This window comes from Nitratireductor arenosus (assembly GCF_009742725.1).
GTDB classification, from domain to species: Bacteria; Pseudomonadota; Alphaproteobacteria; order Rhizobiales; family Rhizobiaceae; genus Mangrovimarina; species Mangrovimarina arenosa.
Window position 1 is genome coordinate 392,596 of the sequence record NZ_WPHG01000004.1, and the last position, 88,775, is coordinate 481,370.

At 64.3% G+C, this 88,775-nt stretch carries 87 protein-coding genes, 3 tRNA genes and 1 pseudogene (1 of these 91 running past the window's edge); 37 read left to right on the forward strand and 54 right to left on the reverse strand.

Translation table 11 applies throughout. The features are described 5' to 3' along the window. Together GN330_RS18315 and GN330_RS18320 are read left to right on the forward strand one after the other, a co-directional pair. Positions 1-451, forward strand: a pseudogene (locus GN330_RS18315) (crotonase/enoyl-CoA hydratase family protein) (its annotated part extends 431 nt beyond the left edge of the window); the annotation flags it as partial. Next, the gene (locus GN330_RS18320) at positions 444-908 is read left to right on the forward strand and encodes a PaaI family thioesterase (RefSeq protein WP_156714153.1); all 465 of its coding nucleotides are present in this window, start codon (positions 444-446) and stop codon (positions 906-908) included. The pseudogene GN330_RS18315 and the gene GN330_RS18320, both read left to right, overlap by 8 nt. A gap of 48 nt (positions 909-956) precedes the next feature. On the opposite strand, the gene GN330_RS18325 is transcribed toward GN330_RS18320, so the two are convergent. Further along, complete coding sequence (locus tag GN330_RS18325; RefSeq protein WP_156714154.1) at positions 957-1,301, reverse strand: hypothetical protein; 345 nt, start codon at positions 1,299-1,301, stop codon at positions 957-959. A 375-nt stretch (positions 1,302-1,676) separates the two neighbouring features. On the opposite strand from GN330_RS18325, the gene rplM reads away from it, so the two are divergent. The 5 genes from rplM (at position 1,677) to GN330_RS18350 (ending at position 5,624) form a co-directional block, all read left to right on the forward strand. Next, positions 1,677-2,138, forward strand: coding sequence for a 50S ribosomal protein L13 (gene rplM / locus GN330_RS18330; protein ID WP_156714155.1), 462 nt, complete (start codon positions 1,677-1,679; stop codon positions 2,136-2,138). A gap of 1 nt (position 2,139) precedes the next feature. Then, positions 2,140-2,628 (forward strand): 30S ribosomal protein S9, encoded by a 489-nt coding sequence (gene rpsI / locus GN330_RS18335; RefSeq protein WP_156714156.1) that lies wholly within the window; start codon positions 2,140-2,142, stop codon positions 2,626-2,628. 110 nt (positions 2,629-2,738) lie between these two features. Further along, positions 2,739-3,695, forward strand: coding sequence for an agmatinase (speB, locus tag GN330_RS18340; RefSeq protein ID WP_156714157.1), 957 nt, complete (start codon positions 2,739-2,741; stop codon positions 3,693-3,695). Positions 3,696-3,842: 147 nt separating this feature from the next. Continuing rightward, on the forward strand, positions 3,843-4,778 hold the full coding sequence (argC, locus tag GN330_RS18345) for an N-acetyl-gamma-glutamyl-phosphate reductase (protein WP_156714158.1): 936 nt from the start codon (positions 3,843-3,845) through the stop codon (positions 4,776-4,778). Positions 4,779-4,787: 9 nt separating this feature from the next. Further along, positions 4,788-5,624: an aminoglycoside phosphotransferase family protein gene (locus tag GN330_RS18350; RefSeq protein WP_343040869.1), complete on the forward strand. Its 837-nt coding sequence runs from the start codon at positions 4,788-4,790 to the stop codon at positions 5,622-5,624. On the opposite strand, the gene GN330_RS18355 is transcribed toward GN330_RS18350, so the two are convergent. After that, positions 5,614-6,705, reverse strand: coding sequence for a COX15/CtaA family protein (locus GN330_RS18355; RefSeq protein ID WP_156714160.1), 1,092 nt, complete (start codon positions 6,703-6,705; stop codon positions 5,614-5,616). The two genes, GN330_RS18350 and GN330_RS18355, sit on opposite strands and share 11 nt — an antisense overlap. Positions 6,706-6,871: 166 nt before the next feature. Here GN330_RS18355 and GN330_RS18360 point away from each other — a divergent pair, with 166 nt between their 5' ends. Then, a complete protein-coding gene (locus GN330_RS18360; protein WP_156714161.1) occupies positions 6,872-7,087 on the forward strand; it encodes a DUF2842 domain-containing protein in 216 nt (71 codons plus the stop codon). A gap of 6 nt (positions 7,088-7,093) precedes the next feature. Here GN330_RS18360 and GN330_RS18365 read toward each other — a convergent pair whose 3' ends face one another. Further along, a complete protein-coding gene (locus GN330_RS18365) occupies positions 7,094-8,152 on the reverse strand; it encodes a polysaccharide deacetylase family protein (RefSeq protein WP_156714162.1) in 1,059 nt (352 codons plus the stop codon). Positions 8,153-8,265: 113 nt separating this feature from the next. Between GN330_RS18365 and GN330_RS18370 the strand changes: the two genes are divergently transcribed. Further along, positions 8,266-9,465, forward strand: coding sequence for a GNAT family N-acetyltransferase (locus tag GN330_RS18370; RefSeq protein WP_343040871.1), 1,200 nt, complete (start codon positions 8,266-8,268; stop codon positions 9,463-9,465). Between the two features lie 22 nt (positions 9,466-9,487). On the opposite strand, the gene GN330_RS18375 is transcribed toward GN330_RS18370, so the two are convergent. After that, a complete protein-coding gene (locus GN330_RS18375; RefSeq protein WP_156714309.1) occupies positions 9,488-11,692 on the reverse strand; it encodes a GumC family protein in 2,205 nt (734 codons plus the stop codon). A 204-nt stretch (positions 11,693-11,896) separates the two neighbouring features. On the opposite strand from GN330_RS18375, the gene GN330_RS18380 reads away from it, so the two are divergent. From GN330_RS18380 to GN330_RS18395, 4 genes are all read left to right on the forward strand, one after another. Beyond that, positions 11,897-12,460, forward strand: coding sequence for a polysaccharide biosynthesis/export family protein (locus GN330_RS18380; protein ID WP_156714164.1), 564 nt, complete (start codon positions 11,897-11,899; stop codon positions 12,458-12,460). Between the two features lie 21 nt (positions 12,461-12,481). Then, entirely contained in the window at positions 12,482-13,618 is a 1,137-nt protein-coding gene (locus tag GN330_RS18385; protein ID WP_343040874.1) for a glycosyltransferase family 4 protein, read from the forward strand. A gap of 86 nt (positions 13,619-13,704) precedes the next feature. Further along, complete coding sequence (locus GN330_RS18390) at positions 13,705-15,243, forward strand: undecaprenyl-phosphate glucose phosphotransferase (RefSeq protein ID WP_156714165.1); 1,539 nt, start codon at positions 13,705-13,707, stop codon at positions 15,241-15,243. Further along, a complete protein-coding gene (locus GN330_RS18395) occupies positions 15,240-16,484 on the forward strand; it encodes an O-antigen ligase family protein (protein ID WP_156714166.1) in 1,245 nt (414 codons plus the stop codon). The genes GN330_RS18390 and GN330_RS18395 overlap by 4 nt, the downstream gene beginning before the upstream one ends. 63 nt (positions 16,485-16,547) lie before the next feature. On the opposite strand, the gene GN330_RS18400 is transcribed toward GN330_RS18395, so the two are convergent. From GN330_RS18400 to GN330_RS18420, 5 genes are all read right to left on the reverse strand, one after another. Beyond that, a complete protein-coding gene (locus GN330_RS18400) occupies positions 16,548-17,312 on the reverse strand; it encodes an ABC transporter ATP-binding protein (protein WP_156714167.1) in 765 nt (254 codons plus the stop codon). Further along, on the reverse strand, positions 17,309-18,076 hold the full coding sequence (locus GN330_RS18405; protein ID WP_156714168.1) for an ABC transporter ATP-binding protein: 768 nt from the start codon (positions 18,074-18,076) through the stop codon (positions 17,309-17,311). Before GN330_RS18405 ends, GN330_RS18400 begins: the two co-directional genes overlap by 4 nt. Before the next feature lie 5 nt (positions 18,077-18,081). Next, entirely contained in the window at positions 18,082-19,230 is a 1,149-nt protein-coding gene (locus GN330_RS18410) for a branched-chain amino acid ABC transporter permease (RefSeq protein WP_156714169.1), read from the reverse strand. Positions 19,231-19,234: 4 nt separating this feature from the next. Continuing rightward, complete coding sequence (locus tag GN330_RS18415) at positions 19,235-20,251, reverse strand: branched-chain amino acid ABC transporter permease (protein WP_156714170.1); 1,017 nt, start codon at positions 20,249-20,251, stop codon at positions 19,235-19,237. A gap of 100 nt (positions 20,252-20,351) precedes the next feature. After that, complete coding sequence (locus GN330_RS18420) at positions 20,352-21,695, reverse strand: substrate-binding protein (RefSeq protein ID WP_156714171.1); 1,344 nt, start codon at positions 21,693-21,695, stop codon at positions 20,352-20,354. 186 nt (positions 21,696-21,881) lie between these two features. Between GN330_RS18420 and GN330_RS18425 the strand changes: the two genes are divergently transcribed. From GN330_RS18425 to GN330_RS18450, 6 genes are all read left to right on the forward strand, one after another. Further along, on the forward strand, positions 21,882-23,303 hold the full coding sequence (locus GN330_RS18425; protein ID WP_156714172.1) for a helix-turn-helix domain-containing protein: 1,422 nt from the start codon (positions 21,882-21,884) through the stop codon (positions 23,301-23,303). 107 nt (positions 23,304-23,410) lie between these two features. Continuing rightward, positions 23,411-23,782 (forward strand): response regulator transcription factor, encoded by a 372-nt coding sequence (locus GN330_RS18430; protein ID WP_156714173.1) that lies wholly within the window; start codon positions 23,411-23,413, stop codon positions 23,780-23,782. Then, complete coding sequence (locus tag GN330_RS18435; RefSeq protein WP_156714174.1) at positions 23,769-24,047, forward strand: hypothetical protein; 279 nt, start codon at positions 23,769-23,771, stop codon at positions 24,045-24,047. Before GN330_RS18430 ends, GN330_RS18435 begins: the two co-directional genes overlap by 14 nt. Continuing rightward, positions 24,047-26,755, forward strand: coding sequence for an ATP-binding protein (locus tag GN330_RS18440; protein WP_156714175.1), 2,709 nt, complete (start codon positions 24,047-24,049; stop codon positions 26,753-26,755). The genes GN330_RS18435 and GN330_RS18440 overlap by 1 nt, the downstream gene beginning before the upstream one ends. An 81-nt stretch (positions 26,756-26,836) precedes the next feature. Beyond that, a tRNA-Pro gene (locus tag GN330_RS18445) sits at positions 26,837-26,913 on the forward strand. 279 nt (positions 26,914-27,192) lie between these two features. After that, a complete protein-coding gene (locus GN330_RS18450) occupies positions 27,193-27,558 on the forward strand; it encodes a putative quinol monooxygenase (protein ID WP_343040878.1) in 366 nt (121 codons plus the stop codon). Here the strand turns inward: GN330_RS18450 and GN330_RS18455 are convergent. The 7 genes from GN330_RS18455 to GN330_RS18485 all read right to left on the reverse strand — a co-directional run bounded on the left by GN330_RS18455 (position 27,555) and on the right by GN330_RS18485 (position 32,390). Then, positions 27,555-27,707 carry a hypothetical protein gene (locus GN330_RS18455; protein ID WP_156714176.1) on the reverse strand — a complete coding sequence of 51 codons (153 nt, stop codon included), beginning with the start codon at positions 27,705-27,707 and terminating at the stop codon, positions 27,555-27,557. The genes GN330_RS18450 and GN330_RS18455 overlap by 4 nt on opposite strands. A 293-nt stretch (positions 27,708-28,000) precedes the next feature. Continuing rightward, positions 28,001-28,531 (reverse strand): MerR family transcriptional regulator, encoded by a 531-nt coding sequence (locus tag GN330_RS18460; protein ID WP_156714177.1) that lies wholly within the window; start codon positions 28,529-28,531, stop codon positions 28,001-28,003. A 164-nt stretch (positions 28,532-28,695) separates the two neighbouring features. Next, a complete protein-coding gene (locus GN330_RS18465) occupies positions 28,696-29,019 on the reverse strand; it encodes an integration host factor subunit alpha (protein ID WP_156714178.1) in 324 nt (107 codons plus the stop codon). A 103-nt stretch (positions 29,020-29,122) separates the two neighbouring features. After that, a complete protein-coding gene (locus GN330_RS18470; protein WP_156714179.1) occupies positions 29,123-30,094 on the reverse strand; it encodes a beta-ketoacyl-ACP synthase III in 972 nt (323 codons plus the stop codon). Positions 30,095-30,103: 9 nt separating this feature from the next. Then, on the reverse strand, positions 30,104-31,168 hold the full coding sequence (gene plsX, locus GN330_RS18475) for a phosphate acyltransferase PlsX (RefSeq protein ID WP_343040880.1): 1,065 nt from the start codon (positions 31,166-31,168) through the stop codon (positions 30,104-30,106). A gap of 108 nt (positions 31,169-31,276) precedes the next feature. Continuing rightward, the gene (locus tag GN330_RS18480; protein WP_156714180.1) at positions 31,277-31,831 is read right to left on the reverse strand and encodes a YceD family protein; all 555 of its coding nucleotides are present in this window, start codon (positions 31,829-31,831) and stop codon (positions 31,277-31,279) included. Positions 31,832-31,835: 4 nt separating this feature from the next. Next, positions 31,836-32,390 (reverse strand): ubiquinol-cytochrome C chaperone family protein, encoded by a 555-nt coding sequence (locus GN330_RS18485; protein WP_156714181.1) that lies wholly within the window; start codon positions 32,388-32,390, stop codon positions 31,836-31,838. Between the two features lie 105 nt (positions 32,391-32,495). Between GN330_RS18485 and GN330_RS18490 the strand changes: the two genes are divergently transcribed. Further along, positions 32,496-33,020 carry an outer membrane protein assembly factor BamE gene (locus tag GN330_RS18490; RefSeq protein ID WP_156714182.1) on the forward strand — a complete coding sequence of 175 codons (525 nt, stop codon included), beginning with the start codon at positions 32,496-32,498 and terminating at the stop codon, positions 33,018-33,020. A 98-nt stretch (positions 33,021-33,118) separates the two neighbouring features. On the opposite strand, the gene GN330_RS18495 is transcribed toward GN330_RS18490, so the two are convergent. The 12 genes from GN330_RS18495 to GN330_RS18550 all read right to left on the reverse strand — a co-directional run bounded on the left by GN330_RS18495 (position 33,119) and on the right by GN330_RS18550 (position 45,443). Further along, positions 33,119-35,257, reverse strand: coding sequence for a sodium-translocating pyrophosphatase (locus GN330_RS18495; protein ID WP_343040882.1), 2,139 nt, complete (start codon positions 35,255-35,257; stop codon positions 33,119-33,121). A 399-nt stretch (positions 35,258-35,656) separates the two neighbouring features. Continuing rightward, positions 35,657-36,868, reverse strand: a complete 1,212-nt coding sequence (locus tag GN330_RS18500) for an MFS transporter (RefSeq protein WP_156714184.1) — start codon at positions 36,866-36,868, stop codon at positions 35,657-35,659. Further along, positions 36,868-37,365: a transcription antitermination factor NusB gene (nusB, locus tag GN330_RS18505; RefSeq protein WP_343040884.1), complete on the reverse strand. Its 498-nt coding sequence runs from the start codon at positions 37,363-37,365 to the stop codon at positions 36,868-36,870. Before nusB ends, GN330_RS18500 begins: the two co-directional genes overlap by 1 nt. A 2-nt stretch (positions 37,366-37,367) precedes the next feature. Continuing rightward, complete coding sequence (gene ribH / locus GN330_RS18510; protein WP_156714186.1) at positions 37,368-37,823, reverse strand: 6,7-dimethyl-8-ribityllumazine synthase; 456 nt, start codon at positions 37,821-37,823, stop codon at positions 37,368-37,370. Between the two features lie 162 nt (positions 37,824-37,985). Then, positions 37,986-38,603 (reverse strand): riboflavin synthase, encoded by a 618-nt coding sequence (locus tag GN330_RS18515; protein WP_156714187.1) that lies wholly within the window; start codon positions 38,601-38,603, stop codon positions 37,986-37,988. Next, positions 38,604-39,680, reverse strand: coding sequence for a bifunctional diaminohydroxyphosphoribosylaminopyrimidine deaminase/5-amino-6-(5-phosphoribosylamino)uracil reductase RibD (ribD, locus tag GN330_RS18520; protein ID WP_156714315.1), 1,077 nt, complete (start codon positions 39,678-39,680; stop codon positions 38,604-38,606). Between the two features lie 50 nt (positions 39,681-39,730). Further along, entirely contained in the window at positions 39,731-40,201 is a 471-nt protein-coding gene (gene nrdR, locus GN330_RS18525) for a transcriptional regulator NrdR (protein ID WP_156714188.1), read from the reverse strand. Between the two features lie 38 nt (positions 40,202-40,239). Beyond that, positions 40,240-41,553 carry a serine hydroxymethyltransferase gene (glyA, locus tag GN330_RS18530; RefSeq protein WP_156714189.1) on the reverse strand — a complete coding sequence of 438 codons (1,314 nt, stop codon included), beginning with the start codon at positions 41,551-41,553 and terminating at the stop codon, positions 40,240-40,242. Positions 41,554-41,790: 237 nt separating this feature from the next. Continuing rightward, complete coding sequence (locus GN330_RS18535; protein WP_156714318.1) at positions 41,791-43,047, reverse strand: L,D-transpeptidase family protein; 1,257 nt, start codon at positions 43,045-43,047, stop codon at positions 41,791-41,793. A gap of 248 nt (positions 43,048-43,295) precedes the next feature. Then, positions 43,296-43,811, reverse strand: a complete 516-nt coding sequence (ldtR, locus tag GN330_RS18540) for a transcriptional regulator LdtR (protein WP_156714190.1) — start codon at positions 43,809-43,811, stop codon at positions 43,296-43,298. A 166-nt stretch (positions 43,812-43,977) separates the two neighbouring features. After that, positions 43,978-44,403 (reverse strand): DUF6163 family protein, encoded by a 426-nt coding sequence (locus GN330_RS18545; RefSeq protein WP_343040887.1) that lies wholly within the window; start codon positions 44,401-44,403, stop codon positions 43,978-43,980. After that, a complete protein-coding gene (locus tag GN330_RS18550; protein WP_156714191.1) occupies positions 44,400-45,443 on the reverse strand; it encodes an enoyl-CoA hydratase/isomerase family protein in 1,044 nt (347 codons plus the stop codon). The genes GN330_RS18545 and GN330_RS18550 overlap by 4 nt, the downstream gene beginning before the upstream one ends. Positions 45,444-45,653: 210 nt before the next feature. Here GN330_RS18550 and hemB point away from each other — a divergent pair, with 210 nt between their 5' ends. From hemB to GN330_RS18575, 5 genes are all read left to right on the forward strand, one after another. After that, positions 45,654-46,688 (forward strand): porphobilinogen synthase, encoded by a 1,035-nt coding sequence (hemB, locus tag GN330_RS18555; RefSeq protein ID WP_156714192.1) that lies wholly within the window; start codon positions 45,654-45,656, stop codon positions 46,686-46,688. A gap of 52 nt (positions 46,689-46,740) precedes the next feature. Further along, positions 46,741-47,097: a DUF423 domain-containing protein gene (locus tag GN330_RS18560; protein WP_156714193.1), complete on the forward strand. Its 357-nt coding sequence runs from the start codon at positions 46,741-46,743 to the stop codon at positions 47,095-47,097. Positions 47,098-47,188: 91 nt separating this feature from the next. After that, positions 47,189-47,659, forward strand: a complete 471-nt coding sequence (locus GN330_RS18565; protein ID WP_156714194.1) for an RDD family protein — start codon at positions 47,189-47,191, stop codon at positions 47,657-47,659. A gap of 127 nt (positions 47,660-47,786) precedes the next feature. Continuing rightward, positions 47,787-48,551, forward strand: a complete 765-nt coding sequence (locus tag GN330_RS18570; protein WP_156714195.1) for an arginyltransferase — start codon at positions 47,787-47,789, stop codon at positions 48,549-48,551. A gap of 161 nt (positions 48,552-48,712) precedes the next feature. Beyond that, complete coding sequence (locus tag GN330_RS18575) at positions 48,713-49,612, forward strand: DMT family transporter (protein ID WP_156714196.1); 900 nt, start codon at positions 48,713-48,715, stop codon at positions 49,610-49,612. Between the two features lie 17 nt (positions 49,613-49,629). Here GN330_RS18575 and ppk2 read toward each other — a convergent pair whose 3' ends face one another. The 3 genes from ppk2 to GN330_RS18590 all read right to left on the reverse strand — a co-directional run bounded on the left by ppk2 (position 49,630) and on the right by GN330_RS18590 (position 53,417). Next, on the reverse strand, positions 49,630-50,541 hold the full coding sequence (gene ppk2 / locus GN330_RS18580) for a polyphosphate kinase 2 (protein WP_156714197.1): 912 nt from the start codon (positions 50,539-50,541) through the stop codon (positions 49,630-49,632). A 117-nt stretch (positions 50,542-50,658) separates the two neighbouring features. Next, the gene (locus tag GN330_RS18585) at positions 50,659-52,278 is read right to left on the reverse strand and encodes a benzoate-CoA ligase family protein (protein WP_156714198.1); all 1,620 of its coding nucleotides are present in this window, start codon (positions 52,276-52,278) and stop codon (positions 50,659-50,661) included. After that, positions 52,275-53,417, reverse strand: a complete 1,143-nt coding sequence (locus GN330_RS18590) for an FAD-dependent monooxygenase (protein ID WP_246188743.1) — start codon at positions 53,415-53,417, stop codon at positions 52,275-52,277. The genes GN330_RS18585 and GN330_RS18590 overlap by 4 nt, the downstream gene beginning before the upstream one ends. A gap of 84 nt (positions 53,418-53,501) precedes the next feature. Between GN330_RS18590 and GN330_RS18595 the strand changes: the two genes are divergently transcribed. Together GN330_RS18595 and GN330_RS18600 are read left to right on the forward strand one after the other, a co-directional pair. Beyond that, a complete protein-coding gene (locus GN330_RS18595; RefSeq protein ID WP_156714199.1) occupies positions 53,502-53,927 on the forward strand; it encodes an acyl-CoA thioesterase in 426 nt (141 codons plus the stop codon). Beyond that, on the forward strand, positions 53,920-54,717 hold the full coding sequence (locus GN330_RS18600) for an IclR family transcriptional regulator (protein WP_156714200.1): 798 nt from the start codon (positions 53,920-53,922) through the stop codon (positions 54,715-54,717). Before GN330_RS18595 ends, GN330_RS18600 begins: the two co-directional genes overlap by 8 nt. Positions 54,718-54,915: 198 nt before the next feature. On the opposite strand, the gene GN330_RS18605 is transcribed toward GN330_RS18600, so the two are convergent. The 3 genes from GN330_RS18605 to parC form a co-directional block, all read right to left on the reverse strand. After that, positions 54,916-56,154 (reverse strand): saccharopine dehydrogenase family protein, encoded by a 1,239-nt coding sequence (locus tag GN330_RS18605; protein WP_156714201.1) that lies wholly within the window; start codon positions 56,152-56,154, stop codon positions 54,916-54,918. 65 nt (positions 56,155-56,219) lie between these two features. Continuing rightward, entirely contained in the window at positions 56,220-57,317 is a 1,098-nt protein-coding gene (locus GN330_RS18610; RefSeq protein ID WP_156714202.1) for a carboxynorspermidine decarboxylase, read from the reverse strand. 244 nt (positions 57,318-57,561) lie between these two features. Beyond that, complete coding sequence (parC, locus tag GN330_RS18615) at positions 57,562-59,820, reverse strand: DNA topoisomerase IV subunit A (protein WP_156714203.1); 2,259 nt, start codon at positions 59,818-59,820, stop codon at positions 57,562-57,564. A 261-nt stretch (positions 59,821-60,081) separates the two neighbouring features. Between parC and GN330_RS18620 the strand changes: the two genes are divergently transcribed. Continuing rightward, positions 60,082-61,269 (forward strand): hypothetical protein, encoded by a 1,188-nt coding sequence (locus GN330_RS18620; RefSeq protein ID WP_156714204.1) that lies wholly within the window; start codon positions 60,082-60,084, stop codon positions 61,267-61,269. Between the two features lie 113 nt (positions 61,270-61,382). On the opposite strand, the gene GN330_RS18625 is transcribed toward GN330_RS18620, so the two are convergent. From GN330_RS18625 to aspS, 8 genes are all read right to left on the reverse strand, one after another. Further along, positions 61,383-61,682 (reverse strand): DUF6958 family protein, encoded by a 300-nt coding sequence (locus tag GN330_RS18625; protein ID WP_156714205.1) that lies wholly within the window; start codon positions 61,680-61,682, stop codon positions 61,383-61,385. Next, on the reverse strand, positions 61,675-62,211 hold the full coding sequence (locus GN330_RS18630; protein ID WP_156714206.1) for a GFA family protein: 537 nt from the start codon (positions 62,209-62,211) through the stop codon (positions 61,675-61,677). Before GN330_RS18630 ends, GN330_RS18625 begins: the two co-directional genes overlap by 8 nt. Beyond that, on the reverse strand, positions 62,208-62,843 hold the full coding sequence (locus GN330_RS18635; RefSeq protein WP_156714207.1) for a TetR/AcrR family transcriptional regulator: 636 nt from the start codon (positions 62,841-62,843) through the stop codon (positions 62,208-62,210). The genes GN330_RS18630 and GN330_RS18635 overlap by 4 nt, the downstream gene beginning before the upstream one ends. Positions 62,844-63,183: 340 nt before the next feature. Beyond that, positions 63,184-63,993 (reverse strand): ABC transporter permease, encoded by an 810-nt coding sequence (locus GN330_RS18640; RefSeq protein WP_156714208.1) that lies wholly within the window; start codon positions 63,991-63,993, stop codon positions 63,184-63,186. Then, positions 63,990-65,003, reverse strand: a complete 1,014-nt coding sequence (locus tag GN330_RS18645; RefSeq protein ID WP_156714209.1) for an ATP-binding cassette domain-containing protein — start codon at positions 65,001-65,003, stop codon at positions 63,990-63,992. The genes GN330_RS18640 and GN330_RS18645 overlap by 4 nt, the downstream gene beginning before the upstream one ends. Before the next feature lie 260 nt (positions 65,004-65,263). Continuing rightward, a complete protein-coding gene (locus GN330_RS18650; RefSeq protein ID WP_156714210.1) occupies positions 65,264-65,911 on the reverse strand; it encodes a pyroglutamyl-peptidase I in 648 nt (215 codons plus the stop codon). Beyond that, positions 65,911-66,507 carry a GNAT family N-acetyltransferase gene (locus tag GN330_RS18655; RefSeq protein ID WP_156714211.1) on the reverse strand — a complete coding sequence of 199 codons (597 nt, stop codon included), beginning with the start codon at positions 66,505-66,507 and terminating at the stop codon, positions 65,911-65,913. The genes GN330_RS18650 and GN330_RS18655 overlap by 1 nt, the downstream gene beginning before the upstream one ends. Before the next feature lie 7 nt (positions 66,508-66,514). Beyond that, positions 66,515-68,302, reverse strand: a complete 1,788-nt coding sequence (aspS, locus tag GN330_RS18660; protein ID WP_156714212.1) for an aspartate--tRNA ligase — start codon at positions 68,300-68,302, stop codon at positions 66,515-66,517. 264 nt (positions 68,303-68,566) lie between these two features. Here aspS and GN330_RS18665 point away from each other — a divergent pair, with 264 nt between their 5' ends. The 5 genes from GN330_RS18665 to rnd all read left to right on the forward strand — a co-directional run bounded on the left by GN330_RS18665 (position 68,567) and on the right by rnd (position 74,135). After that, positions 68,567-69,571, forward strand: coding sequence for an efflux RND transporter periplasmic adaptor subunit (locus tag GN330_RS18665; protein WP_343040893.1), 1,005 nt, complete (start codon positions 68,567-68,569; stop codon positions 69,569-69,571). After that, positions 69,571-70,812, forward strand: coding sequence for an ABC transporter permease (locus GN330_RS18670; protein WP_156714213.1), 1,242 nt, complete (start codon positions 69,571-69,573; stop codon positions 70,810-70,812). The genes GN330_RS18665 and GN330_RS18670 overlap by 1 nt, the downstream gene beginning before the upstream one ends. Further along, positions 70,809-71,498 (forward strand): ABC transporter ATP-binding protein, encoded by a 690-nt coding sequence (locus GN330_RS18675; RefSeq protein ID WP_156714214.1) that lies wholly within the window; start codon positions 70,809-70,811, stop codon positions 71,496-71,498. The genes GN330_RS18670 and GN330_RS18675 overlap by 4 nt, the downstream gene beginning before the upstream one ends. A gap of 125 nt (positions 71,499-71,623) precedes the next feature. Then, on the forward strand, positions 71,624-72,871 hold the full coding sequence (locus GN330_RS18680) for an MFS transporter (protein ID WP_156714215.1): 1,248 nt from the start codon (positions 71,624-71,626) through the stop codon (positions 72,869-72,871). A gap of 109 nt (positions 72,872-72,980) precedes the next feature. Then, positions 72,981-74,135: a ribonuclease D gene (gene rnd, locus GN330_RS18685; RefSeq protein ID WP_156714216.1), complete on the forward strand. Its 1,155-nt coding sequence runs from the start codon at positions 72,981-72,983 to the stop codon at positions 74,133-74,135. A gap of 340 nt (positions 74,136-74,475) precedes the next feature. On the opposite strand, the gene ppx is transcribed toward rnd, so the two are convergent. Together ppx and GN330_RS18695 are read right to left on the reverse strand one after the other, a co-directional pair. Beyond that, positions 74,476-75,990: an exopolyphosphatase gene (ppx, locus tag GN330_RS18690; RefSeq protein ID WP_156714217.1), complete on the reverse strand. Its 1,515-nt coding sequence runs from the start codon at positions 75,988-75,990 to the stop codon at positions 74,476-74,478. Further along, a complete protein-coding gene (locus GN330_RS18695; protein WP_156714218.1) occupies positions 75,990-78,197 on the reverse strand; it encodes an RNA degradosome polyphosphate kinase in 2,208 nt (735 codons plus the stop codon). The genes ppx and GN330_RS18695 overlap by 1 nt, the downstream gene beginning before the upstream one ends. 171 nt (positions 78,198-78,368) lie before the next feature. Between GN330_RS18695 and GN330_RS18700 the strand changes: the two genes are divergently transcribed. Both GN330_RS18700 and GN330_RS18705 read left to right on the forward strand, forming a co-directional pair. Further along, entirely contained in the window at positions 78,369-78,614 is a 246-nt protein-coding gene (locus GN330_RS18700) for a zinc-finger domain-containing protein (protein ID WP_156714219.1), read from the forward strand. A 19-nt stretch (positions 78,615-78,633) separates the two neighbouring features. Beyond that, positions 78,634-79,857, forward strand: a complete 1,224-nt coding sequence (locus GN330_RS18705) for an FAD-dependent monooxygenase (protein ID WP_343040897.1) — start codon at positions 78,634-78,636, stop codon at positions 79,855-79,857. A gap of 28 nt (positions 79,858-79,885) precedes the next feature. Here the strand turns inward: GN330_RS18705 and GN330_RS18710 are convergent, their stop codons facing one another. The 7 genes from GN330_RS18710 to GN330_RS18740 all read right to left on the reverse strand — a co-directional run bounded on the left by GN330_RS18710 (position 79,886) and on the right by GN330_RS18740 (position 86,390). After that, positions 79,886-80,191 carry a hypothetical protein gene (locus GN330_RS18710; protein ID WP_156714231.1) on the reverse strand — a complete coding sequence of 102 codons (306 nt, stop codon included), beginning with the start codon at positions 80,189-80,191 and terminating at the stop codon, positions 79,886-79,888. A gap of 105 nt (positions 80,192-80,296) precedes the next feature. Further along, the gene (locus GN330_RS18715; protein ID WP_156714232.1) at positions 80,297-80,992 is read right to left on the reverse strand and encodes a TIGR02117 family protein; all 696 of its coding nucleotides are present in this window, start codon (positions 80,990-80,992) and stop codon (positions 80,297-80,299) included. A gap of 40 nt (positions 80,993-81,032) precedes the next feature. Continuing rightward, on the reverse strand, positions 81,033-81,836 hold the full coding sequence (locus GN330_RS18720; RefSeq protein WP_156714233.1) for an amino acid ABC transporter ATP-binding protein: 804 nt from the start codon (positions 81,834-81,836) through the stop codon (positions 81,033-81,035). 42 nt (positions 81,837-81,878) lie between these two features. Then, complete coding sequence (locus GN330_RS18725; protein WP_156714234.1) at positions 81,879-83,036, reverse strand: amino acid ABC transporter permease; 1,158 nt, start codon at positions 83,034-83,036, stop codon at positions 81,879-81,881. A 1-nt stretch (position 83,037) separates the two neighbouring features. Then, a complete protein-coding gene (locus tag GN330_RS18730; RefSeq protein ID WP_156714235.1) occupies positions 83,038-84,228 on the reverse strand; it encodes an amino acid ABC transporter permease in 1,191 nt (396 codons plus the stop codon). Positions 84,229-84,295: 67 nt separating this feature from the next. Then, positions 84,296-85,327 carry an amino acid ABC transporter substrate-binding protein gene (locus tag GN330_RS18735; RefSeq protein ID WP_156714236.1) on the reverse strand — a complete coding sequence of 344 codons (1,032 nt, stop codon included), beginning with the start codon at positions 85,325-85,327 and terminating at the stop codon, positions 84,296-84,298. A gap of 241 nt (positions 85,328-85,568) precedes the next feature. Further along, positions 85,569-86,390 (reverse strand): phosphatase PAP2 family protein, encoded by an 822-nt coding sequence (locus GN330_RS18740; RefSeq protein ID WP_156714238.1) that lies wholly within the window; start codon positions 86,388-86,390, stop codon positions 85,569-85,571. 208 nt (positions 86,391-86,598) lie between these two features. Here GN330_RS18740 and GN330_RS18745 point away from each other — a divergent pair, with 208 nt between their 5' ends. Together GN330_RS18745 and GN330_RS18750 are read left to right on the forward strand one after the other, a co-directional pair. Next, positions 86,599-87,798, forward strand: a complete 1,200-nt coding sequence (locus GN330_RS18745) for a cystathionine beta-lyase (protein WP_156714240.1) — start codon at positions 86,599-86,601, stop codon at positions 87,796-87,798. Between the two features lie 20 nt (positions 87,799-87,818). After that, entirely contained in the window at positions 87,819-88,019 is a 201-nt protein-coding gene (locus tag GN330_RS18750; RefSeq protein ID WP_156714242.1) for a hypothetical protein, read from the forward strand. Position 88,020: 1 nt separating this feature from the next. Here the strand turns inward: GN330_RS18750 and GN330_RS18755 are convergent. The 3 genes from GN330_RS18755 to GN330_RS18765 all read right to left on the reverse strand — a co-directional run bounded on the left by GN330_RS18755 (position 88,021) and on the right by GN330_RS18765 (position 88,691). Continuing rightward, positions 88,021-88,097 (reverse strand) — tRNA-Arg (locus GN330_RS18755). Between the two features lie 40 nt (positions 88,098-88,137). Then, positions 88,138-88,443: an ETC complex I subunit gene (locus tag GN330_RS18760; RefSeq protein ID WP_127597110.1), complete on the reverse strand. Its 306-nt coding sequence runs from the start codon at positions 88,441-88,443 to the stop codon at positions 88,138-88,140. 171 nt (positions 88,444-88,614) lie between these two features. After that, positions 88,615-88,691 (reverse strand) — tRNA-Pro (locus tag GN330_RS18765). Between the last annotated feature and the right edge of the window lie 84 nt (positions 88,692-88,775).

Consider the following 88,775-nt stretch of genomic DNA (forward strand, 5'->3'; position numbering starts at 1 on the left):
CTACATGCCGGTGCGGGTCTGGGGCTGTCCGACCACGGCGATGTGGGTCTACCGGCTGGGACCGGAACGCGCCAAGCGCATGCTTTTTACAGGCGACCGGATCACCGGCGGCGAGGCCGAACGGCTCGGCCTGGTGCTCAAGGCGGTGCCGGCCGATAGGCTCGACGACGAGGTCGAGGCGCTCGCCGAACGCATGGCCGGCGTCCCGGTGAACCAGTTGATGATGCAAAAGCTGGTCGTCAACCAGGCGATCGAGGCGATGGGGCTGAAGCAGACGCAGATGTTCGCCACGCTGTTCGACGGCATCACCCGCCATTCGCCCGAAGGACTCAATTTCAAGCATCGCGCCGAAGAGACCGGCTGGAAACAGGCGGTGCGCGAACGCGATCTCGGCACGTTCGACTGGACCGAGAACCGACCGATCAATCCAGGAACAGGACGCAATGGATAAGCGCATCACGAACGAGGCAGGTCTCACCCCGAAACTCGACGCCGACCAGATCAACGCGCTGTTGCGGCGCGCCTATCCGCAACTCAACGCCGAATTTTCCGATTATGTCACGCTCGAGGTCTTCGCCGGCGGTTGCACCGTCAGGCTCAACGCGAACGAACGCCATTTGCGACCGGGCGACACGGTTTCGGGCCCGTCCCTGTTCACGCTCGCCGACATTGGCGGCTATGTGTGCGTGCTGTCGCATGCAGGCCCTGACGCGCTGTCGGTGACGACCAGTCTCAACATCAATTTCGTGCGCAAGGCGCCGCCCGGCCCGATCGACGGCCATTGCCGCATCATCAAGCTGGGCCGGAACCTGATGGTGTTCGAGATCGACATGAAGGCCGGACCCGACGGGCTGACGGTCGCCCATGCCACCGGGACCTATGCGATCCCGCCGAAAACCAGCGCGTGAAAAACCCCGCGCCGGGCACGGGGTTTCACTTGGGCCACACAGAGTGCCCTATTTGGCAAGCTTCAGCTTCATCGGCGTGCATTCGACAATTTGCTTGCCGGACGAATGATAGGCCGAATCCCAGCCGACGGTGACCAGCTTGGGACAGTTCGGATAGGTCTTGTTAACCAGATTGATCGTGCCCTGCGGCGTGTTGGCGGTGATCTTCACCGACTTGATGCCCTTGCGGCTGGAGATATCGCACTCGACATGGTTGGGAATCGTACAGTTGATCGCGGCACCGGAGGCGGCATAGGGTGCCGCGACGAGTTGGGCCGCGCCCGAGATGGAGGCGGCGCCGGCGAGCATAGCGGCGGTGGCGGCGATGGCGAGGACGGGTTTGAGCATGTTCATGACATTTACTTTCCTTCTTGGGCCTGGATACGAACTTTTCTGTCCGACAGCGCCTGTTTAGAGAAACAAAATTGAACTGCGCATGAGCCCTCGGTTCAGTCCGCGTTCATAAAACCAAGCCGCTTGGCACTGGCGAACGGCGGAAATTGTGTGGTATTATTATACCTTATTTATAACCGTTTGATTTTACACGGAAAATTTTTACAACTTCGCCACGACGCTCTTGACCTGTGGTTTCGCGGCGTTTATGGGAACGCGCGAGCGCACCGGAAAATCCCGAGGGCGATCCGTATTGACGGCGGGCCCTGCCCCTACCGGCAATCGAAGCAACAAGAAACGCCTTCGCCAGCGAAGGTCATAGTGGAAACCGAAACCATGAAAACATTTTCGCAGAAGCCTGCGGACGTGACCAAGAAGTGGGTGCTGATCGACGCCGAAGGTCTCGTCGTCGGCCGCCTCGCCTCGATCGTCGCCAACCGCCTGCGCGGCAAGCACAAGCCGAGCTTCACCCCGCATGTGGACGACGGCGACAACGTTATCGTCATCAATGCCGACAAGGTCGCGCTGACCGGCAAGAAATATACCGACAAGACCTATTACTGGCATACCGGCCATCCCGGCGGCATCAAGGAACGCACCGCACGCCAGTTGCTCGAGGGCCGCTTTCCCGAGCGCGTCATCGAAAAGGCCATCGAACGCATGATCCCGCGCGGCCCGCTCGGCCGGCGCCAGATGAAGAACCTGCGCGTCTATGCCGGCACCGAACATCCGCATACCGCCCAGCAGCCGGAGACGCTCGACGTCGCCGCGCTCAACCGCAAGAACAAGAGGGCCTGATATGGCTGAGCTCAATTCGCTCGAAGAACTCGGCACCGCCACCGGCGCTGTCGCCACGACGGACGAGCCGCAAGCGCCGGTGCATGTCCAGAAGCTCGACGCCCAGGGCCGCGCCTACGCCACCGGCAAGCGCAAGGACGCGATCGCGCGCGTCTGGGTCAGGCCGGGGTCCGGCAAGATCACAGTCAACGACAAGGACTTCGACAAATATTTCGCGCGTCCGGTGCTGCAGATGATCCTGCGGCAGCCGATCGTTGCCACCAATCGCGACGGCCAGTACGACATCATCGCCACCGTCACCGGCGGCGGACTTTCGGGCCAGGCCGGTGCGGTTCGCCACGGCATCTCCAAGGCGCTGACCTATTATGAGCCGACGCTGCGCGGCACGCTCAAGAAGGGCGGCTTCCTGACCCGTGACAGCCGCGTGGTCGAGCGAAAGAAATACGGCAAGCGCAAGGCCCGCCGGTCGTTCCAGTTCTCGAAGCGCTGATCTTCGCAACTGGCGTCAACACCAAAAGCGGGCCTTCGGGCCCGCTTTTTTGTTGCGCCAGCGTTACCGAGCCCCGATAGCTTGCTTCGACCATCAGCAAGGAGCCCGCCATGCCCGCATCCGCGATCGACCATGCCTTCACTGCCCGCTCCAATCTGGGCGCGGCCGGCGACCCGACCTATGCCGGCGCGCTCTCCTTCATGCGCCGCCGCTACACCAAAAACCTCAAGGGCGCCGACGCGGTCGTATGGGGCATCCCCTTCGACGCCGCCGTGACCAACCGGCCCGGCGCGCGCTTCGGCCCGCAGGCGATCCGGCGTGCCGCGGCGATCTTCGACAACGACCCGCAATACCCGTTTGCGCGCGACCTGTTCGCCGACCTAGCGGTTGTCGATTACGGCGATTGCCTGCTCGACAATGGCAACCACCAGAAAACCCCGGCCACGATCGAGCGCGAAGCGAAAAAGCTGCTCAAATCCGGTGCGTTCCTGCTTTCGCTCGGCGGCGACCATTTCGTCACCTGGCCGTTGTTGAAGGCTCATGCCGACCGGCACGGGCCGCTCGCGCTGGTGCAGTTCGACGCGCACCAGGACACGTGGTTCGACGACGGCAAGCGCATCGACCACGGCTCCTTCGTCGGCCGCGCGGTACGCGACGGCGTGATCGATCCCGAACGTTCGATCCAGATCGGCATCCGTACCCACGCGCCGCAGGATTGCGGCATCAGGATTCTTTACGGTCACGAGATCGACGAAATGCGCGCCGACGAGATCGCCTATCAGATCGCCGAACGCACCGGCGGGCGCAAGGTCTACATCACCTTCGACATCGACTGTCTGGACCCGGCCTACGCGCCCGGCACCGGCACCCCGGTTGCGGGCGGCCCCTCCTCGGCCAAGATGCTGTCGGTGCTGCGGCAGCTCGGCCAGCTCGACATTGTCGGCGCCGACATCGTGGAGGTCTCGCCGCCCTACGACCATGCCGACATCACCGCGATCGCCGGGGCAACGGTGGCGCAGCATTATCTTGGGCTTTTGGCCGAACGGAAGGCGCGGGAACAAGACTAGGCGCGGCCGATGCGTCGCGGGTGCAGCGCCTCGGCCCTGATCCGGCGCGCGAGGACGTTGATGCGCTGAATCAAACGCCTCGGTCGTTGAATCAAACGAACGCGGCAAACCATTGATGGCAGATTCCTTTTTGAGCTAGAGAAGGCCATGAAACCGAAAATCTTCATCGACGGCGAACACGGCACCACGGGTCTGCAAATCCGCAGCCGCCTGTCCGACCGCGCCGACCTCGACGTGCTCTCGATTCCCGAGGCCGAGCGGCGCAACCGCGACCTGCGCGCGGCGATGTTGAAGGACGCCGATATCGCCATCTTGTGCCTGCCGGACGACGCCGCGCGCGAATCGGTTGCCATGCTGGACGGCGTCAACTCCACCCGCATCATCGACACCTCGACCGCGCACCGCACCCATCCCGACTGGGCTTACGGCTTCGCCGAGATGACGTCCGGCCAGGGTGAAAAGATCGCCAAGGCGCGGCTGGTCGCCAATCCGGGCTGTTATCCGACCGGCGCGATCTCGTTGCTACGCCCTCTCGTCGAGGCCGGCATCCTGCCGACGGACTATCCCGTGACGGTCAACGCCGTATCGGGCTATACGGGCGGCGGCAAGCAGATGATCGCGCAGATGGAGGACGAGACCCATCCCGAGCACATCGCGGCGCCCCACTTCCTCTATGGGCTGACCCTGTCGCACAAGCACCTGCCGGAAATGCAGGCGCACGGCCTGCTCGCACGCGCGCCGGTGTTTGCGCCCAGCGTCGGTCGTTTCGCCCAGGGTATGATCGTGCAGGTGCCGCTGCATCTTGCCGATCTATCCGGTGCGCCGCGGCTTGGCGACATCCATGCCGCGCTGCAGGCCCATTATGCCGGACAGCCGGTCGTGGAGGTGGTGCCATTGGCCGAAAGCGCCGCGCTTACGCGCCTCGACCCGACCGCGCTCAACGGCACCGACGGCATGCGGCTTTACGTTTTCGGGACCGAGGGCAAGGGCCAGGCCAATCTCGTCGCCGTGCTCGACAATCTCGGCAAGGGCGCCTCTGGCGCGGCCGTGCAGAACATGGCGCTGATGCTCGGCGCGGCGTGATTGTCACCGGTGACGCCTTGCTTCCCCGCCCGCTGGAAGGTCTCAAATCCAGTCCTGATCGCCGAGACCTTTAGCAGCCGCATCTGGAAAGTCGCGCTTCAGGACGGCCGCCCCGGCGTGGTCAAGGCGCTGAAGCCGTTCGACGACGTCGCCGACGAACTGCGCGGCCGCCATCTGCTGCGCTGGCGGCGCGGCGAAGGCCTGGTGAAGCTTTACGGCGTCGACGGCCGTCGCATGCTGATCGAATATGCCGGAGAACGACTGCTCGCAGCCGAAATCGACACCGCCGGCGACACGCACGCCACTGACATCGCCGCGGCGGTGATGAGGCGGCTGCACGCGCCCTCCCAGTTAACGCCGCCGACCGAACTGCAACCGCTGCGCGAACGCTTCAAAAGCCTGTTCAACAAGGCCGCGGCCGACCGTAAGGCGGGAGGCGCCAGCCCTTATGTCGAAGCGGCGCGCATTGCTCAGCGTCTGCTCGACACCCCGCACGACCCGCGCCCGCTGCACGGCGACCTGCACCACGACAACATTCTTCTTTCCGCGCGCGGCTGGTTGGCTATCGACCCGAAAGGGCTGATCGGCGATCCCTGCTTTGACGCCGCCAACATGTTCTACAACCCGCTTAATCGCGACGACCTGCGCCTCGCCCCCGAACGCGTCGCCGCAATGGCCACGACATTCTCCAAAACGCTCGGGCGCGATCCGCGCACGATCCTCGATCACGCGCTTGCCTATGGCTGCCTGTCGGCGGCCTGGCATCACGAGGATGGAAACCGGCAGGACGAGGACAGCGAACTGGCCGTGTCGGCCGTCATCCGGACCGTGCGCCTCAGTTTCTGAGTTCGACTTCCGTCTCGCGCGGATAGCTGCCCCTGGTGCCGCGCCAGTGGGCGGCGGCGAAGCCGAGAACCACGAGAGCGGCAGCCTGGTGCCACAGGGCCCAGCCGATCGGCACCTGCATAATGAGCGTCATAATGCCGATCGCGGCCTGGGCCAGGACCAGAAGGAAAAGCAGCACGGTACGGCGCGCATGGGTCGTGCCGGCTTCGGCCCGCAGCGTGGCGATCATGTGCCAGAGCGCGGCCAGGAACACGACGTAGGCGCCCAGGCGGTGCACGAACTGCACCGTCTTGGGGTTTTCGAAAAAATTGGCGATCGCGGGCGACTGCACGAACAGGCCGCCGGGAACGAGGCGGCCGTCCATCAACGGCCAGGTATTGTAGGCAAGCCCCGCGTCGAGGCCGGCCACGAGCCCGCCCAGATAGATCTGCACCATGACCAGAACGACCAGCCAGCCAGCCCAGCGCCGCGTGGCGCGAGCGGACGGTTCCTGCGAATGCCGCGCCAGACCGCGCGCCACGACCATGGTGGCTGCGAAGATCAGACAGGCCAGCGTCAGATGGGTCGCCAGCCGGTACTGGCTGACGCTGGTGCGTTCGGCAAGGCCGGAGGCCACCATCCACCAGCCGATGGCGCCCTGCAGCCCGCCGAGCGCGAGAATGCCGAGCAGTTTCGGCTTGATGCGGCGCTCGAGGCGACCGCTTGCCCAGAAATAGATCAAAGGCAGGGCGAAGACGAAACCGACGCCGCGGGCAAGCAGCCTGTGGGCCCATTCCCACCAGAAGATCACCTTGAACTCGGCCAGGCTCATGCCCTTGTTGAGCTGCTCGTATTGCGGGATCTGCCGGTATTTTTCGAACTCTTCGCGCCATTCGGCGGCATTGAGCGGCGGGACGACACCGTGGATCGGCTTCCATTCGGTGATCGACAGGCCGGAGTCCGTCAGCCGTGTCGCCCCTCCGACCACGACCAGGGCAAACAGCACCACGAGCACGACATAGAGCCAGGCCCGCACCTGGGCCCGGTCGCGGTCGAGCTTGGCGAGCGCGCCGTGAAGCGGCGTCTGCGCAATGGCGGTCATGGGCACCGGCTCCCTGCTGTGTCGAAGACCGCGAACAGGTGAACCAATTGCCCGGCGCTGGCAAGCTTGGCCCACGCGGCAAGCCGTCGCGCCGGGCAATTCACACTCCGGCGGGATTGCGCAGGCCGGCGCGAAAGCGCAAGAAGCGCGCGAGAAAAGGAATCCGATGTCCGTGCGAGTGAAAAAACTGATCGGCACCGTGCTGCTGGTGGCATTGGTGGTGATCTATGCGCTTCTGGCCACCGCGATCGCCACCGCAAGGCTGGCAGAGTCCGGCGCGCTGGTCCATCTCGCCTATTTCCTGTTCACCGGCCTGTTGTGGATCCTGCCGGCTATGGCGATCATCAAATGGATGGTCGGGCCGCCGAAATCGCGGTCCTAGAACGGCTCACAGGGTCACGACCCGGCGACCGCGATTGGCCAGCGGCGTGGTGATGCCCGACAACATCGTGCGCACATGCGACACGCGCTGATAGCGCCCGTTGATCGAGATGCGCGGCAGCGAGTGCAGGTGACGGGCATGCTCGGCCTGCACCATGCCATGGCGCGTGGTGACAGCCGAGCTGTAGCCGGCCTCTCGCGCCAGCGCGACCTCACGCTCGCCGACCGCCGAGACGTAGCCATAGGGATAGGCCATGTGCCGCGGTCGGGCTCCGAGCTCTATTTCGAGAATGCCCCCGGCATCGACGATCTCGCGGCGGGCCCTGTCTTCGGCAAGCCGCCGCAAATTGTAGTGGTGGACGGTGTGCGAGCCGATGGTGACCAGCGGATGGGCGGCAGCGGCGCGGATCTCGTCCCAACCCATCAGCGTCTCCCGGTTCGGCCCGTCGGGGTCGACCCCCGCGGCAAGTGCCAGGTCGCGAATGACGGCGCGTTGGTCTTCCTCCGGCACGTCGCGTGTCAGATAGTCGTGAATGGCGTTGTTGGCGTTCAGCTTGCCGGCCGGCGTCGAACAGTCGAGTGCCACCTTTCCCCGTCCCGTCGCCAGATAGATCGTCTCGCGGCACGACACGATCCGCTCCAGCACATCCCACCACAACAACGCCTTGCCCTCGATCAGCGCCGGCGCCACATAGATCGTGATCGGCGCCTGGTGTTTCTCCAGCACCGGCAAGGCTTCCTGCACATTGTCGCGATAGGCGTCGTCAGCGGTAATTGTGACGAAAGGCTCGCCGCGGCTCCTGGAGGTCAGCCGATCGACCGCCTCGTCCATCGTCACGAACCGGTAGCCGAGGCGGCCCACCTCGGCCAGAAGCGCGTCGAGAAATTGCGGCGAGACCGTCAGATGGCGGTTGGCGCCGATCGCCTCGCCCGGCGCCGCGGTGACCCGATGCAACATCAAGATCGCCCCGACACCGCGATAGAAACCGCCGGCAATCGGCCCCAGGAGGCTGAACCGCGCCACGTTCAGGGCCAGTTTGCGCAGCAATTCCCCCCTGTCGATCATTCCTTCACCATTGCCGGTTAGCTTCGGCGCATCGGCCGAAAGGCCCGTTCGGCCCCGTTACCGATCGAGGTCTACACCCGAAGGTTAAAGGTATGGTTGACGCGAGGAGCCCTGTGACGACACGACCGGTACGCTCGGCGCATAAGCGGGTCGAGCACACATATCGTCCTGCGGACACAGATACGGAAGCGCTGACGGCGACCTGCCTACCAGGCGACGAGGCGCTGTCGGCTTATGCGGCCTTCTGCCGCGATTCCATCTTCGCGCCGGCGCAGAGCCCACACTGGATCGAATGTTGGGCACGGCACTGCAATCGCGACATCGTCGTTGCCATGCTGTCGCGTCAAAATCAGCCGGTATTCGCAGTGGCATTGGAAATCGTGACGCGCGGGTCCGTCACAAGCGCGTGTTTCGTGGGCGGTACTCATGCCAACGGCAATTTCGCGCCTGTTCTGCCCGCCGCGGCCGCCGAGATCGGCGCGGCCGACCTACAAGGCCTCATCCTGTCGATACGCGCCGCGCGCCCCGATATCGACCTCATCGCCGCGGAGCGGCTGGTCGAACGGTTTTCCGGCAGTCAAAATCCGCTGTGCCTACTGGCGGGTGCGCAAAGCCCCAACCCCGCGCTGGCTGTCGATCTTACCGGCGGGTTCGAGGCGGTGTTGGGGCGCGCCAGCGGCAAGCGCAAACGCAAGAAACACCGCTCGCAGACCCGCAAATTCGAGGCGGCCGGCGGATTTTGCCGCATCCGCGCCCGAAATCGCGCCGAGACTGATCGTCTGCTCGACGCCTTCTTCGCGATGAAAGCGGACCGCTTCGCCGCGATGGGCATCAAGAACGTTTTCGACGGGGCGCCGGTCCAGGATTTTTTCCGCGAGCTGTTCGGTTCCGAGGCGCACAAGGCCGCGCCGGCCTTTCTGCTGCACGGGCTGGAAGTCGGCGGTGGGCTGCGCGCGGTGACGGGATCGAGCATGACCGCCAACAGCATCATCTGCGAATTCGGGGCGATCGCCGGAGACGAGCTCGCCTTCGCCAGTCCGGGCGAGTTTCTGTTTTTCGACAATATCCGCGAGGCCTGCGAACAAACACTGGCGGTCTACGATTTCAGCGTCGGCGACGAAGCCTACAAACGGCTTTGGTGCGATATCGAAACCCGCCATGTCGACGTTATCGTCCCTTTGACGCTCAAAGGTCGTGCAAGCGGCTTGTCGCTCCGCACCGCGGCTGCGGTAAAACGGCGGGTGAAGGCCAATCGCATCCTTTGGAAGACGGTCAAGCTCGCGCGGCGCGCGACACGCGGCGGCGGGACCTGATGGCGTCCAGGCGCGGCCCGGGTCAGGCTGCGGACTGACGTCCCGGCTCCGGCGCATAGGGCGGAACATAACCCACCGGCGTGACGAGAACGGCGTCGGAAAAACCGCTCGACCGCAGATCGGTGGTGGCCGTCGAGATGGCCTCGTCATCTTCCTCGATCACACTGACGAAGACTTCGCTCGCGCCGTTCATCAGCCGGGCAATGCTTGCCGCGTCCGCCGGTCCGCATTCCACGATCACGATGTCGTAGGCGGTTGTCAGCGATTCCATGATGATCGGCAGGCGATCCGCCGCGCGCATGGCAAGGGCGGGATCGGCCGTACCGCTCGGGATTACATGGCATTCGGAATAATGATCGGGATGGATGACGTCGGTGAACTGCGCCTTTGAGCACAACAAATCGGTTATGCCCGGCAGACGGGTGGCTTCCAGCATCGGAAAAGACGCCGCGCCGGTTTCGGTCAGGTCGAGCAGCAAGACGCGCAATCCGGCATCGGCCACCTCGCGCGAAACCATCACGGCCGACGCCGCCCCCTCATCGCCTTCCGGTGAGATGAACAGGGCACGGGACGCGCCGCCGGCGATCAGCTTTTCAGCCGCCGCCTCGATCGTGATCTGGCCACGGGTGAATACCGGCGCCGGTGGCGCGTCGACCGTCTCGTCGACCCCGGTCCCGTCTTCGACAGGGGCTTCGGCCGCATCGACCTTATCGGCACGCGCGAGCGCCTCCGCCTCAAGGGCGGCCTCCCGCCGGCTCGCTTCGGCCGCGGCTTCGTCGGCCCGGTCGCGCGGCATGACGACATTGGACGGCACGCCGTCATAGCGTTGCGCGGGACGCAGCGCGCGACCGCTGAACAGTTCCGAAAGCAGCGTCGCCACGGCCATCAGGACGAGCGCGGCCGCAAAGGTCGCGCCGGAGATCGGCAGAATTTTGGGGAAATAGGGTTCGCCGGGCACGGTCGCGCGCGAGAAGATGCGGGCGTCGGCCGGCAGATAATTGCGGTCCTTGCGCGAGATCGCCTCGCGATAACGCGACAGGTACGATTCGAGCAGATCGCGCTGTGCTGCCGCCTCGCGCTCCAGGGCGCGCAGTTCGACCTCCTGTTCGCCCACACGGGCGGATTCGGCCTTGAGCTTGTTGAGCTCGGCGACCAGTTCGCGCTCGCGCAACCGCGCGGCCTCGGCCTCGGTTTCCAGACTGGACTGAATTTTTTGCGCCTCCGCGCGGAGCTGCCGGTCAAGGTCGGCCAATTGCGAGCGCAGCGCGCGAATGCGCGGATGATTGTCGAGCAGGCTCGCCGACAGGTCGGCGATATCAGCCTTGAGCTGGACCTGGTTCTCGCGCAGGCGCTGGATCAGTGGCGAGGCCAGGACATCGGGAAGAGCGTCGATCGAGGCGCCTTGCGAAAGCGCCTCACGCATGGAACGCGCCGTCGCCTCGGTGGAGGCGCGGTTGGCGCGCACGCGGGACAATTCGCTCGACAGTTCGGAAAGCTGCTGGGTGGCGAGCATGGAATTGTTTCCGCCGACAAGCAGGTCCGACTGGGAACGGAAATTGGCGACCTTGCCTTCCGCCTCCTTCACCTTGGCGCGCAGATCGGCGATCTCAGGCTCGAGCCATTCGGTCGCGTCGGCATTGGATTGCTGCTTGGCCTCACGCTGCAACTGGATATAGGCGTCGGCGATCGCGTTGGGCACGGCGGCGGCCAGTTCGCGGTCCTCCGAGGAGAATTCGACGACGATGACGCGCGAGCTTTCCACCCGGTAGACATTGAGCTTTTCGCGGAAGACCTTGAGCACGCGCTCCTCGGGCGGCAGCGCGACCGGATCGCCGCGCAGCCCCGTCAGGATCATCAGATTGTCGATGAGCGACACCTGCCCGTCGGCTTCGAATTCGGGCAGCGTGGCCAGATCGAGCTTGCGGGCAACCTGCTTGAGAATATCGGTCGAGGAAATCACCTCCACCTGGCTGGTCACGCCCTGCTCGTCGAGAATGGGGTCGGCGTCGCGCTGGGTTTCGGGGCGGGTAAACACGGATTCCCGCGTCTCGATCAGGATGCGGGTTTCTGCCTTGTAGTGGCGGGTGGCCATCGACGCCAGCATGAACGCGACAGCCGTCACACCGAGCGCGACCACGAGAATGCGCAGCCAGTTGCGGCCGAGCCCCGCAAACAAAGCGGCAATGTCGATGTCTAGATCCTGGTCGGGATTGCGCACGCCGGCCATCGGCAACACTCCGAAATTTCTCCGGGCAAAAGTAAACACCTATGGTAACCGGCAGGTTAAGAAACGGATGTCGGCCAAAAGAACTGCCGGCGGCGGCTTTGCGTCGGCCCTTTACCGGGCATTAACCCTAACAGGAGGATAACGAGCGAGGTTTTCGGCCTCCCCTGGCGGCCACCCGTGTCAATCAAAGGTGCGTTGCGGATCATGAAACGCCGGCTCGTCATTTCGGTTGCCCTTCTCGCGCTCGCGACAGCCGCGGGTTGCTCCGGCTATCGCCCCGCCCCGCCGGCATTCCATGCCGCGCTCACCAAACCTTACGTGCTCGATTCGGGCGATCGCGTACGCATCACCGTTTTCGAGCAGGCAAGCCTGAGCAATGTCTACAGCGTCGATCAGGCTGGCTACATCGCCTTCCCGCTCGTCGGCGCAATCGCCGCGCGCGGGCAACCGGCCAGCGCGATCGAGAGGCAGATCGCCGGCAAGCTGCGCGACGGCTACCTGCGCGACCCCGACGTCTCGGTGGAGATCGACCGTTATCGCCCGGTGTTCGTGATGGGCGAGGTCGGGGCGGCCGGCCAATATTCCTACGTGCCGGGGATGACGGCGCAAAAGGCGGTCGCCGCGGCCGGCGGCTTCACCGCCCGGGCCAACCAGGGCGGCGTCGACATCACACGCGACATCAATGGCAAGGTGATGACCGGACGCGTTCTGACCTCCGATCCGGTTCTGCCGGGGGACACGATCTATGTCCGCGAACGTCTTTTCTAGCGCGCAACGGCCCCGTATTCCGTGACACAAAGCCTGCGCATCGTTCATTGCTTCCGCTCCCCCGTCGGCGGAATCTTCCGTCATGTGCGCGATTTGAGTCACGCACAGACGGCGGCGGGACACCAGGTCGGGATCGTCTGTGATTCTTCGACCGGCGGTGATTTCGAAAGCCGCCTGCTGGCCGAACTCGAACCCGACCTCGCGCTCGGCGTGGCACGCACGCCGATGCAGCGCCATATCGGGCCGGGCGACATCGTGTCCGCGTTTCGGACCTTCAAACTGATCAAGGAATTGCGGCCGGACATCCTGCACGGGCATGGCGCCAAGGGTGGCGTCTACGCACGCGTGTTCGGCTCATTGTTGCGGGTTTCTGGGTCTCGCGTAGCCCGCCTCTATTCGCCGCACGGCGGCAGTCTTCATTACGACGAAACGGCGCTGACAGGCCGGTTGTTCTTTCTCATCGAAAGGCTGATGGACCGGTTTTCCGATCATATCCTGTTCGTATCGCAACAGGAGCGCGCTATGTTCCGGCGCAAGATCGGCGAGCCGAAATCGCCGCACCACGTCGTCCATAACGGCATCCGCGCGGAAGAGTTCGAGCCAGTGGCGGCCGACGACAATGCCGCCGATTTTCTCTATATCGGTATGATGCGCGACCTGAAGGGTCCCGACATCTTCATCGATGCGCTGGCCCGAGCACGGACGATGCTGCAGCGCCCGGTAAGCGCCGTCATGGTCGGCGACGGGGAAGATCGGGAACGCTACGTCGCCCAGGCCGGTGAACGCGGCCTGGGCGACCAGGTCCGGTTCGAAATGCCGATGCCGGCGCGCCAGGCTTTCGCGCTCGCGCGCATCGTCGTCGTGCCGTCGCGGGCCGAGGCCATGCCCTATATCGTGATCGAGGCGCTCGGCGCCGGCAAACCGATGATCGCCAGCGCGGTCGGCGGCATTCCCGAGATCTTCACCACCGCGCCAAACGCACTCGTCGAACCAGATCCGGACGCGATCGCGGCCAAGATGGCCGACGCGCTGACCGACGAAGACGCCTATGCGGCCACGATGCCCGATCGCGCCTTTCTGACGGAAAACTTCAGCGCCGCCGCCATGGCCGGGCGCATCGAGGCGATCTACCAGGACACCGTCGCGCGCATTCGCTAACCCCGAATTAACGTCAATGCAGCCGGCTGCATCAAGGGATTCTTAGCAGCTTCCTGCTAGTTCCTACGGACGCGGAAGGCGTTGTGATGAACAAGATCGATCCGGAACTGCGATACACGCTCGAGGCGGTCAGGCAATTCGAGGATGAAGGCGCGGCCAATCCGACGACCGGTTCGCTAGGTCCGATGGCGCGTAATATCGCCAGCCAGTACCGGCGCGATACGTTGTCGCCGGTGATGGTCATGGGCATGCTGCGGCTGTCCGAATTCGCCGTGTTCGCGCTCGCCGGCGCGTTGATGTATTTTTATTACGTCGGGCCGCAGACCCATCTTTACTGGGAATACGCGGTGGCGATCCCGGCTGGTTCGCTGGGCGCGGTGGTGCTTTTGGAATTCGCGCACGCCTACCATATCGGCGCCCTGCGCGCATCGTTGCGATTTGCCGGACGCATCGCGCTTGTCTGGTCGGCGACCTTCGCGCTGATGGCGCTCGCGGGCTTTTTCCTGAAAAACTCCGCCGAGTTCTCGCGCCTGTGGTTCGCCGGCTGGTATCTCAGCGGCCTGCTCGGCATCCTGGCGCTGCGTTTCGTCATGTCGCGGCTGATCCGCCGCTGGGCGCGCAACGGCACGATGGAACGCCGTGCCGTCATCGTCGGCGGTGGCGGCGCCGCCGAAAGCCTGATCCGCTCGCTCGAGCGCCAACCTTATAACGATATCCGCATCTGCGGCATCTTCGACGATCGCGACGACAAGCGCTCGCCGCCGATCGTGGCCGGCTATCCCAAGCTCGGCACGGTTTCGGAACTGCTCGAATTCGCCCGCATCGCCAGGATCGACATGCTGATCGTATCCTTGCCGATTTCAGCCGAGGCGCGGGTTCTGTCGATGCTCAAACGGCTTTGGGTGCTGCCCGTCGACATCCGCCTATCCGCGCATTCGAGCGCGCTGCGCTTCCGTCCGCGGTCCTATTCCTTCATCGGATCGGTGCCGCTGCTCGACATCTTCGACAAGCCGATCAACGATTGGGATTCGGTCGCCAAGCGGATTTTCGACATCGTCTTCTCGTTGCTCGGCATCGTTTTGTTCGCGCCGGTAATGATCGCGACCGCGATTGCGATCAAACTGGACAGCAAGGGACCGGTGCTGTTCCGGCAAAAGCGTCACGGCTTCAACAACGAGGTCATCGAGGTGCTGAAATTCCGCTCGATGTATTCCGAGCAATGCGACCCGACGGCAAAGATGGCAGTGACCAAGGACGATCCGCGCGTCACCCGCGTCGGCCGCGTCATCCGCAAGACCTCGATCGACGAACTGCCGCAGTTCTTCAACGCCCTGGTCGGCAGCCTGTCGCTGGTCGGGCCGCGTCCGCACGCGGTAGCGGCGCAGTCGCACAACCTGCTCTACAACGAAGTCGTCGACGGTTATTTCGCCCGTCACCGTGTCAAGCCGGGCGTGACCGGCTGGGCCCAGATCAATGGCTGGCGCGGCGAGGTGGACACGGACGAAAAGATCAAGATGCGGACCGAATACGACCTCCACTATATCGAAAACTGGTCGTTGTGGTTCGACCTCAAGATCCTGTTCCTGACGCCGGTCCGGCTTTTGAAGACGGACTCGGCCTATTGACGGCGATTGCGCCAACGCTGCCGCGCCAGGCGATCAACGCCAAGCTCGTCTCGCTGCTGGCCGCCGCCGCCATCGCGCTCGGCGTGTTCCTGTCGGGCTTCGTGATCCGCGAACCGGCGCCTTACGAACTCTACATGGCCGTCCTGATCCCGATCTGGGCGCTGTTCGGCCTGCATGTATCGCGCGGCATGGTGCCGCTTCTCGTGCTTTTGGTCGTCTTCAATCTCGGCGGCGTGGTCTCCATGCTGCAGATGGCGGACCTCAACGACGCGCCGCTCTATCTGGCGGTATCGCTCTTCCTGGCCCTGACCTCGGTCTTCTTCGCCGCCGTGCTGGAACAGCGGCCCGAGCTCTACCGCCTGATCTTTCAGGCCTGGATCGCGGCAGCGCTGTCGACGGCGTTTTTCGGCATTTTGGGCTATTTTCATGCCTTCCCCGGCGCGGAGATGTTCACCAAATTCGAACGCGCCGCCGGCGTCTTCGAGGACCCGAACGTGTTCGGTCCCTTTATCACCCTGCCGGGCATCTATCTGCTCTACCGGCTTTTGACCGGCCCGATCGCGCGTATCCCTTATTACGCGCTACCGCTGCTGGTGATCGCCTTCGGGCTTTTCCTGTCCTTCTCGCGCGGCGCATGGGGACTGTTCGCAATCTCGGCAATGCTGATCACCCTGGCGGTGTTCGTACGCCACCGCGGCGGCGCGTTCCGCATGAAGATCATCGTCATGGCGCTGATCGCGCTTGCGCTGCTGGTGACGGGCATCCTGATCGCGTTGCAGGTTCCGGCGATCGCCGACCTGTTCGCCTCGCGCGCCCGGCTGGTACAGGATTATGACGGTGCGCGACTCGGCCGTTTCGCGCGGCACGCGATCGGATTTTCGATCGCGCTTGAAAACCCACTCGGCATCGGACCGCTCGAGTTCGGCAAGACGTTTGGCGAGGACACGCACAATATCTGGCTGAAGTCGCTGCTCGCCTATTCCTGGCTCGGCTTCGCGGCCTATGCGGTCCTGATCGTTTGGACGCTGGCGGCCGGCTTCCGCATCCTGCTTCGCGACCGCCCCTGGCACCCCTATTTGCTGTGCGCTTACGTCGTCCTCGTCGGCCATATCCTGCTCGGCACCGTAATCGACACCGATCACTGGCGCCATTTTTACCTTTTGCTCGGCCTGGTGTGGGGTGCGATCGCGCTTGAATACCGGCTGGCGCGCACCGGCCCGCCGCGCGCGCCGTCGCGCTGACGGCATCTTCGGGCAACGCCAACGCCTGCATGGACGATCGGACCATATCGCTGCGGGCGCGGATCAGATGGCGAGATATTCGTCGCGCAACCGTGTGTCGTCGAGCACCGATCGCGCCGAGCCCTCATAGACGATCTGGCCCATATCCATGATCACGGCCTTGTCCGACAGGCGCAGCGCAGCGACCGCGTTCTGTTCGACGATGACGGTGGTGATGCCGATATCGCGGATCTGGCGTACGATGCTCTCGATCTCCTGGACGATGACCGGTGCCAGCCCCTCATAGGGCTCGTCGAGAAACAATATCTTGATGTCGCGCGCCAGCGCCCGGGCCACGGCCAGCATCTGCTGCTCGCCGCCCGACATGGTGGTGGCTTCCTGGTTGCGGCGTTCGGCCAGGCGCGGGAAGTGCTCGTATATCCGCTCGATCTCCCATCCCCTCGGTTCGCTGACCTGGGCCAGGATGAGATTTTCCTCGACGGTGAGCCCGCCGATGATGCGGCGGTCCTCCGGCACGAGCTGAACACCCTCGACCGCCGCCTGGTGGGCCTTCATCGCGTGCAGCGGCCGTCCGTCGAGCCAGATTTCGCCGTGCTTGAGGGCCGGCTGGTCGAGCCGGGCGAGCGTGCGCAGCGTCGACGTCTTGCCGGCACCGTTGCGGCCGAGCAGCGACAGCACCTCGCCCTTGGCGACGTCGAAGGACACGCCCTGGACGATGTAGGATTCGCCGTAATAGGCATGGATGTCCTTGACGCTGAAGAACGGCGCCGCCTCGGCTGCGACCGGCGAGGCGGTGGCGGTGGCGGCTGCCGAAACGCTGGCGTTCATTGCTCACTCTCCCCCAGATAGGCTTCCTTGACCTTCGGATCGGCGCGGACCTCTTCGGGCGAACCTTCAGCGATGATGCGGCCCTGCGCCAGGACGCTGATGCGGTCGGCCAACGAAAATACCACATGCATGTCGTGCTCGATGATCACCTTGGTCATGCCGCGCTGTTTGAGGCGCTTGAGCAGATCGATGGTCATGTTGGTGTCGTGCCTGGACATGCCGGCGGTCGGCTCGTCGAGCAGCAGCAGCTTGGGACGCTGAATCAGGCACATGCCCATCTCCAGCCGCCGCTTGTCGCCGCGCGACAGGCTTCCGGCGAGCGCATGGCGCTGCTCGTGAAGACCAACGTCGCGCAGCACGGCCTCGGCCTCCTCGCGGATATCGGCCTGGCCGCTGACCGCCTGGATCGCGTTGAAGCGAAAGGCCCCGTCGCGGCGGGCGAAAGCGGGAATCATGACATTGTCGAGCAAGGACAGATCGGCGAATATCTCAGGCGTCTGGAACACCCGGCTGACGCCGAGCTGGTTGATCTCGTGCGGCTGATGGCTGTCGAGAACCTCGCCGTCGAAGATCACGTGGCCGGTGTCGGGGGTTATGCGCCCGATGCACACATTAAGCAGGGTCGATTTCCCGGCCCCGTTCGGTCCGATGATGGCATGAACAGTGCCTTCCTCGATCTGCAGGTCGACGTCGCTCAGCGCCTTCAGGCCGCCGAAGCTCTTGCTGACGTCGGCGACGTTGAGAACCATGTTCTGCGTGGACATGCGCCCTACTCCGCTGGCTGCGCCGACCCGGCCGACAATTCGGCCCGGGACGATTTGCGTTTGACGCCGGCCAGCTTTGCGAGGCGGGCGATGCCTTCCATGATGCCGCCCGGCAGGAAGATGACGATCAGCATGAAGATGACGCCGAGGGTGAGATGCCAGCCGTCGCCGACGAACAGGCCGGCGAGCTTGACCGCTACGGTCTCCAGCCCGTCGGGCAGGAAAGCGAAGGTGGCATGCAACGTGCCCTCATTGAAGGAGGAGAAGATGTTTTCGAAATACTTGATGACGCCTGCGCCCAGCACCGGCCCGACCAGCGTGCCGACGCCGCCCAGAATGGTCATCAGCACCACCTCGCCGGAGGCCGTCCACTGCATGCGCTCGGCGCCGGCGAGCGGATCGGTCGCCGCCATCAACGAGCCCGCCAGCCCGGCATACATGCCCGAGATGACGAACGCGGTCAGCAGATAGGGTTTCGTGTTGAAACCGGTATAACGCATGCGGTTCTGGTTCGACTTGATCGCCCGCAACATCATGCCGAAGGGTGAGCGGAAGATGCGCATCGTCAGGAAAAAGCAGATGATCAAGGCCCCGGCGCAAAAATAGAAACCCGGATAGCCGCTCATGTCGATGCCGAACAGATTGGTCTGCGGCAACCCGGCACCCGGCGCGGCGAATGCATTGTCGATGATGCGTGGATCGTTCAGCGTCAATTGCAGGCCGGTCTCGCCATTGGTGATCGGGGTGAGCACGGAGTAGGCGAGGTTGTAACTCATCTGCGCGAAGGCGAGCGTGAGGATGGAAAAATAGATGCCCGAGCGGCGCAGGCTGATAAAGCCGATGACGACGGCGAACAGACCGGCGGCGGCGATGCCGAAAATGACACTGGGGACGACGTTCATGGTGAAGAGCTTGAACGACCACACGGCGGCGTACGAGCCGACGCCCAGAAAGGCCGCGTGACCGAAGGAGAGATAACCCGTCAGGCCGAACAGGATGTTGAAGCCAAGGGCGAAGATGCCGAAAATGCAGAATTTCTGCAAAAGCGCGGGATAACCGGCGCCGAACGGCGTCAGCGTCCACGGACTGATCAGCACCACGAGCGAAAAGCCCAGGAAAAGCAGCCAGTCATTGCGTGAAAGATTGGCGAACATCGGTTCAGTCCTCCATCACGCCGGCGCGGCCCATCAACCCGCGCGGCATGGTCAGCAGGATGATCACGGCAATCAGATAGATGATGATCTGGTCGATGCCGGGAAAGATGCTCTTGACCTCGTTCATCGAGGCGAAGGATTGCAGGATGCCGAGCAGGAAGCCGGCGAGCACGGCGCCCGACAGCGAGCCCATGCCGCCGACCACCACGACCACGAAGCTCAACACCAGAAAATCCATCCCGATATGATAGTCGGGCGGCAGGATCGGCGTGTACATCACGCCGGCGAGCCCGGCCACGACCGCGGCGATGCCGAACACGACTGTGAAGCGTTTTTCGATGTCTATGCCCAAAAGCCCGACCGTCTCGCGGTCGCGCATGCCCGCACGCACCACCATGCCGTAAGTGGTGAAGTTCAGAAAAGCGAATACGGCGCCGATGACGGCGGCGGCGAAGACGAAATAGATCAGACGCCACCAGGGATAGACGATGAAGGCGTCAGTCATGCCCAGCCAGGCGGCGATGTTGGCGGTGCCGTTGAAGATGTCGGGGGCCGATTGCGGGATCGGGTTGGCCCCGAAGATCTTCTTGACGATTTCCTGCACCACAATCGCCATACCGAAGGTGACGAGGATCTGGTCGGCGTGCGGCCGCTTGTAGAAATGGCGGATCAACCCGCGCTCCATGATCAGCCCAATGGCCAGCATCACCGGAATGGCGATCAGGATCGACAGCGGCACCGACCAGTTGACGATCGCAGCGCCAAGCTCGCCGAACTGGTGTTCCATGAAGGGGATCGCCTTGGGAGCGAAGAGCTGGCCTTCCGCCTTTGGCGGCTGGATCGGCCACGTCAGCAGCGCGTTGAAGGAAACGGCGCAGAACGCGCCGAGCATGAACAGCGCGCCATGCGCGAAATTCACGACCCCCAGCGTACCGAACACCAGGGTCAACCCAAGCGCGATCAGCGCATAGGCCGCGCCCTTGTCGAGACCGTTGAGAATTTGGATGATGATTGCGTCCATGACCTTGCCGCCCCGTCCGGCTCCAAAGCCCGCACGAGGCGGGCCACGATGACGACCGGCCGCCGCGAGGGCGACCGGTCTGGTTTTTCGGCCCTTCGGCCTAGCAGCTCTTGCCGTCGTTGGGCCCGAGCTCGCCACCGAAGATCGAGGGGTCGTAGGTCAACGTCTCGCGGTCGACTTCCTTGACGATCTTGAGCAGGTCGTATTCCGACTGTTTGTCATCGTTGCCGCGCACGACCAGCGCCTTCTTGAAGCACTGGTGATCCTCGGCCCGATAGAGCGTGGGACCGTTGCCCATACCGTCGAATTCGAAGCCCTCAAGCATCTTGATGACTTCCGGCGCGGCGAAGGTTCCGGCCCGCTCGCACGCGTCGGCATAAAGCAGCGTCTGGACGTAGCAGGTATGGGCGGCCTGGGATGGCGGGAAGCCGTATTCCTCGCCGAAGGATTTGACGAAGGCCTGCGAGGCGTCGTCCTGCAGCGACCAGTTCCAGTTGGTGGTGCCGAGAATGCCCTCGATGTTCTTGCCGGCGCCCTGCGCCATCAAGCGCGAGAACAGCGGCACGACGATCTGGAAATCCTTGCCGTTGACCTGCTTGTCGCGCAGGCCGAACTGAACGGCCTGGGTCAGGGAATTGACCATGTCCTTACCGTAGTGGTTGAGGACCAGCACGTCGGCGCCGGAATTCAGCACCGGGGTGATATATTGCGAGAAATCGCCGGCGCCGAGCGGCGTGCGTACCGCCGAAACCGTCTCCCAACCGAGGTTTTCGGTGGCGTTGATGATCGATTCCTCCTGGGTCCAGCCCCAGGTATAATCGGCGGTCAGATGATAGGCGCGGCGCTCCGTGCCGTATTCCTCGGCGAGAACCGGGCCGAGCGCCTGGCCGGACATATAGGCGTTGAAGAAATGGCGGAAGCCGTAGCGCTTCTTGTCCTTGCCGGTGGTGTCGTTGGAATGCGTGAGGCCGGCCATGAAGATGATGCCCATCTCATTACACAGTCCCTGCACCGCGACCGCGACGCCCGACGAGGACCCGCCGGTGATCATGATCGCGCCCTCCTTCTCGATCATCCGCTTGGCGCTGTCGCGCGCGGCGTCGGACTTGGTCTGCGTGTCGCCGGTGACGAACGCCACCTTCTTGCCGAGCACGCCACTGCCCTTCAGCGCCTTTGAGGTGAAGGTGCTCAAGAGGCCGCCATCGCCCTCGCCGTTCAGATGTTTGACGGCAAGCTGGTAGGCGCGCAGCTCATCGGCGCCCTCGTCGGCATAGGCGCCGGTCTGCGGCACGTTGAAGCCGAAGACCACCGAATCGCCCTTGGGCATGTTGCAATAATCCTGCGCGCGTGAAGCACTGGTGAAAATGGTCGGTACGGCCAGCCCGGCGCCCAGCGCGGCGCTGCGCGTGAGAAAACCGCGGCGGTTCATTTTGTCGAAATTCATGAAATTCCTCCCTCGGGTGTCGGTGCGGCGCCATGCGGCGATGCATGCTGGCCGCCCGTACCCCTTTCTGCGCAAATTCTGTCAATCCTTCAATAAGCCTTTGGTTTATATGGAATTTTTTGTAAATACCTTGCGCCATGCACACCAATTGAAGTAAATAATTCACAAAAGGATGGATTGCCGACGATGACCAGGACGCTTTCGGGGTTGAAAATCAGGGCATTGCGCAAAAAGCGCGGACTTACGCAGGCCGAGCTCGCCCGTCGCGCCGGCATCTCCGCCTCCTATCTGAACCTGATCGAGGCCAACCGCCGCCCGGCGACCGCGGCGCTGCTCGAGCGTCTCGCCGAGGGCCTTCAAACCGAACGCGCGACGCTTGACGGGCAGGCGGAGAAGCGACACGTCGACGATCTCAACGAGGTCGCCGCCGATCCCGCCATCGGCGCGACCGCCATGCCGCCGGATGGCGCCGAGGAACTGGTCGGCCGCCTGCCAGACTGGGCGGACCTGCTGCTGCGCCTTTACCGGATCTACCGCGATCGCGACGAGGCGGTGACGGCGCTGGCCGACCGCCTCAACCGCGATCCCTTCCTGGCCGACAGCGTCCACCGTATGTTGACCAATGTGACGGCCATCCGCTCGGCGGCCGAGATCCTGTCCGACGAAGAACGACTCGACCAGCCGAGCCGGCGCCGCTTCCTCGACATCATCGCCTCCGACAGCGCCCGCCTGTCGGACACCGCCCAGGCGCTGGTGGACTTTTTCGGCAGCGCCCACATGCGGGTGCGTTCGGCCACACCGATGGAAAGCGTCGACGCCTTCATCGCCGAAACCGACAATTTCTTTCCCGATCTCGAGACGCTCGCCGTTTCCCTCGACAGCGTCGAGCCGGACGACCGCAGGCCCGGACATTACGACCCGTCCAGCCGCTTCACCCTCGTCAGGAACACCGTTCGCGACGCCGCACGCCCTCAGATCGAGCGGATCGTGGCACTCCACCCCGCACTCGGATCGGAAACGGCGCACGCGCTCGCCATCGCCGCGCTGGAAAGCTATGTCGCCGGCGCCGTCCTGATGCCGTACGACGACTTCCTGCAGGCCGCGCGCGAGACCCGCTACGACATCGACGCGCTGATGCGCCGGTTCGGCGTGTCCTACGAACAGGCCGCCCACAGGCTCGCCACCTTGCGCAGACCGGGGGCGGAAGGCGTGCGGTTTGCCTATATGCGCTCCGATCCGTCGGGCTACGTGACCAAGCGGCTGCCGCTCGCCCCGCTGCCCCTACCACGCTACGGCACGGCCTGTCCGTTGTGGGCGATCTATGGCGCGTTCCAGAGCCCGGGCGTCACTGTCCGGCATTTCGGCGCACTGCCCTCGGGTGAAAGCTTCCTGTTCTTCGCCCGCGCCGTCGACAAGAGCACGGCCACGATCGGCAGGCCGCGCAACCTGCAATCGATCATGCTCGTGTGCCAGTCGTCGGAGGCCGACGCGACGATCTACGCAGACGGCATCGACCGGGCCGCCGCGACACTCGCGGTGGGCACGGTGTGCCGGCTTTGCTCGCGCCGTGACTGCCGCCACCGCCAGGAAGCCCCGTTGATTGCATGAAACGCGGCACGGGCCGGGCATGAGGCGGCAGGCGTCAGACAAAAGACGTATGTTTGAACGGTGCCGATCCGTGTAGGACAAACCGCAAAAACAAGTGGGGACGAGGGTTGGAGCGGGCACGCATCCTGATCGTCGAAGACGAGCCCAATATCGTGGAATCGCTGCGTTTCATTCTGGAGCGGGCCGACTTCGCCGTACAAGCGGTCGCCAGCGGCGCCGACGCGCTGGAGCGGCTGCGCCATGACCGGTTCAGCGCCGCCGTCCTCGACGTGATGCTGCCTGGCATGAACGGCTTCGAGCTGCTGCGCGCGATCCGCGCCGATCCTGCCCTGGCACGGCTGCCCGTTCTCGTTTTGACCGCCAAGGGCCAAGCCGCCGACCGGCGCACGGCCGAAACGATCGGCGCCGATGCCTTCATCACCAAACCGTTTTCCAACGCAGACGTCGTAGCGCGGGTGCGCTCCATTGTCGGCGCGTGAACAGGATGACCGGCGCGACGACAGGCGCGGCGCGCGCGACCTGGCATCCGTGCTGCCCTTCGCCGCCGTCTTCCTGTTTCTGCCGCCCTTCATCCTGATCTTCACCGCCCCGGTGGCACCGGGCGGCATTCCCCTGATCGTGCTCTATATCTTCGGCATCTGGGCCCTCGTCATCGTGTGCGCGGCCATCGTGGCGGCCCGGCTTTCAGCTTCCGGCGAGCGCGACGAGGCGACAAGGCGGCCCGACGAACCGGCAAAAAGCTGATGTTGCCGGCGGATCTCGTCATCATTGCGTGCATCGCCTATGTGGCGCTGCTTTTCGCCGTCGCCTTTCTCGGCGACCGGCGCGCGCGGCGCGCACCCGGCGGCTGGCTGTCGTCGCCGCTGGTCTACACGCTGTCGATCTCGATCTACTGCACGTCGTGGACGTTTTTCGGCGCGGTCGGCTCGGCGGTGCGCAACGGGCTCGAGTTCGCCACCATCTATATCGGTCCGACGATCGTGTTCGTCGGCTGGTGGGTGTTCTTGCGCAAGCTCGTCGCCGTCGGGCGCACCTACCACACCACTTCCGTGGCCGACCTGATCTCGGCCCGATTCGGCAAGAGTTCCGCTCTCGGCGCGCTGGTCACCATCATCGCAGTGGTCGCCACAACGCCCTATATCGCGCTGCAGCTCAAGGCGTTGACGGCGAGTTTTCAGGTTCTGACCTATCCGGCCGGCGCGGTCGCAGCCGCCAGTCTCAGCCTAAAACCCGACTTTTCGATCGCATTCTGGATCGCAGCCGGGTTGTGCGCCTTCTCGATCATCTTCGGGGTGCGCAACATCAGCGTCAACGAGCGTCACCACGGCGTGATCGCCGCGATCGCGGTCGAGGCGGTGGTCAAGCTGGTCGCGCTGCTTGCGGTCGGGTTGTGGGTCGTGCTCGGCCATGAGGGCGGGCCAACGGCGATGTTTCAGAACGCGCCGGCGAACCTGACCAACCCGGCCGACACGTTCGGCAGCCGTTGGGTCAGCCTTGTCATTCTAGCCGGCGCGGCGGTGATCTGCCTGCCGCGCCAGTTCCAGGTGACCGTTGTCGAAAACACCAGCGAGCGCCAGTTGCGCACCGCCTCGTGGCTGTTTCCGCTCTATCTGTTCCTGATCTGCCTGTTCGTCATTCCGATCGCGCTCGCCGGCCTGCAGCGTCTCCCCGAAGGCTCGAACCCTGATTTGTTCGTGCTCACCCTTCCCTTCAGCGCCGATCAGGGCACGATCGGCCTGCTGGCCTTTCTCGGCGGTTTTTCCTCGGCCACCTCGATGGTGATCGTGTCGTCGATCGCGCTGTCGACCATGATCTCGAACCATCTCGTCATGCCGCTGGCGCTCAGCCTTCGCCTCGTCCCGGACGCCAGCGCGCGGCTGATGCGCAATTTCATCCTGACGGCGCGGCGCGCCAGCATCGTCTTCATCGTGTTTCTCGGCTTTTTATACTACCGGCTGAGCGCCACCTCCGACGCGCTCGCCGCTATCGGCCTGATCTCGTTCTGCGGCGTGGCGCAATTCCTGCCGAGCCTGGTCGGCGGCCTCTACTGGCACCGCGCCACCCAGACCGGCGCGCTCGCGGGGCTTGCCGCCGGTTTCGCGATCTGGGCCTATTCGCTTTTCCTGCCGAGTTTCGAGGGCGCCTTCCTGCTGCCGGCGAGCGCGATCGCCGACGGTCCGTTTGGGCTCGGCTGGCTGAAACCGCACGCGCTGTTCGGCCTCGACAGGTTCGACCCGCTGGTGCACGCGCTGTTTTGGAGCATGACGGCCAATCTGACGCTGTTCCTCGGCGTTTCCATACTCACCGATCCGACGCCCCTCGCCCGCTACCAATCGCGCCTGTTCATCGACATCTTCCGCCGCCAGACCGAAAGCGAGCTCAGCGTCATGCGGCGTACAGCGAAAATCCGCGACCTGCGCGGCATCGCCAACCGCATCCTCGGCCCCGGCGAGGCCGTGTCGCTGTTCGTGACGCAGAACGCGCACGACCACGCCATGACCGCCAGCGACGAGTTGATCGCGACCGTCGAACAAAAACTCGCCGCCAATGTCGGCGCCGCCACCGCGCGCGCGCTGGTGTCGTCGGTGGTGAGCAGCGAGACGATCAGCGTTGAGGAATTGAAGCGGTTGGCCGACGAGACCGAGCAGATCCGCGCCTATTCGGAAGAGCTCGAGCAAAAATCGCGCGAGATCGAGGCGACGGCCGACGAACTCGCCCGCGCCAACCGGCAATTGCGTGAGATCGACGAGCGCAAGGACGAATTTTTGAGCCAGGTAAGCCATGAAGTGCGCACGCCGATGACCTCGATCCGGTCCTTCAGCGACATCCTGTTGCAAAACCCGGAGATGGAAGCGACGCAGAAGCAGCGCTATCTCGGCGTCATCCAGGAGGAAAGTCTCCGGCTGACGCGGCTGCTCGACGGCATTCTCGACCTCAACCAGCAGGGCGCGGCCGGCACGCGGGCGGCAGCGACCACATTCGACCCGGAACTGGCGCTCGACCACGCACTGGCAAGCTGCGAGGCGCTGGCGCGCGCGGCCGGGGTCGGCATCAGCCGCACCAAGCCCGTGCGCCGCGCCGTCGTCGACGGCGACCGCGACCGGCTGGCGCAGGTGTTCATCAACCTGATTTCCAACGCGATCAAATATAACAGCGCCCGCAAGCCGTCGGTCACGATTGCAACCCGTGTGCGCAAAGGACGCTACGAGGCCATCATCAGCGACAACGGGCCCGGCGTGCCCGAGGCCGAACGCGAGACGATTTTTGCCAAATTCGCCCGCGGTGCCGCAGCCGGCCAGACAGGCGCCGGGCTCGGGCTCGCCATCAGCCGTCAGATCGTCACCGGTTTCGGCGGCACGTTGACGGTGTCGCAAAGCGCCGAGGGCGGCGCTGCGTTCACGATCAGCCTGCCGCTGGCGCAGCCGGCGCGCCACGCTAGCGGGACAGGTTGAGACAACGCCGAGCGCGGCCGAGGCAAAGGCCCGTTTTTCGCTTGCACGCGCATGGGCGAGCCTTTAAGGCTTGCCCCGGTTCGGAGCGTAGCGCAGCCCGGTAGCGCACTTGACTGGGGGTCAAGGGGTCGTGGGTTCGAATCCCGCCGCTCCGACCATTTCACAATGGGTCCATTCCGGACACATGGGTTACAGATTATACCGGAGACATGGATAACACTTTCGGCCCGAACGGGTTTTTCGAGTGCTTCCAGTCTGCATGTTTCATCGTCGAAATAGCCCAAATCATAGTCCATAAGGCTGACGAGCCAAATCCTGTCTTCGGCCTGCTTGCGAGCGGCCGGCTTTGCTCATCGTCTGATCACGTCATCGGCGGCCCGGTTCCTCCATGGACCGGTCCGCGCTATGCTCGCTTTGCAGAGGCGGGAGAGTAGGGCGTGAACGCGTATAGTGTCATTGTAGAATATGAAACGGTCGCCGGCCGTGAAGCCGAGTTTTGCGCGCTGATGGGTGAACATGCGCGCCTCACGCTAGAGGAGGAGCCGGGATGCCTGCGCTTCGAGTTGCTGCGGCCGACCGGCGAGGACGGCGCCCTCCTGCCCCGCCGTTTCATCACCAGCGCGCTCTATGCAAACCAGTCGGCGCTCGCCACACATCGGCGCAGCGCGCGACGCAAACGGGTCCTGGCGGCGATGGACCCGCTGACGGCGTCGCGCCGGCTGACCGTTTCGCGATCCGTCTTCCCCACTGCCACGGATGACGGGCTGCGGCCTGAAGAACTGAACGCCGCCAATGACGGCTAGAGCGAGGATTCGGAGCGACCCTGGGCGCGCTGGATGCGCTTCTGTTCCCATATTTTTTCCTCAAGCGCCTGCCGTTCGAGATCGGCCGCGCTCGGGGCGCGGGTTTCCACGCCGTACGGAGAGCCGGCGCAGGCGGCCAGCGCGAACATGGGCAGAAGGAGGATCAGGCGTCTTGCATGGCGCGGGACACTATCGTTTGCCGACGGCTTCGACGGTGAGGCCTGGTTTATCGGGCTCGCCCGAAGGGCCGGAGCGGAAAAGCCGTCCGAGCCGGAAAATGTCTACGGTTTTGATATCGCCCGTCAAACCGCAATCGCCCGACCTTGGTCTTTCGCGCCGGGGCTGACCAAGGGCTTGCGAGGGCGCGGCCAGGCACCGCTCGCCGTCTGCACGGCCGCGCAACCGTGACCTCTGCCGCCTGAACCGGCCATAAGCGGGTGCCTCAGCGCACCTGATCAAGCAGGCGCTTGCACTCCAACAGGTCGAACAGCGCCTCCTGCAGCAGCGCCCGGTTGTCACGCGAGAGCTTACCGTCGCCCTGCACGGGGCTATCGTCATCGGTCTTGCCGAGTCCGAAAAAGCGGCGGCTCGGCTTGGCCTTCGGCTCGCCGACCAGCATTTCGTCATCGGCGGTTTTGGACGCGGACGGTACCGGAGCGGCCGCCTGCTTGCGCTTGGTGATCGCTTCTGCGGCGGCAAGATCGCCGGCGCCGATCGCGGCCACGAACTGGACACCGTTCTCGCGCAGCAATTTCTGCACGCCCTTGATCGTATAACCCTGATCGTAAAGCATGCGTTTGATGCCCTTGATCAGATCCACGTCTTGCGGGCGATAATAGCGCCGCCCGCCGCCGCGCTTCATCGGCTTGATCTGGCCGAAACGCGTTTCCCAGAACCGCAGCACATGTTGCGGCAGGTCGAGGTCCTCGGCCACTTCACTAATGGTTCTGAAGGCGTCGGGGCTCTTGTCCATGGCGTGCTCCAGCAAGGACGTTCCTCCGATTCGGTTCCCATTTCAGCGGTTTACGCATAATTTTTCAAGCCGGTACGCCAGCCTGGCAAAGCCCGCTTCAACGGTCGCGGCCACCGCGCGGCGGCCGAAACGGTGTCGTTCCGCTTGAGATTGGCCGGACGAGGCTATTTTCCGCTTTTGACCCGCAACGCTTTGTGCGCGCGCAGGATGCGGTTCTTGAGCACATTCGAGGCCTTGAAGGTCATGACCTTGCGCGGCAGGATCGGCACTTCCTCGCCGGTCTTGGGGTTGCGGCCGATGCGCTCGTTCTTCTCACGCACCTGAAACGTGGCGAAAGAGGACAGCTTGACCGTCTCGCCGCGTACGACCGCGTCGCAAATCTCGTCGAGAACCATTTCAACAAGCTGCGCCGACTCCGTTCGGGACAGTCCAACCTTGCGGTAGACCGATTCGGCCAGATCGGCGCGCGTAATGGTCTTTCCCCCCATTCGGTCGTCCAGTCTCGCACAGAATTGCTAGATAATTCAAAACCGAAGGGACGTTAGGGAATCAACGGACCCAGGTCAAGAACCGGCATTGACGACAGGACCGCTACCAGCGCAACAGCACCGCGCCCCAGGTGAAACCGCCGCCCATCGCCTCGAGCAATACGAGATCGCCCTCGCGAATCCGGCCGTCGCCGACCGCGCACCCCAAGGCCAGAGGCACCGAGGCGGCCGAGGTGTTGCCGTGCAAATGAACCGTGGTGACGACCTTGTCTTCGGCTATCCCCAGCTTTTTGGCCGACGCATCGATGATGCGCTTGTTGGCCTGATGGGGAACGAACCAATCGAGATCGTCCGCGCCCACGCCACCGGCGGCGAACGTGGCTTCGACGACATCGGTTATCATGGCGACGGCATGTTTAAACACTTCGCGGCCCTGCATGCGCAGATGCCCGACCGTGCCGGTGGAGGACGGCCCGCCATCGACGTAAAGCTTATCCTTGTGCGTCCCGTCCGATCTGAGGCTTGCGGCCAGGATGCCACGGTCGGCCATCGTGCCCTGCCCTTCCGTCGCTTCCAAAACCACGGCGCCGGCGCCATCGCCGAACAGGACGCAGGTGGTGCGGTCGCTCCAGTCGAGAATGCGCGAAAAGGTCTCCGCACCGATGACGAGAACCCGCCGGGCCTGCCCGCCGCGAATATAAAGATCGGCCGTCGTCATGGCATAGACGAAGCCTGAGCACACGGCCTGCTGATCGAAGGCGAAGCCGTGATGCATGCCGAGGCGTTCTTGGATCTCGACGGCGGTCGCCGGAAAAGTGTGATTGGGCGTCGAGGTCGCCAGCACGATCAGGTCGATGTCGTCGGGCGTCATGCCGGCGGCGGCGAGCGCATTGCGGGCCGCCGCCTCGCCGAGTGAGGCCGTGGTCTCGTCGTCGGAGGCGATATGGCGCTGGCGAATGCCGGTACGCTGGACGATCCACTCATCCGACGTCTCGACCATGCCTTCGAAATCGGCGTTGCGCATGACACGCCGAGGCAATGCGGTTCCGACACCGCGCACGACTGATCGTATCATCCCCTGTTCCTAAATATCGCCCGAGGCGGTTTGTGTGCCCGTGCGCTCGCCGGCCGATCGCTGGGAGTGGAAAAGATCGAGATCGGCCCTGATCTTTTCGATCAGGCTGTTGCGCGCCATATCGTAACCGAGTTCCACGGCGGCCGAAAAGCCCTCGTCGTCGGTGCCGCCATGGCTCTTGACGACGATCCCGTTCAGCCCCAGGAACACGCCGCCATTGATCTTGCGGACATCCATTTTTTCACGCAGGCGCTGAAAGGCGGAGCGCGCGAAAATATAGCCGATCCTGGCGAAAAGCGTCCGGCTCATGGCACTGCGCAGATATTCGGCCAATTGCTTGGCCGTGCCTTCCGCCGATTTCAGCGCGATGTTGCCGGCAAAACCTTCGGTGACGACGACGTCCACGGAGCCCTTGCCGATATCGTCGCCTTCCACGAAGCCATGATAATCCATCGTCCTGAGATCGGCCTCGCGCAACAGCCGGCCCGCCTCGCGCACATCCTCCTGGCCCTTGATCTCCTCGACGCCGACATTGAGCAGGCCGATTGTCGGCCGGTCGAGATCAAACAGCGCACGCGCCATCGCGGCGCCCAGAATGGAAAAATCGATCAATTGATGGGCGTCGGCGCCGATGGTCGCGCCGACGTCGAGCACGATGCTTTCGCCGCGGATGGTCGGCCAGATGGCCGCGATCGCCGGGCGCTCGATATCGGCCATCGTGCGCAGGCAGAATTTCGACATCGCCATCAGCGCGCCGGTATTGCCGGCCGACACGCACACCTCGGCCTCGCCCTTCTTGACGGCTTCGATCGCCTTCCACATCGAGGATTTCCACCGGCCCTGCCGCAGAGCCTGGCTCGGCTTGTCATCCATGCGCACGGCGACCTCGCAGTGCACGAATTCCGAAACCGCGCGCACGCGCGGATATTTTTCCAGAACCGGAACGACGGCGTCCTCGCGCCCGAACAGCAAAAAGCGCGCATCGGGGCGCCGCTCGACCACCTTTTGGATGCCCGGAATGATCACGGACGGTCCGTGGTCGCCGCCCATGGCGTCAATGGATATCCTGATCACGCCTGTCTCATCTCATATCTGATGATGGTCGAACCTCCGGAAGCCCGGCGAAAATAGCGCTTTTGAAAGTCGGCACAACCGGATTCGCCGGATCAGAGCGCACAGTTGTCAGCTTTTGCGTTTCAAGGAAAGCAATTTCGCGAAAGGCGATTCCTCTTCTCGAGAACCCGACGGGCCTTCATCGAGGCGGGAAACGGGCGCGGCCTCGCTGCGCGGGTAAGGATCGAGGCCGAGCGCGAAATATTGTTCGGCGAGCGCGCCGACATCGATCGTATCGCCCAAAAACGTCTCCGGTGCGTCCTGCCCCTCCGGATCGAGCAGGATTTCGCCCTCCGCCGAGACATCAGGCCGGGCAAGCCGCGAGTTTTCGGGAACGAACAGCGCCTCGAGCATTTCCTCGACGCGCGCATCGAGCGGCTGAAGGGTAACCACGCAGGTCTGCACGATGTCGGCCGAAACCGAGCCGGCGACCCTGACGCCATCCGCGCGCCAGGCCGACACGCTCAGCGTCGCGCGGAAATTGCGTACCGCCTGCAGGTCGTGGATCGCGGCCAGGGCCGCCTTCTGGTCCTCGTCCGCGATGATCGAAACCGGCATGCCCTTGCGCGGTAGCGTGCGGATATTGACCCGGAAGGATATCGGGCTGTCGACAGTATCGGCCATCGTCTCAAGCTCCCGCGGGACGGCCTTCGGCCGGCGGAAAGGCGATCTCGCCGCGCAGCAGGCTTTCGCTGTCCTGGCGCTGCAAGGCCTCGTGCGCGGCCATCACATAGTCGGCCAGCGGGACAGCGCCCTGCCAGTCGGTTGTGTCGGGCCGGATATTGCGCGCCAGCGCGGCGCTGAGGGCGGCGCGGTCGCCCGCCTCGATCGCCTCGCCATAAGCGCCGGCGCGGCCGTAAAACATGCGCGCCAGCTTCTTCACCCGCTTGGCGATGCCGAGATCGCCGATACCCAGTTCGCGTAGCGAATGGTCGACGTCGCGGAAGAACTCGTCCGTCAGATCCTGCACCAGTTCCGACAATGGCGCGCCTTCGCGCCGCGCCCGGTGCATCAGCAAGAAGACATGCAGCGACAGCATCTCGAAGCGGCCGAGCGGCGTGTCAGGCACCGACCACGTGTCATAGGCAACCGGCTGCCGCGCCGCCGCCACGATTTGCCGGTAGAGTATCTCAACGACGGCCTGGTTCGGTTTCGGGGCGAGGCCAAGTAGTTGTTTGAGCATGCCGGGTGACTCCCCTGGTCCGCCTCACGAGGGTGCGCCTGTTGCATCGGCGTGTAAGCTGGTTTACCGAGTTCGCGCCGCGGTGCAAGTCGCGAAGCGCCTTTCATGGAGATGTCGTTGCTGCCAGTCAATTTCAATGGGGACAAACGCCGGCGCTATCTTCTCGCCGCCATGGCGGCCGGGTTGCTGCCGCTTGCCGGCTGCAACACCGCGCAGACCCTGAACCCGCGCGAAACCCTCACCCAGGGCTATGTCGTCGACGAGGAGGCGATCGAGCTCGTTCCGGCCGGCTCGAGCCGCGAGCAGGTGTTGCTTGCGCTTGGCACGCCGTCCACCACCGCCACCTTCGACAACGAGGTATTTTATTACATCTCGCAAAAGCGGGTGCGTCCGGTCGCCTTCATGCGCCCGCGCCTGGTCGAGCAGCGGGTGCTCGCGGTTTATTTCGGCGATGACGGCCGGGTGTCGAGCCTGTCCAATTACGGGCTGCAGGACGGCAAGGTCTTCGACTTCGTGTCCCGGACCACCCCGACCGGCGGCAAGGACCACACTTTCGTCGGTCGTCTCTTGTCCGGCCTCGGCAGCGGCAAGCCGCCGCCCAACGGCCCGTTCGGCGGCCCGCCGGTCTGATCCGGGCCGGCCGAAACCGAGCCGAACCCAATCGGGAACTGAAAAACCCCGCGGGATCGCTCCCGCGGGGTTTTTTGCTCGATGTCGCCGGTATGCCGTCAGTGCGCCAGGACGGCGAGCAGCAGCAGGGCGACGATGTTGGTGATCTTGATGGCCGGGTTGACGGCCGGGCCGGCAGTGTCCTTGTAGGGATCGCCGACCGTGTCACCGGTGACGGAGGCCTTGTGCGCGTCGGAGCCCTTTTCGTGCTTGACGCCATCCTTGTCGACGAAGCCGTCCTCAAAGCTCTTCTTTGCGTTGTCCCAGGCACCGCCGCCTGACGTCATCGAAATGGCGACAAACAGGCCATTGACGATAACGCCCAACAGCGAGGCACCGAGCGCGGCAAAAGCCGACGCCTTGGAGCCCGAGATCAGGTAGACGCCGAAATAGACCACGAGCGGCGCCAGAACCGGCAACAGCGACGGGATGATCATTTCCTTGATCGCTGCCTTGGTGAGCAGATCGACGGCGCGCGCATAGTTCGGCTTGGATGTGCCTTTCATGATGCCCGGATCGTCGCGGAACTGTCTGCGCACTTCCTCCACAATCGAGCCTGCAGCGCGGCCGACCGCGGTCATGGCGATGCCGCCGAACAGATACGGGATCAGGCCGCCGAAGATCAGGCCGGCAACCACGTAGGGATTGGACAGCGAGAACGAGACGTCGCCCATATCGGCAAAATAGGGGAAGGTCGCGCTGTTGGCGGCGAAATATTCCAGATCGTAGGAATAGGCCGCAAACAACACCAGGGCGCCGAGGCCGGCCGAGCCGATCGCGTAACCCTTGGTGACCGCCTTGGTGGTGTTGCCGACCGCGTCGAGCGCGTCGGTGGTCTGGCGCACTTCCGGCGGCAGGTCCGCCATTTCGGCGATGCCACCGGCATTGTCGGTGACCGGGCCGAACGCGTCGAGCGCGACGATCATGCCGGCGAGGCCGAGCATGGTGGTGACCGCGATCGCGGTGCCGAACAGGCCGGCAAGCTGGAAGGTCGAGATAATGCCGGCAATGATCACGATGGCGGGCAGCGCTGTCGCCTCAAGCGAGACGGCCAGGCCCTGGATGACATTGGTACCGTGGCCGGTGACCGACGCCTGAGCGATCGAATTCACCGGGCGCTTGTTGGTACCGGTGTAATATTCGGTGATCACCACGATCAGCCCGGTCACCAAGAGGCCGACGATGCCGCACAGGAACAGGCTGGTGCCGTTGACGGTCGTGCCGTCGGCGAGGGTGATGTCGTTCCAGCCGATCGTCAGCGAGGTGGCCGCGCCGATGCCGATCACGGTCAGCAGACCGGTCACGATCAGGCCCTTGTACAGCGCGCCCATGATCGAGCCGTTGGCGCCGAGCTTGACGAAGAAGGTGCCGATCACCGACGTGATGATGCAGGCACCGCAGATCGCCAGCGGATAAAGCATGACGCTGCCCAGAACCTCGGTGCCGCCGAAGAAGATGGCGCCGAGAACCATGGTGGCGACGACCGTCACCGCATAGGTTTCGAACAGGTCGGCGGCCATGCCGGCGCAGTCGCCGACATTGTCGCCGACATTGTCGGCGATCGTGGCCGGGTTGCGCGGATCGTCCTCCGGGATACCAGCTTCCACCTTGCCGACTAGGTCGCCGCCGACATCCGCACCCTTGGTGAAGATGCCGCCGCCGAGGCGGGCGAAGATCGAGATCAACGAGGCGCCGAAACCGAGCGAGACCAGGGCGTCGATGACGGCGCGGTCGGACGGCGCGTGGCCCATCGGGCCGATCAGCACGTAATAATAGACGGCAACGCCGAGAAGGGCGAGGCCGGCGACGAGCATGCCGGTGATAGCGCCGGATTTGAACGCGACGTCGAGGCCGGCGGCCAGGCTGTTGGAGGCGGCCTGGGCGGTGCGCACATTGGCGCGGACCGAAACATGCATGCCGATGAAACCGGCGGCGCCCGACAGGACGGCCCCGATCAGGAAGCCGATAGCGGCCGCACCCGACAACAGCCACCAGGCCAACAGGAATACGACGACCCCGACGATCGCGATGGTGGTGTATTGTCGGCTCAGATAAGCCTGCGCGCCCTCCCGAATAGCGCCGGCGATTTCCTGCATGCGCTCATTGCCCTGGTCGGCCGCAAGGACCGATTGCGTCGCCCAGATGGCGTACAGGACAGAAAGAAGGCCGCAGGCGATGACGATATAAAGTATTGTCACTGCCAATTTCCTCGAGTTTGGCCCGGAAGAACCCCTCCCCGGGCCGTTGAAGGAAGATCGGTCCCTGCCGAGACATGGCGGATTCCGACCAGTCGCCGCGGCTTATGCGAAACGGCTGGGGCAACGTCAAGGTTTTGTTAAAGTTTTGCCCGGCTTTCGCCATGAAAGCGGAGCGGAAAGGTGAAGGTTTTGCACCCAGCGTGCAACACAACGCGGCAAATACCGCCCGGGCCGGGCGATGGAACGGTTTTCAATAAAAGCCGACCGGCGCGCCCGACGCGAAAACCGCCTCGTGACGGATCACAGCCATGGCTAGGGCCGGTCACCGGCGCCGGTCGGACGCACAAAACACGACACGGTCGCGCGGCGCGCGGCGCGCGGCGACAAGGGGCCGATTCGTCAGGCGGGCGCCTTGCGCCGCGCCGAAACGACAAGCACCGCGAGAGCGCCGATACACACGAAGACGCCCGGGAAGATGATCCAGTTGAGCATGTCCCAACCCCACGCGTTGTACACCTGCCCCGACATCAGCGATGCGAAGGCGACCGAGCCGAACAGCAGGAAGTCGTGAACGCCCTGGACCTTGCCCTTCTCGGCATCGGTATAGGTTTCCGACACCATGGCGGTCGCGCCGATGAAGCCGAAATTCCAGCCGACGCCAAGCAGAATCAGCGCGCTCCAGAACTGCCACAGCGCGATGCCCGACAGCGCCACGATAGCGCAGCCGACGAGCAGGATCAGACCGGTCGCCACGATCGTCTCCTTGCCGAAACGGGCGATCAGCCGGCCGGTGAAAAAGCTCGGTGCGAACATGGCCATGACATGCCAGGAAATGCCGAGCGCAGCTTCGTCGGGCGAAAAGCCGCAACCAACCATGGCAAGCGGCGCGCCGGTCATGACAAAACTCATCAACGCGTAGGAACCGACCGCGCACAACAACGCGACCATGAAGCGCGGCTGCGCGAGGATTTCGCCCAGCGGGCGTACCGGCGCGTCCGTCTGCGCCGAGGCAACGGCCTGCCGATCATGCAGGCGCAGGAAGGACAGGATCACGGCGCCGAGCGCGGCCAGGCCGATCACGGCGGCGAACGAGCCGGCGAACATGACCGGGGCAAACAGGCTACGGGTAAAGATGACGACTTGCGGCCCGACGATCGCCATCACGACACCGCCGGCAAGCACGGTGGAGATCGCCCGCGCCTTGAACTGGGAGGGGGCATTGTCGGCGGCGGCGAAGCGGTATTGCTGGACCGACGCGCCGCCGAAGCCGATGATCAGCAGCCCCAAGGAAAACAGCCAGAAATCGCCGCGAAACAGGGCGAAGGTGGCGAGCGCGCCGCCAAGCGCGGTCGCCAGGGTGCCGGAGAGAAAGCCGTTGCGCTGGCCGAAACGGCGCACGAGCCAGGCGAGCGGCAAGGCACCGAGCGCGACGCCGACCGTATAGGCTGTGACCGGCGCGGTGGCGAGCGACTTGTCGGCGCCGAGAAGATAGTGACCGGCCAGTCCGCCGATCGAAATCGAAACCGGGGCGGCGGCACCGACAATCGCATTGGACGCGGCCAGGATGAGCGCGGTGCGGCGCGCTTCGCGCGCCTGCGTTTCCACCGTCATCAGGCGCCCCTTCCCCGACCTTCGCCGCGCAGGCGTCGCGAGACCCGGTCCAGCACCGCGTTGACCAGCTTCGGTTCCTCCTCCGCGTAGAAGGCCTTGGCGATATCGACATACTCCGACACGATGACGGCGACCGGCACGTCTGCGCGTTTCATCAACTCGAAAACCGCCGCCCGCAGGATGGCGCGCAAAGTCGTATCCAGGCGCGACAGCGGCCAGTCCTCGGTCAGAGCCTGGCGGATCACAGGGTCGACCGTCTTCTGGTTTTCCACGACGCCGGCCAGAATGGCCCGGAACCATTGCGGATCGGCCTCGCGGTAAAGCGCGCCGTCGAGTTCCTTGCCAAGACGAAAGGATTCATATTCGGCCGTGGTTTCCAGCAGGCCGCTGCCGGCGACGTCCATCTGGTACAGCGCCTGAACGGCGGCGAGCCGAGCCGAGCCGCGCTTGTTGGCGGGACGCGTCTGTGGTCGCCCATTGTCGGCCGGAGCGGTCACGATCAGGCTCCGAGCCTTTCACGCACGGCGACCATGGTCAGCGCCGCGCGCGCGGCGAAACCGCCCTTGTCGCCTTCCGAACGCTTGGCGCGCGCCCAGGCCTGTTCTTCGTTTTCGACGGTGAGAATGCCGTTGCCGATCGCGATCGATTCCTCAACCGCGAGGCGCGTTAGCGCGCGCGAGGATTCGTTGGCCACGATCTCGAAATGATAGGTCTCGCCACGTATGACACAGCCCAGCGCGACGAAGCCGTCATAATCGGCGCCGGTGCCTTCGCCGGCATCGAGCGCGAAGGCGATCACGGCGGGAACCTCGAGCGCCCCGGGCACGGTGACGACATCGTAGGTGGCGCCGGCCTCCTCGCACGCCGCCTTGGCGCCCTCGAGAAGCGCATCGGAAATCCGGTCGTAGAAGCGCGCTTCGACGATCAGCAGATGTTTTTTCCTGGAAGCGCTCATGGGTCTCTCCGAGTAAGCGGGTCACTTAGGCCGAACGGCGATGGCACGCAAGCGCGAGTTTGCCGGCCAGCCGGTCCCGGCAATCATTAGACACGAACTGCCGTTGTCGGCCGGCCCGGCGCAAGTTTATTTGCGCCATGCGGATCGATGGCGGACCGAGCCCTAAACGTCTTCGTGCGCAGCCTCGGCCAGCCGCGCAGCGTAACGCGCCATCGTGTCGATCTCCAGGTTGACATGGTCGCCAACCTGGCGCTCACCCCAGGTGGTGACGACGAGCGAATGGTGGATCAGGAGCACGTCGAAATGCGTGCCCTCCACCCGGTTCACGGTCAGCGACGTACCGTCGAGCGCGACCGATCCCTTGGGCGCAATGAACCGCGCCAGTGCGCGCGGCGCCTCCAGGGTGAAGCGGACCGCGTCGCCCTCGTCCTTTCGGGCCACGATCTCGGCGAGGCCGTCGACATGGCCCGACACGATATGGCCGCCGAGCTCGTCGCCGAGCTTCAGTGCGCGTTCGAGATTGAGCCGACTGTGCTCGCGCCAGTCAGCCACCGTCGTCAGCCGCAACGCCTCCTCCCACGCCTCGACCTCGAACCAGCGCGCGTTCGATCCCTGATCTGGCAGCGCCACCACCGTCAGGCAGACGCCCGCGCAGGCGATCGAGGCGCCGATCTCGATCGTGGCCGGATCATAGGCGGTCTCGATGCGGATGCGCCGGCCCTCCGCAAGCGGGCGTATCCCCGTCACCCGGCCGATATCGCTGACGATCCCGGTAAACATCTACGCCGTCCTCACAAGTTCGATGCATTCGTCCGGGCCGAAACGCGCACGGCGCAGGACACGGAACCCCTCGGGCAGCGTGTCGCGGTCGAACGGCGCAGCAATGCCGCCCGCGCCGATCGCCTCCGGCCCGGTGAACAGCACGATCCGGTCGACCAGCCGCTCGGCCAAAAACCCCTTGGCGGTGTTGGCGCCGCCTTCGACCATCACGCTCGACATGCCCTGGGCGGCCAGATCCTCCAAAAGCTCCGGCAACGCGACCGCGCCGTCAAACTCCTCGGTGGCGAGCAGGCCCACGCCGGCCCGCGCCAGCGCCTGGCGCCGCGCCTCGGGCGCCGAGGCGCAGGCGGCGACCAGAACCGGAACCCGCGCGGCCTGCGCGACCAGCTTCGAGGTTACGGGAAGGCGCGCGCCGCTATCAAGCACGATGCGCACAGGCGAGCGGTCCTCCAATCCGGGCAGTCGGCAGGTCAGTTCGGGGTCGTCGGCGATCGCGGTGCCGATACCGATCAAGACGGTGTCGGCCTCGGCACGCATCAGATGGACCTGTGCGCGCGCGACAGGACCGGTGATCGGCACCTGGCCCTGCCCAGCGCGGCCGATCATGCCGTCGGAAGAAACCGCCAGCTTCAGAATCACTTCCGGACGTTTTTTCATGGAACGCATGAGATAGCCGGCCATGACGTCGCCGGCCCGATCGGCCAGAACGGCCTCGACGACCTCAACGCCTGCGGCGCGCAACATGGCGTATCCCTTGCCCGAAACGCGCGGGTCAGGATCGGTCGAGGCGCCGACGACGCGCCCGACCCCGGCGGCGATCAAGGCCGAGGCGCAGGGCGGCGTGCGGCCATGATGGGCGCAGGGCTCGAGCGTGACATAGGCGGTCGCCCCGCGCGCCCGCTCGCCGGCCTCGGCCAGCGCCTCGGTCTCGGCATGGGGCCGCCCGCCGCGCGCGGTCACCCCGCGGCCGACAATCACTGGACTGTTGCCCTCATCGGCGACGATCAGGGTTCCGACCGAGGGATTGGTGGCGGTGAGGCCGAGATTGCGGCGCGACAGCCGGATCGCGGCCGCCATGAAACGCCGGTCGAGCGCGGCCTGATCCCTGCCGGCGGAGGACGGCGTCGTCACGGATCGCGGGCGACTTCCTCGCCGCCCAATTCGCCGAGCAGTTCGTGAAAATCCTTCGCCTCGCGGAAATTGCGATAGACGGAGGCAAAGCGCACATAAGCGACATCGTCGAGCGATTTCAGCGCTTCCATGACGAGCCGGCCGATCTGGTCGGAGGCGATCTCGGTCTCGCCGGAACTTTCAAGCTGGCGCACGATGCCGGAGACAGCGCGCTCGATCCGCTCCGGCTCGACATTGCGTTTCCTGAGCGCGATGTCGAAGGAGCGGATCAGCTTGTCGCGGTCGAACGGCACCTTGCGGCCGGATCGCTTGACCACCACGAGGTCGCGAAGCTGCACCCGCTCGAACGTGGTGAAGCGCCCGCCGCAATCCGGGCAGACGCGGCGCCGCCGGATCACTGCGCCGTCCTCGGCCGGACGGGAATCCTTCACGGCCGTGTCTTCAGACTGGCAATAGGGGCAACGCATCGCGATCCCTCGTCGTGGTCGTTGGCAGCAGGCTGACGTCAGCCCATATAGGGATAGAGCGGGAACCTTTCGGTCAGTGCAATCACCTTGTCCTTGACCGCAGCTTCCACGGCCGCGTTGCCGTCGTCGGAATTCGACGTCTTGAGACCGTCCAGCACCTCGGCGATCAGACTGCCGATCTCGCGGAACTCGGCCTGGCCAAAGCCGCGCGTGGTGCCGGCGGGCGTACCCAGCCGGATGCCCGAGGTGACAAAAGGCTTTTCCGGGTCGAAGGGAATGCCGTTCTTGTTGCAGGTTATGTTGGCGCGGCCCAGAGCGGCCTCGGCGCGCTTGCCGGTGGCGTTCTTGGGCCGGAGATCGACCAGCATCAAATGGTTGTCGGTGCCGCCCGAGACAATGTCGAGCCCGGTCTCCTTGAGGCTCGCGGCGAGCGCCTTGGCGTTGGCAGCAACCTCGCGTGCATAGGTCTTGAACTCGGGTTGCAGCGCCTCGCGGAAGGCGACCGCCTTGGCGGCGATGACATGCATCAGCGGCCCGCCCTGCAGGCCCGGGAACACGGCGGAGTTCACCTTTTTCGCAACCGCCTCGTCATTGGTCAGGATCATGCCGCCGCGCGGCCCGCGCAGCGATTTGTGGGTGGTGGTGGTCACGACATGGGCATGCGGCACCGGCGAGGGATGCACGCCGGCGGCGACGAGGCCGGCAATATGGGCCATGTCGACCATCAACCAGGCGCCGACCGCGTCGGCGATCTCGCGGAAACGCTTCCAGTCCCAGAAACGCGAATAGGCGGTGCCGCCGGCCAGGATCAGCTTGGGTTTGTGTTCATGCGCCAGACGCTCGACCTCGTCCATGTCGAGCAGATGGTCGTCTTCGCGCACGCCGTAGGAGACGACGTTGAACCATTTTCCCGACATGTTGACCGGCGAGCCGTGCGTGAGATGGCCGCCCGAATTCAGGTCGAGGCCCATGAACGTATCGCCGGGCTGCAGCAGGGCCAGAAACACGGCCTGGTTCATCTGCGACCCGGAATTGGGCTGCACATTGGCGAACTGACAGCCGAAAAGCTGTTTGGCGCGCTCGATGGCCAGTTCCTCGGCGATGTCGACGAACTGACAGCCGCCATAATAGCGCTTGCCCGGATAGCCCTCGGCATATTTGTTGGTCATGATCGAGCCCTGCGCCTCGAGCACCGCCCTGCTGACGATGTTTTCCGAGGCGATCAGCTCGATCTCGTGGCGCTGGCGACCGAGTTCCTTGCCGATCGCGCCGAAGATTTCAGGATCAACGTCCGCGAGCGGGCTGTTGAAGAAGCTGTCGGCAGCGGGCGATACGGCAGTGGCAGTAGCCATAATGAACGGTCCTCATGTCGAGATGGTCCAGGATGAGCGGGCGCATTAACACACTTCGCGGCGGGCTTCCACGCGGCCGGCGCGAAATTTGCCTGGCGCGATCGCAACGGCCGGATCGTGAGCGCATGGGTGGCCCGGGCATGGGATCACGCAGGCGAGAAACGGGACAACGCGTGCACGAAAAAGACCTCTCCGCACAGTGGAGAGGTCCCGATCAGACGGGAAAACCGCCGTTCTTTAGAGAGCGGAGGAAATCATCAGTTCATCGACGCCGTCGCGGCCATAAATGTCGTCGCGGAAATGCACCACCTGATCGCCGGTCGACCAGGCCGAAATGTAGGTGAAATAAACCGGCACAGGGCCGGCCAGAGCCACAGGCGTGCTTTCACCGGTTTTGATGGTCTGCTCGAAACGCTGGCGGTTCCAGCCATCGGTATCGCGCAGCAGCCAGGTGACGAGATCACGCACGTTCTGGACGCGCACGCAGCCGGACGAATCGAACCGCATGAGCTTGTTGAACAGCCCCTGCTGCGGGGTGTCGTGCATGTAGACGGCATGCGGGTTGGGGAAATTGATCTTCACCGACGCCATGGCATTGATCTTGCCGGGATCCTGGCGGAAGCGCAGCTTGGTCGCCTCCTCGGTCGACCAGTCGATGGTGGCCGGATCGACCTCGGCGCCGCCGGGTCCGAGGATGCGGATGCTGTTTTCGGCGAGATAGTTCGGGTTTTTGCGCACCAGCGGAATGATGTCCCTGCGCACGATCGAGACCGGCGCGTTCCAGTACGGGTTGACGATCACTTCGTTGATCTTGGAATTGAGGATCGGCGTCTGGCGGTCGATCTTGCCGACGATCGCGGTGTGACGCAGAACGACACGCGAATTCTCGACCGCCTCGATCTGGGCGGCGGGAATATTGACCATGACATACCGGTCACCGAGAAAGCCCGACATCGACCGCAGTCGCACAATATTGGTTTCAAGCTGACCGAGCCGCACCGGCGCCGAAACATTCATCGCAGCGAAGGAGTAGCGGCCAAGCACGCCGTCGGCGGGAAGGCCATGGCGCGACTGGAAGCGCTTGACGGCGGTATCCACGTAGGTGTCGAAGGCCGACGACATACCGGCGCTTTGGGCCAGGTCGCCGGAAATCATCAGCCGGCGGCGCAGCGCCTCGACATCGCGGTCAACCACGCCAAGACGCAGCTTTTTGGTGGCCGGCACCATCGGCCAGCCGCCGCGAGACACGATGCTGGCATATTGCGCGACCGCCTGTTCGACATGGCCGACGGTCTGCGGGCTGAGAATCGGCAGATTCGAGGCCACCTTCTCGCCATTGCTGGCGCGGGCGTCGAACTGATCGTCCCATGCGCCGCGCTTCGGCGACAGGATCAAATCCCGGATGACATCCTGCTGGGCGCGCGCAGGCACCGTGGTCAGGGACGCGGCGGCCAAGCCCGCGCCAACAAGGAACTTGCGGCGATCCGTCTTCATCGTGCCAGTCAGCCTCATTCGTGTTGTTCGCGCGCCAAAGACGCGACATCGTCATCAGGGGTCGAGCCTAAAAGCGCGTGGTTAACAAAGCGCCTAACGTCGATCGCGGCCCATGAACCCCGATGTTCCTACACGAAAGAATATGGCGGCAAGAAGGCCCCGGCGCGACACATATGCGTGAGCGGCCGAAAAGACGGCGGCCGGCGCCACGCGCCGGCCCGCCATTTTCAAACCGAGGCGAGGACTGACTACATCCGATAGGCGATCGTGTCGTTCCAGAAACGGTCCAGACGCTGCAGGGCGCGGTTCATCTGGCGGAATTCCTCGATATTGATGCCGCCGACCTGCTCGATCGAGCCGATATGGCGATTGTAGAGATTGCCGACGACCTCGGCGATCTCCTGCCCCTTCGGCGTCAAGCTGACCCGCACCGAGCGACGGTCGACACGCGAACGCTGATGGTTGATGAAGCCGAGATCGACCAGCTTCTTCAAATTGTAGGACACATTCGATCCGAGATAGTAGCCGCGCGAGCGCAGTTCCCCCGCCGTCAGCTCCGAATTGCCGATGTTGAACAACAACAGCGCCTGGATCGCGTTGATGTCGGAACGGCCGTTACGTTCGAACTCGTCCTTGATCACATCGAGCAGGCGGCGGTGAAGACGCTCCACCAGCTGCAACGATTCCAGATAGAGCGAACGGATCGCTTCATGTCCCTCGCCTTCGGCCGGGACGGCCTGCGGGGCCTGTCGTGACTTGATCATCGTCTTTGCCTCTTGTTTGACGCCCGGTGATTGTTTTTGTTTTCACCTTGGCGTCGACCCTAGCGCAGACGAATAAAATTCGACTTAAACCTCAGCCTTAACAAGCGATTACGGAGCGGAGATCAAAAGATGCGTTAATTTTGTCTCAATGCGCGCGGCACAATTTTCAATCAATTCGAGCGTCGCGGCGCTGCAACGCTATACCGACGCGGAATGCCACGTAAAGCAGTGCCACGACCGCATGCGACAGCGCGATCAGCGGTCTGTCGCCGAACATTTCGGGGAAACCCCAATACATCGCCGTCTCCGTCGCGGCGCAAATGAACCAGATCACCGGCCCCCAGGACGCGGTCATCCACAAGCCGATACCGGCAAAGGGGAAAAGCACCGACAGCGACACCGACGCCACCTGCCATTCCACGGGCATCGTGTCGAAACGCCACAGCGGCCCGTCATAATAACCGATCAGCCGGACCCAATAGGCCACCCCGAACATCAGGCTGTAGGCGGCAACGACGCGCAGGAACCAGGGGAAGGCCGCTTCGACCAGTCCCGGCCGCCAGGCCGCTGCGTCGACGCCGTCCTCGCTCACAGGTCCAGTTCCCGCTCGAGCGGCGCGAAATAGGCGTCGACGACATCTTGCGTCACCGCCTCCAGCGTTGCCGGCCGCCACACCGGCGTGGCGTCCTTGTCGATGATGGCAGCCCGAATGCCCTCGTAGAAATCGTGACCGGCCAGCATGCGGTTGACGACGCGGAACTCCATGCGCATGCACGCGGCCATATCGATTGCCGCGCCCTCGATGATCTGGCGGTGGGTGACACGCAGGCTGGTGGGCGAGCGCCTGGCGATCGTATCCAGCGTCGCTGCGGCGAAATCCTCGCCGGCCGCCGCGCCCCGGCGCAAGGAGGAGCGCGTTTCATCAAGATCGTCGGGCGCGAAATGGCGGGCAATGGCCTCCAGTGTGTCGGACGCGGTCTCGCATGGCACCGTTTGCGCGTAGCGCGCGGCGACGGCGTCGGCATCGCCGCTTTCGGCAAGCGCGGTCAGGATTGCCTCGAGATCTGCCTGTTGGACCGCGTGGCTTGCAAGCCCGCTCCACACAGCGTCGCCCTGGCGGATGCGGGCGCCGGTCAGACCGAGATAGAGGCCGAAGCGGTCCTTCAGCCGCGGCAGGATGTAGCTGCCGCCGACGTCGGGGAAAAAACCGATGCCGACCTCCGGCATGGCGAAGACGGCGTTTTCGCTCATCAACCGGTGGCTGCCGTGGAACGACACGCCGACGCCGCCACCCATGGCGATGCCGTCGACCAGGGCGATATAGGGTTTGGGAAAACGCGCAATGGCGAGGTTGAGACTGTACTCGTCGGCGAAGAAGTCGACCGGCGGATTGCCGGCGCGTCCGGCCTCGTAGATATGCAGGATATCGCCGCCGGCGGAAAAGGCCCTGCCCTCGGCCTTGATGACGACCAGAGCCACCTCAGGGTCGTCGGCCCAGGCGGAGAGCGCCCTTGTGAGCGCCAGCACCATGGCGTGGGTGACCGCGTTCAGCGCCTTGGGGCGCGTCAGCGTCACCACCCCGGCGGCCCCAAGCCTTTCGAAACGTATCTCCTCGCCGCCGCCGAAATCCATGCCGATCGTCCTTCGCGTCGTCTCCGCTGCAAGGTCGTCGCACCGCTCGATCCGGCCGGCCTTACCCGATGCCGAGGCTTATGCGGCGACCGCCCCGGCGTCAATCTCGCCGGTGACAAAGCCGGCGGCAAGGCTCTCACGCCGGGCTTTGAGCGGTGCCGCGGCCATGCTATCCCTCGCGCAGATTCCGCCCCCGACATGGAGTGCGCCATGAACCGCATGTTTGGCGACAGAAAGATCGGCGCGCGCAGCGTCGACGAGATCACCGCGAGCCGGCGTCTGCGGCGCTTGCGCAAGGCCGACTGGTCGCGCCGCATGGTGCGCGAGAGCCGGTTGTCGGTCGACGACCTGATCTGGCCCATCTTCGTCATCGAAGGCGAAAACCGGCGCGAGGAAATCGCCGCCATGCCCGGCGTCTACCGCATGACGCTCGACCTGGCGGTCGCGCAGGTGGAAGAAGCGGCGAAACTCGGCATCCCGGCGATCGCCACCTTCCCCAATATCGAGCGCGGCCTGCGCGACCAGACCGGCTCGCACATCCTCGACGCAGACAACATCCTCAACAAGGCGAGCCGGGCGATCAAGCAGGCGGTGCCGGAGATCGGCATCATCACCGACGCCGCGCTGGACCCGTTCACCGATCACGGTCATGACGGCATCCTGCGCGAGGGCGTCATCGTCAACGACGAATCGGTCGCGCAAATCGCCGAGGCGGCGGTGCTGCAGGCGGCGAGCGGCGCCGACGTGATCGCACCGTCGGACATGATGGACGGGCGCATCGGCGCGGTGCGCGACGCGCTCGACGCCAACGGCTTCCAGGACGTGGCGATCATGTCCTACGCGACCAAGTTCGCCTCGTCCTTCTACGGACCCTATCGCGAGGCGGTCGGAACGGCCGGCCTGCTCCAGGGCGACAAGCAGACCTACTATATCGACCATGCCAATTCCGACGAGGCGATGCGCGAGGCCGAGCAGGATCTCGCCGAAGGCGCCGACATGATCATGGTCAAGCCCGGCCTGCCCTATCTCGACATCGTCCACCGGCTGAAGGACGCGTTCGCCGTGCCAACGTTTGCCTACCAGGTGTCGGGCGAATACGCGATGATCAAGGCGGCGGGCGCCAATGGCTGGATCGACGAAGACCGCGCGATGATGGAATCGCTGCTGTGCCTCAAGCGCGCCGGCTGCGACGGCATCCTGACCTATTTCGCGCCGCAGGTGGCGCGGGTGCTTTCGGAAAGATGATGGCGGCGACAGGGTTTTCGTCAGACGCTGCGATGCGACGAGGCGCGGCCCGATGAGCGCGGCGCGTCTGCTCGTCCTGGCGGCGGGACTGATCGGCGCCGCAGGCGTGGCGCTGTCGGCGGCCGCCGCGCATGCGGGTGGCGGCAATGTGGCGACCGCGGCGCAGTTCCTGCTTTTTCACGCCCCTGCCCTGCTCGCACTGGGGCTTTTTTCGCATTCACGATTGTCCCGCGTGGCCGGGCTGGTGCTTCTTGCCGGACTTTTGCTGTTTTCCGGCGACCTGCTCATCCGGCATTATGCCGACACCCGGCTTTTCGCGATGGCCGCGCCGGCGGGCGGGACGCTGATGATCCTCGGCTGGCTGGGCGTCGCCGGCTCGGCCCTGCGCCGGCCGCGCGGCGCCGACTGACGACCCTCACCCACGCAATTCTTGATTTCAGCCGGACAATCCCCATCTCCGACAGGCAGGCGGACAAGACCACCGCCCAAGAAAGGACAGGATGAGCGACAATATTCTCAACGGCGGTATTCTGGCCCCGCGTCTCGACGACTGGCGCGTCTACGACGGCGTGCGCACGCGCCGGGTCTTCGCCTTCCTGCTCGACTATCTGTTCATCGGCCTGCTTGTGATCCCGTTCGCAGTACTGGTGTTTTTGCTCGGCGTATTGACGCTCGGACTGGGCTGGGCGCTGTTCGGCGTTTTAGGCCCGATCGTGGCGCTGATCTATATCTGGAGCACGCTCGGCGGCGCGAAGCAGGCCACGCCCGGCATGCAGTTGATGAGCTTGCGCCTGGAGCGGCTCGACGAACGCCCGGTCGACGGTCTTCTGGCCGTGGTCCATACGGTGCTTTTTTGGGCCGGCAACGCGATCCTGACGCCGCTCGTCCTGCTCGTCACACTGTTTGTCGACCGCAAACGCACCCTGCACGACCTTTTGCTCGGCACGGTGGTAACACGCGCCGACCGCTAGCCAAGCGCGCCGCGTTCAAGCTCCATTCAATTTTTCTGATCATAGTTCGGCTTGGCAAAGTCCAAGAAACGGTTGACGTTTTGCGCGCGCCGTCCAAGCTATGGGCTGCTCGCAGATAGCGGAAACCATGACGCAGCATCCGACCCAATCGCCGCAGTTCTTCCTGACCGCGCCATCGCCATGCCCCTATATCGAGGGGCAGTTCGAGCGCAAAGTGTTCACGCATCTGGTTGGAGAAAAGGCGCCGGAACTCAACGACCTGCTCACGCAGGGCGGTTTCCGCCGCTCGCAGAACATCGCCTACCGGCCCGCCTGCGAAACCTGCAGGGCCTGCGTGTCGGTGCGCATCCGGGCTGAGGAATTCCGGCCGTCGAAGAATATGAAGCGGGTAACGCAGAAAAACGCCGACCTGATCGGCGCAGTGCACGACGCCGAACCCACAACCGAGCAATATTCGCTGTTTCGCGCCTATCTCGACGCCCGCCACCGCAAGGGTGGCATGTCGGACATGACGGTGCTCGACTACGCCATGATGGTCGAGGACACCCATGTCGACACCAAGATCATCGAATATCGCCGCCGCGGCCCGGACAGTTTCATCACCGGCACCGGCCAGGGCGCGCTGATCGCGGTGGCGCTGTCGGACACCATGGCCGACGGGTTGTCGATGGTCTATTCGTTCTACGACCCGGCCCAGGAGGAGCGTTCGCTCGGCACCTACATGATCCTCGACCACATCGCGCGGGCGCGCACGGCCGGACTGCCCCACGTCTATCTCGGTTATTGGGTCCACGGTTCGCAGAAAATGGCCTACAAGATCCGCTTCCAGCCACAGGAGCATCTCGGTCCGAAAGGATGGGAGCGTTACGAAGCGACGGACAATGGCGGATAACGCCGTGACAGCCACGATCCAGCCCGCGAAACCGCCGCCCCGCCTGGCCCAATCGAAGCGCTGAAACACTTGTCGCGCCCGGCCGGGTAGTATGATGCCGAAACCTGACTAAGGTCCCCGCAAATCACGCTTTTTTTCCAATCGAATCCGCCGGACCCGCCATGACCGCTTCCAACAGCAACCACACCAAGGGCCTTTTGATCACCACGATCGGCGGTATGACGCTGACCATCGACATCCCGTTGATCCGGCTCGCCGACGGCGACGCGTGGTCGATCCTGATGTTGCGCACCGGCACGACGGTCGCCGCGTCGCTCACCATCTGGTTGGCGTGGCGGATGCTGCGCGGCAACGCGCCGGCCCTGATTCCCGGCCGGGCCGGCCTGATGGTGGCGGCGCTCTACGCGGCCTCCTCGGTGACGTTCATCATGGCCGTCTACAACACCGCGACCGCCAATCTCGTCTTCCTGCTGGCCTTCAACACCATGTTCGCCGCGCTGCTGTCATGGCTGTTCCTGAAGGAACGCCCACGCCCGGCGACGCTGATCGCCATGGCGCTGATGCTCACCGGCATGCTGATCATCGTCTATGACGGCATCGGCACGGGCAATCTGGTCGGCGACATGTTCGCGCTCGCCTCGGCCTTCATATTGGCAACCGCGATCACGATTTCACGGGCGACCGGCAAGGATATGGGCTTTACCGCGCTGGTGGCGGTGTTGCTGCCGTTCGTGATTTCCGTGTTCATGGTCGCCAAGACCGGCTATCGGGTCGAGGCGCCGTGGTGGATCCTGTTCAACGGCGCCGTCATCATGCCGATCTCGTTCTTCTGCCTGGCGACCGGACCGAAATATATCTCCGGTCCGGAGGTGGCGATGTTCTATCTTCTGGAGACGGTGCTCGCGCCGGTCTGGGTGTGGATGATCTTCGCTGAGGTGCCGACCGCGGCCTCGATGACCGGCGGCGCGATCCTGGTCGTCACGCTGATCGCGCATTCCCTGTGGCAGTTGCACGACGGCCGGCGCCGGCGGGCCGCCCTGGCGGTGCGACACCCGGCCTGAGCGGCCGGGCCGGCGCTTCAGTACTTCTGCGGCACGTAGAGTTCGGGCGGCAGTACCTTGCGCTCATATTCGGGATTGAAAACGCGTTCCGGCAGCGCGATCTCCTCGTGCGGCACCGGCTCGTAGGGCACCTGGTTGAGCAGGTGGTCGATGCAATTCAGCCGCGCCCGTTTTTTGTCGTTACCCTCGACGATGTACCAGGGCGCCTCGGGGACGTTGGTGCGGGCAAACATCTCCTCCTTGGCCTTGGTATAATCTTCCCAGCGCACCCGGCTCTGCAGGTCCATCGGCGAGAGTTTCCACTGCTTCATCGGGTCGTGGATGCGCATCAGGAAGCGCATCTGCTGTTCCTCGTCGGTGATCGAAAACCAGTATTTGACCAGCATGATGCCGGAGCGCAGCAGCATGCGCTCGAATTCCGGCACGTCGCGGAAGAATTCCTCGACCTGGTCGGGCGTGGCAAAACCCATCACCCGCTCAACGCCGGCGCGGTTGTACCAGGAGCGGTCGAACAGGACGATCTCGCCGCCAGCCGGCAGGTGCGGCACGTAACGCTGGAAATACCATTGCGAGGTCTCGCGCTCGGTCGGCGCCGGCAGCGCGACCACTCTGGCGATGCGCGGATTGAGACGCTGGGTGATGCGTTTTATGACGCCGCCCTTACCGGCCGAATCGCGCCCCTCGAAGATCACGACGATCTTCTTCTTATGATGCGCGACCCAGTCCTGCAGCTTGATCAGTTCCGACTGGAGCCGGATCAGTTCGCGGAAATAGGTAAGCCGGTCGATCGTGTCGGGATGGGCCTTCCTGTAGACCTTGCGGATTTCCAGCGACAGAGCCGGCTCCGACAATTCCAGCTCGTAATCCTCGTCGAGCGTGTCGGCGAGCTCGGCCTCGAGCCAGTCCTTGCCGCCATCGTTCCTGTCCATCGCGTCCCTCATATTCTCCCACGTCGCGAGCCGCGCCGGCGGCGGTCGCGCTTTCATACGCTACCGCAGAGACCTAACCGGCACCAATGACGGAATTATTGCAGCCGTGTCCGGCAGTCAGGACGAGGCCAAGGCCTGCCGGTCGAGTTTGCCCGTCCCGGTCTTCGGCAATTCGGCGACGAATTCGACGATGCGCGGATATTTGTGGGGCGCAAGCGCCGCCTTGACGTGGTCTTGCAGAAGGCGGACCTCATCGTCATCGCCATCGACCCCCGCTCGCAGGCACACGATCGCTCGCAGGCTCATGCGGCGGTCAGCAAGCCGGTGCGCCAGCACGGCGCATTCATGCACATGCGCATGTTCGTTCAGGCAACGCTCGACTTCGAGCGGCCACACCCACTGCCCGGAGACCTTGATCAGATCGTCGGCACGGCCTTGAAAATAGAAGAACCCGTCACGTTCGACAAAACGGTCGCCGGTATAGATCCAGTCGCCGCGCATGGTTTCGGCGGTCTTGTCCGGCCGGTTCCAGTAGCACGGCGCCGAGGAGGTGCCGCGCACCCACATAACCCCCTCCCTGCCCGGGCCAACCTGGCGGCCGTCGGCGTCGCGCAAGACGACCTCGTAGCCCGGCACCGCGCGGCCCGCCGCGCCGAGCCGCTGCTCGCTTTTGCCGTTCGACAAATAGATATGCAGGATTTCCGTCGAACCGAGCCCTTCGACCGCGGCCAGGCCGGTCAGCGTCTCCCAAGCCGCGTGAATATCCTGCGAAAGGGTCTCGGCGGCCGAGATCGACAGGCGCAGTGAGGACAGGTCGCGGCTTTCGACGCCGGCGGCACGGCAAAGCGCGGTGTAGAGCGTCGGCAGGCCGAAAAAGACGCTCGGCCGGTATGCTTCGATCATGTCGAGCACCCGGTCGGGATCCGGCCGGCCGGGCAGCAAAAGCGTGGTCGCGCCAACGGCGAAGGGAAAGGTGAAGGCGTTGCCGAACCCGTAGGCGAAGAAGATTTTCGGTACCGAAAAGCAGATATCGGCGGGTTTCAGCCGCAGGATGGTACTGGCATAGGATTGCTGGGTATAGGCCATGTCGTGATGGAGATGGACGATACCTTTCGGCCGCCCGGTCGAGCCGGAGGAATACATCCAAAATGCCATGTCGTCGGGCCCGGTGTCGGCGCAGTCGAGCGTTGCCGGCCGGCCGGCCAGGAACGCCGCGGCCTCGACCATCGGCCCGACACCGACCGGCGCGTCACCGTTCACCACAACGACACGCTCAATCGCGCTGCCGGATACGGCTTCGGCGCCGAACCGGTTGGCGAAGGCCGCCTCGCAGACAACAATGCGCGCGCCGGAATCGGCCAGGTAGAAGGCAAGCAGATCGGTGTTGCTGGCGGTGTTCAGCAGCACCGGCACGAAGCCTGCCCTGACCGCGCCGAAAAAGGCAGCCGGATAGGCCGGCGTGTCGTCGAGAAACAGCGCGATGCGCGCACCACGCTCAAGACCGAAGCCGGCAAACGCGTTGCCCCAACGCGCGGCCTCGGCGCAAAGCTGGCGATAGCTCAGCGTCCCAGCCGGACCAATCACCGCCGGCCTGTCGGGGCCCCGGTCGAGATTGTCGAACAGGATGGCGCTGCAATTGGCGTGGCGCGACTTGTCGAAGCCGATTTCGCGCGCGCCCGGCGTGTCGCCGACGGGATCGGCGAGCGGAGCATGCGCTGGCGATCCGTTCCCAGTCATCGTGCCTCTCCACTGGAATCCTCGTAGCGACGCATGAAATCAGGCGACAGTCGGCGCAGCCGTTCCATGTCGACCCGGCCCGAACGGGTGATGTAGTCGAAGGCGAAATCGAGCGGGGCGTGCGCCATCTTGTCGGGGAAACGATCGTACCAGGCGGCCGACATATTTGCCGCCTCGACGATCTTTTTCGCGATCGGCTGGCGCGCGGCCTGGAAAGCGGCAAGCCCCTCCCCCAGCGCGTCATGCGCGCAGAGCGCCCTGACCAGGGCGATCGCGTCCTCCATGGCGAGCCGGGTGCCCGAGCCGACCGAAAAATGTGCCGTATGAGCGGCGTCGCCCAGGAGCACACGGTTGCCGGCGACCCAGTTTTCGCACCACAGGCGTGGAAAGCGACGCCAGAGCGAACGGTTGGTGAGAAGCGGCGCGCCACCGAGCGTGTCGGCAAAGATATCGGCGCACTGGCGCGCCGAGGCCGCCTCGTCCATCTCCGCAAAGCCGTAAGCGTCGAAGGTCGCCGGGTCGCATTCGACGATGAAGGTGCTGCGGCCGGGCGCATAGCGATAGTGGTGCGCGTTGAGCGTGCCTTTGTCGGTGTGCAGGAATGTCTGGGTCAGCGTCTCGAAGGCACGCTCGGCGCCGAACCAGGCGAAGTGGTTTTCGAAATGGCCCCATGCCGGGGCGAAAACGGTCTCCGCGCTTGCCCGTACGAGGGAATTCAGCCCATCCGCGCCGATGACGAGATCGCCGTCAAGCGCCTGCAGACTGTCGAGTGGGCATCCATAGGCAAACTCCGCCCCGGCCGCTCGCGCCCTGCGTTGGAGAATGTCGAGCAGTTCGAGGCGGCCGATAGCGGCGAAACCGATGCCGTCGAGCAGCACCGTCTCGCCGCGATGGACAAGCGTCATGTTGCGCCAGCGCTGCATGCGCGGCGTCACCAGATCGTGCGTTTGAGGATCGTCGGCGCGCAGGAAGTCGAGCGCCTGGTCGGAAAACACCACGCCGAAGCCAAAGGTCGCGTGCGGCGGATTCTGCTCCCATACCCGCACGCGGCAACCGGGCATCGCTTCGCGGATCAGGATCGCGGCGTAGAGCCCGGCCGGTCCGGCTCCGACAATGTCGACCAACGACAAGGCTACCAAACGCGCCTCCCTTCATGCTTAGTGCGGGTGACAGCCTACAAACTTTCTCGTAATATGCAACGCATTTCATAATATGGAAAAAACATGCCCGACCCTGCCTTCACCGCCCGTTTCCAGATCAGCTTCGGCGACTGCGACCCCGCCGGCATCGTGTTTTATCCGAATTTTTATCGCTGGTTTGACGCGACCTGCCACGCCTGGTTCCGCGCGGCCGCCGGCAGCCATGCGCGGCTATGCGAAAGGCTGGGCACGGTCGGCGTCGGCCTGGTCGATTCGGGCGCCAGTTTCCGCTCGCCGGCGACCGAGGGCGACGTACTCGACATGGCGCTTCATATCGAGGCGTGGAACCGAAAGACGCTGCGGCTCGGCTACCGCGGCACGGTCGGGGGGCGGCTGGTGGTAGAGGGCTTCGAGGTCCGCGCCGTCTTCGTTCACGCGGACGGTCGGATGCGAGCCGGTGAGACAGCGCCGCTGCGCGCCTTGCTTGAAGGAACCGGCGACAATGGCTGACAGGCCGGACGGCGCGGGCGGCATCCAATCGCTCGACCAAGCGCTCCGGGTGCTCGTCGCGCTGGCGCGGCATGATCGCGCGGCGAGCCTGTCCGAGCTTGCACGCGACTGCGGCATGCCGGCAAGCAAGGTGCACCGCTATCTCGCCTCCTTCCTCAATGCCGGCTTCGTGCGCCAGGCCGAACGCTCCGGCAAATACGATCTCGGCCCGGCGGCGATCGAGACCGGGCTGTCGGCGCTCAACCGGCACGATTTCGTCAACCGCACCGCCGACGCCCTGCCCGGGCTGGCCGCGGAAACCGGCCTGACGGCGCTGTTGTGCGTGTGGGGAAATTTCGGTCCGACCGTGGTGCGCTGGGAGCGCGCGGCCTCGCTGGTAGCGGCTTCGCTCGGGCTGGGTACGGCACTGCCGCTTCTGACCTCGGCAACCGGCCGGGTTTTCCTGGCCTATCTGCCGGAAGCCGTCACCGCAGCCCTCAGGCGCGAGGAACTTGCCGAGGCGGCGGCGAGCGGACGCCCGCTTGGCGATATCGGACCGGACGAGGCCGGCGTGCGGACGCTGGCCGCAACAGTGCGCGCCGAGGGCCACGCGACGGTCGACGGCCGCTATATTCCAGGACTGATTGCGATGGCGGCGCCGATCCTCGACTGGCAGGCCCAGGCGCAGGCCGTCGTCACGCTGATCGGCACCGACCCGCGCGCGATCGCCACGGACGCGCCGGCGCTGGCGCGGCTGAAGGCTTTCTGCGCAACCTTGTCGATCACCGGCGCAGACGGGGCGACCTCCTGACGGGACGAGAGGTCCACACCACAATAACGACGTGACAAAACATACCGAAAACCGCCGGCGCAAGGCCGGCGGTTTTCATAAGCAGCGCGCATCGCGCTTAAAGAACGAATCAGGGCAAAGCTCGAACGCCTTGATTGACCTGGATTTTCGCCAGGCTTTCCCAAGGCCTGCCCGCAAAGCCGGGTGAGGCCTGAGCAGCTAGAAATCGAGCGCGACGTCCTTGTCGCCCTCGCGCAGCCGCGTCGGCAGGCCGATGCGGTTCAACAGGCCGAGGAAAGGCTGCGGCGGCAGTTCCTCCACATTGACCATTTTGTGCACGTCCCAGGTGCCGTCGGCGATCAGCATGGCGGCGGCGACCGGCGGGACGCCGGCGGTATAGGAAATCGCCTGGCTGCCGACCTCCTCGTAGCATGCCTTGTGGTCGCAGATATTGTAGATAAAGACCTCACGCGGCTTGCCGTCCTTCTCGCCCTTGACGAGATCGCCAATGCAGGTGTTGCCGGTGTAGTGCGGCGCCAACGAGGCCGGATCCGGCAGCACCGCCTTGACCACCTTGAGCGGCACCACCTCGAGCCCCTCGGCGGTCGTCACCGGCTGTTCCGACAACAGGCCGAGATTCTTCAGCACGGTGAAGACGGTGATGTAGCGTTCGCCGAACCCCATCCAGAAACGTACATCCGGCACTTTGAGGTTCTGCGACAGGGAATGGATCTCGTCATGGCCGGTCATGAAGGTCTGGCTTTCGCCGACGACCGGCAGGTCCCAGACCTTGCGAACCTCGAACATCTGGTTGGACGTCCATTTGCTGTCCTGCCACGACCAGACCTGTCCGGTAAACTCGCGGAAATTGATCTCGGGATCGAAATTGGTCGAGAACCAGCGATTATGGCTGCCGGCATTGACGTCGATGATGTCGATGGAATCGATCCGGTCGAAATAGTCGTTGTTGGCCAGCGCTGCATAGGCGTTGACAACGCCCGGGTCGAAACCGACGCCGAGCACGGCGGTCACGCCCTTGTCCTCGCACTCCTTGCGCCGCTTCCATTCGTAATTGGCATACCAGGGCGGCGTCTCGCAGACCTTGGCGGGGTCCTCGTGGATCGCCGTATCGAGATAGGCCACGCCGGTCTCCAGACAGGCCGACATCACCGACATGTTGACGAAGGCGGAGCCGACATTGATGACGATCCGGGCGCCGGTGCGCTCGATCAACGCCCTGGTGGCGGCGACATCGAGCGCGTCGAGCGCATGCGCCTCTAGCACGCCGTCCTGCTTGAGGCTGCCCTTTTCGCGCACGCTATCGACGATAGCCTGGCATTTTTCCACCGTGCGCGAGGCGATGTGGATATCACCGAGCACGTCGTTGTTTTGGGCACATTTATGAGCCACCACCTGGGCGACGCCGCCGGCGCCGACGATCAAGACATTGTTTTTCATCCTGATTCGTTCAACTCCATAGTTGGAAACAATCGTGATCCGGCGCCGGGGCGCCGGCGTGTCGGCTAAGACAGGCTCGTCACATAGTCATCGAACGAAAACGTCCTGATGACATCGACGCTGCCGTCGAGCTGGCGCACGGCGATGGCGGGCATGTTCACGCCATTGAACCAGTTCTTCTTGACCATGGTGTAGCCGGCGGCGTCCTGGATCGAAATCCGGTCGCCGATGGACAGTTCCTTCTCGAAGCGGAATTCGCCGAAAATATCGCCGGCTAGGCAGGACTTTCCGCAGATCATGTAGCTGTGCGGGCCGGCATCGGGGCGGATCGTAGCGCGCTCGCGATAGATCAAAAGGTCGAGCATGTGCGCCTCGATCGAGGAATCCACGATCGCCAGATGCTTGCCGTTGAACAGCGTGTCCAGCACGGAAACCTCGAGCGTGGTCGAGTTCGTCACCGCCGCCTCGCCCGGCTCCAGATAGACCTGGACCCCGAAGCGGTCGGCAAACGCCGACAGGCGGTCGCAGAATGCGTCGAGCGGATAGTCCTCGCCGGTGAAATGGATGCCGCCGCCGAGACTGACCCAGTCGACATGGCCGAGCAGATCGCCGAAACGGCTTTCGATCTCGCCCAGCATGCGGTCGAACAGCGCAAAGTCGGCGTTCTCGCAATTATTATGGATCATGAAGCCGGAGATGCGGTCGAGCACGCCGGCTATCCGGTCGGCGTCCCATTCGCCGAGCCGGCTGAACGGCCGCGCCGGATCGGCGAGATCGAATCCGGAACTGCTGATACCCGGATTGAGGCGCAGGCCGCGCACGATGCCGGCGGCGGCCGCCTCGAACCGATCGAGCTGGCCGATCGAATTGAAAATGATCTTGTCGGCATAGCCGACCACGGCGTCGATCTCGTGATCGGCATAAGCGACCGAATAGGCGTGGGTCTCGCCACCGAATTTCTCGCGGCCGAGCCCGACCTCGTAGAGCGACGACGAGGTCGTTCCATCCATGTAATCGCGCATCAGGTCGAACACCGACCAGGTGGCAAAGCATTTCAGGGCCAGCAGCGCCTTCGCGCCCGAACGCTCGCGCACATGGGCGATCTTTTCCAGGTTGCCCAAGAGCTTCGGCTTGTCGATCAGATAATACGGCGTCTGGTTCATCGGCCCCGGTGGTCGCCTCGCAAGATTACCCGCTATTGGTTCGGAAATTCACACCGGGCCGGACGGCGACGCGCGTCCGGAGCTTCGGCCTGCCGGCCTTACTAGCCGAGACCGGCCATTGCCCGCAACGCCCCGCCGCGAAAAAGACGCCACGCTCGGGGCGGCGTTTTGCTGCACCGTGGCCGTCTCGTTCGGCGGCGTACCGGCGGATACGCGCAGACGGGTTGACGCCGGCGCGCCGCGTTCAGCCGAACTTGCCGGTGCGCGGAAAGCCTTTTGGCGCCATGCGGCCTGCAGAGGCGCGTGCGCCGATCCATTCGGCCAGCTCCTCTCGGCTACGGGTGAAAGTGCGGTCGGCCGAATCCTTCCAAGACAGGCCCTCGGCCATGGCGAAGGTCTTGACGTCGGCGATACCGCCATCCTTGTATTTTTGCAGGCGCACGCCCTTGCCACGGGTGAGTTCGGGCACGTCGGCCAGCGCGAACACCAGCAGCTTACGGTTTTCCCCGACGACGGCGACATGGTCGCCGGAGACGGGCATGCACAGCTTGGCCTCGTCCGGCGGCTTGACGTTCATGACCTGCCTGCCCTTGCGGGTGTTGGCCACGACTTCGGCCTCCGGCACCACGAAACCGTTGCCGGCCCAGGATGCCAAAAGCAGTTTGCGCGCGGGATCGTGGGCAAAGGCGGTGACGATCGCCTGGTCGTTGTCCATATCGACGATGATGCGCACGGGCTCGCCATGGCCGCGCCCGCCCGGCAGCCGGTCGGCGCCGATAGTGTAGAACTTGCCGCCTGTGGTGAAGATCAGCACCTTGTCGGTGGTCTGGGCGTGGAAGGCGAGCTTGAGCTTATCGCCTTCCTTGAAGGACAGGCTGGACAGGTCCGACAAATGGCCTTTCATCGCCCGAAGCCAACCCTTCTCCGACACCACGACCGTAACCGGCTCCTTCTCGATCATCGCCTGATGGATGTCGGACAGGTCGTGATCGGGAGCCTCCGAGAAGGTGGTGCGTCGCTTGCCGAGATCGGGGTTCTTTTCCGGTCCGAACTTTTCCCGGATCTCGCCGATTTCCCAGGCCACCGTGCGCCATTGCTTGGCCTCCGACGCAAGCAGCGCCTCGATCTTCGTCTTTTCGTCTGTGAGCTGGTCGAACTCCTTGCGGATCTCGAATTCCTCGAGCTTGCGCAGGGCGCGCAGGCGCATGTTCAAGATCGCCTCGGCCTGGGTGTCGGTGAGGTCCCAGCGCGCCATCATCGTTTTTTTCGGCTCATCCTCCTCGCGGATGATGCGGATCACCTCGTCGATGTTGAGATAGGCAATCAGATAGCCGGCCAAAATCTCCAGCCGCCGCTCGATCTCGCCGAGCCGGTGGCGCGAGCGGCGGACCAGCACCTCCTTGCGGTGGTCCAGCCATTCCCTGAGCACGCCGCCGAGCGACAGGACGTTGGGCACCCGTCCGCGCGTCAAAACGTTCATGTTGAGCGAGAAGCGGCTTTCGAACTCGGACAGCTTGAACAGCGATTCCATCAGCAGCGCGGGATCGACAGCACGGCTCTTGGGCACCAGGACGACGCGAATATCCTCGGCGCTTTCGTCACGGATGTCCTCAAGCAGGGGAAGTTTGCGGGCCAAGAGCAGTTCGGCGGTCTTTTCGATCAGCCGCGACTTTTGCACGCCGAACGGGATTTCCGTCACGACGGCAATCCAGGTGCCGCGCCCCTGATCCTCCTGATGCCAGCGCGAGCGCACGCGAAACGAGCCGCGGCCGGTCTCGTAGGCGTCGAGGATCGAGGCCCGGTCGTCGACGATGATGCCGCCGGTCGGGAAATCCGGCCCCTCGACGAATTTGAGCAGGTCGGCGACGCTCGCCCCGGGATTGTCGATCAGGTGCAAGGCGGCGTCGCAGATCTCGGCCGCATTATGTGAGGGGATCGACGTTGCCATACCGACGGCGATCCCGGAGGATCCGTTGGCGAGCAGGTTCGGGAAAGCTCCGGGCAGGACAGCGGGTTCCTCGTCCTCCTCGTTGTAGGTGGGCCGGAAGTCGACCGCGTCCTCGGTGATGCCTTCCAGGAGCAGCGGAGACACCTCGGTCATGCGCGCCTCGGTGTAGCGCATGGCCGCGGCGCTATCGCCGTCAATATTGCCGAAATTGCCCTGCCCGTCGATCAGCGGGTAACGCATGGAAAAGGGCTGGGCCAGACGCACCAGCGCATCGTAGATCGCCTGGTCGCCATGCGGGTGGAACTTGCCCATCACCTCGCCAACGATACGGGCGCATTTGGCGAAACCCTGCTCGGGATTGAGCCGCAGCAGCCGCATCGTATGCATGATCCGGCGATGGACAGGTTTCAGCCCATCGCGCACATCCGGCAGAGCGCGATGCATGATGGTGGACAACGCATAGGCGAGGTAGCGTTCCTCAAGTGCGTTCTTGAGGTCGACGGGCTCGATCGCGTCACCGCCATCGCCACCGGGCGGAATCAGGCTTTTTCCCATGTTTTCCGGTTAATGGAGTAGGTTTCGCCGGGCAAGTGGGCGCGCACCAGAACGGCTTTGTGCCCCCAGCTTTCCCGGTATATAAGCACTTCCCGATCCATTTGCGAATTCTGTGCCGGCCTATGGCCGCGTCATCGAATATCCGCCAATGTGGGCAAATTCACTGAAAATGCGGCGTTTTCCGCGTTTCGACATTATCCCGTCCATTTGTTCGCCGTAGACTGGGCAAAGGGACTTAGAGCCAACTCAGGGAACACACCCATGTCTTACCCACGCCTTCGCCCCCACGCTTATCTCTGTGCCGGACTGATGGCAGTCTTTGTGCCGCATGTCGCCCTGGCCGCCGATGCCGACGAGGTGGCCGCGCGCCTCAAAGCGCTGATGGAAAAACAGGGCATGGAAGCATCTTGGTCCGGCATAGCGGGCGACGGCTCGCGGATGACGATGGAGGGTGTCACGGTCAAGCCGGCCGGCGAAGACGAAGCCGTTGCGCTCGGCGATATCGAGCTTTCCGATATCCGCGAGGATGGCGACACGATCATCGTCGGCACATTGGCGATGCCCTCCTACACCTTCTCCAACGAAGGCGTGAACGTGGCGATCGACGGCATCAGCGTCACCGGCCTCGAATTGGCGGCTGACGGCGACGACAGCGTCGCGGCGTTGGTCGGCTATTATGAAAGCGCCGACATGGACTTTCTGCGCGTGACCAGGGAGGGCCGGTCGCTGTTCACGCTCGAGCAGCTTCACGTCGAGATGTCGCCGCTGAGCGACGACGCGCCGCTGGAATTCAGCGGCGCGGCGGAGAAGTTCACCGCCGACCTGACCACCATCGAAGACGCGCAGACCAAAGCTGTCATTCAGGCGCTCGGTTACGAGACCATCAACGGCTATCTGGAATTGTCCGGTTCGTGGTCGCCCACCGACGGGCGCATGGTGCTCGACCAGTACGATATTTCCGTGGATCAGGCCGGCACGATCGGGATGACCTTCGACATCGGTGGTTACACGACGGAATTCATACAGGCGCTGCGCGACATCCAGGCCAAGATGGGAGAAACCGAAGGCCAGGACCAGTCGGCCCAGGGCATGGCCATGCTGGGCCTGATGCAGCAACTGACGCTCAACGGCGCCACTTTGCGCTTCGACGACGACACACTGACCCAAAAGGCTCTGGAATTCGTCGCCGCCCAGCAGGGCGCCAAGCCGGCCGCCATTGTCAACCAGGCAAAGGCGATCCTGCCCTTCGCCATGGCGCAGCTCAACAATCCCGAACTGACGGCGGCGGTGAGCGCGGCGGTGGGTAAGTTCCTCGACGATCCGCAAAGCCTCGAAATCCGGGTGGCGCCGGAAACCCCGCTGCCCTTCGCCATGGTCGCGGCCGGCGCGATGACCGCGCCCCAGGCCCTGCCTCAGCAGCTCGGCATGAAAATCACCGCCAACGAATAGGGGCGGTTGGCGAAGCGCAATCGGCGACGGCCCGGTGCATGCGCCGGGCCGTTGTCGGTCGTGCCCGCTGTTTGGCGCACTACGCTTGGCCGGCGCTCATGCCGCACCTAAGGTCAAGTGCCATGCCTGTAAAGATGGACGGGTTTCTGCGGCGCGCGTTTGATGACGCCCTTCGCCTCGAGATCGAGCTGGACGGCCTTCAACCACCACCCCGCCGTCTTGCCCTGCGGAAACAAATCGTCCGGAAGCAGCGGCACAAGCGCCTCTTTCGCGGCGGCTACGGTCAGACCGGGCGCCTTGCTCGGCAGGACGGCGAGCAGTGCCTCGCGCATTGCAGAATATTTCGCTCGATCAACCCGCTCGGATCGTCCGGGTATGTTGACGTTCTCGATTTCGATCTTGTCGTCAGGCATCGACCTTCCCCGCAATATCAATCTTCGGATTCCGGAACCCCATCCCGATCCACGCCCCCAGGAGCTTCGCGTAGAAGGACAGTGTATGGCTCTTAAGATTGGGCACGTCGTCCGGCACGTCAGCAGCATCCGGCAGGTCGCCCACCATCGTTCGCATTTCGGCTTTTGGCCGCGTCTCCTCCGGCCACAGGTGCAGGTAGACGCTCAGCCAATGCGCGCCTTTCAGTTCCAGGAAGACCGGCGTGTTGCAGCAGGTCGCGATGACGCGGCGCGAACCCGCACCGGCCGACAGCCGGAATTCAGCCAGATGCCCGGCACCCGCCAGGATGCGGACACGATCCTTGCGGTATTCCGCAGAAGGCGTCGCACCATATCGGGTAAGGATATTGCTCGCGCCCGGGAGCTTTGCGAGACGATCCGCCGCGGCCCTGCAGCTGTTGCACAGGCATTCGGAGACGAGGATCGGCGCTCCTAGCACCTCCAGCCGCGTTTGTCCGCAGGCACAGCCGATCCGTGTGGTTTTGCTCATGTTCGGTCATCCTCGGTGACGTGAAATAGGTGCCGGAGATATCTGTCCAGATGATCGAGACTTTCCCGTGCCAATTCGGGATCGTTCCCCGCCTTCGCCAGCACGAACCCGCCTTGAAGAACGGCCTGAGTGTGCCGAGCCAGGCTTTCGGCCGTCCAGTCACCGACAATGCCGCGATCCCGTCGAGCCGCCTCGATGTCGGCTTCAAGCGTGGCGGCATGGCCGAAAATGCTGCGGCCGCAGGCGTCGCGGATTTCCACAGAACTGACGTAAATCTCCTGCGCCATCGTTCCGACCAGACACGTGAACTCGGCCAGGTCGCCAACCATAATCGCCTTGCGAAAAGCGATGTAGGCGAGAACGCGCTCCAGAGGATCTGCGGGATCGTGATAGGGCGCGCCGGCGAAGAAGGCGGATGTCGTCTCGGCCCAGAACTCGGCCGCCGCCACGCCCAGCGCGTCTTTGCTGCCGAAATGGTGGAAAAACGCCCCCTTGGTGACGTCGGCCGCACGGCAGATATCGTCGACCGTGGAGGCGGTGTAGCCCTTGACGCGGATGATGTCGCGCGCTGCTTCCAAAAGCCGGGTCCGTGCATTGCCGCGTTCGGGCGATTGTTTGGTGGGTCTTGACATGCCTAAACATACCATTCAGTCGGTATGTGTCAAGAGCAAGGCTTGCCGCAGTACCGGCGCGCCCAAGCCGAGCAGAAAGCGTATTGGAGCCGGCCGGCGCTTTAGCCCGCCTTCCGGGGCATTCAGACGCGGCGAACGCCAGTCAAGCAGACGGCCGCACCACGGCGTCCGGGTCGAAGCGAGAGGAATGCTTTGCGAAACCACCCGCCTTGGACGCAGATGGTTTGATCAAACGGATTTTGCCGCTCGGCGAGGCATTGAACGCGCCCCACCACGATCCTCGGTGTCCGTTACGGCGTCGCGCCCGGCTCGCCGTGCGGGCGAACCAAGATGGACAGCATTAACGGCGCATATAGAGCCACAAGGTGGTCGGCGCGAGCACGATGGTGAGCAGCGCCGGCGCAAACAGGGCCAGGCCGATCTCGTGCACGGTCGCGCCGCCATTCATCAGACCGCGCATGGCGGTCGTCATCAGCGAGACCGGGTTGATGTCGACGAAGGCGCGCAACCAGCCCGGCATCGTCGCGGGATCGACCATGATGTTGGAGGCGAACACGACCGGAAACAGGAAGGTGAAGCCGACGGTCATCACCGTCGTCGGCGTGCGGATCAACAGGCCGAGCACGAGGAATATCCAGCCCGTGCCGAAACCGATCGCGACCAGGAGCGCGAAAGAGGCGAGCACGCCGACCAAGCCTTCCTCGGGCCGGTAGCCGAGGATCAGTCCGATGGTCAAGATGATCGCGGCGGCGATCAGGTGACGCAGCATGTCGCCGACCATCAATCCGGCAAACGGCGCCAGCGGCCAGACCGGCAACGAACGAAAGCGGTCAAAGAGGCCTTTGCCGAGATCGGTCGACAGGCCCATGCCGGAATAGACGGCGTTAAAGACCACGGTCTGCACCAGAATGCCGGGCAGGAAGAATTGCAGATAGTCGCCGGTCGAGCCGGCGAGCGCGCCGCCGAACACGAAGGTGAACAGCAGCGTGAACATGATCGGCGTCATCACCAGATCGAAAAGCTGCTCAGGCACGTGCTTGAATTTCAACACCGCCCGCCAGGCAAAGACCAGCGCGTTGGACAACGCCGAGGGACGGCGCGGCCGCTCCACGCCATGCAAAGCGGCCGCCAGGGCACGGGTTCGGCTCATCGCTCGTCCTCCACTACCGGATCGCTCTCCACCCCCTGCCCGGTGAGGGCGAAAAACACCTCGTCGAGACTGGGCTGGCCCATCGAAAAATCGGACGGCTCGATCCCGGCCTCAATCAGCGCGGCGATCGCCTCGTTGGCGGTCTGCGCGCTACCGGCCTTCACCGACAATTGCGCGCCCTCGACGCTGGTCTGGACCGGACTTGCAAAGCGTGCCTCCAAAAACCGCGCCGCCTCGTCGAGCCGTTCGCGATCGGCGAGCGCGACATGCAAGAAGCCCGATCCCGTCTGCGCCTTCAATTCGCGGCTCGTGCCCTCGGCGATCTTGCGGCCGTGGTCGATCACGGCGATGCGGGCGGCGAGCTGGTCGGCCTCCTCCAGATATTGGGTCGTCAGAAGAATGGTGACGCCGGCATCCGCCAGACCGCGGATCATGCGCCAGACCGCCTTGCGCGCCTTGGGGTCGAGGCCGGTGGTCGGCTCGTCGAGGAACAGCACGCCCGGCGTGACGACCAGCGACGCGGCGATGTCGAGCCGACGCCGCATGCCGCCCGAATAGTCCTTGACCTGCTTGTGGCCGGCATCGGCCAAGTCGAAGGCGGCCAAAAGTTCGTCGGCGCGGGCTTTGGCGGCGCGGCCGCGAAACCCCCACAGCCGTGCCAGCATCAACAGGTTCTCGCGGCCGGTCAGATCTTCGTCGAGCGAGGCGAACTGGCCGGTCATGGCGATCAAGGCACGCACTTCGGCAGGTTCGCCCACCAGATCGCGGCCGAGAATGGTCGCCGTGCCGGCGTCCGGCCTGGAAAGCGTGGCGAGCATGCGCATCAGCGTCGTCTTGCCGGCGCCGTTCGGGCCGAGAATGGCGAAGATCATGCCGCGCGGCACATCAAGGTCGATGCCGTCGACCGCACGCACCGCACCGAAATGCTTGATCAGGCCGCGCGCGGATATGGCCGGCTGCGCGGCGGTATCGTCGAAAAGCGGTTTTCCCGCGGGCGATAGATCGTTCATGGGGCCGGTCCGTTTCCTGAGGCGAGACGGCCGGGCGGGCGACCGCATCAAGGGCAGACGCCTATAGCAGACGCAGGCGATCTCGGCACGTGGGGAAGAGACGGATGCTGACATTTGCCGCCGACACGCACGCGTCGCGCGCCCGACCATGGCTGTCTCTAGAGCCGTCCTGCTTTTCGCGGAATCGCAGACCGTCTCTAACGTATTGTTTTGACACGTTTCCGAACGGCGAACCGGCTTCCACTTCGCCTGGAAACGCTCTAGGAAGCATGTCGGCCCGACGCCCAATGGCGCAGGCAGGTTTGCACGATCACGCACGCGCCCTGGCGCAAGGCGGCAGGCGTGAGGCGGAATTGCGTTCCCTCGCCTGCCATCGGCACGTGGACGAAACCGCTCATCGCCGGATCGAGTCCATTGCAGGCCCCGGCCCGCGACAGGGTAAAGACTGTGTTGCACAAATAGCCGCCGGCATCGTCGGACCATTCGACCGGAAGGTCGTGTTCGCCGAGCGCTTTGGCGATCGCGTCAAGCGGTAGGCTGGAGGACAGTGTTGGCGGCCCGGCACATATGCGCTCGGACGCGGGCAGGCCGCCTGCCCGGTCGGGACGCGCGCCGGCATGGCTGTTGCGCGCGACGCGCTCAAGGCGAAAGCCGCGACACTCCGCGGCAAGCCCGAAATGTATGGCGATGTCGGGCGAAAAGTCGTTTCCGATGGCCGAGAGCTGGGTGGCGATCGTGGCATAGTCGACGTCGAGCACCGCCATGCGCAGCGCGCAGGGAATATCGAAGCGCGGCGGGGCGTCGGCCAGGTCTGCGACCAAAGCCTCGGTCGGGTTGACCGGCGCGCCCGGAAAAGGGCCGAACCCGGTCACGAGGATACGCGGACCGAGATCGCGGGCCGCGCCCATCACGCCACCGCCCGAACCATGGTGGTGGCGGACGAAAATCCGAAAATATGGCGCAGGACGCCGGTCGAGCCGGTCGCTCCGGCCGTAAATCCCTTGCGTTCGTAAAGCGCCTTGGCGCGCGGATTGGTATCGATCACGTCGAGGCGCAGTTCGGCAACGCCGCACTTTCGGGCGTGCTGGCAGACGGCGTCGAGCAGCGCTGATCCGATGCCCAGGCCGCGCGCCTGCGGGGCAACGGCGATGCCGTCCATCAACAATTGGCCGTCGGCCAGGTCGCGCTCCAGCGCCGACAGCAAGAGCCCGCGCCACACCGCGCCGAACCAACCGTAAACGGCCGCCATCTCGGCAAGACCGCCGCCGACCATGGCGCCGTCTTTTGTTTTGAAGCCGGCAATGCCGAGCAGCGTGGCGCCGTCGCCGCTGACGGCCGAAATGGCAAAGGCGGGGTCAATCACCGAGGCGATGAAACGCTCGCCGCGACCGTCGCGGCCAAGCACACCGCCGATCTTGCCGGAAAAGGCTTCGAAATAAAGCGCGGCGGCCTGGCCGCGAAACGTTTCGGGAAACCCTGCGGTGATGCACCAGTCCTTGCCCAAGCGGTCGCTACTCCTTCGCCGGCGCGACCACCCGCAGGTTGAGGTCGCGCAATTGCTGCGGCATGGCGGGCGACGGCGCACCCATCAACAGGTCCTGCGCCTGCTGGTTCATCGGGAACATCGTCACCTCGCGCAAATTCTTCGCCCCGACCAGCAACATGATGATGCGATCGATGCCGGCCGCCATGCCGCCATGCGGCGGCGCGCCATATTGGAACGCCCGGTAGAGACCACCGAAACGCTCTTCCACGGCAGCGCGGTCGAAACCGACGATCTCGAACGCCTTGACCATCACATCAACAAGATGGTTACGAATGCCGCCCGATGCAATCTCGAAACCGTTGCAGACGAGATCGTACTGGTAAGCCTTGATCGACAGCGGCTCCGCGCTCTCCAGCGCCTCCAGCCCGCCCTGCGGCATGGTGAAGGGGTTGTGGCCGAAATCGACCTTCTTGTCGTCCTCGTTCCATTCGTAGAACGGGAAGTCGACGATCCAGGCGAGCTCGAATCGGTCGCGGTCGACCAGGTTCAGCTCCTCGCCGGCGCGGGTACGCGCACTGCCCGCGAAGGCGGCGAATTTCTTCGGGTTGCCGGCGACGAAGAAACAGGCATCGCCGTCTTCGAGGCCGAGCTGAGTGCGGATCGCCTCGGTGCGCTCCGGCCCGATATTCTTCGCCAGCGGTCCGGCGCCTTCCAGCCCCTCGCCTTCCTTGCGCCAGAAAATGTAGCCGAGGCCGGGCTGGCCCTCGCCCTGCGCCCAGGAGTTCATCCGATCGCAGAAGGCGCGGCTGCCGCCGGTCCTGGCCGGAATCGCCCAGACTTCGGCCTTGTCGTCATTGGCCAGGATGTTGGCGAAAACCTTGAAGCCGGAGCCGCGGAAATGCTCCGACACGTCCTGCATCTCGATCGGGTTTCTGAGGTCGGGCTTGTCGGACCCGTATTTGCGCATCGCCTCGTCATAGGGAATGCGCGGGAAGACTTCCGTCACCGGCTTGCCGTCGGCGAATTTCTCGAAAATGCCGCGCATGACCGGTTCCATGGTCGAAAACACGTCTTCCTGCTCGACGAAGCTCATTTCGAGATCGAGCTGGTAGAATTCGCCCGGCAGGCGGTCGGCGCGCGGATCCTCGTCGCGGAAGCAGGGCGCGATCTGGAAATAGCGGTCGAAGCCCGACACCATGATCAACTGCTTGTAGATCTGCGGCGCCTGCGGCAGCGCGTAGAACTGGCCCTCGTGCAGACGCGAGGGAACCAGAAAATCGCGCGCGCCCTCGGGCGAGGACGCCGTCAGGATCGGGGTCGAATATTCGGTGAAGCCGACCTCGCCCATCGCACGGCGCATCTCGGCGATGATTTTCGTGCGCGCGACGATGTTCTTGTGCAGGGTCTCGCGGCGCAGGTCGAGGAAGCGGTATTTCAGCCTTATGTCCTCGGGATAGTCAGGCTCGCCGAAGACCGGCAGCGGCAGTTCCTTAGCCTGCGACAGCACCTCGATGTCGCGCGCGAAAATCTCCACCTCGCCGGTCGGCAGGTTCGGGTTGACGGTGTCTGCGGTGCGGGCCTTGACCTCGCCGTCGACGCGGATCACCCATTCGCCGCGCACGGTTTCCGCCGTCTTGAACGACGGGGAATCGGGATCGGCAACGATCTGGGTCAGGCCGAAATGATCGCGCAGGTCGATGAACAGCAGGCCGCCATGGTCGCGGACGCGATGAACCCAGCCGGCGAGGCGGACGGTCGCGCCGACATCGGCTTTTCTCAGTTGGGCGCAGGTGTGGCTGCGGTAGCGGTGCATGAGGGAAATTCCGGTCTGTGGATTCAAGGGGGACCGGCGTTGCGCCGCCTGGTCCGGAAAGTGGCGCGAAAAGCGCATGGGCGGGGCGTTTTGTCAAGGTGACGACGGGGCGGCCCGGCGGGCCAGCCGGCCGACCGGGGCCCGGCCACTTGTCTCAGATCAAGGCATCGCCCGGGAGCGCATGATGAGTGCCCGCGATAGGGTTTGGCCTGTTGAGAGATAGAATAGCGTATCAATACAGGGTCGCGTGCCGGAGAAGCCATCGTGAGAGCCGTCCGTATCCTTGGTCTTTTGGCGGTTGCCGCCGCGATCGCGTTCGGCGCCTACTGGTACTGGTCGCGTCCGATTGCGGTCACAACCGTGTCACCGACGCGCGGCGACGCCGCCGAGATCGTCTACGCCGCCGGCATCGTTGAGCCGCGGAACTGGGCCAAGGTCACGGCGCTGGTGCGCGAACGCATTGTATGGGTGTGCAATTGCGAGGGCGAACGCGTCGCCGAGGGTGACGAGCTGGTGCGCCTAGACGACACCGAGGCCGCCGCCGTCCTTGCGGAACTGAAGGTGCGCCATGCGCTGGCGGCCGCCGAGCGCGACCGCATCGCGCTGCTGGTCGATCGCAACGTCGTCAACCAGACCGAACTCGACCGGGCGCATTCGGCGGTCGCGCAGCTCGAAGCGCTGATCGCCGGCCAGGAGGCGCGGATCGCCAACTACGTGCTGACCGCGCCCAGCGACGGCGTGGTTCTGCGCCAGGATGCCGAGGTCGGCGAAATCGGCGAACCGGGCATGGTGCTGTTCTGGGTCGGGCGTCCCTCGCCGCTGATCATCGTGGCTGAGGTCAACGAGGAAGACATTCCGCGCGTGGAGACCGGTCAGCAGGCGCTGCTGCGCGCCGACGCCTTCGCCGGCCGCACGCTCGAAGCCACGGTCGACAGTATCACGCCGAAGGGCGATCCGGTGACCAAGACCTACCGCGTGCGCCTTGCCCTGCCCGCCGTCACGCCCCTGCGCATCGGCATGTCGGTCGATGTCAACATCGTGGTGCGGGTGTCGCGCCAGGCCCTGCTTTTGCCGACGCTGGCCGTCACCGAAGACATGGCTTTCGTGGTCGAGGGCGACACGGCGCGCCAAAAAGCGCTCGAAACCGGCATTCGCGGCACGACCCATATCGAAGTGCTCGGCGGGATCGACGAGGAGGCGCGCGTGATCTCGCCCTATCCGGAGGCGATCGAGGACGGCCAGCGCGTGCGGGCCGGCGCGGACGGCTGATGCGCCTGATTCTCGACATCGCGCTGACGCATATTGTCGGGCGCGGACGCCAGACCTTCGTCGCCGTGATCGGGGTGGCCGTCGGGGTCGGCTTTTCCATCGCCATGGCCGCCCTGATGCAGGGCGGTCAGGACGATTTCGTCGAACAACTGATCGACACCATGCCGCATGTACAGATCACCGACGAGCGCCGGACCTCGAAACGCCAGCCGGCCGAGGACCGCTTCGCCGCCGCGCAGATATCCGGGTTGAGACCGCCCGACGACCGGCGCGGCATCATCAATCCCACCGCCGCCATGGCCTGGCTCGACGCCTGGCTTCCCGGGCGCTATTCGGCGAGCCTGAGAACCCAGGGCGTGGTGCGTTACGTCGGACGCGAGGCCGGCGCCTCGATCGTCGGGGTCGACCCGGCGACCGAACGGGCGGTCTCGCCGATCGTCGGCGATTTCGTCGCCGGCAGTTTCATCGCGCTCGGCGCGGGCGGCAACAATATCGTCATGGGCGACCGCATGGCCGACAAGCTCGGCGCCGGGCTCGGCGACACGGTCTCGGCGGTGTCGTCGACCGGACTGTCGCGCGCGTTCCGGATCGTCGGCCTGTTCCACACCGGCACGACCGCGCGCGACGAGGGCGAAGCCTATATTCTTTTGAAGAACGCGCAGATCCTGTCGGAACGCGCCAACGCCATCAACGATATCCGCGTCAAGCTCGACGACCCGTTTTCCTCGCCGCCGATCGCCCGGCGGATCGAGGCCGAACTGGGCTACAAAGCGGTGGCCTGGCAGGAGGCCAGCGAGGGCATCATGGAGGCCTTCGTGGTGCGCAACGTCATCATGTACACGGTCGTTGCGGCGATCATGCTGGTGGCCGGCTTCGGCATTTTCAACATCGTGTCCACCATCACCCACGAGAAGGCGCGCGACATCGCCATCATGAAATCGCTGGGGTTTTCGCAAAATGACATGCAGCGCATGTTCGTCATCGAGGGTCTGGCGATCGGCGGGGCTGGCTCCGCGCTCGGCTGGGCGCTCGGCTTCGCGCTGACCACCGCGCTCGCCTCGGTGCGTTTCGAACTCGACGCCGGCGGCCAGGAAATCACCAACCTGCCGATCGCCTGGAGCGGGCTGCATTACGCCATCGCCAGCGTCTTCGCCCTCGGTTCGGCGGCCGTCGCCGGCTACCTGCCGGCCCGGCGCGCGGCGCGGCTCAATCCGGTCGACATTATCCGGGGGGCGTCATGAGCGCGCTGATCGAGGCCGACGGGCTGACCCGCATCCTGCCCGAGACCGTGCCGGTCACGCTGGTCAAGGATGTCAGCCTTTCGATCGATCCGGGCGAGTTCGTCGCCATCACCGGCCCGTCCGGATCGGGCAAATCGTCCCTGCTCTACCTGCTCGGCCTGCTCGATCTGCCGACATCCGGACGGCTGAGCGTCGACGGCCGCGATTGCGGCGACATGGACGAGGCCGCCCGCGCGCGGCTGCGGCTCGACAAGATGGGTTTCGTGTTCCAGTTCCATTTCCTGCTGCCGGAATTTTCCGCCCGCGACAATATAGCGATCCCGATGCGCAAGCTCGGCCGGCTGTCGCGGGGGGAGATAAACGACCGCGCCGAGGCCCTGCTCGCCTCGCTCGGGCTCGAAGACCATGTGCACAAGAAACCGTTCCAGCTTTCCGGCGGCCAGCGCCAGCGGGTCGCGGTGGCGCGCTCGCTCGCCAACGATCCCGCGCTGCTGCTGGCTGACGAACCGACCGGCAGCCTCGATTCGAAAAGTTCCGAACAGGTGTTTTCGATCTTGCGGGCGCTGGTACGCGAACAGGGCAAGACCGTGCTCGTGGTCACGCACGACATGGAGATGGCCGGACGCATGGACCGGCGCATCCACCTGGTCGACGGCATGCTGGCCGATGCCGAGGCCACCGTCTGACACCCGGGCCGGCCAAAGCGCATGGCGTGACGTTTTCGCAACCGAACAGGTCCGATTGGCACTAACGCACGGCGCGAAATCGCGGCATGATCGCCGTCGTCCGATTCCTCCCGCACACGCGGTCCATGTCCTCGATCCGTCCCCTCATCCCCTTGCTGATCGCCGCCGGCATCCTGCTCGGCGGCAACGGGCTGCAAGGCACGTTGATCGCGCTGCGCGGCGCCCAGGAAGGCTTCGCGCCGTCGACGATCGGGCTGATGGGCACGGCCTATTTCGGCGGCTTCCTGCTCGGCTGCCTGGCGATCTCGCGCATCATGAAGGCCGTCGGCCATGTGCGCGCCTTTTCCGCGCTGGCTGCGATCGCGTCGGCCGGAACCCTGCTCTTGGTGCTGATGATCGATCCCGCGACCTGGTCGGCGATCCGATTTGCCAGCGGGTTCTGCTTCGCCGGGTTGTTTACCGTCATCGAAAGCTGGCTCAATTCCGGCGTCGCCAATCGCGACCGGGCGCGCGTGCTGGCACTTTATCGCATCGTCGACATCGGCGCGGTCACCGGCGCGCAGTTCCTGATCCCCATCTTCGGCGCCGACGGATTTTCGGTGTTCGCGGTGATGTCGATCATGATCACGCTGTCGCTGGTGCCGGTCTCGCTCGGCGACCGGTCGAACCCCGTCCCGCCCGCCGATGTCCGGCTCGACCTCGGCCGGGTGTGGCGCATCTCGCCGGTCGGGGTGATCGGCTGCGTGGCCGTCGGCATCACCAACAGCGCCTTCCGCACCTTAAGCCCGGTCTACGCCGAGCAGATCGGCATGTCGGTCACCGATGTGGTGACTTTCGTCAGCGCCGGCATCATCGGCGGCGCGCTGATCCAGTACCCGCTCGGCTATCTGTCGGACCGGTGGGAGCGGCGCGCGGTTCTGCTGATGACCACGGCCTGCGCGTTGGGCGCGGCGCTGGCGCTGGTGTTTTTCGCCGGCGCCGGCCCGCTCGCCAATTTCGCGCTGGTGTTCATCTTCGGCTCCTTCGCCATGCCGCTGTTTTCGCTTTCAGCCGCGCATGCCAACGACCGCGCCGGCAAGGACGAATTCGTGCTCGTCAACGCGGCGCTGATGCTGTTTTATTCCTTCGGTGCGATCGGTGGCCCGTTCGCCGCCTCGACCGCGATGGAATGGTTCGGCCCGCGCTATCTGTTCGCCTTTTCCGCCGTCATCTACGCAGCGCTGATCGCGATCATCGTGCACCGCATGCTCACGCGCAGGAGCGTTCCGGCCGAGCAGCGCGGCCGTTTCACCGCGCTGTTGCGAACCTCGACGGCGTTTGCCCGGCTTGCCCGGCGACGCGACGATACGCGTCACGGCGACGACGGCCGATAGACGGACCCGCATCGTCACACTCTCCCGCCGCAGCTTTCTCATCGCCGGGAGGAAAAACCTTTCCATCAAACTGCTTCCATCTGACGATAAACGGCACTAAAGACCGGTTATGCATGTGATTACGACCACCGCCGAGCTCGCCGACATAGTTGCAAGCCTTTCGAAGTCCGACTTCGTCACCGTCGACACCGAATTCATCCGCGAAACCACCTTCTGGCCGGAACTGTGCCTGATCCAGATGGCCGCGCCGGACGTGACGGCCCTCGTCGATCCGCTCGCGCCCGGCATCGATCTGGCGCCGTTTTTCGACCTCATGGGCAATGAGCGCGTCACCAAGGTGTTCCACGCCGCGCGCCAGGACATCGAGATCGTCGTCCATCGCGGCGATCTGGTTCCGCAGCCGCTTTTCGACACCCAGGTCGCGGCCATGGTGTGCGGCTTCGGCGACAGCGTGTCCTACGAGCAGCTGGTCCAGAAAATCACCGGCGAGCGCATCGACAAGTCGTCGCGCTTCACCGATTGGCGCCGCCGGCCGTTGACCGACCGCCAACTCGCCTACGCGCTGGCCGACGTCACCCATCTGATCGACGTCTACCGCCATCTGCGCGACGAGCTCGACCGGGAGGGCCGCGCCCATTGGCTCAACGAAGAAATGCAGGTGCTGACCACACGCGAGACCTACGCGCCGGACCCCGAGGATGCCTGGAAACGTCTTCGCGTGCGCCTGCGCAAGCCGATCGAGCTGGCCGTGCTGAAAGCGGTCGCGACATGGCGCGAGCTCGAAGCACGCGAGAAGAACGTGCCGCGCGGGCGCGTGCTGAAGGACGACGCTATCAGCGAAGTCGCCGTCCAGCAGCCGCAGGATCAGGCCGCGCTGGCGCGGCTGCGCACGATCCCGAAAGGCTGGGAGCGTTCAGGCGCCGCGGCCGGCGTGCTTGAGGCCGTGAACGCCGCGCTGGCGGTGCCGCGCGAAGACATGCCCCGGCTGCCCAAGCAACCGCAACTGCCCGAAGGCACGGCCGCCGCGGTCGAGCTGTTGAAGGTGTTGTTGAAACATGTGGCCGAGAAAGAGGGCGTCGCGGCAAAAATGCTCGCCTCGGGCGACGATATCGAGCGTATCGCGGCCAATGGCGCGGAGGCCGACGTGCCGGCGCTGCATGGCTGGCGACGCGAGGTGTTCGGCGAAACTGCGCTCAAGCTGGTGCGCGGCGAGCTCGCTTTGCGCTTCGAGGACAGGAAGGTCGCCATCTTCGAGCCGGGCTGACGCGGCACGCGCCGCGCTCGAACCCCGATTGCCCACGGACCCCAGAGTCGTTCCTCGTTAAATGGAATCTTTTGACCGCCGAGATTTCGCGGTCTGGCCACGAGCGTGCGGCGATGCGGTGCAGGCACCGTGAGCCGCGCGCGACTCCGTCCAGAACGCGAAAGGCCAAGGTCAAGCGATTGCGGTTTGACGGGCGATATCAACACCGTAGGCGTGGACGGCTTTTTCGCCCCGCCCATGCCGCCGCTCTTGCCTGATATTGATATCGCGCTGCGGACTTCTTCTTGCCGGAGCGAAAAATCCATTCCATCAAACCGCTTCCAGTTAAAGAGGAACGGCTCTAGCTCTCCAGCCGCAACTCCAGCGGACGGCCGCTCAGCTTGGCCAATTGCTGGAGCCGCCCCTGCGGCCGCTCGCCCATCAGGGCCGCGTGCGTTTTCGGGACTTCGAGCGCGAGGCCATCTTCACCGTTGGCCACCCAGCGCAGCCGGGGAATGATGCCGGGCATCGAGGCAGAAAGCAGGTAGACGACCCGCAACAGCCCGCCCAGCATCCGGGCACGCTCCAACAGGCGCGGCGTGGCCAGGGCGCGTATCTCGGGCGCGGCGGCGTCGTTGAACAGACCTTCGTGACGGTAAAGATTGGCCAACGCGATAAAGGCGCGGCCGGGGTGACTGACGCCGATGAAGGACCCATGGGCGATGATGTTGAGGGACTGGGTGCCGCGATAGTCGGGGTGGGCGCGCCAGCCGATATCGGCCAGAAGGCAGGCCGCGCGCCGGTAACGCATCTCCTCCTCGGTTTCCTCCAGCCCGAAGGCGGCAAATGCCGTCCCGGTCCAGTCGGCAAGCTCGCGGGCGTGGGTTACGGAGCGCGCGCGCAGGACGGCCAGTTCCTCCGCTGCCGAAAGCAGGGGGTCGGAACGGCGGTCGTTTTCGCCGAGCAGCGAAAACAAATATCCTTCACGTACGCCGAGGCCGGAAATGACGATCTTGCCGGGCCTCATCACCCGGATGATTTCCTGCAACACTGCCGCGCCGTAAGGCAGCAGCGCGCGACGGTTTTTCGAGACGTGCTGGATGCCCTTCATCTTGTCGATTTCGCCGCGCGCGACATGCTTGAGGAAATCGGCCGACTTTTCGACGTCCATCTCGTAATTGTGCATGACGTGCAGCGGGTAATCGGTAACGTGCATATGCAATCGCGCGAGATTTCGCCAGGTCCCGCCGACGCAGTAGAAATTGCGCCCTTCCCCGCCTTTCAACAGCGACGCCCGCGCGATCTCGCGCCGCGCGATGCGTGTCGCCGCGGCGACGGAGCCCTTGGACATTTCCTGCAGACGCAACCCGCCGAGCGGCAGCGTGATGCCGTCACCGATCACCTCGCCCCTGACATCGACGAGTTCCAGGCTGCCGCCCCCCAGATCACCGCCGATGCCGTCGGCCGGATAGAAACTCGATATGATGCCGAGCGCGGAATAACGCGCTTCCTCGCGGCCGCTCAGCACCCGGACCGGCACGCCAAGAATGGCTTCGGCGCGTTCGATGAAATCGACCCCGTTTTCGGCCTCGCGCGCCGCGGCAGTGGCAATGACGTGGAGCGCTTCGGCGCCGGCCTGCTCGGACAGCGCGCGAAAACGGCGCAATTCCTCCACCGCGCGCCGGACCGCGTCGCTATCGAGCCGGCCGGTCGACACAAGTCCCTTGCCGAGCCCTGCCAGCATCTTTTCGTTGAAGAGTACGGTCGGCGCCCGCGCGATGCCCTCGTAGACGACCAGACGGATCGAGTTGGAGCCGATGTCGATGACCGAAAGCGGATGGCGGTCCTGAAGCCGCCCCTGGGATGTCGCATTCATCAGGAGGGGGCTTGCCTGGCCTTCTTGCGCCGGCCGTGCCGGACGATCCGTTTCGGGGCATTCGATTTCAGCGCGTCTCCGCGCCCGGACAGGCTTGGATTGGTCATGAAATATTCCTGAGCATTGAAGGGCTCTTCCCCGTCTTCCGGCATCATGCGGCGCGACGTTCCGTCCGGCAATATTTCGAAACTCTGCTGGTTGTCCATGATATTTCCCAACATGATCTGGTCGAGCACCTGTTCATGCACAGTTGGGTTGGTAATCGGGACCAGCGCCTCGACACGCCGGTCGAGATTGCGCGGCATCAGATCGGCGGACGAGAAATACAGCACCGCCTCGTCCGACGGCAGGCCGTGGCCATTGCCGAAGCAGAAGATGCGACTGTGCTCGAGAAAGCGCCCGACGATCGACTTGACGCGAATATTGTCCGACAAGCCGGGAACCTGCGGTCGCAGGCAGCAAATGCCGCGGATGACGAGATCGATCTCGACCCCCACCTGACTCGCGCCGTAGAGCGCGTCGATGACGGCGGGATCGACCAGTGCGTTCATCTTCATCCATATCTGTGCCGGACGGCCGGCGCGCGCGTGCGCGACCTCGTCCGCGATATGGCGCAGGATACGCTCGCGTAGCGTAAAGGGGGAAATCGCCAGCCGCATCTCGCGGTCCGGTTCGGCATAGCCGGTGATGAAATTGAAGACCTGCGCGACGTTGCGCGCGATCTCGGGATCGCAGGTGAAATAGGACAGGTCGGTGTAGATGCGCGCGGTGATCGGGTGATAATTGCCGGTGCCCATATGCACGTAATTGCGCAGCTTTTGGTCCTCGCGCCGCACGACCAGAGACATCTTGGCGTGGGTCTTCAGTTCGAGAAAGCCGAAAACGACCTGCACACCGGCGCGCTCCAGATCGCGCGCCCAGCGGATGTTGGCCTCCTCGTCGAAGCGCGCCTTGAGCTCGACCAGCGCCGTGACCGACTTGCCTGCCTCGGCCGCGTCGATCAGGGCGCGCACGATGGGGCTGTCGTTGGAGGTGCGATAAAGGGTTTGCTTGATCGCGACGACCTCGGGATCCTGGGCGGCCTGGCGCAGGAACTGCACGACCACATCGAAGGATTCGTAGGGGTGGTGGACGATGATGTCCTTTTCCCGGACGGCCGCGAAACAGTCGCCGCCATGGTCGCGGATGCGTTCGGGGAAGCGCGGATTGTAGGGCGCGAACTTCAGATCGTCGCGCGGCACCGAAGCGAGTTCGGAAATCTGACTCAGCGCGAGCGGACCTCTCAGCACGCTGATGCGGCCGGGCACGACGCCGAGTTCGCCGGCGACGAAATCGCGCAGAACGGCCGGCATCTCGCTTTCGAACTCGATGCGGATCACCGATCCGCGCCTTCGCCGCTTGAGCGCCGTCTCAAACAGCCGCACGAGATCCTCGGCCTCCTCCTCGACCTCGATATCGCTGTCGCGGATGATACGGAAAGTGCCGGATCCAACAACCTTATAACCGGGAAACAGTCGATCGATGAACAGGCCCACCACCTGTTCGAGCGTGATGAAACGCACGTTCGGTCGGTCCGCCGGCAGGCGTATGAAGCGTTTCAACGCCACCGGCAGGCGCAACAACGCCGTCATCTCCTCGCCATCCTCGCGCCTGGACAATTGTAAGGCGATCGAAAAGCCCAGATTGGGTATGAACGGGAACGGGTGCGCCGGATCGATCGACAGCGGCGTCAGCACCGGAAAGATCGATTCGAGGAAATGTTCCTCCAGCCATGACTGGTCGGAGGGCGACAGCGCATCGCCGCGAACGACCTCTATGTTCTCCGCCTCCAGCAGTTCCATCAGCGTGGCGAGCGATTCCCGCTGGTCGTTCTGGAGGCGCTCGACCTCGCGCAGCACCTGCTCGAGCTGCTGCTCGGGCGTGCGTCCATCTGGGCTGCGCAGGGCGATGCCCTCGCGTACCTGGCCGGCGAGACCAGCGACACGGACCATGAAGAACTCGTCGAGATTGGCAGCCGATATCGACAGGAAACGCACCCGCTCGAGCAAGGCGTGACGCGGGTTCTGGGCCTCGTCCAGCACCCGGCGGTTGAACTGCAACCAGGAGAACTCGCGATTGACAAACCGTTCGGGCGTGCCCTCGCCCAGGTCGGCGACGGCCGACACATCCTGCTGGAATTCACTGTGGACGGGCTTTAGTTCGTTCATCACCGCACTCGGTTCGATTTCATGTTGCACGGGCGGCGATTCATTGCCAATTTTCCGGCGCGCCGCCCGGCGTGTCCGCGCCGGATGCCCCAGCCTTGCAAATACGCCGAATATGATACAAAGGCGAGGCACGTGTCACGCGCAGCGGAAAGATCCTTGAGGAGCAGACAGATGGCCGGCCATTCGATTCCGCATTTCCAGAACGACGCAGGGCACGCGGCGATCGAGATCGGCGTGAAGGAATTCATGTGCGTCGGCGCGTCGGACCCGTTCGATCATCCCCATGTCTTTCTCGACATGGGCGAGGAGGACGAACTGGTCTGTCCCTATTGCTCGACGCTCTATCGCTTCAATGCCGCTCTGAAGGTGGAAGATACCAGCCCCGAAGGCTGTCTCCACCGCCCGCAGGCGGCGTGAGGACGAGGCGGTCTTCCCCGTGAAGACCTCCCCGCCATCGCTCCAGGTGCTCGTGGCCGGTGGCGGCATTGCCGGGTTGACGGCCGCGATCGCCTTTGCAAGCCGGGGCTATTCGGTCAGGCTGTTCGAACGGGCTCCGGGCTTCGCCGAGATCGGCGCCGGGCTGCAGCTTTCACCCAACGCGACGCGACTCCTGCGCCGTCTCGGCGTGCTCGACCGTCTGCTGCCGGCCGCTGTCAGGCCGCAAGCGGTCGTTCTGCGCGACGCGCACGGACTGGGCGAACTTGGCCGCGTCCCGCTCGGACAGGCCGCCGAGCGGCGCTGGGGGGGGCCTTATCTGACCATCCATCGCGCAGACCTGCAAAGCGCGCTACTCGCGCGGGCCGGGCAAGACCCCAACATCACGATCGTAACCGGGGCGGCCGTGCGCGACGCCGCCTTTCACGCGCGGGGCGTCACGCTGTCGACCGACCGCAACGGCACGATCGAGGAAGCAAGCGGCGGGCTGTTGGTCGCAAGCGACGGGGTCTGGTCGACGCTGCGCGGAGCCATACTCGACGGCATGGACGATTCCTTCACCGGGCTGGTCGCCTGGCGCACGACCCTGCGGCGCGGTGCGGCCACGGACTTTGCCGAACGCCTGATCGGCGCCGATGTGGTGACGGCCTTCCTACATCCGCGCTTCCACCTCGTCGCCTATCCCTTGCGCGCCGGAGCCGCGATCAATCTCGTTGCGGTGACGAAGGGCGACGCGCAGAGCCAGAGCTGGACGGCTGGCACCGACGCGACCGCCCTGAAAAAAGCAGTGAGTGGCGCGGCAAAACCGCTCGCCGAGCTCGTGGAAAGCGCGGGCACCTGGACAAGCTGGCCGCTCCACATCGTCGACGCCAAGGGTCCGTGGACCCGCCCGGAAGGCGTTGTGCTGATCGGCGACGCCGCGCACGCGATGACGCCGTTCGCCGCCCAGGGCGCGGCGATGGCGATCGAAGACGCCGAGGTGCTGGCCGGCATCGTCGCGCTTCATGACGACGACATCCCGCTCGCACTGCAGATCTACGAGACCGAGCGCCGGCCTCGGGTGTTGCGTGTCGAGCAGCGCGGCGCGCTCAACCGGTTTGCCTGGAACGCGTCCGGGCCAGTGGCGCTGGTGCGCAATTTCGTGCTCAAGAGGCGCTCGGGCGCCCGATTGGCGGCCGATCTCGACTGGCTCTACGGCCAGGACGTCACGCAATCTTCCGGTTGACCGCCGCCGGGCTGCGGCCGGCGCGCGGCTACCAACCGACGGTCTTTGTCGCGACGGCGGCGGCCACGGCGTCCGGCGGTCCGCCGGCCAGTTCGCGCAGTGAACCGGCGAAAACCTTGAAATAGGCGCGCGACTGCATGGTCTTCAGCGTTTCCGTGCTGTCCCACTGGCCCCAATGGATGCGGGTCTGGCCGTCATCGGCGACCGCGACCTGATAGATGAACCTGCCGGCGACAGCCTCATCGGCGTTTATGGCGGCGATGAAGGCGTCGATGACGCCACGCCATTTTTCCTCCGGGCCTGAATATTTGTAACTGATGGTGATCGATCGCATGGCCGCCCTCTTTGTTTAACTATTTTGCTAAACAAACTAAGCCTCGACCGTCAAAAGTTCAATGATGGCGCGCGAGGCTGCTGACAGATATCGGAAACCCCGCCGTCACCGCGCCGCTATCGGCTGCGGATTGTGACGCCGCAGCGACCAGCGCAGCAATCCCGGCAGCGGCGTCCACCCTCCGGTCCGGATACCGGCCCGACGAAGCGCCCGCGCGGTCCAGACATTGCACCCCACGAGCGCGTTGAAACGCCCCCTGGCTTCGTAGAACCGATCATAAGCGCCATATCCGGCATTAGGGAGCAGAACCGGGTCGCCACCGGCTCCGGGCGCGAAACTTTGCCCGACAAAGTCGAGCAAGGCCGAAAAGCCGGCCTCGTCGATCTCCAGCGGCGTGACGGCGGGGTGCTCAAGCGGAATTTCGCCGGCAATCTCGACATGCATCACCGAACGATCGAGCGTCAGCGCCCGCAGGATTGGCACCAGCTTGAGATCGGCCCATGTCGGTGTTTCCAGATAGAAGGACCGCCCGCCCCAGCCGACGACCAGCCACCGCGCATTGCCGTCAAAAAGCGGAAAGCCATCGCCGGCCAGCATCTTAAACCGGCCGCGGACATGACCGTCGAGCGGCAGCGCTATGTCGGTGTGGATCGGGTTCGACAACAGCAGGATCAATCGCGACGGCGTCTGGGGGGCGGCGACGCGTTGAGCCTGGAAAGGCAGGGGAATGAGCACGCCCGCCGCGATCGCCGCGATCACGAGACCTGCGATAACCACCAAACCCCACAAAGCCCGCCGCATCGATACGGTCCGCCCCGCCGCCGGCCGCCGCGGCGGGTGCCTAATGCAGGATCTGGCTCAGGAACAGCTTGGTGCGCTCATGCTGTGGGTTGTCGAAGAATTTGTCAGGCGTGTTCTGCTCGACGATCTGCCCCTGATCCATGAAGATGACCCGGTTGGCGACCTCGCGCGCGAACCCCATCTCGTGCGTGACACAGATCATGGTCATGCCTTCCTCGGCGAGGCCGACCATGGTGTCGAGCACCTCCTTGATCATCTCGGGATCGAGCGCCGAAGTCGGTTCGTCGAACAGCATGATGCGCGGGTTCATGCACAGCGAGCGTGCGATCGCCACGCGCTGCTGCTGGCCGCCGGACAGCTGGCCGGGATATTTGTCGGCCTGTTCGGGGATCTTGACCCGCTCCAGGAAATGCATGGCGGTGGCCTCGGCCTCCTTTTTTGGGATCTTGCGCACCCAAATCGGGGCCAGCGTGCAATTCTCCAGGATTGTGAGGTGCGGAAACAGGTTGAAATGCTGGAAGACCATGCCGACCTCGCGCCGAACCTCGTCGATCTTCTTCAGGTCGTTGGTGAGTTCGATGCCGTCAACGACGATCTTGCCCTTTTGATGCTCCTCGAGGCGGTTGATGCAGCGGATCATCGTCGACTTGCCCGAACCGGACGGACCGCACACTACGATCCGTTCGCCGCGCATGACCTTGAGATTGATGTCCTTGAGCACATGAAAGTCGCCGTACCATTTATGCATCCCGACGATCTCGATCGCGACATCCGTGTCCGAAATCTGCATCTTGGACCTGTCGACGGCGATCTCCTCGGCGCCGACAGCATTTTCGCTAGCCATCGAGTTTCCCCTTTTTTGTCGTTCGTGGCCGTGGATATTCGGCTATCGCTTGTGACCAGTGTCGAGAAGCCTTTCCATGAAAATCGAATAGCGCGACATGCCGAAACAGAAGCACCAGAACACGAAACCCGCGAAAACCAGCCCCGTCATCGGCGTTTGCGGCGAGGCCCAGGTGGCGTCGGAGAAGTTCTGACGCACCGCGCCCAGAAGATCGAACATGCCGATGATGTAGACCAGGCTGGTGTCCTTGAAGAGCCCAATGAAGGTGTTGACAATGCCGGGGATGACCAGTTTGAGCGCCTGCGGCAACACGATCAGGCCCATTTTCTGCCAATAGCCGAGACCGAGCGAATCCGCCCCCTCGTACTGGCCTTTGGGAATCGCCTGCAGGCCGCCGCGCACCACCTCGGCCATATAGGCCGACGCGAACAGTGCCACGCCGATCAGCGCGCGCAGGAACTTGTCGAAGGTGACGCCGGCCGGCAGGAAGAGCGGCAGCATGACGCTGGCCATGAACAAGACAGTGACCAGCGGCACGCCGCGCACGGTCTCGATGAAGATGACGCATATCATCTTGACCACGGGCATTTGCGACCGGCGCCCGAGCGCGAGCACGATGCCGAGCGGCAACGAGACGGCGATGCCGACGAAGGACAACACCAGCGTAACCATCAGTCCGCCCCACAGCGGCGTCTCGACATACTCCAGGCCGAACCAGCCGCCGACCAGCAGGAAGAAGGCGACCACTGGAAACACAACGAAGAGCAGGATTGCGTTCAGCGCCTTGTGTGGCGCGCGCGGGACGAGCAGCGGCACGATCAGAAGCACGAACAATACCCCGGTCAGGGCTACGCGCCAGCGTTCGTCGATCGGGTAGCGCCCGTAGAGGAATTGCTGAAACTTCGCGCCGACGAAGGCCCAGCAGGCGCCCGACCAGCCGTCGGGCTGGACGCCGCCCTGCGCCACGGTGGCGCAGAAGGAGCGGTCGCTGCCGGTCCATTGCGCATCGATGAAGGCCCAGTTCAAAAGCGGCGGCAACGAATAGGCGATGAACAGCACCGCCAGCACCGTCAGCACGCCATCGAAGGGGGTGGCAAACATGTTCCGGCGCAACCAATGGCCGAACCCCTTTTGGCCCCTGGGCGCCGGCTGGTTGGCGACCAGTTCGGCGCGCACGAAGGAAAGGTCGTGTTCTTGCATGTTAGCGCTCCACCAGCGCCATGCGCGCATTGAACCAGTTCATGAAAACCGAGGTGGCGAGACTGAGCCCGAGATAGACCACCATCCAGATGGCGACGACCTCGATCGCCTGACCGGTCTGGTTGAGGATCGTGCCGCCGATGGCGACGAGGTCGGGATAGCCGATCGCGATCGCCAGCGACGAGTTCTTGGTCAGGTTCAGATATTGGCTGGTCAGCGGCGGAATGATGATGCGCAGGGCCTGCGGGATGATGACCAGCCGCAATGTCGTTCCCGAGCGCAGACCCAAGGCGTAGGATGCCTCGGTCTGCCCCTTGCTGATGCCGAGGATGCCCGCGCGCACGATCTCGGCAATGAAGGAGGCGGTGTAGAAGGACAATGCGAGGTAAAGCGCCAGGAATTCGGGCTTCACCGAAATGCCGCCGACCAGGTTGAAGGTCGACAATTGCGGAAACTCGAAGCTGAGCGGAAAACCGGTCAGGGCGAAAGCCAGCAGGGGCAGGCCCAAAAGCAGCCCGAGCGAGGTCCACAGAACCGGAAATTGCTGTCCTGTCGCCATCTGGCGCGCGGCAGCGCGCCGCTTGACGAAAAAGATCATCGCGATCGCCAGGAGCAGCGCCAAACCGATCAGCCAAGCCCCCTCGCCCCAGATCGGCTTTGGAAAGAAGAAGCCGCGGCTGTTCAGATAGGAGCCGAAGGGCAATCCGATCGAATCGCGCGGCAGCGGCAGCACCGAGAGCACGCCGAAATACCAAAAGAAGATCACCAGCAAGGGCGGGATGTTGCGAAAGACCTCGACATAGACTGTGCAGATCTTGCGCACGAGCCAGTTGCGCGACAGGCGTCCGACGCCGACCAGGAACCCGATGATCGAGGCGGTGAAGACACCAAGAACAGCAACCACGAGGGTGTTCAACAGACCGACGACGAGCGCGCGGCCATAGGTGGAGTCCGAATCGTAGGCGATCACGCTGGTGGCGACGTCAAAGCCGCTGCGTCCGCTCAGAAAACCGAAGCCCGAGGAAATGTTGGAGCGCTGGAGATTCTCGATCGTGTTGCCCACGATCCAGTAGACGAACGCGAAGAGCCCCACGAAGACGAGGACCTGAACGACGATCCCGCGAACCTTCGGATCATAGAGCAACGACGCCTTTGCTACGCCGTCGTCGCGGACGGTGTCCTGACTGGCCATCTGATCCCTCCCGACCCTGAATATCCGGGAGGCACGTGGGCGCGCCTCCCGGTGGTCCAGGAAAAGATCAGCGGATCGGCGGCGCGTAGAGGATGCCGCCCTTGGTCCAGAGCTGGTTCAGGCCACGGGCGATCTTGAGCGGGCTATCCTGGCCGATATTGCGCTCGAAGCTCTCGCCATAATTGCCGACCGCCTTGATGATGTTGACGACCCATTCCTTGTCGAGGCCCAGATCGGCGGCGAGCGTGGAATCCGGCTCCATGCCCAGCACGCGCTTGAGCTCGGGATTGTCGGACCCCTTCATCTCGTCGACATTGGTCTGGGTGATGCCGAGTTCCTCGGCGATGACCATCGCGTTCAGCGTCCACTTGACGATGTCGAACCATTGATCGTCGCCCTGGCGCACGACCGGACCGAGCGGCTCTTTCGAGATGATCTCCGGCAACACCACGTGATCGTCCGGCGCCGACAATGTCAGGCGGATCGAATACAGACCCGACTGGTCGGTGGTGTAGACGTCGCACCGGCCCGAATCGTAGGCGGCGTTGACCTCCTCGAGCTTTTCGAAAACAACCGGATTGTATTCCATCTTGTTGGCACGGAAGTAGTCGGAAAGATTGAGCTCCGTCGTCGTGCCGGTCTGCACGCAGACCGAGGCGCCCGAAAGCTGAAGCGCGGAATTGACGCCCGGCAGCTTCTTGGCGTTGATCATGAAGCCCTGGCCGTCATAATAATTGACGCCGGCGAAATTGAAGCCGAGCGAGGTGTCGCGGCTGAGCGTCCAGGTGGTGTTGCGCGACAGAAGGTCGATCTCTCCGGACTGCAGCGCGGTAAAACGCTCCTTCGCGGTGGTGGGCGTGTATTTCACCTTGGTCGCGTCGCCGAAAACGGCGGCGGCGACCGCCCTGCAGATATCAACGTCGAAGCCCGACCATTCACCCTGGTCGTTGGGGGCGGCGAAACCGGCAAGGCCGGTGTTCACACCGCATTGGACGAAGCCCTTGGACTTCACGTCGTCGAGTGTCGCGGCGGATGCGGCGGATGCGGCAAGTCCGAGAACCGCCGCGCCAAATACGCCGGTCAGAAGTTTCGCTGTCATGGTTGGAACCCTTTTCTGTTTCCCCGGGGTCTCGTTCCCCGTTGTCTTTTCCCTCTCGGAGGCTAAGCAGTTCGCCCGGACCCCGCCCGGACAAGCGCCGCGTCGCCGGACGTTGTTCCGCGCCTCCCACTCACGGACGCATCGAAGGCCATTCTGACCTTCTGGTCAAGGGCGAATGGCAGGAATAGCGAGCGTTCGCAGGCCTGCGAAGCGGTTTTTGTCCCCGTCGGCATTCTACAACTCATCCGCGAGACGCGCTGACAGTCCTACCCCGTCGCGACAATGCTCCGCGGAAGGCGTTTCGGAAACGCGGGCGGGGCCAGAAGCACCCGGGGGGCAGGCGGAAAACGATGCCGCGCAAGGCCAGCCAGCGCGCCAGGAACAGCGTGTAAAGCGTTCCCACCAGGAAACCGGCAACCACGTCGGTCGGGTAATGGGCGGCCACACCGATCCGCATCGAGGCCAAGATCAGCCCGAGCGGCAGAATCGCGACGGCGGCGCGCGGAAACCACAAGAGCAAAACCATGGTCAGCGCCCCGGCCACCTGCGCGTGGCCGGACGGGAAGGAGGCGAAATCGTAACCGGGCGCGAACGGATCGAAATAGCCCGGCCCGAGCGTTTCGAGGAATTTCGGCCGGGCACGGCCGACCAAAAGCTTGGCGAGGTTGGTAAGCAGGCCGGAAACCGCGATTGCGAGAAACACGAAACCGGCCTGGCCCGACAATTTCGCCCAGACCGGCCGCCATTTCCGCTCGGTCCGGCGCCAGTCCACCACGCCGGCCAGCAAAAACACCGCCAGCGCGGCAACCAGATAGACCGTCGACTTGGCGACGTCGGTAAACCGGGTGCTGAGATCGACGAAGACCGGGCTGGTGCTGCGCACGTAGTCGACAAGGACCGAATCCTGGAAATGCAGTAGGAAGATCGTGTAGACGCCGACGAGCGCGACCAGCGTCATGCGGTTCGACCAGGCCGGCGGGCCGTCGCGCCTGAGCGGTGGCGCCCAGAACCGGATATGCGCCTCCCGCAAATAGGCCCAATACGCGCCAACACCCCGTGTCATCCGGTATCTTTTCCCGTTTCACCAGTTTCGCGCTACGGATTCGCTGGTTCAGCGCCGCCAGCAATGCACCAATCGGCGCAGGCCTGACAAGCTTTGACCTGCCTGGGAAGGCCAGCCGACAGTAATCCTTGGCGCAACCGGACTGCGATATTGCCTCGCGCCCGCGCCACGACTAAGGCTTTGTCCGCCGCAACCGATGCGAGGACCGATGAGCAGGAAGACGCCGACACCCAAGACGCCGACACCCAAGACGCCGACACTGGGGATTAACACGCTTCTGACACATTGCGGGAACGATCCGCGCGACTATTTCGGCTTCATCAACCCGCCGGTGGTGCACGCCTCGACCGTGCTTTTTCCCGACGCGGCCACGATGGCCTCGCGCAATCAGAAATACACCTATGGCACGCGCGGCACGCCGACGAGCGACGCGCTCGCCGAGGCGGTCGACACGCTCGAAGGCTCGGCCGGCACGATCGTCGTTCCCTCCGGCCTGGCGGCGGTGACGGTGCCGCTGCTTGCCTTCCTGTCGGCCGGCGACCATGTGCTGATCGTCGATTCCGTCTACAATCCCACCCGTCGGTTCGCCGACACGATGCTGGCGCGGCTCGGCGTCGAGGTGCAATATTACGCGCCGGAGATCGGCGCCGGCATCGAATCGCTGATGAAATCCAATACTCGCGTGGTGTTCACCGAGGCGCCGGGTTCCAATACGTTCGAGATGCAGGACATTCCCGCCATCGCGGCCGCGGCCAAGCAATGGGGCGCGGTGGTGATGATGGACAATACCTGGGCGACGCCGGTCTATTTCCGACCGCTCGATCACGGCGTCGACATCTCCATCCACGCTTCGACCAAATACCCCGCCGGCCATTCCGATGTGCTCTTGGGCACCGTGTCGGCCAATGCCGAGCACTGGCCGCAATTGCACGACACCTATCTGACGCTCGGCGCCTGCGCCGCGCCAGACGACGTTTATCAGGTGCTGCGCGGCCTGCGCACGATGGGGGTGCGGCTCGAACGCCACCAGCAAAGCGCGCTGGAACTGGCGCGCTGGCTCGAAGGCCGGAACGGCGTGGCGCAGGTGTTGCACCCCGGCCTCGAGAGCCATCCCGGCCACGCCATCTGGAAACGCGACTTTTCCGGCGCGAGCGGGATTTTCTCGATCGTGCTCGACGGCGGCGGCACGGAAAAGGCGCATGCCTTCCTCGACGCGCTGACGCTGTTCGGGCTCGGCTATTCCTGGGGCGGCTACGAAAGCCTCGCCGTGCATGTCTGGCTCGGCGACCGCACGGTTGCGAGAAGCGACTATGGCGGCCCGCTGATCCGGCTGCAGATCGGGCTTGAGGATGTCGCTGACATCAAGGCCGACCTCGAACGCGGGCTGGCGGCGGCCACATCGGGCTGAGGCCCGAAACGGCGGGCGCGGTGGCGAAGTTTGGATGCCCCCGGGATTCGGTCGCCGAGCTCAAGTCCACCTTTGAGCGCCACCACCTGGCCGAAGATCGGCAGGCCGGCGATGCCGCGATCCGCCGGATGGAGCGGGACACCACCCGAATAATAAAGTGCAAACTGACCGTAAACGGCGATGGCTTGACGGCAAGCACTTCAGGTAAAACCTTGAAATAACTGGCGATCCCGGCAGGACTCGAACCTGCGACCATCGGCTTAGAAGGCCGGTGCTCTATCCAGCTGAGCTACGGGACCGTCGCACGGACCGGTACGGCCCGGGACCGAGTTGGATGCCTCAATGCGTCCAGGGCGTCTTGCGGTCATAGCGGAAATTTTCCGCGTAGGAAATCTGGCGCCGACGAAGCTCCTTCGGCTCCTCGACACGGAAGGCCACGCCCTGTTTTTTGGCATAGGCGACCGCCTCTTCGCGCGTCTCGAAGGAGAGCTTGATCTGGCTCTTCATGTCGGCCGAGCTGGTATAGCCCATCAACGGGTCGATCTTGCGCGGCTTTTCCGGCTCGAATTCGAGAATCCAGCGTCCGGTCTTGGCCTTGCCGGACTGCATGGCGGTCTTGGCGGGGCTGTAGATGCGGGCTGACATCGGTGTTTCCTGCTTTTTTTTGAGGCAAATGCGTCTGTCGGCACTGCCCTAGCCAGAATCAGGCCGTTTGCCAAGCCCGCGTGGCGCACGACCGGCCGGCCGCCGCGCGAGTGTCACCCATGTCTCCGGTATAAAACGCAACCTATGTGTCCGGTATGGACCGAAGAAAAATGGTCGGAGCGGCAGGATTTGAACCTGCGACCCTCTGGTCCCAAACCAGATGCGCTACCAGGCTGCGCTACGCTCCGACTGCCGGATGGCATTGATCGCACTATGCTTTTCGGCGCGAAAACGCAAGAGCCGAATTTTCGAAGCGGAGCAAAAACGGAACA

What these genes read in the sequence shown, in the direction of transcription:
- GN330_RS18320 (WP_156714153.1), top strand. Translation starts at nt 444, where the DNA reads ATGGATAAGCGCATCACGAACGAGGCAGGTCTCACCCCGAAACTCGAC.
- GN330_RS18325 (WP_156714154.1), bottom strand. Translation starts at nt 1,301, where the DNA reads ATGAACATGCTCAAACCCGTCCTCGCCATCGCCGCCACCGCCGCTATG.
- rplM (WP_156714155.1), top strand. Translation starts at nt 1,677, where the DNA reads ATGAAAACATTTTCGCAGAAGCCTGCGGACGTGACCAAGAAGTGGGTG.
- rpsI (WP_156714156.1), top strand. Translation starts at nt 2,140, where the DNA reads ATGGCTGAGCTCAATTCGCTCGAAGAACTCGGCACCGCCACCGGCGCT.
- speB (WP_156714157.1), top strand. Translation starts at nt 2,739, where the DNA reads ATGCCCGCATCCGCGATCGACCATGCCTTCACTGCCCGCTCCAATCTG.
- argC (WP_156714158.1), top strand. Translation starts at nt 3,843, where the DNA reads ATGAAACCGAAAATCTTCATCGACGGCGAACACGGCACCACGGGTCTG.
- GN330_RS18355 (WP_156714160.1), bottom strand. Translation starts at nt 6,705, where the DNA reads ATGACCGCCATTGCGCAGACGCCGCTTCACGGCGCGCTCGCCAAGCTC.
- GN330_RS18360 (WP_156714161.1), top strand. Translation starts at nt 6,872, where the DNA reads ATGTCCGTGCGAGTGAAAAAACTGATCGGCACCGTGCTGCTGGTGGCA.
- GN330_RS18365 (WP_156714162.1), bottom strand. Translation starts at nt 8,152, where the DNA reads ATGATCGACAGGGGGGAATTGCTGCGCAAACTGGCCCTGAACGTGGCG.
- GN330_RS18375 (WP_156714309.1), bottom strand. Translation starts at nt 11,692, where the DNA reads ATGGCCGGCGTGCGCAATCCCGACCAGGATCTAGACATCGACATTGCC.
- GN330_RS18380 (WP_156714164.1), top strand. Translation starts at nt 11,897, where the DNA reads ATGAAACGCCGGCTCGTCATTTCGGTTGCCCTTCTCGCGCTCGCGACA.
- GN330_RS18390 (WP_156714165.1), top strand. Translation starts at nt 13,705, where the DNA reads ATGAACAAGATCGATCCGGAACTGCGATACACGCTCGAGGCGGTCAGG.
- GN330_RS18400 (WP_156714167.1), bottom strand. Translation starts at nt 17,312, where the DNA reads ATGAACGCCAGCGTTTCGGCAGCCGCCACCGCCACCGCCTCGCCGGTC.
- GN330_RS18405 (WP_156714168.1), bottom strand. Translation starts at nt 18,076, where the DNA reads ATGTCCACGCAGAACATGGTTCTCAACGTCGCCGACGTCAGCAAGAGC.
- GN330_RS18410 (WP_156714169.1), bottom strand. Translation starts at nt 19,230, where the DNA reads ATGTTCGCCAATCTTTCACGCAATGACTGGCTGCTTTTCCTGGGCTTT.
- GN330_RS18415 (WP_156714170.1), bottom strand. Translation starts at nt 20,251, where the DNA reads ATGGACGCAATCATCATCCAAATTCTCAACGGTCTCGACAAGGGCGCG.
- GN330_RS18420 (WP_156714171.1), bottom strand. Translation starts at nt 21,695, where the DNA reads ATGAATTTCGACAAAATGAACCGCCGCGGTTTTCTCACGCGCAGCGCC.
- GN330_RS18425 (WP_156714172.1), top strand. Translation starts at nt 21,882, where the DNA reads ATGACCAGGACGCTTTCGGGGTTGAAAATCAGGGCATTGCGCAAAAAG.
- GN330_RS18440 (WP_156714175.1), top strand. Translation starts at nt 24,047, where the DNA reads ATGTTGCCGGCGGATCTCGTCATCATTGCGTGCATCGCCTATGTGGCG.
- GN330_RS18455 (WP_156714176.1), bottom strand. Translation starts at nt 27,707, where the DNA reads ATGTTCGCGCTGGCCGCCTGCGCCGGCTCTCCGTACGGCGTGGAAACC.
- GN330_RS18460 (WP_156714177.1), bottom strand. Translation starts at nt 28,531, where the DNA reads ATGGACAAGAGCCCCGACGCCTTCAGAACCATTAGTGAAGTGGCCGAG.
- GN330_RS18465 (WP_156714178.1), bottom strand. Translation starts at nt 29,019, where the DNA reads ATGGGGGGAAAGACCATTACGCGCGCCGATCTGGCCGAATCGGTCTAC.
- GN330_RS18470 (WP_156714179.1), bottom strand. Translation starts at nt 30,094, where the DNA reads ATGATACGATCAGTCGTGCGCGGTGTCGGAACCGCATTGCCTCGGCGT.
- GN330_RS18480 (WP_156714180.1), bottom strand. Translation starts at nt 31,831, where the DNA reads ATGGCCGATACTGTCGACAGCCCGATATCCTTCCGGGTCAATATCCGC.
- GN330_RS18485 (WP_156714181.1), bottom strand. Translation starts at nt 32,390, where the DNA reads ATGCTCAAACAACTACTTGGCCTCGCCCCGAAACCGAACCAGGCCGTC.
- GN330_RS18490 (WP_156714182.1), top strand. Translation starts at nt 32,496, where the DNA reads ATGGAGATGTCGTTGCTGCCAGTCAATTTCAATGGGGACAAACGCCGG.
- GN330_RS18500 (WP_156714184.1), bottom strand. Translation starts at nt 36,868, where the DNA reads ATGACGGTGGAAACGCAGGCGCGCGAAGCGCGCCGCACCGCGCTCATC.
- ribH (WP_156714186.1), bottom strand. Translation starts at nt 37,823, where the DNA reads ATGAGCGCTTCCAGGAAAAAACATCTGCTGATCGTCGAAGCGCGCTTC.
- GN330_RS18515 (WP_156714187.1), bottom strand. Translation starts at nt 38,603, where the DNA reads ATGTTTACCGGGATCGTCAGCGATATCGGCCGGGTGACGGGGATACGC.
- ribD (WP_156714315.1), bottom strand. Translation starts at nt 39,680, where the DNA reads ATGGCGGCCGCGATCCGGCTGTCGCGCCGCAATCTCGGCCTCACCGCC.
- nrdR (WP_156714188.1), bottom strand. Translation starts at nt 40,201, where the DNA reads ATGCGTTGCCCCTATTGCCAGTCTGAAGACACGGCCGTGAAGGATTCC.
- glyA (WP_156714189.1), bottom strand. Translation starts at nt 41,553, where the DNA reads ATGGCTACTGCCACTGCCGTATCGCCCGCTGCCGACAGCTTCTTCAAC.
- GN330_RS18535 (WP_156714318.1), bottom strand. Translation starts at nt 43,047, where the DNA reads ATGAAGACGGATCGCCGCAAGTTCCTTGTTGGCGCGGGCTTGGCCGCC.
- ldtR (WP_156714190.1), bottom strand. Translation starts at nt 43,811, where the DNA reads ATGATCAAGTCACGACAGGCCCCGCAGGCCGTCCCGGCCGAAGGCGAG.
- GN330_RS18550 (WP_156714191.1), bottom strand. Translation starts at nt 45,443, where the DNA reads ATGGATTTCGGCGGCGGCGAGGAGATACGTTTCGAAAGGCTTGGGGCC.
- hemB (WP_156714192.1), top strand. Translation starts at nt 45,654, where the DNA reads ATGAACCGCATGTTTGGCGACAGAAAGATCGGCGCGCGCAGCGTCGAC.
- GN330_RS18560 (WP_156714193.1), top strand. Translation starts at nt 46,741, where the DNA reads ATGAGCGCGGCGCGTCTGCTCGTCCTGGCGGCGGGACTGATCGGCGCC.
- GN330_RS18565 (WP_156714194.1), top strand. Translation starts at nt 47,189, where the DNA reads ATGAGCGACAATATTCTCAACGGCGGTATTCTGGCCCCGCGTCTCGAC.
- GN330_RS18570 (WP_156714195.1), top strand. Translation starts at nt 47,787, where the DNA reads ATGACGCAGCATCCGACCCAATCGCCGCAGTTCTTCCTGACCGCGCCA.
- GN330_RS18575 (WP_156714196.1), top strand. Translation starts at nt 48,713, where the DNA reads ATGACCGCTTCCAACAGCAACCACACCAAGGGCCTTTTGATCACCACG.
- ppk2 (WP_156714197.1), bottom strand. Translation starts at nt 50,541, where the DNA reads ATGGACAGGAACGATGGCGGCAAGGACTGGCTCGAGGCCGAGCTCGCC.
- GN330_RS18585 (WP_156714198.1), bottom strand. Translation starts at nt 52,278, where the DNA reads ATGACTGGGAACGGATCGCCAGCGCATGCTCCGCTCGCCGATCCCGTC.
- GN330_RS18595 (WP_156714199.1), top strand. Translation starts at nt 53,502, where the DNA reads ATGCCCGACCCTGCCTTCACCGCCCGTTTCCAGATCAGCTTCGGCGAC.
- GN330_RS18600 (WP_156714200.1), top strand. Translation starts at nt 53,920, where the DNA reads ATGGCTGACAGGCCGGACGGCGCGGGCGGCATCCAATCGCTCGACCAA.
- GN330_RS18605 (WP_156714201.1), bottom strand. Translation starts at nt 56,154, where the DNA reads ATGAAAAACAATGTCTTGATCGTCGGCGCCGGCGGCGTCGCCCAGGTG.
- GN330_RS18610 (WP_156714202.1), bottom strand. Translation starts at nt 57,317, where the DNA reads ATGAACCAGACGCCGTATTATCTGATCGACAAGCCGAAGCTCTTGGGC.
- parC (WP_156714203.1), bottom strand. Translation starts at nt 59,820, where the DNA reads ATGGGAAAAAGCCTGATTCCGCCCGGTGGCGATGGCGGTGACGCGATC.
- GN330_RS18620 (WP_156714204.1), top strand. Translation starts at nt 60,082, where the DNA reads ATGTCTTACCCACGCCTTCGCCCCCACGCTTATCTCTGTGCCGGACTG.
- GN330_RS18625 (WP_156714205.1), bottom strand. Translation starts at nt 61,682, where the DNA reads ATGCCTGACGACAAGATCGAAATCGAGAACGTCAACATACCCGGACGA.
- GN330_RS18630 (WP_156714206.1), bottom strand. Translation starts at nt 62,211, where the DNA reads ATGAGCAAAACCACACGGATCGGCTGTGCCTGCGGACAAACGCGGCTG.
- GN330_RS18635 (WP_156714207.1), bottom strand. Translation starts at nt 62,843, where the DNA reads ATGTCAAGACCCACCAAACAATCGCCCGAACGCGGCAATGCACGGACC.
- GN330_RS18640 (WP_156714208.1), bottom strand. Translation starts at nt 63,993, where the DNA reads ATGAGCCGAACCCGTGCCCTGGCGGCCGCTTTGCATGGCGTGGAGCGG.
- GN330_RS18645 (WP_156714209.1), bottom strand. Translation starts at nt 65,003, where the DNA reads ATGAACGATCTATCGCCCGCGGGAAAACCGCTTTTCGACGATACCGCC.
- GN330_RS18650 (WP_156714210.1), bottom strand. Translation starts at nt 65,911, where the DNA reads ATGGGCGCGGCCCGCGATCTCGGTCCGCGTATCCTCGTGACCGGGTTC.
- aspS (WP_156714212.1), bottom strand. Translation starts at nt 68,302, where the DNA reads ATGCACCGCTACCGCAGCCACACCTGCGCCCAACTGAGAAAAGCCGAT.
- GN330_RS18670 (WP_156714213.1), top strand. Translation starts at nt 69,571, where the DNA reads ATGCGCCTGATTCTCGACATCGCGCTGACGCATATTGTCGGGCGCGGA.
- GN330_RS18675 (WP_156714214.1), top strand. Translation starts at nt 70,809, where the DNA reads ATGAGCGCGCTGATCGAGGCCGACGGGCTGACCCGCATCCTGCCCGAG.
- GN330_RS18680 (WP_156714215.1), top strand. Translation starts at nt 71,624, where the DNA reads ATGTCCTCGATCCGTCCCCTCATCCCCTTGCTGATCGCCGCCGGCATC.
- rnd (WP_156714216.1), top strand. Translation starts at nt 72,981, where the DNA reads ATGCATGTGATTACGACCACCGCCGAGCTCGCCGACATAGTTGCAAGC.
- ppx (WP_156714217.1), bottom strand. Translation starts at nt 75,990, where the DNA reads ATGAATGCGACATCCCAGGGGCGGCTTCAGGACCGCCATCCGCTTTCG.
- GN330_RS18695 (WP_156714218.1), bottom strand. Translation starts at nt 78,197, where the DNA reads ATGAACGAACTAAAGCCCGTCCACAGTGAATTCCAGCAGGATGTGTCG.
- GN330_RS18700 (WP_156714219.1), top strand. Translation starts at nt 78,369, where the DNA reads ATGGCCGGCCATTCGATTCCGCATTTCCAGAACGACGCAGGGCACGCG.
- GN330_RS18710 (WP_156714231.1), bottom strand. Translation starts at nt 80,191, where the DNA reads ATGCGATCGATCACCATCAGTTACAAATATTCAGGCCCGGAGGAAAAA.
- GN330_RS18715 (WP_156714232.1), bottom strand. Translation starts at nt 80,992, where the DNA reads ATGCGGCGGGCTTTGTGGGGTTTGGTGGTTATCGCAGGTCTCGTGATC.
- GN330_RS18720 (WP_156714233.1), bottom strand. Translation starts at nt 81,836, where the DNA reads ATGGCTAGCGAAAATGCTGTCGGCGCCGAGGAGATCGCCGTCGACAGG.
- GN330_RS18725 (WP_156714234.1), bottom strand. Translation starts at nt 83,036, where the DNA reads ATGCAAGAACACGACCTTTCCTTCGTGCGCGCCGAACTGGTCGCCAAC.
- GN330_RS18730 (WP_156714235.1), bottom strand. Translation starts at nt 84,228, where the DNA reads ATGGCCAGTCAGGACACCGTCCGCGACGACGGCGTAGCAAAGGCGTCG.
- GN330_RS18735 (WP_156714236.1), bottom strand. Translation starts at nt 85,327, where the DNA reads ATGACAGCGAAACTTCTGACCGGCGTATTTGGCGCGGCGGTTCTCGGA.
- GN330_RS18740 (WP_156714238.1), bottom strand. Translation starts at nt 86,390, where the DNA reads ATGACACGGGGTGTTGGCGCGTATTGGGCCTATTTGCGGGAGGCGCAT.
- GN330_RS18745 (WP_156714240.1), top strand. Translation starts at nt 86,599, where the DNA reads ATGAGCAGGAAGACGCCGACACCCAAGACGCCGACACCCAAGACGCCG.
- GN330_RS18760 (WP_127597110.1), bottom strand. Translation starts at nt 88,443, where the DNA reads ATGTCAGCCCGCATCTACAGCCCCGCCAAGACCGCCATGCAGTCCGGC.